The sequence below is a fragment of the Rossellomorea sp. NPDC077527 genome (assembly GCF_044542955.1).
Taxonomy (GTDB): domain Bacteria; phylum Bacillota; class Bacilli; order Bacillales; family Bacillaceae_B; genus Rossellomorea; species Rossellomorea aquimaris_E.
In genome coordinates this window covers 459,938-575,280 of record NZ_JBITVL010000002.1, presented here as the reverse complement: position 1 = coordinate 575,280, position 115,343 = coordinate 459,938, and the positions used below count along the sequence as shown (strand labels likewise).

At 42.2% G+C, this 115,343-nt stretch carries 121 protein-coding genes, 1 pseudogene and 3 other annotated features (2 of these 125 running past the window's edge); of the genes and pseudogenes, 103 read left to right on the top strand and 19 right to left on the bottom strand.

The window, feature by feature from the left end; genetic code table 11:
• From ACIGG7_RS08120 to ACIGG7_RS08090, 7 genes and pseudogenes are all read left to right on the top strand, one after another.
• On the top strand, positions 1-287 hold the 3' portion of the coding sequence (locus ACIGG7_RS08120) for an alpha/beta fold hydrolase (protein ID WP_397549381.1). Its footprint begins 616 nt before the window's first position; only the last 287 of its 903 coding nucleotides appear in the window; its start codon lies off the left edge, out of view; the stop codon is at positions 285-287.
• A gap of 94 nt (positions 288-381) precedes the next feature.
• Positions 382-612, top strand: a complete 231-nt coding sequence (locus ACIGG7_RS08115) for a cyclase (RefSeq protein WP_397549380.1) — start codon at positions 382-384, stop codon at positions 610-612.
• 354 nt (positions 613-966) lie between these two features.
• The gene (locus ACIGG7_RS08110; RefSeq protein ID WP_397549379.1) at positions 967-5,043 is read left to right on the top strand and encodes a S8 family serine peptidase; all 4,077 of its coding nucleotides are present in this window, start codon (positions 967-969) and stop codon (positions 5,041-5,043) included.
• A 284-nt stretch (positions 5,044-5,327) separates the two neighbouring features.
• On the top strand, positions 5,328-5,855 hold the full coding sequence (locus tag ACIGG7_RS08105; protein WP_397549378.1) for a DinB family protein: 528 nt from the start codon (positions 5,328-5,330) through the stop codon (positions 5,853-5,855).
• A 45-nt stretch (positions 5,856-5,900) separates the two neighbouring features.
• Entirely contained in the window at positions 5,901-6,227 is a 327-nt protein-coding gene (locus tag ACIGG7_RS08100) for an antibiotic biosynthesis monooxygenase family protein (protein ID WP_397549377.1), read from the top strand.
• A 41-nt stretch (positions 6,228-6,268) separates the two neighbouring features.
• Positions 6,269-6,801: pseudogene (locus ACIGG7_RS08095) on the top strand (GrpB family protein).
• A 50-nt stretch (positions 6,802-6,851) separates the two neighbouring features.
• Entirely contained in the window at positions 6,852-7,280 is a 429-nt protein-coding gene (locus ACIGG7_RS08090) for a hypothetical protein (RefSeq protein ID WP_397549376.1), read from the top strand.
• Positions 7,281-7,362: 82 nt separating this feature from the next.
• Here ACIGG7_RS08090 and mraY read toward each other — a convergent pair whose 3' ends face one another.
• The gene (gene mraY, locus ACIGG7_RS08085; RefSeq protein ID WP_397549375.1) at positions 7,363-8,319 is read right to left on the bottom strand and encodes a phospho-N-acetylmuramoyl-pentapeptide-transferase; all 957 of its coding nucleotides are present in this window, start codon (positions 8,317-8,319) and stop codon (positions 7,363-7,365) included.
• A 267-nt stretch (positions 8,320-8,586) separates the two neighbouring features.
• Here mraY and ACIGG7_RS08080 point away from each other — a divergent pair, with 267 nt between their 5' ends.
• A complete protein-coding gene (locus ACIGG7_RS08080) occupies positions 8,587-9,015 on the top strand; it encodes a hypothetical protein (RefSeq protein ID WP_397549374.1) in 429 nt (142 codons plus the stop codon).
• Between the two features lie 185 nt (positions 9,016-9,200).
• On the opposite strand, the gene ACIGG7_RS08075 is transcribed toward ACIGG7_RS08080, so the two are convergent.
• Complete coding sequence (locus ACIGG7_RS08075) at positions 9,201-12,233, bottom strand: efflux RND transporter permease subunit (protein WP_397549373.1); 3,033 nt, start codon at positions 12,231-12,233, stop codon at positions 9,201-9,203.
• 435 nt (positions 12,234-12,668) lie between these two features.
• On the opposite strand from ACIGG7_RS08075, the gene ACIGG7_RS08070 reads away from it, so the two are divergent.
• The 12 genes from ACIGG7_RS08070 to ACIGG7_RS08015 all read left to right on the top strand — a co-directional run bounded on the left by ACIGG7_RS08070 (position 12,669) and on the right by ACIGG7_RS08015 (position 22,379).
• Positions 12,669-12,992, top strand: a complete 324-nt coding sequence (locus ACIGG7_RS08070; protein ID WP_397549372.1) for a hypothetical protein — start codon at positions 12,669-12,671, stop codon at positions 12,990-12,992.
• A 312-nt stretch (positions 12,993-13,304) separates the two neighbouring features.
• Entirely contained in the window at positions 13,305-13,967 is a 663-nt protein-coding gene (locus ACIGG7_RS08065; protein ID WP_397549371.1) for an AraC family transcriptional regulator, read from the top strand.
• 54 nt (positions 13,968-14,021) lie between these two features.
• Positions 14,022-14,192, top strand: a complete 171-nt coding sequence (locus tag ACIGG7_RS08060) for a hypothetical protein (RefSeq protein ID WP_397549370.1) — start codon at positions 14,022-14,024, stop codon at positions 14,190-14,192.
• Between the two features lie 27 nt (positions 14,193-14,219).
• Positions 14,220-14,993 carry a class I SAM-dependent methyltransferase gene (locus ACIGG7_RS08055; RefSeq protein WP_397549369.1) on the top strand — a complete coding sequence of 258 codons (774 nt, stop codon included), beginning with the start codon at positions 14,220-14,222 and terminating at the stop codon, positions 14,991-14,993.
• A gap of 21 nt (positions 14,994-15,014) precedes the next feature.
• On the top strand, positions 15,015-15,224 hold the full coding sequence (locus ACIGG7_RS08050; protein ID WP_397549368.1) for a hypothetical protein: 210 nt from the start codon (positions 15,015-15,017) through the stop codon (positions 15,222-15,224).
• Positions 15,225-15,240: 16 nt separating this feature from the next.
• Positions 15,241-15,783 (top strand): ribonuclease FAU-1 family protein, encoded by a 543-nt coding sequence (locus ACIGG7_RS08045; RefSeq protein ID WP_397549367.1) that lies wholly within the window; start codon positions 15,241-15,243, stop codon positions 15,781-15,783.
• 283 nt (positions 15,784-16,066) lie between these two features.
• Positions 16,067-16,489 carry an SRPBCC family protein gene (locus tag ACIGG7_RS08040; protein ID WP_397549366.1) on the top strand — a complete coding sequence of 141 codons (423 nt, stop codon included), beginning with the start codon at positions 16,067-16,069 and terminating at the stop codon, positions 16,487-16,489.
• A gap of 128 nt (positions 16,490-16,617) precedes the next feature.
• Positions 16,618-16,959, top strand: a complete 342-nt coding sequence (locus ACIGG7_RS08035) for a PadR family transcriptional regulator (protein WP_397549365.1) — start codon at positions 16,618-16,620, stop codon at positions 16,957-16,959.
• Positions 16,956-17,789, top strand: coding sequence for a permease prefix domain 1-containing protein (locus tag ACIGG7_RS08030; RefSeq protein WP_397549364.1), 834 nt, complete (start codon positions 16,956-16,958; stop codon positions 17,787-17,789). Before ACIGG7_RS08035 ends, ACIGG7_RS08030 begins: the two co-directional genes overlap by 4 nt.
• 158 nt (positions 17,790-17,947) lie before the next feature.
• Positions 17,948-20,539, top strand: coding sequence for a phosphoenolpyruvate synthase (ppsA, locus tag ACIGG7_RS08025; protein WP_397549363.1), 2,592 nt, complete (start codon positions 17,948-17,950; stop codon positions 20,537-20,539).
• A 123-nt stretch (positions 20,540-20,662) separates the two neighbouring features.
• The gene (locus ACIGG7_RS08020; RefSeq protein WP_397549362.1) at positions 20,663-21,631 is read left to right on the top strand and encodes a glycerophosphodiester phosphodiesterase family protein; all 969 of its coding nucleotides are present in this window, start codon (positions 20,663-20,665) and stop codon (positions 21,629-21,631) included.
• A 145-nt stretch (positions 21,632-21,776) separates the two neighbouring features.
• The gene (locus tag ACIGG7_RS08015) at positions 21,777-22,379 is read left to right on the top strand and encodes a hypothetical protein (RefSeq protein ID WP_397549361.1); all 603 of its coding nucleotides are present in this window, start codon (positions 21,777-21,779) and stop codon (positions 22,377-22,379) included.
• 75 nt (positions 22,380-22,454) lie between these two features.
• Here ACIGG7_RS08015 and ACIGG7_RS08010 read toward each other — a convergent pair whose 3' ends face one another.
• On the bottom strand, positions 22,455-24,155 hold the full coding sequence (locus ACIGG7_RS08010) for a pyruvate oxidase (RefSeq protein ID WP_397549360.1): 1,701 nt from the start codon (positions 24,153-24,155) through the stop codon (positions 22,455-22,457).
• A gap of 119 nt (positions 24,156-24,274) precedes the next feature.
• Here ACIGG7_RS08010 and gpmA point away from each other — a divergent pair, with 119 nt between their 5' ends.
• Positions 24,275-25,042 (top strand): 2,3-diphosphoglycerate-dependent phosphoglycerate mutase, encoded by a 768-nt coding sequence (gene gpmA, locus ACIGG7_RS08005; protein ID WP_397549359.1) that lies wholly within the window; start codon positions 24,275-24,277, stop codon positions 25,040-25,042.
• Between the two features lie 166 nt (positions 25,043-25,208).
• Here gpmA and ACIGG7_RS08000 read toward each other — a convergent pair whose 3' ends face one another.
• The 3 genes from ACIGG7_RS08000 to ACIGG7_RS07990 all read right to left on the bottom strand — a co-directional run bounded on the left by ACIGG7_RS08000 (position 25,209) and on the right by ACIGG7_RS07990 (position 27,196).
• Complete coding sequence (locus tag ACIGG7_RS08000; protein ID WP_397549358.1) at positions 25,209-25,682, bottom strand: Imm26 family immunity protein; 474 nt, start codon at positions 25,680-25,682, stop codon at positions 25,209-25,211.
• 184 nt (positions 25,683-25,866) lie between these two features.
• The gene (locus ACIGG7_RS07995; protein WP_397549357.1) at positions 25,867-26,304 is read right to left on the bottom strand and encodes an Imm26 family immunity protein; all 438 of its coding nucleotides are present in this window, start codon (positions 26,302-26,304) and stop codon (positions 25,867-25,869) included.
• Between the two features lie 94 nt (positions 26,305-26,398).
• Positions 26,399-27,196 carry an alpha/beta fold hydrolase gene (locus tag ACIGG7_RS07990; RefSeq protein ID WP_397549356.1) on the bottom strand — a complete coding sequence of 266 codons (798 nt, stop codon included), beginning with the start codon at positions 27,194-27,196 and terminating at the stop codon, positions 26,399-26,401.
• 172 nt (positions 27,197-27,368) lie between these two features.
• Here ACIGG7_RS07990 and ACIGG7_RS07985 point away from each other — a divergent pair, with 172 nt between their 5' ends.
• Together ACIGG7_RS07985 and ACIGG7_RS07980 are read left to right on the top strand one after the other, a co-directional pair.
• Positions 27,369-27,917 (top strand): sigma-70 family RNA polymerase sigma factor, encoded by a 549-nt coding sequence (locus ACIGG7_RS07985; RefSeq protein ID WP_397549355.1) that lies wholly within the window; start codon positions 27,369-27,371, stop codon positions 27,915-27,917.
• Positions 27,907-28,914: a hypothetical protein gene (locus ACIGG7_RS07980; protein ID WP_397549354.1), complete on the top strand. Its 1,008-nt coding sequence runs from the start codon at positions 27,907-27,909 to the stop codon at positions 28,912-28,914. Before ACIGG7_RS07985 ends, ACIGG7_RS07980 begins: the two co-directional genes overlap by 11 nt.
• Positions 28,915-29,205: 291 nt before the next feature.
• On the opposite strand, the gene ACIGG7_RS07975 is transcribed toward ACIGG7_RS07980, so the two are convergent.
• Entirely contained in the window at positions 29,206-30,435 is a 1,230-nt protein-coding gene (locus ACIGG7_RS07975) for a TolB family protein (RefSeq protein ID WP_397549353.1), read from the bottom strand.
• Positions 30,436-30,635: 200 nt separating this feature from the next.
• Here ACIGG7_RS07975 and ACIGG7_RS07970 point away from each other — a divergent pair, with 200 nt between their 5' ends.
• The 18 genes from ACIGG7_RS07970 (at position 30,636) to ACIGG7_RS07885 (ending at position 45,519) form a co-directional block, all read left to right on the top strand.
• Positions 30,636-31,163, top strand: coding sequence for a sigma-70 family RNA polymerase sigma factor (locus tag ACIGG7_RS07970; RefSeq protein WP_397549673.1), 528 nt, complete (start codon positions 30,636-30,638; stop codon positions 31,161-31,163).
• Complete coding sequence (locus ACIGG7_RS07965) at positions 31,156-32,715, top strand: hypothetical protein (protein WP_397549352.1); 1,560 nt, start codon at positions 31,156-31,158, stop codon at positions 32,713-32,715. The genes ACIGG7_RS07970 and ACIGG7_RS07965 overlap by 8 nt, the downstream gene beginning before the upstream one ends.
• Before the next feature lie 138 nt (positions 32,716-32,853).
• Positions 32,854-33,303, top strand: coding sequence for an ArsR/SmtB family transcription factor (locus ACIGG7_RS07960; RefSeq protein WP_397549351.1), 450 nt, complete (start codon positions 32,854-32,856; stop codon positions 33,301-33,303).
• Positions 33,300-34,544 (top strand): MFS transporter, encoded by a 1,245-nt coding sequence (locus ACIGG7_RS07955; RefSeq protein WP_397549350.1) that lies wholly within the window; start codon positions 33,300-33,302, stop codon positions 34,542-34,544. The genes ACIGG7_RS07960 and ACIGG7_RS07955 overlap by 4 nt, the downstream gene beginning before the upstream one ends.
• A 94-nt stretch (positions 34,545-34,638) precedes the next feature.
• Positions 34,639-35,109: a DinB family protein gene (locus ACIGG7_RS07950; protein WP_397549349.1), complete on the top strand. Its 471-nt coding sequence runs from the start codon at positions 34,639-34,641 to the stop codon at positions 35,107-35,109.
• A 191-nt stretch (positions 35,110-35,300) separates the two neighbouring features.
• Positions 35,301-35,993, top strand: a complete 693-nt coding sequence (locus tag ACIGG7_RS07945; RefSeq protein ID WP_397549348.1) for an ABC transporter ATP-binding protein — start codon at positions 35,301-35,303, stop codon at positions 35,991-35,993.
• Entirely contained in the window at positions 35,990-39,202 is a 3,213-nt protein-coding gene (locus ACIGG7_RS07940; protein ID WP_397549347.1) for an FtsX-like permease family protein, read from the top strand. The genes ACIGG7_RS07945 and ACIGG7_RS07940 overlap by 4 nt, the downstream gene beginning before the upstream one ends.
• Before the next feature lie 141 nt (positions 39,203-39,343).
• The gene (locus tag ACIGG7_RS07935) at positions 39,344-39,892 is read left to right on the top strand and encodes a GNAT family N-acetyltransferase (RefSeq protein WP_397549346.1); all 549 of its coding nucleotides are present in this window, start codon (positions 39,344-39,346) and stop codon (positions 39,890-39,892) included.
• 17 nt (positions 39,893-39,909) lie between these two features.
• Positions 39,910-40,347: a GNAT family N-acetyltransferase gene (locus tag ACIGG7_RS07930; protein ID WP_397549345.1), complete on the top strand. Its 438-nt coding sequence runs from the start codon at positions 39,910-39,912 to the stop codon at positions 40,345-40,347.
• 48 nt (positions 40,348-40,395) lie between these two features.
• A complete protein-coding gene (locus ACIGG7_RS07925) occupies positions 40,396-41,118 on the top strand; it encodes an HAD family hydrolase (protein ID WP_397549344.1) in 723 nt (240 codons plus the stop codon).
• Positions 41,119-41,195: 77 nt separating this feature from the next.
• Positions 41,196-41,564, top strand: a complete 369-nt coding sequence (locus ACIGG7_RS07920) for a nuclear transport factor 2 family protein (RefSeq protein WP_397549343.1) — start codon at positions 41,196-41,198, stop codon at positions 41,562-41,564.
• Between the two features lie 159 nt (positions 41,565-41,723).
• Positions 41,724-42,065, top strand: a complete 342-nt coding sequence (locus ACIGG7_RS07915; protein WP_224939855.1) for a hypothetical protein — start codon at positions 41,724-41,726, stop codon at positions 42,063-42,065.
• Between the two features lie 20 nt (positions 42,066-42,085).
• Entirely contained in the window at positions 42,086-42,715 is a 630-nt protein-coding gene (locus ACIGG7_RS07910) for a histidine phosphatase family protein (protein ID WP_397549342.1), read from the top strand.
• A 230-nt stretch (positions 42,716-42,945) separates the two neighbouring features.
• A complete protein-coding gene (locus ACIGG7_RS07905; RefSeq protein WP_397549341.1) occupies positions 42,946-43,416 on the top strand; it encodes an NUDIX hydrolase in 471 nt (156 codons plus the stop codon).
• Complete coding sequence (locus tag ACIGG7_RS07900) at positions 43,413-44,174, top strand: hypothetical protein (protein ID WP_397549340.1); 762 nt, start codon at positions 43,413-43,415, stop codon at positions 44,172-44,174. The genes ACIGG7_RS07905 and ACIGG7_RS07900 overlap by 4 nt, the downstream gene beginning before the upstream one ends.
• A gap of 14 nt (positions 44,175-44,188) precedes the next feature.
• A complete protein-coding gene (locus ACIGG7_RS07895) occupies positions 44,189-44,755 on the top strand; it encodes a GNAT family N-acetyltransferase (RefSeq protein WP_397549339.1) in 567 nt (188 codons plus the stop codon).
• A complete protein-coding gene (locus ACIGG7_RS07890) occupies positions 44,733-45,236 on the top strand; it encodes a phosphoribosylanthranilate isomerase (RefSeq protein ID WP_397549672.1) in 504 nt (167 codons plus the stop codon). The genes ACIGG7_RS07895 and ACIGG7_RS07890 overlap by 23 nt, the downstream gene beginning before the upstream one ends.
• A 73-nt stretch (positions 45,237-45,309) precedes the next feature.
• On the top strand, positions 45,310-45,519 hold the full coding sequence (locus ACIGG7_RS07885; protein ID WP_397549338.1) for a hypothetical protein: 210 nt from the start codon (positions 45,310-45,312) through the stop codon (positions 45,517-45,519).
• A gap of 54 nt (positions 45,520-45,573) precedes the next feature.
• Here the strand turns inward: ACIGG7_RS07885 and ACIGG7_RS07880 are convergent, their stop codons facing one another.
• Complete coding sequence (locus tag ACIGG7_RS07880; RefSeq protein ID WP_397549337.1) at positions 45,574-46,065, bottom strand: hypothetical protein; 492 nt, start codon at positions 46,063-46,065, stop codon at positions 45,574-45,576.
• 122 nt (positions 46,066-46,187) lie between these two features.
• Here ACIGG7_RS07880 and ACIGG7_RS07875 point away from each other — a divergent pair, with 122 nt between their 5' ends.
• The 10 genes from ACIGG7_RS07875 to ACIGG7_RS07830 all read left to right on the top strand — a co-directional run bounded on the left by ACIGG7_RS07875 (position 46,188) and on the right by ACIGG7_RS07830 (position 52,202).
• Entirely contained in the window at positions 46,188-46,982 is a 795-nt protein-coding gene (locus ACIGG7_RS07875) for a class I SAM-dependent methyltransferase (RefSeq protein WP_224939864.1), read from the top strand.
• 13 nt (positions 46,983-46,995) lie between these two features.
• Positions 46,996-47,439: a pyridoxamine 5'-phosphate oxidase family protein gene (locus tag ACIGG7_RS07870; protein ID WP_397549336.1), complete on the top strand. Its 444-nt coding sequence runs from the start codon at positions 46,996-46,998 to the stop codon at positions 47,437-47,439.
• A gap of 239 nt (positions 47,440-47,678) precedes the next feature.
• The gene (locus tag ACIGG7_RS07865; RefSeq protein WP_397549335.1) at positions 47,679-48,206 is read left to right on the top strand and encodes a chloramphenicol phosphotransferase CPT family protein; all 528 of its coding nucleotides are present in this window, start codon (positions 47,679-47,681) and stop codon (positions 48,204-48,206) included.
• Positions 48,207-48,239: 33 nt separating this feature from the next.
• Positions 48,240-48,578: a hypothetical protein gene (locus tag ACIGG7_RS07860; RefSeq protein ID WP_397549334.1), complete on the top strand. Its 339-nt coding sequence runs from the start codon at positions 48,240-48,242 to the stop codon at positions 48,576-48,578.
• Positions 48,579-48,656: 78 nt separating this feature from the next.
• A complete protein-coding gene (locus ACIGG7_RS07855) occupies positions 48,657-48,851 on the top strand; it encodes a hypothetical protein (RefSeq protein WP_397549333.1) in 195 nt (64 codons plus the stop codon).
• 133 nt (positions 48,852-48,984) lie between these two features.
• On the top strand, positions 48,985-49,497 hold the full coding sequence (locus ACIGG7_RS07850) for a hypothetical protein (protein WP_397549332.1): 513 nt from the start codon (positions 48,985-48,987) through the stop codon (positions 49,495-49,497).
• Between the two features lie 9 nt (positions 49,498-49,506).
• Positions 49,507-50,049, top strand: a complete 543-nt coding sequence (locus ACIGG7_RS07845; protein ID WP_397549331.1) for an RNA polymerase sigma factor — start codon at positions 49,507-49,509, stop codon at positions 50,047-50,049.
• Positions 50,036-50,728 (top strand): hypothetical protein, encoded by a 693-nt coding sequence (locus ACIGG7_RS07840; protein WP_397549330.1) that lies wholly within the window; start codon positions 50,036-50,038, stop codon positions 50,726-50,728. Before ACIGG7_RS07845 ends, ACIGG7_RS07840 begins: the two co-directional genes overlap by 14 nt.
• Positions 50,729-51,128: 400 nt before the next feature.
• Complete coding sequence (locus ACIGG7_RS07835) at positions 51,129-51,683, top strand: nitroreductase family protein (RefSeq protein ID WP_397549329.1); 555 nt, start codon at positions 51,129-51,131, stop codon at positions 51,681-51,683.
• A 66-nt stretch (positions 51,684-51,749) separates the two neighbouring features.
• The gene (locus ACIGG7_RS07830) at positions 51,750-52,202 is read left to right on the top strand and encodes a GNAT family N-acetyltransferase (protein ID WP_224939875.1); all 453 of its coding nucleotides are present in this window, start codon (positions 51,750-51,752) and stop codon (positions 52,200-52,202) included.
• Between the two features lie 53 nt (positions 52,203-52,255).
• Here the strand turns inward: ACIGG7_RS07830 and ACIGG7_RS07825 are convergent, their stop codons facing one another.
• Complete coding sequence (locus ACIGG7_RS07825; protein WP_224941263.1) at positions 52,256-53,221, bottom strand: quinone oxidoreductase family protein; 966 nt, start codon at positions 53,219-53,221, stop codon at positions 52,256-52,258.
• Positions 53,222-53,590: 369 nt separating this feature from the next.
• Here ACIGG7_RS07825 and ACIGG7_RS07820 point away from each other — a divergent pair, with 369 nt between their 5' ends.
• Entirely contained in the window at positions 53,591-54,796 is a 1,206-nt protein-coding gene (locus tag ACIGG7_RS07820) for an MFS transporter (protein ID WP_397549328.1), read from the top strand.
• Positions 54,797-55,211: 415 nt separating this feature from the next.
• A complete protein-coding gene (locus ACIGG7_RS07815; RefSeq protein WP_397549327.1) occupies positions 55,212-56,030 on the top strand; it encodes a lipid II flippase Amj family protein in 819 nt (272 codons plus the stop codon).
• Between the two features lie 186 nt (positions 56,031-56,216).
• Here the strand turns inward: ACIGG7_RS07815 and ACIGG7_RS07810 are convergent, their stop codons facing one another.
• Complete coding sequence (locus ACIGG7_RS07810) at positions 56,217-57,611, bottom strand: DUF2252 family protein (protein ID WP_397549326.1); 1,395 nt, start codon at positions 57,609-57,611, stop codon at positions 56,217-56,219.
• A gap of 267 nt (positions 57,612-57,878) precedes the next feature.
• On the opposite strand from ACIGG7_RS07810, the gene ACIGG7_RS07805 reads away from it, so the two are divergent.
• From ACIGG7_RS07805 to ACIGG7_RS07790, 4 genes are read left to right on the top strand one after another with little or no spacing between them, the layout of a single operon-like run.
• Positions 57,879-58,727 (top strand): alpha/beta fold hydrolase, encoded by an 849-nt coding sequence (locus ACIGG7_RS07805; protein WP_397549325.1) that lies wholly within the window; start codon positions 57,879-57,881, stop codon positions 58,725-58,727.
• A 13-nt stretch (positions 58,728-58,740) separates the two neighbouring features.
• On the top strand, positions 58,741-59,607 hold the full coding sequence (locus ACIGG7_RS07800) for a phosphotransferase family protein (RefSeq protein ID WP_397549324.1): 867 nt from the start codon (positions 58,741-58,743) through the stop codon (positions 59,605-59,607).
• A gap of 29 nt (positions 59,608-59,636) precedes the next feature.
• Positions 59,637-60,050, top strand: a complete 414-nt coding sequence (locus ACIGG7_RS07795; protein ID WP_397549323.1) for a GNAT family N-acetyltransferase — start codon at positions 59,637-59,639, stop codon at positions 60,048-60,050.
• 2 nt (positions 60,051-60,052) lie between these two features.
• Entirely contained in the window at positions 60,053-60,925 is an 873-nt protein-coding gene (locus ACIGG7_RS07790; RefSeq protein ID WP_224939883.1) for an alpha/beta fold hydrolase, read from the top strand.
• Between the two features lie 5 nt (positions 60,926-60,930).
• Here ACIGG7_RS07790 and ACIGG7_RS07785 read toward each other — a convergent pair whose 3' ends face one another.
• The 4 genes from ACIGG7_RS07785 to ytrH form a co-directional block, all read right to left on the bottom strand.
• Entirely contained in the window at positions 60,931-61,950 is a 1,020-nt protein-coding gene (locus tag ACIGG7_RS07785; protein ID WP_397549322.1) for a DUF4179 domain-containing protein, read from the bottom strand.
• A complete protein-coding gene (locus tag ACIGG7_RS07780; protein WP_224939885.1) occupies positions 61,947-62,510 on the bottom strand; it encodes a sigma-70 family RNA polymerase sigma factor in 564 nt (187 codons plus the stop codon). The genes ACIGG7_RS07785 and ACIGG7_RS07780 overlap by 4 nt, the downstream gene beginning before the upstream one ends.
• A 426-nt stretch (positions 62,511-62,936) precedes the next feature.
• The gene (gene ytrI, locus ACIGG7_RS07775; RefSeq protein ID WP_224939886.1) at positions 62,937-63,443 is read right to left on the bottom strand and encodes a sporulation membrane protein YtrI; all 507 of its coding nucleotides are present in this window, start codon (positions 63,441-63,443) and stop codon (positions 62,937-62,939) included.
• On the bottom strand, positions 63,440-63,775 hold the full coding sequence (ytrH, locus tag ACIGG7_RS07770; protein WP_034756917.1) for a sporulation membrane protein YtrH: 336 nt from the start codon (positions 63,773-63,775) through the stop codon (positions 63,440-63,442). Before ytrH ends, ytrI begins: the two co-directional genes overlap by 4 nt.
• 137 nt (positions 63,776-63,912) lie before the next feature.
• Here ytrH and dnaE point away from each other — a divergent pair, with 137 nt between their 5' ends.
• The 8 genes from dnaE (at position 63,913) to ACIGG7_RS07730 (ending at position 75,238) form a co-directional block, all read left to right on the top strand.
• The gene (gene dnaE, locus ACIGG7_RS07765) at positions 63,913-67,263 is read left to right on the top strand and encodes a DNA polymerase III subunit alpha (RefSeq protein WP_397549321.1); all 3,351 of its coding nucleotides are present in this window, start codon (positions 63,913-63,915) and stop codon (positions 67,261-67,263) included.
• Positions 67,264-67,424: 161 nt separating this feature from the next.
• Complete coding sequence (gene ystJ, locus ACIGG7_RS07760; RefSeq protein ID WP_224939888.1) at positions 67,425-68,663, top strand: NADP-dependent malic enzyme; 1,239 nt, start codon at positions 67,425-67,427, stop codon at positions 68,661-68,663.
• Positions 68,660-69,319, top strand: a complete 660-nt coding sequence (locus ACIGG7_RS07755; RefSeq protein ID WP_397549320.1) for a FadR/GntR family transcriptional regulator — start codon at positions 68,660-68,662, stop codon at positions 69,317-69,319. The genes ystJ and ACIGG7_RS07755 overlap by 4 nt, the downstream gene beginning before the upstream one ends.
• A 134-nt stretch (positions 69,320-69,453) precedes the next feature.
• Positions 69,454-70,323: an acetyl-CoA carboxylase, carboxyltransferase subunit beta gene (gene accD, locus ACIGG7_RS07750; protein ID WP_224939889.1), complete on the top strand. Its 870-nt coding sequence runs from the start codon at positions 69,454-69,456 to the stop codon at positions 70,321-70,323.
• Positions 70,317-71,297 (top strand): acetyl-CoA carboxylase carboxyl transferase subunit alpha, encoded by a 981-nt coding sequence (gene accA, locus ACIGG7_RS07745; RefSeq protein WP_397549319.1) that lies wholly within the window; start codon positions 70,317-70,319, stop codon positions 71,295-71,297. The genes accD and accA overlap by 7 nt, the downstream gene beginning before the upstream one ends.
• Positions 71,298-71,618: 321 nt before the next feature.
• Complete coding sequence (pfkA, locus tag ACIGG7_RS07740; RefSeq protein WP_397549318.1) at positions 71,619-72,578, top strand: 6-phosphofructokinase; 960 nt, start codon at positions 71,619-71,621, stop codon at positions 72,576-72,578.
• A 30-nt stretch (positions 72,579-72,608) separates the two neighbouring features.
• Complete coding sequence (gene pyk / locus ACIGG7_RS07735) at positions 72,609-74,369, top strand: pyruvate kinase (RefSeq protein WP_397549317.1); 1,761 nt, start codon at positions 72,609-72,611, stop codon at positions 74,367-74,369.
• Positions 74,370-74,851: 482 nt separating this feature from the next.
• Entirely contained in the window at positions 74,852-75,238 is a 387-nt protein-coding gene (locus ACIGG7_RS07730) for an FxsA family protein (protein WP_224939893.1), read from the top strand.
• A 35-nt stretch (positions 75,239-75,273) separates the two neighbouring features.
• On the opposite strand, the gene ytvI is transcribed toward ACIGG7_RS07730, so the two are convergent.
• Positions 75,274-76,380, bottom strand: a complete 1,107-nt coding sequence (gene ytvI, locus ACIGG7_RS07725; protein WP_397549316.1) for a sporulation integral membrane protein YtvI — start codon at positions 76,378-76,380, stop codon at positions 75,274-75,276.
• A gap of 158 nt (positions 76,381-76,538) precedes the next feature.
• On the opposite strand from ytvI, the gene ACIGG7_RS07720 reads away from it, so the two are divergent.
• The 23 genes from ACIGG7_RS07720 to dnaI all read left to right on the top strand — a co-directional run bounded on the left by ACIGG7_RS07720 (position 76,539) and on the right by dnaI (position 98,998).
• Positions 76,539-76,997, top strand: a complete 459-nt coding sequence (locus ACIGG7_RS07720) for a DUF441 domain-containing protein (RefSeq protein WP_224941264.1) — start codon at positions 76,539-76,541, stop codon at positions 76,995-76,997.
• A 318-nt stretch (positions 76,998-77,315) separates the two neighbouring features.
• Positions 77,316-78,434 (top strand): citrate synthase, encoded by a 1,119-nt coding sequence (gene citZ / locus ACIGG7_RS07715; protein WP_224939895.1) that lies wholly within the window; start codon positions 77,316-77,318, stop codon positions 78,432-78,434.
• 116 nt (positions 78,435-78,550) lie between these two features.
• Positions 78,551-79,822, top strand: coding sequence for an NADP-dependent isocitrate dehydrogenase (icd, locus tag ACIGG7_RS07710; protein ID WP_224939896.1), 1,272 nt, complete (start codon positions 78,551-78,553; stop codon positions 79,820-79,822).
• 77 nt (positions 79,823-79,899) lie between these two features.
• Positions 79,900-80,838, top strand: a complete 939-nt coding sequence (gene mdh / locus ACIGG7_RS07705; RefSeq protein ID WP_224941265.1) for a malate dehydrogenase — start codon at positions 79,900-79,902, stop codon at positions 80,836-80,838.
• A gap of 244 nt (positions 80,839-81,082) precedes the next feature.
• Positions 81,083-81,454 (top strand): DUF2089 domain-containing protein, encoded by a 372-nt coding sequence (locus tag ACIGG7_RS07700; RefSeq protein ID WP_224939897.1) that lies wholly within the window; start codon positions 81,083-81,085, stop codon positions 81,452-81,454.
• Positions 81,454-81,840, top strand: coding sequence for an SHOCT-like domain-containing protein (locus ACIGG7_RS07695; RefSeq protein WP_224939898.1), 387 nt, complete (start codon positions 81,454-81,456; stop codon positions 81,838-81,840). Before ACIGG7_RS07700 ends, ACIGG7_RS07695 begins: the two co-directional genes overlap by 1 nt.
• 3 nt (positions 81,841-81,843) lie before the next feature.
• A complete protein-coding gene (locus tag ACIGG7_RS07690) occupies positions 81,844-82,113 on the top strand; it encodes a hypothetical protein (RefSeq protein WP_224939899.1) in 270 nt (89 codons plus the stop codon).
• A gap of 303 nt (positions 82,114-82,416) precedes the next feature.
• Positions 82,417-82,893, top strand: coding sequence for a MaoC family dehydratase (locus ACIGG7_RS07685; protein ID WP_397549315.1), 477 nt, complete (start codon positions 82,417-82,419; stop codon positions 82,891-82,893).
• Positions 82,894-83,112: 219 nt separating this feature from the next.
• Positions 83,113-83,832 carry a response regulator transcription factor gene (locus ACIGG7_RS07680; RefSeq protein ID WP_397549314.1) on the top strand — a complete coding sequence of 240 codons (720 nt, stop codon included), beginning with the start codon at positions 83,113-83,115 and terminating at the stop codon, positions 83,830-83,832.
• A complete protein-coding gene (gene pnpS / locus ACIGG7_RS07675; RefSeq protein WP_397549313.1) occupies positions 83,829-85,598 on the top strand; it encodes a two-component system histidine kinase PnpS in 1,770 nt (589 codons plus the stop codon). The genes ACIGG7_RS07680 and pnpS overlap by 4 nt, the downstream gene beginning before the upstream one ends.
• Positions 85,599-85,898: 300 nt before the next feature.
• Positions 85,899-86,861: an FtsH protease activity modulator HflK gene (gene hflK / locus ACIGG7_RS07670; protein ID WP_224939903.1), complete on the top strand. Its 963-nt coding sequence runs from the start codon at positions 85,899-85,901 to the stop codon at positions 86,859-86,861.
• The gene (gene hflC / locus ACIGG7_RS07665) at positions 86,854-87,789 is read left to right on the top strand and encodes a protease modulator HflC (RefSeq protein WP_397549312.1); all 936 of its coding nucleotides are present in this window, start codon (positions 86,854-86,856) and stop codon (positions 87,787-87,789) included. Before hflK ends, hflC begins: the two co-directional genes overlap by 8 nt.
• Positions 87,790-87,873: 84 nt before the next feature.
• Positions 87,874-88,029, top strand: coding sequence for a hypothetical protein (locus ACIGG7_RS07660; RefSeq protein WP_397549311.1), 156 nt, complete (start codon positions 87,874-87,876; stop codon positions 88,027-88,029).
• A 217-nt stretch (positions 88,030-88,246) separates the two neighbouring features.
• Positions 88,247-90,877, top strand: coding sequence for a DNA polymerase I (polA, locus tag ACIGG7_RS07655; RefSeq protein WP_397549310.1), 2,631 nt, complete (start codon positions 88,247-88,249; stop codon positions 90,875-90,877).
• 24 nt (positions 90,878-90,901) lie between these two features.
• Entirely contained in the window at positions 90,902-91,726 is an 825-nt protein-coding gene (mutM, locus tag ACIGG7_RS07650; protein WP_397549309.1) for a DNA-formamidopyrimidine glycosylase, read from the top strand.
• 65 nt (positions 91,727-91,791) lie between these two features.
• Positions 91,792-92,424, top strand: coding sequence for a sporulation membrane protein YtaF (gene ytaF, locus ACIGG7_RS07645; RefSeq protein ID WP_397549308.1), 633 nt, complete (start codon positions 91,792-91,794; stop codon positions 92,422-92,424).
• Positions 92,425-92,454: 30 nt separating this feature from the next.
• The gene (coaE, locus tag ACIGG7_RS07640; RefSeq protein WP_397549307.1) at positions 92,455-93,060 is read left to right on the top strand and encodes a dephospho-CoA kinase; all 606 of its coding nucleotides are present in this window, start codon (positions 92,455-92,457) and stop codon (positions 93,058-93,060) included.
• Positions 93,061-93,504: 444 nt separating this feature from the next.
• A complete protein-coding gene (locus ACIGG7_RS07635) occupies positions 93,505-94,533 on the top strand; it encodes a glyceraldehyde-3-phosphate dehydrogenase (protein ID WP_224939909.1) in 1,029 nt (342 codons plus the stop codon).
• A 631-nt stretch (positions 94,534-95,164) separates the two neighbouring features.
• Positions 95,165-95,545, top strand: coding sequence for an adenosylmethionine decarboxylase (gene speD / locus ACIGG7_RS07630; RefSeq protein ID WP_034756998.1), 381 nt, complete (start codon positions 95,165-95,167; stop codon positions 95,543-95,545).
• 133 nt (positions 95,546-95,678) lie between these two features.
• A complete protein-coding gene (locus ACIGG7_RS07625) occupies positions 95,679-96,059 on the top strand; it encodes a cytosolic protein (protein WP_224939910.1) in 381 nt (126 codons plus the stop codon).
• 82 nt (positions 96,060-96,141) lie between these two features.
• Positions 96,142-96,597, top strand: coding sequence for a transcriptional regulator NrdR (nrdR, locus tag ACIGG7_RS07620; protein WP_206851214.1), 456 nt, complete (start codon positions 96,142-96,144; stop codon positions 96,595-96,597).
• A 70-nt stretch (positions 96,598-96,667) separates the two neighbouring features.
• Complete coding sequence (locus tag ACIGG7_RS07615; RefSeq protein WP_397549671.1) at positions 96,668-98,053, top strand: replication initiation and membrane attachment family protein; 1,386 nt, start codon at positions 96,668-96,670, stop codon at positions 98,051-98,053.
• 12 nt (positions 98,054-98,065) lie between these two features.
• The gene (gene dnaI / locus ACIGG7_RS07610; RefSeq protein WP_224939911.1) at positions 98,066-98,998 is read left to right on the top strand and encodes a primosomal protein DnaI; all 933 of its coding nucleotides are present in this window, start codon (positions 98,066-98,068) and stop codon (positions 98,996-98,998) included.
• A 77-nt stretch (positions 98,999-99,075) separates the two neighbouring features.
• On the opposite strand, the gene ACIGG7_RS07605 is transcribed toward dnaI, so the two are convergent.
• Positions 99,076-99,219 (bottom strand): hypothetical protein, encoded by a 144-nt coding sequence (locus ACIGG7_RS07605; RefSeq protein WP_224939912.1) that lies wholly within the window; start codon positions 99,217-99,219, stop codon positions 99,076-99,078.
• A gap of 73 nt (positions 99,220-99,292) precedes the next feature.
• Here ACIGG7_RS07605 and ACIGG7_RS07600 point away from each other — a divergent pair, with 73 nt between their 5' ends.
• The 7 genes from ACIGG7_RS07600 to ACIGG7_RS07570 all read left to right on the top strand — a co-directional run bounded on the left by ACIGG7_RS07600 (position 99,293) and on the right by ACIGG7_RS07570 (position 105,036).
• Positions 99,293-100,159: a putative sporulation protein YtxC gene (locus tag ACIGG7_RS07600; protein WP_397549306.1), complete on the top strand. Its 867-nt coding sequence runs from the start codon at positions 99,293-99,295 to the stop codon at positions 100,157-100,159.
• Between the two features lie 52 nt (positions 100,160-100,211).
• Positions 100,212-100,467 (top strand) — a binding site (T-box leader).
• Positions 100,468-100,525: 58 nt separating this feature from the next.
• Positions 100,526-102,457 (top strand): threonine--tRNA ligase, encoded by a 1,932-nt coding sequence (gene thrS, locus ACIGG7_RS07595; protein ID WP_397549305.1) that lies wholly within the window; start codon positions 100,526-100,528, stop codon positions 102,455-102,457.
• Between the two features lie 204 nt (positions 102,458-102,661).
• Positions 102,662-102,801: a sequence feature (ribosomal protein L20 leader region), on the top strand.
• An 88-nt stretch (positions 102,802-102,889) separates the two neighbouring features.
• The gene (gene infC / locus ACIGG7_RS07590) at positions 102,890-103,393 is read left to right on the top strand and encodes a translation initiation factor IF-3 (protein WP_034757009.1); all 504 of its coding nucleotides are present in this window, start codon (positions 102,890-102,892) and stop codon (positions 103,391-103,393) included.
• Positions 103,394-103,416: 23 nt separating this feature from the next.
• Positions 103,417-103,617, top strand: coding sequence for a 50S ribosomal protein L35 (gene rpmI / locus ACIGG7_RS07585; protein ID WP_032087387.1), 201 nt, complete (start codon positions 103,417-103,419; stop codon positions 103,615-103,617).
• Positions 103,618-103,645: 28 nt separating this feature from the next.
• The gene (gene rplT, locus ACIGG7_RS07580; RefSeq protein WP_034757014.1) at positions 103,646-104,005 is read left to right on the top strand and encodes a 50S ribosomal protein L20; all 360 of its coding nucleotides are present in this window, start codon (positions 103,646-103,648) and stop codon (positions 104,003-104,005) included.
• An 87-nt stretch (positions 104,006-104,092) separates the two neighbouring features.
• Positions 104,093-104,371: a DUF1294 domain-containing protein gene (locus tag ACIGG7_RS07575; protein WP_224939915.1), complete on the top strand. Its 279-nt coding sequence runs from the start codon at positions 104,093-104,095 to the stop codon at positions 104,369-104,371.
• 95 nt (positions 104,372-104,466) lie between these two features.
• Positions 104,467-105,036: a TVP38/TMEM64 family protein gene (locus ACIGG7_RS07570; RefSeq protein WP_224939916.1), complete on the top strand. Its 570-nt coding sequence runs from the start codon at positions 104,467-104,469 to the stop codon at positions 105,034-105,036.
• Between the two features lie 22 nt (positions 105,037-105,058).
• On the opposite strand, the gene ACIGG7_RS07565 is transcribed toward ACIGG7_RS07570, so the two are convergent.
• Positions 105,059-105,457, bottom strand: a complete 399-nt coding sequence (locus ACIGG7_RS07565; RefSeq protein WP_224939917.1) for a sigma-w pathway protein ysdB — start codon at positions 105,455-105,457, stop codon at positions 105,059-105,061.
• Positions 105,458-105,602: 145 nt separating this feature from the next.
• On the opposite strand from ACIGG7_RS07565, the gene ACIGG7_RS07560 reads away from it, so the two are divergent.
• Positions 105,603-106,091, top strand: coding sequence for a dUTP diphosphatase (locus ACIGG7_RS07560; protein ID WP_397549304.1), 489 nt, complete (start codon positions 105,603-105,605; stop codon positions 106,089-106,091).
• A gap of 100 nt (positions 106,092-106,191) precedes the next feature.
• Positions 106,192-107,277, top strand: a complete 1,086-nt coding sequence (locus ACIGG7_RS07555; RefSeq protein ID WP_224939922.1) for a M42 family metallopeptidase — start codon at positions 106,192-106,194, stop codon at positions 107,275-107,277.
• Positions 107,278-107,476: 199 nt separating this feature from the next.
• Here ACIGG7_RS07555 and sspI read toward each other — a convergent pair whose 3' ends face one another.
• Positions 107,477-107,692 carry a small acid-soluble spore protein SspI gene (gene sspI, locus ACIGG7_RS07550; protein WP_206851204.1) on the bottom strand — a complete coding sequence of 72 codons (216 nt, stop codon included), beginning with the start codon at positions 107,690-107,692 and terminating at the stop codon, positions 107,477-107,479.
• Between the two features lie 124 nt (positions 107,693-107,816).
• Here sspI and ACIGG7_RS07545 point away from each other — a divergent pair, with 124 nt between their 5' ends.
• From ACIGG7_RS07545 to pheT, 3 genes are all read left to right on the top strand, one after another.
• Positions 107,817-108,578: a TrmH family RNA methyltransferase gene (locus tag ACIGG7_RS07545; protein ID WP_397549303.1), complete on the top strand. Its 762-nt coding sequence runs from the start codon at positions 107,817-107,819 to the stop codon at positions 108,576-108,578.
• A 58-nt stretch (positions 108,579-108,636) separates the two neighbouring features.
• Positions 108,637-108,873: a binding site (T-box leader), on the top strand.
• Between the two features lie 76 nt (positions 108,874-108,949).
• A complete protein-coding gene (gene pheS, locus ACIGG7_RS07540; protein ID WP_224939924.1) occupies positions 108,950-109,987 on the top strand; it encodes a phenylalanine--tRNA ligase subunit alpha in 1,038 nt (345 codons plus the stop codon).
• 27 nt (positions 109,988-110,014) lie between these two features.
• Entirely contained in the window at positions 110,015-112,429 is a 2,415-nt protein-coding gene (pheT, locus tag ACIGG7_RS07535; protein ID WP_397549302.1) for a phenylalanine--tRNA ligase subunit beta, read from the top strand.
• Positions 112,430-112,749: 320 nt separating this feature from the next.
• Here the strand turns inward: pheT and rnhC are convergent, their stop codons facing one another.
• Positions 112,750-113,673, bottom strand: a complete 924-nt coding sequence (gene rnhC, locus ACIGG7_RS07530) for a ribonuclease HIII (protein WP_397549301.1) — start codon at positions 113,671-113,673, stop codon at positions 112,750-112,752.
• A gap of 122 nt (positions 113,674-113,795) precedes the next feature.
• Here rnhC and zapA point away from each other — a divergent pair, with 122 nt between their 5' ends.
• The 3 genes from zapA to polX all read left to right on the top strand — a co-directional run.
• A complete protein-coding gene (gene zapA / locus ACIGG7_RS07525; protein ID WP_201716634.1) occupies positions 113,796-114,056 on the top strand; it encodes a cell division protein ZapA in 261 nt (86 codons plus the stop codon).
• A gap of 7 nt (positions 114,057-114,063) precedes the next feature.
• Positions 114,064-114,603 (top strand): CvpA family protein, encoded by a 540-nt coding sequence (locus tag ACIGG7_RS07520; protein ID WP_224939927.1) that lies wholly within the window; start codon positions 114,064-114,066, stop codon positions 114,601-114,603.
• Between the two features lie 182 nt (positions 114,604-114,785).
• Positions 114,786-115,343 carry the beginning of a DNA polymerase/3'-5' exonuclease PolX gene (gene polX / locus ACIGG7_RS07515; protein WP_397549300.1) on the top strand. Its footprint extends 1,152 nt past the window's final position, so only the first 558 of its 1,710 coding nucleotides appear in the window; the start codon lies at positions 114,786-114,788; the stop codon falls past the right edge of the window.

The following is a 115,343-nucleotide window of genomic DNA, read 5'->3' as shown; positions in this document are numbered from 1 at the left end:
TCTCAAAGCCAAGCAGTGGCAGAGTGGTCCAGAAACGGTTAGATTATTATTCTAATACCGAACTCCCAACGTATGATATTAGAGAAAGCATTTCGGACATCACCACTCCGACCATTATTTTCTGTGGAAGATACGACTCTCAATGCCCATTTGTGTATTCAGAAGAAATCTTTGATCTTCTTCCCAATTCATCCTTTTACATTTTCGAAAATAGCAACCATTCACCACACTTAGAAGAAAGAGAAAAATTCAGTGAGATGGTGAAGGATTTTAATCAATTGGTCTAAGCGTTTTGCTATCGTCATCTCATCAGCTGAGCGCGATTAAAAGGTTTACTTATTATTCGTTGAATTCTGATGTGCCCAAACTAAGGAGGTTCAGATGGATAAACGGGTTCAGTTCGACTTTGAAATCGACTTTACAAACGGAGGCGGCATACAGGGACAGGAATTCCGTCTTGATATTGATGGGGATGACATCTCTGATCAAGATCTCGCTGCATATATCGTCGAGGACATGAGGTTGTTGATGGTTGGGGAAGTGAGGATTTTGAATAAAAAAATCATTACTGAAAAGCATAAACGAAAGCCGGGTGAAAAGGAAACCAATTAGTGACACTGAGTTATTTCGTCAGAGATTGCTTATACAAAAAGGTGCATTTCTATTAAAGAAATGCACCTTTTTTAATGGGGTTTGTTTTTGAAAATACTTATAAAAATATCCTTGTCCCCATCTTTTTGTCTAGTTGTTGAATTTTCCCAATAGCTTTCTGTGTTTTGTAGGTCATATTTCATTGATGTGCATTGTCGAGTAAAGGAATTATGTTGTTTTAATAGGTACAATTCAGTAATTGTCGTTTACCAACTTTGTCGACTTCTATTAAACTTTCCCCATACTTTCTATCTGCCTCCCTATGGTACCGTTAAGTTGTTAAAAAATTCAGAAATAAGGAGTTGCTATCACTTAATGAACACCAAAAAGAATCTATTAATCTACGCCTTAGGGGCAGGAATGATGTTGAGTTCTGTCAATATACCTGGCGTGAACGTTCTGGCAGAAAAGCCATCCACCATCGAAGATGCTCTCTCAAACTTAACCCCCCAGCAGCTTGAAAACTACAAACAGCTCCAAAGTGTTGAAAAAGAAGGACTCTTTTTGTCTCAAAACGTCAATCTGGACAGTAATGACTCAATCAAGGTCATTGTTCAACTGGATCATCATCCTGAAAAAGTCGCTATGCTTAAAGCAAAGCTTGAAGGTAAACCACTTACCCAAAAAGAAGCGAAGGACAATGTCGCTAATGATCAAAAGAAACTGAAGCAAGATCTGGATCGTATGATTAAAGATAAGAGTCAATCTGGATTTAAGATCGGAAAAACATATGAAAACGCCATGAACGGTGTTTCATTAGAGGTTCCAGCTAATAGAGTGCAAGAATTACTAAGTCTGGACGTTGTAAGAGCCATATGGAGTGATGTTGAAGTACAGGTGGAGCCCCCTGTAACGAATACAACTGAAGAACAGAAAGACGAGTATATCGTTGAAAGTATGCCTCATTTAAAGATTGACCAATTACATAGTGAAGGCTTCACTGGTAAAGGGATAAAAGTGGGTGTTATCGATACAGGAATTGATTATAATCATCCCGACTTAGATGGCGTTTATAAGGGCGGCTATGATTTCGTTGATAACGATAATGACCCGATGGAAACGACCTATGCGGATTGGCAAGCATCGGGGAATCCTGAGGTTTATAGAGGCAACAGCTACTACACCGAGCATGGAACCCACGTATCTGGTACGATCGCTGGTCAAGGGGATAACGATCAATCTGAATATAGTGTAAAAGGTGTGGCACCGGAAGCGGACTTATATGGGTATCGCGTATTAGGCCCGTACGGAAGCGGATCAAGTGAAAATGTCATTGCAGGAATCGATAAGGCCGTTGAACAAGGAATGGATGTAATCAACCTTTCATTGGGTGCGACGGTGAATGATCCTCTCTATCCTACGAGTATCGCCATCAACAACGCGGTCCTTAGTGGAGTGACAGCGGTGGTATCAGCCGGTAATAGCGGAAGTGCCGCATTTACTCTTGGTTCACCGGGAACGTCCGCCCTTGCCCTAACGGTTGGTGCAAGTGATGTTCCTATTGGCATTCCTACATTTAACGGTCAATATGGTTCAAATGCAGTGCATCTGCAATTAATGGCTAAAAACTACAGTGATAAGATTTCAGACTTCGAGGGAGCGAGTTATGAACTGGTGAATGCAGGTCTTGGCGGAAATTCCAATTACTCATCCATCAAGGATAAGGTAAAAGGGAATATCGCTCTGGTTAGCCGAGGGTCTTACTCTTTTGTCGACAAGATTAAGTATGCTAAAGAAAATGGTGCCAAAGCCATCATCATTTATAATAACGAGGATGGCCAGATCCCTTATTATCTTGGTGAGGGTGTCGATAATATCCCAACCTTCTCTTTATCTAAAGAGGAAGGAGAAAATCTAAAGAATAGTTTGGAAGAAGGGAAAACCATAACCTTCAATGATTTAGGAGAGATGAAAACAGAAGGAGACCGACTAGCTGATTTCAGTTCCAGAGGACCTTCCAAAATGAACTACGATATCAAACCTGAAATTGTAGCTCCAGGCGTATCTGTGTTATCGACGGTTCCTTCTTATATCAATGATAAAGTAAATGGAACGTATGATTATGCTTATACCCGATTGTCCGGGACATCCATGGCGTCTCCTCATGTGGCAGGGATTGCTGCGCTTCTATTACAGTCGAATAAAAGCTATACGCCTGCTGATGTGAAATCCAAATTGATGAATACCGCTGACCCACTGAATGGTGATTACAGCGTGTATGAAGTCGGGGCAGGAAGGGTGGACCCGTATGAAGCCATTCATTCCCGTGTCAACTTCCAGGTAGTGGACGAAACGCCAACCCTCTATAACGGGGAAGAAGTGACGATTGACGAACGAACTGGTGGTATGAGCTTCGGTTTACAATATGTAGAGGGAAAACCATTGCATGACCAACGAACAATCGAAATCACGAATTCAGGAGACAAGGACAAGACGTTCCAAGCCAGCGTAGAGTTTACAAGTAATTCCATGGACGCCGCTGGAAACAAGGTTTCCCTTTCTTATGCTGACAAATTGACGATCAATGCCGGGAAATCAAAGAAAACGAAGGTGTTCCTGGATGTTCCTGCAACAGCTGAAAAGGGTTACTACGAAGGATACGTTAAATATGTAAACAGTGAGGATCCATCTGAAGAATACCAAATTCCATTTGGCATAAGGGTATCCGAAGAAGGGATAGAAGCACTTGAGGCGTTTAACTTCTCAACTAAACAGAACAATCAATTCGGAACATTGTTTAACTTCACACCTGGATCCTTTGTGCTTAGATCCCCTATGGAACAAATGAGTCTCGTATTGGTGGATCCAAAAACAAACAAAGATTTAGGGCTGATTGCATCATTCAATCCAACTGGAATAAAAGAAGGACAAAGAATTGTATTTAATTCCATATTCTCCGGTTACTATTACCCTTACACCAGGAACAAGAAAAATCCATTCTCTGTAAATCCTACCCTTGCACCAGAAGGACATTACAAATTGAAACTTGTTGGGGTAAATGCAAAAGGAAAAACGTTCACCAAGGAAACAGATACGTTCATCGATAATACGGCACCAAAATTCTCGAGCAGTCTACCGAATGGTGTTTACGAATATGCACCAGGGAAAGAAACGGTACCCGTTTCTTTAAAGCTTTACGATAACGAAATCGATCAAATGAAAGCGGCAGGCTTGGATGTAGACCAATCAAATAATTACATCACCTATTATTGGGCGTCACCGTTCCCTAGTCCTGTTCCATTAATCACCGATGCTTCCGGAAACCTGAACGAAGAAATTCTCATGCATCCTCGTTTAGATCGTTATCCTCTCGCATTCTTCCCTTATGATTCAGTTGGGAATCTGGCAGAGAATGGACCAGTTCTTAATGCTTTTGTGGTTGAAGGAACCCCTTATATGACCACTGTGAGTAATAAGAGCGAATTGACAGCAGGAGATGAGTTTAAACTGACGTTAACAGCTAATAACGTAAAGAAATTTAAAGAAGGAAACTTTACCGTAACGTACGATAAAAACGAAATGGAAGTAAAGGATGTGGTCCTTAATCCAGAATTCAAGTCGTATAGTGAATCCACTATCGAGCATGAAATCAAGGATAAATCGAGCTACCAGAATAATCTGGATATCGCCGTTTCCCTTGAAGAAGATTCAACGATTGACGTAACGGGTGATACTCCAGTCGTTGATATTATATTAGAAGCAAAAGAAGCCAGCTATAGTAAGAGAAACCAATTGAAATTACCAACACTAACAGCTTCTTACATCAATACGGATGGCCAAGAAACAAAAAATATTAGAGGTTATTTCGCGGGAGATATTCCGGAATTGTTGCGCAGCTATTCTGAAGCTCGTGGAAGTATTATTCCACAAGGGTTTTATGGCATGGACGGAAAGTTTGACTATGATAAGGACTTCTCCAATGCGCCGATCTCTATCATCGTGACAGATCCTGATGGAGGGAAACATGAAGGGACTTTAAATAAAACCACTTTCTCAGTGTCAGACTTACCTATAACGGACAAACCTTTTAATTTTGAAGTTAAGATCCCGGGACACTTCCCAGTGAACACTTCGGTTAAAATCTATGAGCAGCGTGGAGATAGAGTCATTGGAACTTGGCGTGAATTCCCTATTCGCAAACAAGATGCCGGAGATATTAATCAGGATAGCGTCATTGATATTTTTGATGCTGTTGCATTGAAAGAATCTTGGGGTACAGATAAGCAAGAAGCGGATTTGAATTTCGATGGAGTCATCAATGAAGAAGACTTTGAGCTTGTCGAATATAATTACCTTGAAACAGATCCTGGAGTGGACAAAGCCCCTACTCCAAAACAAATGTATCAAGGCCAAACCTTGGAAAGCATAAAGAAAGAGTTGGGCATCAACTAAAAACGTAAGAAGTGGATTCGATCGAATCCACTTCTTTTTTTCTAAATAAAGCTGAGGTAATCTCATTAACCTAAAGGAAAATTCAAATTTTAGTAGAATGTATCACTTGAAGAGGAGAGTGTTTTAGGTTGGAAATACAATCCTTATAGTATAGGTCAGGTCTATAATTGCCTGGGGAATTGCGTGGCGATTAAGCTTATCAATTGAGTAAAGTGATTGTCAGGACCTTTCATTTTTGAAATAATTGGAATGTGAATAACGTACATACAAAAGGAGTAGAAACGATGCTAAATAAACCAGAAATGAATGAGTATCCTCCATATTATGAGGGATATGTGAACCACGTACCAGATGGAGATCTGCTCCAGATTCTTGATGCTCAACTAAAGGAAACCATCAATCTATTAAAAGATGTAAGCGAAGAAAAGTCCGAGTTCCGATATGCCCCTGAAAAGTGGACAATCAAGGAAGTACTAGGTCACATAACCGACACCGAACGGATTATGAGCTACCGTCTTCTTTCTATAGGAAGAGGAGAAAAGGAAATGCTGCCGGGATATCATGATGATGAGTATGTGAAAAGGGGCAAATTTAATCGTTTTTCCTTACAGGAGCTTTTACATCATCAATCTCTTGTCCGCCAACATACTATTCTACTTCTAGGCAGTTTGGATGAGGAAGCCCTGGTACAGAGAGGAAGAGCAAATGGTGGAGAAGTTACGGCGAGGGCTATTGGATACATTATTGCCGGGCATGAGATTCATCATCGTAGGTTGATTGAGGAACGGTATTTGAAATCGGATAACTTTTAAGGTGAACGTGGAAAAGACTATTACATAATATTGGGGGAACTAAAATTGAGTGGATTGGCAAAAACTCCTCAACCACCTTACTATGCGGTAATATTTGCTTCAGAACGAACCGAGAATGACAAAGGGTATGAGAAGATGTCTGAAAAAATGGTAGAGTTAGCATCGCAACAGAAAGGTTTCTTAGGGATAGAAAGCGCCCGTGATGAAGGTCTGGGAATCACGATTTCTTACTGGGAATCTGTAGAAGCCATCAAGCAGTGGAAAGAACATTCAGCCCATCAAGTGGCACAGGATAGAGGAAAAAAAGAATGGTACAAAAACTTTGCTGTAAGAGTATGTAAGGTAGAAAGGGATCGCTTTTTTGAGATGTGATGGAGGTTGTAAGGTTCACCTTGTAATTAAGGGGGAGCAAAGTGACGGAACTCGGTATAGAAATTGTTGAATATGATGATCGATGGACAGAAGAATTTCATTCCATAAAACGGGTTTTGAGTATTGCTTTAAAGGATGTCATAATCGGGATTGAACACGTGGGTAGCACCTCCATACCAGGACTCAGTGCAAAGCTGATTTTGGATATTGATATTGTGATAGAGAGTTATGATGTTTTTCATAGTGTCATTCTGCAACTTGAACAGATAGGGTATTTTCATCAGGAAGAATGGAGTTTTGAAGGTAGAGAAGCATTTGGGAGAAAGAATCTTTTGACTCCATGGGACGGAGAAGGCACACAATGGATGGAACACCATCTTTATGTATGTAACAAAGATAGTAAAGAGCTGGCAAGGCATTTAGCCTTCAGAGATTATATGCGGATAACCCACAAGCTGTTATCGAGTATGAACAGATTAAAAGGATAATAGCTGATACAGTAAATAGCCGAGACTCTTATACAGAAGGAAAAACAGAATTTATCAATCGCATATTGAGAAAAGGAATGCTTTGATGAAAAGGGAGAGCAGGAAAGAGAAGTCTAATAGGATTGGAGATAAGAATATGACCAAAAAACTATTATTCTCTGTACTATTCATCCTTTTACTGAGTGCTTGCAGCCAAAATGAAGTAGAAGACTCTTCCCCTAATACGAAAGATATTACTCTAAAAGAAGTTTTAAATGTAATCAGAGAACAAGGGTTGGAATTAGAAGACACGTCAGATTTACCAAAAGAGAACGTCTTTATTCAAAAATTAAACGGTGTTACACCTGAAGTGTACGGTTTGGAGGGAAACACTTTATCTATTTATATTTTTCCCACTTCAAATGAACGGGGAAAAGCAGTGCAGGCGTTTGAAGAGAAAACAGCAACGTATGATTTAATAGAACATCAGGAATATGGAATACATAATCTATTGGTGTTTTATGTAAGCGAAGATGAAAAGATACAGGACGAATTGTTTGACGCGTTGCAATCTATAGATTCGTAAAAACATTCTACATGACGAAGACGGAGATTTTAATCGAGAATGAAGAAAGGAACTTCAACATACGAAGTTCCTTTTATATCCCTTATGGATAGAGAATAAACTTCCAATAAGCGAAACAAATAAACGTACAAATCCACGAAACAAACCCAAAGGCGGTGACAATGGTCGTTTCACCCCAACCATATTTTAAGCCGTAGTGATAATGAATGGGAGTCATCCTGAAAATTCGTTTCCCTGTCGATTTAAATGATGCCACTTGTAAGATAACCGAAAGTTGTTCAGCGAAATAAATAAAGAATAATAGGGGAATGAGGATCTCCACTTTCTCGATAACGGCAAGAAAGGAAAGGGATCCCCCTATCGCCAATGACCCTGTATCCCCCATAAAAGCTCGGGCTGGAAAGATGTTATAGATGAGAAAGCCAAGTAAGCAGCCAATCATGATTAAACAGAAAAGCTGTACCTCTGATTTGTCTGAAATCATAAAGAAGAAAAAGTATGTAGGAATGGCCACCACTCCTAAAAGCCCGTCCAAGCCATCTGTAAAATTAATGGCATTGGCAGAGGCCACAACAAATAAGGTGATCACTATGAAATATACGACCATTGGAAGATCAATTGAGAGATGTTGATAAATACGAATCGTCGTGTCTAACCCAAGCTCGTTTATCACGTAGAAAAGCAGGACACCGGTAAAAAGAAATTGGAAAATCAGCTTGATTCTACTCGATACACCTCCAGGATCTTGACGGGACGCTTTCCAAAAATCATCCAAGAATCCTATAAAACTGAATAGAATATACGTAATAGCCAAGAAGAACATTAGTGGCGTAGGGGAGAAAAATAAGGATACAACCACTCCTATAAAAAGAATGATTCCAAACATTAACGGAGTACCCTTTTTGATTTGATGATTGGAGGGAAGTTCCTTTCTTATCGGTTGCAGGAGCTTTAATTTTCTTAAGAGTTCAATGAATAGTGGAGATAGTACAGCAACTAATATAAAAGCAATGACTGCCGGTATGATTTGATCAATCACTTCTTATCTACTCCTCTTTTATAAACTATCTATACATAAGTTCTATGAAGAGTATGGATATCCTTTAATGTGTTTTTAAATTAATGGAGATTGTGAGTAAATGGAGGTGGGTTCAGCTGCTGATTTTATAACGATATTCAGCAGTTGAACGTTCCAACTATGTCAGCAGCTGATTATAAGTGGATATTCAACAGCTGAATTCATCATGAACCTAGATGGTTATTAATGATAGGATAACTGATATAAAACCTTTTGGAGTTGATACATATGCCAAATGACGTAGAATTTCAATATGCATTAACGGATACAGGGTGGGCTTCAGGTTTCATAAGGATTGATCAAACTAGATTTGAATTTGTGTGTTCCTACTTATTCCATAATCCATTGGAAGAGTTTTTAAAGGCTGTCTATCAATTATTACCTGGTTTGGCTGCATTCCCAAGAAAGGAAATCCATTTTACAATGCTGGATGAACCGGTTGAGTACACATGGGAATTCAATAGATTAGATCAACCACATGTCGCCATTCGGGTTTTTGAAAAAGGGTATGATGTAAAAACAGTATTTGAAGAAAAATGTGATCTGAATGATTTAGTGGGGGCGATCATTCAGTGTATGATGAGAAATCCTGAACTAAGAAAGAATGAAGTCATTGAAAGAATGTATCAGGAATTGAAAGAATATGTGAATCATTAATGAGGTAAGGAGATAGGTGTTGGATTCAGCTGCTGATTCTTTCACTATTTTTAGCAGCTGAATATAAGCCTAAGTTCAACAGCTGAATCATTCAAACACCCATTCCATATTTTTAAAACCAAAAGGTGCCTATCCAAAATCGGATAAGCACCTTTTTCTATCATACACTCAGCGCATCATAAACCTTACTGAGCTACTTTCTCTTCACTTTCCAACTGCTGAGCACGTTGACGCTTCGATTTCCTGAAATACAGCAATTCGTAGAACACAGGAACTACCACAAGCGTCAGCACAGTAGCACCGGCAAGACCACCGATGACGACAACAGCCAGCGATTTCGATACCAGACTTCCATCTTCAGTGTGACCGAATAGAAGTGGAAGCATAGCACAAATCGTGGCAATCGCGGTCATGACAACTGGACGGAGACGAGTGCCGCATGCTTCTAAAATCGCGTCACGAATGATCATCGTTTCTTCATTCTGCTTCACGCGGTCAATTAAGACGATGGCGTTTGTAACAACGATACCAATCAGCATCAATGCTCCAATGAGGGCCGTTGCGTCCGCAGGTACCCTGGCAATGAGCAGTCCGAGGACGGCACCAATGGAAGCGAGTGGTAACGTAATCAATATCGCAAGTGGAGCTTTCAATGTCTTAAAGGTAAGGACCATGATCAGGTAAACAATCATGATGGATGCAAGCATCGTCATTCCAAGATCCTTAAAGTCGTCGGCCTGTTGGGCAGCGGCGCCTCCGGTATCAAGAGACACACCTTTTGGCAGTTCAACATCCTTGACTTTCGTATCGATATTTTTCGAGATGACTGAAAGCTCTTCAGGGTCTACCTCGGCTGTGATTCGGACATATAAGTCACCGTCTTTATGCAGGACGGTACTCGGTTTCTCTTCTTCCGTGATGGATGCCACATCGGATAGTGGCTGGATGCCCGAGTTCGTTGCAATCGTTAATCCTTTTAAATCGGCCTGTTTCGTGAGGTCGACACCGGCGTCCAGGAACACAGGAGTCGTTTGGTCATCCAGGTTGACTACCCCGATCGGCTGTGGATTCAGTATTGAGCGGATTTGCATGGCCGTTTGCTGGGCATTTGCTTTCTCCGTGTTGACGTTCACCGTAAAGACAGGTGACGTTTTCTCCAGATTGCTGGAGACTTTCTTTACGCCATCGATATCTTTGATCTTATCCATGATCGATTTGGAAGTTTTCAGAAGTTCATTGGTGTCATTTCCGACGATATCATACGTAATACTTGAATTGGATGATCCTCCAAAGATGGATGCAGGTGATGCCGTGATGATGACGTCCTTTTCATCCTTTTTCGCTTCATTCACCTTTTCTATGAAGGCTTCAGCATCAGCATCTTCCTTCATGATCACGCTGTAAGAAACGGTATCTGGATCACTTACTTCTCCGTATTGAGCTGCTTCTTCACTAGATCCATACTGGGTGATCAAAAAATCGAATCCTTCAAACTCCGATAGTTTATCTTCAAAGCTTGTCATACGCTCTTTAATGGTGTCTTTAGGCGTATTGCTCGGGAAATTCATTGATACAGCTACAAATGATGCATCGTTCGCACTTGTCGCTGCTTTCGGTAACGTGATATAAAGAGCGATCGAGCCTCCAAAGACAAGAATGGCCAAAAGGATCGGAACGAACTTATGATTTAAGGACCATCTCAACACATTTACGTAGCGGTGAGGCGTGTTGTGTTTAGGCAAGGTTGTATTTTTTAACATGCCTCGGCTTAACAACGGCACGACCGTCACGGCTACAAGCAGGGAAGCGAGCAATGAGTACGTAACCGTCAATCCAAATGGAAGCAGGAACGCCTTCAATGATCCATTGACAAGTCCCATCGGCAAGAACACGGCCACGGTAATGAGTGTGGACGACGTAATCGCACGGGTAACTTCCTTGGTAGCAAGTAGAACATTTTGTTTAGACAGCTTCTCATTCTGGCTGCGCCTGAAAATATTTTCGACGACGACAATACTGTCATCGACCAGTCGGCCGACAGCCACCGCGACTCCTCCCAGAGTTAGGATGTTCAAGGTGACTCCGGATAACCAGAGAAGGAATAGAGTGATACAAAGTGATAATGGAATGGAAACGACGGTAATTAGGGTCGGCTTGAATTTTCTTAAGAATAAAAGAATCACAAGCGTTGCGAACAGAGCGCCTAAGGCGACTTCGCGAACCATGCTGTTCACCGAGTTCTTGACCATATCCCCTGTTGTGAACAATGTCTTTGCTTCGACACCGTCATAGTCTTTATTGATTTTATCTACTGTGTCTTTTACTTCTTCTCCTGCTGTTACCGCACTGGCATCACTTTCTTTGAACAGGATGATGGCCAGGGCTTCTTTCCCGTTTACTCGTGTGATTGTGTTTTCTGCTTTTACTTTTTCAACGGTTGCGATGTCTTTCAATTTAACGACAGGAGCGTTCTGGACTTGCAGCGGAATAGGCAAGTTTTTCAATGCGTCTACGGAAGTCAAATTGTCCGTTACGTTGATGGTACTCTTCTGCCCATCAATCGTTGTGCTTCCGGCAGAAGCAGATACATGTTGTCCTTGCAGCACTCCCATCACCGCGTTAACCGGGATATGTAACTTTTCCAGTTTATCTTGGTCAAGGTTGATTTGGACACGTGCACTGTTTTCACCGGCGACACTGGCTTGAGACAGACCGGATTGATTCTCAAACAGTGGTTTGAATTCGTCGTTGACGAGATCCAGGTTCTTTTTCGTTAATCCGTCATCAAATGTCACGGAAACCTGACCGATTGGAATCATTGACGTATTCAGCTGAGAGATCTGCGGTTGGCCGACTCCCTCAGGAAGCTGAATCCCTTTAATGGCATCCTCCACTTTCAACTTGGCTTCCTTCATATCTGTTTTGGAATCAAAGTTGATGGAAATCTGGGAATACCCTTCCCCTGTAGTGGATAGGATCGATGTTTTTCCAGAAATGGATGCGACCGCCTGTTCCACGGGCTCTGTGATATTCGTTGTCATGGATCCGGCGTCATACCCCTGTCCCAGGGTCACGACTGTGACTTGTGGATTATCCGCTTCTGGCAAGAATTCCATAGGCAAACGGAAATAACTAATGATGCCGATAAGCAATGTGATGACGATAAAGAGTCCCATGGCCGCCTTATTGCGGAATACCCAATTGGTTAAAGCTTGCATGTGTTTCCCCCCTAATACTGATTTGGTTTTGAAACCTTCTTTTTAAAGATACTTGATTCCTGACCTGATCACAGCCTCCTCCAGACTAATATTCGCCTAGGTCTTGAGGCGTAGTTTACCTGACTTTCCCAACAGGTGGCCACAAAGTTCATTTTACTGAGGAAAAGAGCCTCTTATTCTTAAAAAAATGTAAATTATTTTTAAGATTGGCCTCTGCTGTGATCGTTTTTTATATGTAAAAAGATACATGTCACAATATAGAATTATAGTATGAATAGAAAAGTATGGGAATATATTCTTGGTATTTTTTACAAAAATATGAAAAAGTTAGAGAGGTGAATGGGATATAGTCACATGAGGGATTGTTTAATAATGAAGAATTTGGAATAATTGGAATTGAGCTGGTGTACAACTCATTAGAAAAGAGGGGAACATGTGGCGAAGAGAAAAAAGGTTTTAGCGTTTATTTTACTGATAGCAGTGGTGTTCGTTGCATTGCCACCACTATTGGCTCCAAAAATTCACGATCATGATTCACCGAGGTCAGCTTTAAGAGAAGCCATTTACAAGGATGGGCATCCTTATCAAAGCTTTTTTGCCTTCATTAAAAAAGAGGATTATCAGGATCAAGAATATGGTCAGCAGTACCATGTTTATTGGTATGACTACAATAGTCCTACTGGTGAAACAGCCAGCATATGTTATGCGAAGGCGAATGAGAATGAAGAGTATGATGTGGCTTGTGGGACAGGGCCGTAATAAGGGGAGGACATGCAAGATATGAATATCTCAAATAAATTAGTTGATTACACCATCGTATATGATGACCGAAGAGAAGTGAACTCAGGGAAATATGATCATTGAAGAGATTATAGAGAAATTTAAGACGGATGTTGAGGATAGAAATGGTCAGGAGGTCATCGTGGTCTACGATTGGCGTAAGACACATAGTGGCATGGAGATTATTATGTATGCTTATGAGAAATAATTTCTACGCAAGTTCTTCTAAGGCAGGAGGAGAGTAGAAGTCCGTTGAAATGCATTCTTATTTTGTAAAGTGGAGGTGTCCATATGATTCAAACAAAAACGGTACATATTCTAAATGGAACAGAGATGTATAAGAACTTTGAAAAGTCACAGCTTCTTGAACCAGAAACGATGACTCCCTTTAACGAAGCCATGTGTTACGGGGAAACCTGTGAAGACATTTTTTCCGAGGCGTTTATTGAGATGCGCGCAATGGTTCATCATGTAACACCGGCTCAATATGCTGAGATCACTTTAAAACCGTTGCAGCCCCTTTTTAAAGGAAGCGTTGAACGAATAGCCTTGTGGTTTGATGAAGATATGTTCTGTCAAATGAACCTTCTGACGATACTCGCCTGGTTGGACAAAAGAAATTATAAGGGTGAGATTGATCTCCATCTTGTCGATCATCAGTATCAGCCTGTAGGTGACTACAGCTTAGAGGCAAAAGGATATGCCGCACTTTACAAACAAGTGATGATCAATAAAACGTTGCCTGAGGATGTTGGTCTGACTCCTTTATCTAAAGGGATTGAACGATATTTGAATTATCTGGAGAAGGATAGCGATCTTATGCTGTATATTCAGAGGCATCATGACGTCCCGGCAGAGGAGCTCGTGTCTCTTTTGATCGAGAATTTTAAAGAGTATGGGTTAGGGGATACGCAGTATTTTGAAATGATTAAGGAGTGTCGTCAGAATCGATGACAATCTTTTAAATCAGTCATTCAGCAAAGGAAATGAGTGTGAAGGAGAATATCATTGAATCATTTCGTGTTGCTGTGTATTTTGTTTGTAATAGCCGTTACGGTTGAATTGATCGGGTTGACGATTATTAAACGATATAAAAAAGGAGAAACATTATTATTCTCGAGTGTGGTGTGGGGGAGTCTTATGGTGGTTTTCAGTGTGGTTTGGTTCCTGGGAAATTGATACTTGCTAAAGAGGAGTGAAGAGTGAATGCCTATATACAATCAAATAGGAAAGACCTATAACACAACCAGAAAAGCTGATCCACGCATCACTGAAAAGATACTTCAACAACTTATGCTACATCCACATGCGACCGTTTTAGATATTGGTGCGGGTACTGGAAATTACAGCTATGAACTTGCACATAAAGGCTATAAGGTTATCGCTCTTGAACCATCTGAAATCATGAGAAATCAAGGCAAGCAACACATAAATATGACTTGGAAAGAAGGGTTTGCAGAGAGGATCCCTTTAGAAGAGAAGTCTGTAGACGGGATTATTTGCACGCTTGCTTCTCATCATTTTCAAGAATTATCCCTTTGTTTCCGTGAGATGAAGAGAGTGTTAAAGGAAGATGGTAAGATCGTCATTTTTACACTAGATCCTAGATTATGCGAAGAGGAATGCTGGCTGTTTGATTATTTTGGTCCAATTCTAAAAAATGCGTATAAGATTCATCCTCCAATGAAGGATTTATCTAAATTACTCCAGGAGCAGGTGGAACGTCCGGTTGATATCGTTCCTTATCCACTGCCTTATGATTTGATGGATCAGTTTTTCTTTACTGGCTGGAGAAAACCTGAACTATACTTAGACAAGGATTTTCAACGCGGCACTTCTCCTCTTGCGAAAGAAGAGGAAGTTAAGAGGTGCCTGGATCAATTGCATACGGATCTGGAGAATGGAAAATGGCATGAAAACTACAAATACATCTTGAAATTAAATGAGTATGACTGTGGCCATTTCTTTTTAGTCGTTTAAAAAATTGAACGGGGTGATCTAGTGGGAGTTTATTATTTTGCTATTCTATTTTTAGGTTTTTTTCTTATTTTAGGGGCAGGTTTGCAGGCGTTTAAGCAGGGCTCCATTTTTAAGCCTAGGGTATTTCTTTATGGTGTAATGGGTGCTGCATTGATTGGGTTATCTATTTTTATGTTTACACCTGGGAGCGCTGAAATTGTTGCTGACCTATTGGGATTGGCTGAAAATTAATTGAAGGGGTTCTTACATGCTTAAAAGAAAGTACGGAAACCGTGCCGATTGGAAGAGAGTAAACCAAAGGAAATACGCTCAAACCACTCTTAACACGAAGGAATTCCATGGATACATTACTCTGTTGAATACAATGAAAGTGAACGAACCATTAATCGCCCGATACGGAGATAAAGAAATATGCATCGTTGATAATGGGTATATGTGGCTTCAGCAGTTCCCTGTTGGGAAACATCATTCCGTTACTACCATGTTTGATGCAAATGGAGAGGTTGTGCAATGGTACATCGATATTTGCCTGGAAAATGGAGTGGAGGATGATGTTCCATGGATGGATGATCTCTATTTGGATGTTGTAGTGCTGCCATCAGGTGAGGTCTATCTATTGGACGAGGATGAGCTGGAGCAGGCGTATACAAAAGGCATGATTTCTGATAACTTGTATGATTTGGCTATGAATGAAAGCAGAGAGATTATGAAGCAAATTCAAAATGATGAATTTATGCTACTAAAACTGGCTCCCGAGCATAGGAGAATGCTCGAGAACGAACTTAAGTAAACAGAGTAATGGTGTCTGAACCTCAGCATAAAGAGCCAGGCACCCTTTTTATATTAAAAATCCTTTCCGAAATACTTCGATTTATTCTTCATTGCCTTAGTTAACTTTCCTCTCAAACCTACTAACCATTCAGGTGATTCCACTGATCTTCTGTTGATCTCAAATTTAATGAATATACCTTCTTTAGAATTTGTAAATCAATGGATTTCGAATGGAAGAGCCTAAGGTATAATGAGTGATAAATAATATTGTGAGTATAAAAATGAAAGCGAGTGGATGACGAATGAATACTATCTCTCAAATGAAAATTCAAAAGCCGGCACATGAAATTTTCGAGGCTTTTGTTAATCCTGAAAAGATAGGGGGGTTCTGGTTTTCTTCAAGCTCTGAAAGGTGGCAGGAAGGAAAGACGGTTACTTTGAGATATGATGAGTATGACGCACAAGGTGATATTCATATATTAGAAGTCCAAGAACAAAAGAAGATCGTTTTCGAATGGGCAGGAAACCATAAAGTGACCATAACCTTTATTCAAGAAGAAAATGGCAGCACGATCGTTGGAGTGAAAGAAGAAGGATTCGACGAGATCAATGAAAATTTAATCAGCCAGTTAGTAGACAATAAAGAAGGCTGGGTGTATATGCTAACATGCTTGAAGGGATACATGGAGTATGGTGTGAATCTTAGAGCATCGCTTGTTAAGTGAGGTGTAGAGTTAGTCTAAATGAGTGCCTTTATAAAAATCATCCTCTCACTGAAGGATGATTTTTATATAAATGAATACCTTGCATTATAAGGTAATATATATTATAAATATGTAAGGGGGTGCAAAATTTGGAAATTAATAAAGAGGTCTTAAAAGGACATATTGATACATTGATTCTCTCGCTCTTGAATAGCCGTGATATGTATGGATATGAATTAGCAAAAACGGTTCGCGAAAAAAGCGAAGATCAATTCGAGCTAAAAGAAGGTACGCTTTATTTATCCTTGAAAAGGTTAGAAAAAAACCAGTGGATCTCTTCTTACTGGGGTGATGAACAGGGACCTGGGGGAAGAAGAAAATATTACACTCTCACTCCAATCGGCAAAGAAGGTTTTGAAGATAAGCGCAGGGAGTGGCAATTCGTAAAGAAAATGATTGATACCTTTATCGAAGGGGGAGAGATATCTTGAGACAGATTGATGCATATGTAGATTCTGTTTATGAGAATATCGGGGGTAATCGAAAAGAAATTCAGGAATTAAAAGCTGAGATGAAAAGTCACTTAATAGAGGCCGTTCATGAACTTAAAGCGGAAGGTATGCTTGAGCAAGAAGCTGTTGACATGGCTATTGACCGTTTCGGTGGAGAGCAGGAGATGCGGTCGATTGTAGGGCAGCTCTTTAAGGCTCAAAAAACGTTTGCTAAATGGGTCCTTTATCTTGCACTGGCAGTACTTCTTTTTACCATTTCGGCATTCGGATATGTATGGTCGATCCAAGAAGAAAATGCTTTGGAAAATGCTGAAATCGCTACCCAGGTCGCTTATGTTTTAGAAAATAAGACAAGTCTCACGGATGAGATGAAAATGAAAATAAATAGTTTAATTGAAATGACGGATCAAATCGCAAGTGTTGAGATTTATGATGTTAGTAGTGTGAAGAATAATAATATAATTTTTGATTATGTGAGAGACGCAAAGCCCGATTACCGTTTTGAACAGAAAGTGTGGAATCCTGAATGGTTACAAGCAGATTTCTTTCCATACGGAAACGGGGATGGAAAGCAGTGGTATATCCAAATGGAAACAAGACATATAGGAGACTGGTTGTCGATCATTTTGTTCTCGGGAATGGCGATTTATATCACGTTGTTCACGATTTGGGCAACCATTAATGCTTATCATCATAGGCGATTAAACATTGGATGGATAGTGGTGTTTGCTTTGTTTAATGTTTTGGGATATTTGGTTTATTACGTTGTGGGGAGAAAAAAGCGTTATATGAGTGTTAAGGAAGCATAAATTTTTAGATATGTATCCATTTTATACGTTGTTATCTACAAACCAAACTTCTCTTCCTACTTTCATTATACCACGCTGAAAAAATGTATTACAGACTGTTTCTTTCACTACCCTCCTGCTAAAATCAAATAACATTCATGGATAGGGGGAGTGGCAGTATGAGTTCATTGGTTCTCAGCTTTCAGGAAATGGAACAATCCCAGCTTTCGCTTGTAGGTGGAAAAGGGGTGAACCTCGGTGCATTATCGGAGATTGAAGGGGTACTGGTGCCGGACGGATTCAGTGTGACGACAGTTGGATTTCAAAGATCGGTTGAACAAAATGAAACGTATCACACTTTGCTTGCTCGGTTATCCAAGCTTACACCGGAAGACAGGAATCAAGTTGGGGAAGTCAGTAAGGAGATTCGGGAAATCATTCTGGGTGTAACGATTCCTCCCGAAGTGGTCGAAGCTGTGACTTACTATCTCTTCCAGTTTGGAGAGGAGCATGCATATGCCATTCGTTCCAGTGCCACGGCTGAGGACTTGCCACATGCCTCTTTTGCCGGGCAGCAGGATACGTACCTCAATATCATCGGCAAAGAAGCCATCCTGGAGCATATACGCAAATGTTGGGCCTCCCTTTTTACAGATCGTGCAGTGATTTACCGTATGCAAAATGGGTTTAGTCATAGTCAAGTTCATATTGCCGTTATCGTTCAGAGGATGGTATCCCCTCAGGTTTCAGGAATACTTTTTACGGCTGACCCAGTGAATTCTAATCGGAAGGTCGTATCCATCGACGCAGGCTACGGACTTGGTGAATCCTTGGTCTCTGGCTTGGTTTCAGCAGATTCCTATAAAGTACAGGACGGAATGATTATAGATAAAAAGATTGCAATGAAGAAATGGGCTATCTATGGACGAAGTGGTGGAGGGACGGTGACGCAGTCCATTCATTCTGATCAACAGAAAGCCACAGTCCTTACGGATGAACAGATTATAGAACTGTCACGCCTTGGAAGAAAGATCGAAGCACAATTTGGCTCTCCGCAAGATATTGAATGGTGTCTAGAGGATGATACTTTTTATATTGTCCAAAGCCGGCCAATTACGACCTTATTCCCGATTCCGGGAGCGGCGGATGAAGAGAATCGTGTGTATCTTTCTGTCGGGCATCAGCAAATGATGACGGATGCCATGAAGCCGTTGGGGTTGTCCTTTTTCCTGTTAACGACCCCTGCACCGATGAAAGTCGCGGGTGGACGGTTGTTTGTGGATTGCACACCTCGATTGGCATCCCCGGCAATCAGACAATCGTTCATTGATCTAATGGGCAAATCCGAACCGCTTATAAAAGATGCTCTCACAAAAATTGTAGAGCGAGAAGGTTTCATCCAAACAGTCGAGGATGAAGGAATCCCATCTCAGGGGAAAGGTGGCGTGGATCCAGTCGACCCCGATCCTGCAATCGTTGCTGAATTAATGAAGAAAAGTGAGTCCTCGATCGAACAGTTGAAACAAACCATCCATACGAAAACAGGATCCGAGTTAATCGATTTCATCTTAGAGGATATGAAGGAATTAAAGAGGATTCTATTTGATCCGCAAAGTTCTCGGGTGATCATGGCTGCGATGGATGCTTTATTCTGGATCAATGAACATATGAACGAGTGGTTGGGAGAAAAAAATGTGGCAGATACACTGTCTCAATCGGTCCCGAATAACATCACTTCCGAAATGGGCTTGGCATTGATGGACGTCGCCGACGTCATACGTCCACACCAGGCAGTAATCGAATACTTGCGACAAGTAAAAGAGGATACTTTCCTGGATGAATTAGTGAATATCGAGGGTGGACAGGAAGCCCGGGAAGCCATCGAAGACTTTCTCACGAAATACGGGATAAGATGCAGTGGAGAAATCGATATTTCGAGAGTACGCTGGAGTGAAAAGCCAACAACCATTGTTTCGATGATCCTCAGGAACATCGAACAGTTTGAGCCTCAGGAAAGCAAGCGTAAATTTGAGCAAGGGCGGCAGGAAGCGTTCGAAAAAGAACAAGAATTACTGGAGCGATTAAGCTTATCACCAGATGGCGAACAAAAGGTAAAAGAGACGAAACGCAGGATCGATATCATCCGACATTTCAGCGGGTACAGGGAATATCCGAAATACGGCATGATTCACCGCTACTTCGTTTATAAGCAGGCATTATTAAAAGAAGCTGAACAGCTTATCGAACAGAATATTCTTCAAGAAAAAGAAGACATTTTCTATTTTACATTTGAGGAATTGCAGCACTTAGTGAGAACGCTTGAACCGGAAGATGCTCTCATTTGTAAGCGAAAAGAAGAGTACCACTTTTATGAAAAGCTCACTTCACCTCGGGTGATCACGTCTGACGGAGAAATCATCACCGGTGAATATAAGCGGAAGGATTTACCGGCAGATGCCATCGCCGGCCTGGCTGTTTCATCAGGTGTAATAGAGGGGCGGGCACGTGTGATTGTCAACATGGAAGACGCCAATCTGGAAGAGGGAGATATACTCGTTACCAGGTTTACCGACCCAAGCTGGACACCCTTATTTGTATCCATCAAAGGATTAGTCACAGAGGTTGGCGGACTGATGACTCATGGAGCAGTGATTGCACGGGAATATGGACTGCCGGCTGTTGTAGGTGTTGAACGTGCTACAGAGAGGATCCAGGACGGCCAAAGGATCCGGGTGCATGGAACAGATGGGTATATTGAGATATTGGATTAATTCATGAAGGTATAAAAGGCGTAGTTCCTTAAATGGATTACGCCTTACTTTATGGGAAATGGTAAACTGATTTAGAGTAGTATTTTCATCGTTTTACTAGATGTGGTGATAGGTGGGGAACAAATGAAAAAAGGTTTGAAACGTACGATTCTGTTTTTCCTAGCGTTGTCCATTTTTGTTTTTCTTAACAATAGTTCTTTGTTTTCGAAGGAAAGAGAAGGGGATCCGTTGCTTCTGGCTCATAGGGGATTGGCTCAAACGTTTCCAATGGAAGGCATAACAGGGGAGATGTGTACTGCTGAAATCATCCATGAACCTGAACATCCATACTTGGAAAACACGATTCCTTCGATGGAAGCAGCCTTCAAAGAGGGGGCAGATCTAGTCGAGATTGATATTCAACCTACGAAAGATGGGGAATTTGCTATTTTCCACGACTGGACCCTGGATTGCAGAACCGATGGCACTGGGAAAACGAGAGATTATACGATGGATGAGCTTAGAAAGTTAGATGTCGGATATGGCTATACGGCTGACAATGGAAAGACGTATCCTTTTCGAGGGAAAGGGGTAGGAAAGATGCCTACCTTAAACGAAGTCTTAACACACTTCCCGAATAAAGAATTCCTCATCCACATTAAGAGTAATGACCCTGTGGAAGGAACACAATTGACTGAGTACCTTTCCCGTTACTCAAAGACAAGGATGGACGATTTATCTGTGTACGGCGGGGATGAACCAATCAAAACTCTAAAAGAGAAGATGCCCGGCTTGCGTGCAATGTCCAAAGAAACGCTCAAAAGCTGTGTTCTATCTTACGAAGCAATAAGCTGGACCGGCTACATACCTGACGCTTGTAAAAACACGCAAATTCATATACCGGAAAAGTACGCTCCTTACCTCTGGGGATTTCCAACTAAGTTCGTAAATCGAATGGAAGAGGTCAATACGAGGGTGATCCTTGTAGCTGGAGACGGGAATTGGTCCGAAGGGTTTGATGAAGAGTCGGATCTTGAGCGTATTCCAGAGGGGTATAAAGGTTGGATTTGGACAAATAGAATTGATCGGATTGCTTCGGTTGTGAAGGAATGATTTTTGAGGTACTTAGATTGAGATCTAAGTACCTTTTTTTATAGTGAAAAGATATTTTATAAGGTTTATAACATTTATTTACAGTTTATTGTGTAGATTATAAACTAATTAGTAGAGTTAACATATTAGAGTGGGAGGTGAAGTGATGCGGGGGTGGAGGTATAAACAGATCATTATTATTTTATGTCTAATCCCTCTTTTGAACGGATGTCGTGTGATTGTTTTTGATGAAAAGAAAGGGGAGCGAAAAGTTGAGAAGGTTGTAAATAATCCAAATAATGAAGTGAAGGTGAATGCAACGGTGCAGCTTTTCAAGAAAAAGCTCCTAGTACGTGGAGAGACTACCTTACCAAAAGGGACGATCATAGACGTTCAATTAAAGCCTTATCCTGAAAGTGCCACATCCCTTCAAATTGTGAGAAACACTGTCGGTCCGCTAGATTCCGTCGCAGCCTCTGGCATAATCAAAGTGAAGAAGGATGGTACGCTTGAGTCCATCACAGTTACAAGGCCCGGTGAAGACAAACGATATCGGCTGGAGATAGTTCTTGATCCCAGAAAGCAAAATAAAGATGTTCAAACAGTCCTTGGCCCACTAGGTGAAAACATTGGCAATAGTGACGGCCACGTTTCCGTCACTCAAGAAACAGAAGAAATCACCCTCATAAAAAAATTCGCCAACATCATGAAAAGAGAAGAACCTGATGGGTTTATGTCAAAAATCGGTTTAACGGCTTTAAAAGAATAATTTTTGAGGGACGGACCTTGTTTCTCAAAAATTTAGAGGGACGGACCTTGCATTTCAAGGTCCGTCCCTCTTCTTTTACAAAGGTGGAAGGTCAAATTTTCCTTCTTCGAATAGTTGTTTTAGCATGTGTTTGGTGTAGCCGGCGGCTTGGGAGAACTGGATTTTGGCCGGCATTGGTGCTTCGTCGGCATCGACGACGACGTCGATGATGCATGGTTTCTTTTGTTGGATGGCTTTTTGCAGTGATGGCAGGATGTCTTCTGGGCGTTCAACTCGATATCCGACTCCACCGCAGGCTTCTGCATATTTGGCGAAGTCAGGGTTCTGAAGGTTTGTACCGAATTCAATATTCCCCATCACTTCCTGTTCGAATTTGATCATGGCGATTTTATGGTTGTTTAGGACCACGACGATGATGGGTAAGTCATATTTGACTGCCGTTACGAAGTCTGCCATCGTCATGGCGAATCCGCCGTCTCCGCAAATCGCAAACACCTGTCGATCGGGATAGGCGATTTGACCGGCAAGAGCTCCCGGCAGACCACAGCCAAGGGTTGCGAGCCAGCTCGAAATGATAAAGGACTGATTGGTGATTGGGAAATGACGTGCCATCCACACCGTTACATTACCAACATCCACAGACAGGATGGCGTCATCTGACGCTATTTCCTTTAGGGCATGGATCAGTCGCTGAGGCTTGAGTGGAACTGATCCATTCTCTTCTTGCGCCTCCAGCGTGTCCCACCATTTACTCGTTCTTTCCTGATTCTTCTCCAGGAAATCGCGATTTTCATTTCTTGAGATATGCTCAGTCAACCATTTAAGGGAGGTGGCGGCATCTCCTGCGAGACCAACATCAACCGGGTAACGTTTCCCGATTTGGGTAGGATCGATGTCAATCTGAATGGTCTTCGCTTTGTCCGGCAGAAAACCTGTGAACGGGAATGAGGTTCCGATCATCATGAGCATATCTGCTTCCTGCATGGCTTCATACGAAGGCTTTGTTCCGATCAGACCTAGACCTCCCAAACAATAGGGATGCTTATCAGGAATGACGCCTTTACCTGGCAAGGTCAATACAATGGGAGCCCCGACCTTTTCAGCAAATGCTAATAATGTCTCACGATGTCCGTGGACGCCTTTTCCAGCAAGGATGATTGGTCGTTCCGCCCCTTCAATGATTTCCTTTGCTCTTTGTAAATCTTCAGGGAGTGGAGAGATATCTTGTTTTACAGCAAAATTGGCCGTTACGCGAGCTTCTTTGCCTACTTCAAAGCGGGGGATATCATCCGGGATGGTCAGCACGGATACCCCTTTTTTGGCATAGGCAGTCCGGATCGCCTGATTGACAACGGCAGGTAACTGTTCAGCAGACATGATGCGCTGATTATAAACCGTAACATCGTCAAACATCCTATCGAGGTTCACTTCTTGAAAGGAATCGGTCCCGAGAAGGTCCGTTTCCACTTGACCAGTAATCGCTAAAACCGGAGCTCTATCCAGCTTGGCATCATACAATCCATTCAGAAGATGAATTGCCCCCGGGCCGGCAATCGCCGTGCACACGCCCAGTTTCCCTGTTAATTTCGCATACGCCGCCGCAGCCAGAGCCCCTGCTTCCTCATGCCTGACTTGAATGAACTTAATTTTATCCTGTCTTTTTCGTAGTGGCTCGATAATCGAATTGATGGAGTCACCTGGCATGCCGTATATATGGTCGACGCCCCATTCGATTAAGAGATCAATTAATTTTTCACCAGCGTTCTGTTTAAACATCACGTATTCTCCTCTCGAAAATTGGTTATTTCTATTTTGGTACAATACTTCCTAAATTACTCAATATTTCTAACTCAACATGCACATACTGAAAAAATAAATATCCTGGGGTGATAAAGATGAAGAAGCTTGTGTTGATTCGTCATGGCGAGAGCCAATATAATCTTGAAAATCGATTTACTGGCTGGACGGATGTGGATTTGACGGATGATGGTTATAACGAGGCAAGGAAAGCGGGAGCCGTCCTGAAGAAACACGGGTTTGGATTCGATGTTGCCTATACATCGGTTTTAAAACGAGCTGTCCGAACATTGTGGATCACGCTACACGAAATGGACCTGGTCTGGATTCCAGTCCATAAATCATGGAGACTAAACGAGCGGCATTATGGCGGGCTGCAGGGATTGGATAAAGATGAAGTGACAGAGAAGTTTGGTGAAGAGCAGGTCCATGAATGGAGAAGGTCTGCCGATATCCGGCCACCGGAAATTTCAGAAGAAGGGCATCGAGGGAACCTCTCCGATCCGAAATACGCTTCTGTAGGTGAGGCGAATATGCCATTTGCGGAAAGCCTTCTCGATACTGAAAAAAGGGCTCTCGTCTATTGGCATGAAGAAATTGTCCCGACGATCCGGGACAATCAGCGTGTCATCATCTCAGCACATGGGAATACGCTACGGGCACTCGTTAAGTACCTTGACGATATTCCGGATGATGGGATCGTCAGCCTCAATATTCCAAACAGCATCCCGCTTGTGTATGAATTGGATGATGACTTGAAGCCTATCAGGCATTATTATTTGGACGATGAGGGAGAGGTGCCGCATGATAGAATTCCGCGGCATATGGATTTGGATGATAGGGAGAATTGGGATTGGATGGGATGAATGGATTTAAAGGGAATCATTAGCTTAAAATAAACTTCTATTTTTATGGGTTAATTCGTAGTAGAAAAAATGTGTTTCATAAAAGATATGTTCAGGGGTGTTACCCCTGAACATATCATTTTTATGATAACTTCTTCCATTAAAGCCTCCGTTAATGGAAGAAAGACTATGGTTCGTATATGAGGTCGTCGTAATAACTGTCCCATTCTAGTTCAATAAATTTAGCTCTTAATGCATTTTCAATTGAGATTGGAGACCAAGAATTTAATTCTTTTAATGCGTCTAGTTCAGTTTTTCTTGGGTGCTCATCTATTACGCTCCCTAAATAATCTATTAGCTGGTATCCTTCATCTGTTTCTTCTTTATATTTAGGAAAATAAATCTCAGGAATCGATTGGTTTCCTAACACTTCCCAAAGACCATCCTCTATCCTTGTTAAAACAGTTGAAACAAGGAAAATAACAGGTTTGTTAGGAAGTGTTTTGACTGGTGGATGCTCATTACTAATCAAATCAAAAATAATTATAAAATCACAAAATTCTCCTTTGGAGTGAACTTGCCCGTAACAAAATCTATTCTCGTCTATTTTAATTGAAAAAATATCTCCCACTTTAACTTTTACTTTCCTTCTTCTTATCATAATTTCAACACCAGCTCACTTTATAATAGTTGAGTATTTTACTTTGTAGTTTAGTTCTACTAAACAGCCCCTTTCACTTATTACCGATTATTTCAAATAGGAGCAACCTACTCAAGAAAAACTCAAGCAAAAATAGAAGCTTATCCTATACTGGATAAGCCCCTGTTTGTGGAACATAAAAAAATTAAGATTTATCATCTCTGTGCCACTTATCATCACCCATAATCCTATCTATGATGTGATTATCTGCCCAAACTGCCGTCACTTCTAATCCTTCACACTCCGATTTCGTTGCACTTCTAATTTCGCCTTTATGGTAAATGGAATATTCGCCTGTAGTACTATCAATGATAGAAGAAGGAGGCGGATAAGCTTCATCATCCCTTTTGAAAGGTCGATTTTCAACAATTGTCCAATCTCCTGATTTTAGAACATATTCATATACACCAACAATAAATTGGTACTCCTCACCCTTCGGAATATCATCCATACTATCCCCAATATATTTATAGATCCCAATGCCACCATCTTTAAATATTCTACCGAAGGCATATTTCCCATCTGGTAAAGGTATAGCATATACATCTCCAATTTTGATTCGTTTACGTTGCTCTCTTGTCATTAAAACACCACATTCCTAAATCATCTCCCGTTCTTCCATCAAACTGACCGTTAATGAAAATCCCCTCAACACATTGCATTTTTCTATTTTACGACTATCTCAAAATCTCAAATTCAAGCTTGTCCAACCAATTATGCACCAAAGCATTGAAGACTTCCTCCTGCTCGATCTGCACATTATGACCACCCATATCAAGCACGGCAAAGGTAGCCCTTGGGTAGTTCTCGATTAATTGCCACGCATCCTGATATCCGACTACATGGTCTTGCCGACCTGTAACAATCAGTGTCGGGTAGTCAAGTTGATGTGAGAGGTCGAAGGTGAAACCATATCCATTCTCTCTGATCCTGTTCACGAATTCTTCATTGGTTTGAGTGGAAGGAATCAGTATGTCATCCCGGAACCTTTCCCATTCTTTCTTACCCTGAACGACACCCATGGAGGCAAAAGCTTCGGCTTCCAGTGAAGAGAGGTTTGATAGTAAATGAGGGTCTTTTTTTAATACAACCTGCTGCGGCAGTTCTCTTTTGTCAGAATCGGGTATGACCATGGGGGCGAGCAGCATTAAACCACGGGCATAATCTTGTCTCGCCTGAACGGTCCCCCTCGCCATATATCCCCCATATGAATATCCGCAAACGATGAAGGGTTGATCTGGGATCAATTCATCCATCAGTTCAAGAACAGCTTCCAACATATCGTCTGAATTCTGGATGGATTGTTGTGGTTCAGAAAGCCCCATTCCAGGGAGGTCTATGTATATTCTCTTCCAACCAGTACGTTTTTCAAAATTCGGTTCCATCGCGTTCATCATCGCCTGATGATCCAGTGTCCATCCATGGACCATTACGATGGGAAAGCCTTCTCCGATTATTTTATGGTGAATAGTCATGTACCTTCTCCTCCTTAGTAATCTATAAAAAGTATATGTTATTTTTTGGATTAATCAAAGGATACTCTTCTACGCGTGTTGAATGCACATACAGGTAGTTTTTTCTAAAAAAATGAAACCAACTACTAATTGATTCGTCTTAGCATTAAACGGGGAATGAGGTGAGGAACGTGTGAGAAAGGTAAAGAATGAAGACCATTCAGATGGCAGGGATGCCTGGCTAGAGATCATCATGGATGAATATGGGGAACGGCTAACGAAATTGGCTTACAACTATGTGAAAGATTGGAATCTGGCGGAAGACATCGTGCAGGATGTTTTTGTTACTTGCTACAGGCATTATGAAAAAATAGATGAGATTCTTTCATTTAAAGCGTGGATATACCGACTGGTCATTAATCGAGCAAAGGATGTTCTGAAGAGTTCAGCGTTTAAGAGAGTGGTGATGAATTCAAGTCTGTTTTCTCGTTTTACATCAAATGAACCGTTACCTGAAATGAGTGTGTTGAAGCGAAGTGAGGAAGAGATTCTTTCAAGGAGTGTTCTAGACTTGCCCGTGAAATATCGGGAAGTTATTATTCTATATTATTATGAAGAATGCAACATTGATGAGATAAGAGAGCTGTTAGGGTTGAACCGGAATACGATCAAAACCAGGCTAAGCAGAGGCAGAAGTAAGCTGAAAAATATGATGGAAAGGTGGGACGGAGATGGAGGATAAGCTTAACGAATTGAAGAGAGCAATGAATTCTACAACTCACGAAGGCCGCCACTTTACGGAGTTACAAAAAAATAAGATTCGGCATACCGTTCATAATCCGGTAGAGACAAAACGTCCAAGTCCATTCATCATATTCAGCATGACGACTGTTGCCATCTGCTTAATAGGCTTCTTTGTTTCAACAGAATTGTTGCTAAAGCAGAATGGTTCGATTAACGGGAGTCCGAACACATGGAGAGTCCATCACGATTATAAGGAGAATAATAAAGTCCTATTTAGTATCATACCTGATCCAGAACTGCATGCCGGTAAGCCATATGGCTACATTTTTAGTTTCAAAGAATCTTTTGACACATTCAAAGGAAAAGACCTATCCGTTATAGCGGTGCATAAGAAAACAGGTCAGCGCATTGAAGTACTGCCCCCTCAAAGAATAACGAAACCTTCGCCGGGGTATTCAAGCCTGCAGCGTTTCACGGCAAATTTTCAGGTTCCCTACAGCGGAATATGGAGGTATGAAGTCTACCTTGACGATAAGGCTTACGGTAATGTCGTCGTAAGTGTGGCTGAAAAAGAAGAAGGGGGCCCTGTCACGTTACCAGAAGATATCCCTGACTACGTTCGAGAAAGTGATTTTAACCAGATCAACTGGGATCGAAAGGCGACCACATTTGGATCTAACATGATTGGGAATGAAAACAAGTCAGGTATCATTGGTGCCGACATGCCAAGCCTGTCCGGACAAAAGTGGATGTGGCATCTGTGGGACACGGAAGCCTCAGATCTCACAGTGGTTGGTTATCACAGAGAGTCGGGGACCGTGCATCCAATATTAAATAACGGTGAGAGTTGGACGATTCCTCTCGGCGGGGAGAATAATGGCGCGGATGTTCATGCTCCATCTTCTGTTATGATCCCTGAGCGGGGGGAGTGGGCGTTTGTGCTTTATACGAATGGGGAGTTGTTCGATGTGGTTGTGTTGGAGATTGATGAGTGACTTTATTGAGTGGAGATTGTTTTTAAAAAAATTAATTAGATATCCGGGCTTGTGCCCGGATTTTATTGGTTTTCTATTCTGTTTAAATAAATATTAGTGTGAATCTTGAAGAAATACTGTTGCATGGTCCAATGTGGAACTAATAATCTATTTCGACCTAAGTAAAGTGCTGATATTTGAGCCGGTTTGGACTAATTATGCTCCGCTTTCAGGATTTATGATCTGGAATTCAAACTTATGATCCACCTTTGACCCAATATGATCTATTTGTCAAAAAATATTGAAGGTCCATTAAATACCTTCGTAAAATACAATCTCCTCTATATCCCGAAGCCATTCCTCCGCTTCAGTTCCATCCGTATTCCCGATCCAAAGATCCCTTTTCCTATCAGTAAGAGATGTTCCCCTCAGCCAAACGAGCTTGTCAATGGAAGGAATGAACTGAGGGGCATAGTCTCCCCATCCTTTGGGAGGACTCGTTACCTTCATTTGTTTGTGGGAATCGATGTTCAAGGTGTAGAGGACAGGTAGCGGGTGCTTACTAAAGTCATTGGTCCACTCCTGTTCTTTGACTCTCGAGACGACCAGAGACTTGTCCGTTATCCAATCGAAATCAAGGTCAGCAAAATCGGGAGGAGTAAAGGTTCCTGAAACCGGCATTTCCTTCACCTTAAGATCCTTGTTTTTGAAACCGAACACGATTCTCCCGCCGCCTGCGATGTAGGCAAGTGTATCCGTTGATGGTGACCACTGCGGTTTACCTACCTGCAAAACCATCTCGTCTAAAACCTCGAAGTTCTTTCCGTCCTTATCAATGACACACACCATATTGCTGTCCATGGACCAGGAAGCGGTAGGAGACACAACGAAAGAAATCCACTTGCCGCTTGGTGAATAGGTCAGCTGCTCGGCATCGACAGCGATTAGTTTGTTTTGATCATTGGTCCCTATCTCCCGTGGGAGTGTAAAGAAAGGCTCAACCCCTCCATATAGGACGATATCCTCATAGTTATTCCCGACTTTTTTTATGAATAAAGAAGCGCTGGACCATCCATCCGGGTTAAGGGTTCCCGATGAAGAAAGAAGGAACCCACTGCCGTCCGGAAGCCATGTGAAATCACTGACCCCGGTTGCGATGTTGTAGAATCGCTTGAGGTCTGAAATATCCAGGATTCCATTATTTACATAGGCAAGATGGTTTTTATGTGGAGCCCATTTCGGTACATGGCCGTTATATGAGATTTTCTTCTTTTCACGGGTGTTGAGATTGTATGTCCACAGCTCAGACTGCCCTTGGGTTGTTGACTCCATTTGATAGGCAATCATGGTTCCATCGGTTGACCATTTGGGCACGGAGTGGATGTTTCCCGTGTTCGTGACTTGCGTTTCCTTACCATCTGCTAAGGTCCACACGTTTCCTCCCCTGATAAAAGCAGCCTTCACTGAATTATTAATCGAAGCGCTGGGCGTCGATGGGAAAATAAGCATAAATATAATGGTGAGCAGGATGGCTGGTTTCATGCGGAAGTCTCCTTTTTTGGTGGTGTACTTACTATTTTCTTGAATCGGTTTAATTATGTAGGGGGCCAAACATTGACTCCAATGCTAATATGAAAATATACGTATAAATGGATTTTTTTACAACTTTTGCAACCATTCAATTTGGGCGTCGTCTAAAGGTTGAAAGGGAGTACATGATGATAGGAGATAAGAAGTTGTATATGGAGCAAAATGAAATGAGCAGAGAAGAGACGGTTGAATGGTTAATGGATGAGTACGGAAAGAAGGTTGTGCGACTTGCTTATACCTATTTGAAACAAGAGCAACTCGCCGAGGATGTGGCACAGGAAGTGTTTATCAGGTGTTATCAAAAGTTTGATGCGTTCCGTCATGAATCATCCTATCAAACATGGATTTACTCCATAACGGTAAATCTGTGTAAGGATCGGTTGAAAAGCTGGAGTTTTAGGAATCTTGTGTTTAGTGATTTCTTTTCTTCAAGAAGCATTACACATCACACCCCAGAGAGCAAAGTCCTCCACCTAGAAGCAAAAACAGAGTTATCCCAGAGTGTATTGGGTCTTCCCATCAAATATCGTGAAATCATGATTCTGTTTTACTATGAAGAATTTACGTATAAGGAGATTGAAGATTTGTTGGGGGTCAGCAGCCAAACTATCAAATCCAGATTACATAGGGGAAGAAACATGTTAAGGAAGAAGCTTAAAGGGGGGGAGGGAAATGAGTGATATGTTGGATCAATTGAAAGAAGTATTAGATGAACAGGTACTGAAAGATTTAGATTTCAGGGAGAGAAACAAAGCGGTTGTAAGGAACCACTTTAAGAGTAATCGTGAGCCGAGTAGAGAAAAGAAGCGATTTGGTTTAGGAGTGCTATTAAGTTTTGGTTTCACTGTACTTTTTATTGGGTTCTCAAGCTATTTTGTTCTAAATCATTTAGGTTTAACTCAAGAAGAGAACCTTTCCAATGAGAAAAAAGAGTTGAAAGAACATCAGGAACCAAAATCCATTACGCATCCACATACGAAAGAGAATTATGAGGATATGACGAAAGAAGATGTTCTCCATAAACTATTTAATTCTGTTGATTACTTTGAGACGGCATCTGGTCAATTCGAAAGATATGATCTGTACTATGACGGATCTATAAGCAAGTCTACAGTTGAGTATAAGATGAGTAATAAGGGTGTTATAGGTGGATATGAGAAGGTTACCAGTCATCCCGACCCGAATAATCCTCAAACAAAAGAGACAATAGATAAAACGTATTATAACAAGGAAAATGTATGGCGTCTTAACTTAGAGTTTAATGATTATTCGAAAGATGAGAATATACGTGAAAAGAAAAGGAAGATCGTAAAAGCAGAGGATATCTTTAATATGGACCCCAAAGATATTTATGAATACGAGTATAGGGAAATGTACAGGGAAACTCCACCTAACATGGCAGCATTCGCATCCCTCTACAATTACCAATTCTTAGCGAAATACTTAAGAAATGAAAATGAATGGTCAATAGAAAAACAAAATGAGCAACTACTGGAACATAATACGCTGGTCATAGCAGGAACTCTTGATGACAGCCTGGTCAATATCATGCAGCCAGATGAAAAGGATTTTAGGATATGGGTGGATAAAGACACTGGAATAATCGTGAAAGAAGAGGTATATAGTGAATCTGGTGAGCTGGTCAGTTATATACATCCAACAAGCTTGGAAATTAATAAAACATTCCATGAAAATGAGTTCGAGCCTGATCTTGACGGATTTCAAAAAAGAAGAATGCTTGACCTTCCTCCAATGGATGAGAGGGAAAAAGAACTAGAAGTCATTGAACATGCTGATACAAAACTGAGTGAAGTAGAAGAAGTGTTGGCCATTCAAAGGGACACCATGCCGTTGTTCTATGAGTTGGACGATCCAAAGATCACTCCTTTTTCTGCCAGTATTGAACAGTATCATGAAGATCTTCAAGCATTTGTTGTCTACAGTTATGACAAGCCTGAAAATGAAATCGGATCTGGTTCCCGTCTGCTTTACACAAGAATCTATCCTAAGGACACCTACCTCAGAAAAACAGGAGACTTCGATAGACCATTAGGCGAAGAAATTGAATCGACAACTATGAATGGGGTTCAATGGAGCCTTTTTAATGTGGAAGGCACGGAGGACGTTCATGTTAAGGGAGAAACGGGTGACTATGTGATTGAAATCGTCACTCATGAAGTATCCGCAAGTGAAATGAAAAGATTGTTGGGCACATATAAAAAAGCAGAATAGGTTTACTGGCGCATATCACGAGTTAGGATATGCGCCTTTTCATTTGTTTCTATCTTCTTGAAAAAAGTTTTCTTAAAAAGAAGGAGATGTTCTAAAAAAATAGAATAATCTATAATATTAGAATAAGGGGGATTAATCATGAAAAATGAATCGTCGATATCCATTTCAATGGAGCAGCAGAAGTTGATTTCAAATGCCACTCGAATCAAAATCATTCATCTGTTAAAGGAAGAGGAATTAACCGCGATGGAAGTTGCGAATAGATTGGAGAAATCTGTAGGGAGTGTCCATTATCATATTCAACTTCTCTATAAAGGGGGGATATTGGAGCTTGTGAGGGAGCAGAAGAAAGGAGGCATACTTGAGAAGTATTACAGGTCTAAAGCGACCAGATTCGTCTTAGAAGAAAAAGACTCTGAGGCAGCTTCATCTCTTTCTACAAACTTAAAATTAAACCCGGAAGAAAAGCAACAATTCCTGCTGGAGCTGGAGCAGCTTTTTGTCAGGTGGGAAAGCCATCTGTCAAAGGATGAACATAAACCAGAATTCAAAGTATCCTGCTCATTTGAAGAGGTCAAGGATCGATGAGGGGATCATTAAGAGAATGGAAAGCACCCGGCCTGCTATTGAGTGCCGTTGGGATTTCCTATATTGGTGACTTCATTTATCTCGTTGCATTAAATTTATTTATATTTGCCAAAACGGATTCCGTAGCCGCTGTTGCCGGACTTTGGATCATTGGACCGATAGCTGGCATCATCACGGGGTTTTGGTCTGGCAGTATGATAGACCGTCTATACAAAAAACATATCATGATCGTAATGGATGTATTAAGGGGCTGCTTTGTAGCGGTGATCCCCTTGCTGTCCGAGTTATGGTCCATCTATGCTGTCTTATTCATTATAAGCCTGTGCAGCTCCTTTTTCAGGCCGGCTTCCACAGCTTATACGGTTCAACTCGTTCCTAAGGGAAATTTGTTGCGCTATAACTCAATCAGTTCGATTCTCACAACAGGCTCCCTGGTACTGGGCCCAGCTATAGCAGGTGCGTTAATTCAATTTAGCTCTTACCATGTTGCCATTTGGTGTAACGCCGTTTCCTTCCTGCTGTCAGGGGTTCTGATTTTCTTTTTACCCAATCTGCACATAAGATCTGATTCTACTGAAGAATCATCCAAGTACATAAAGATCATAGTAGATGATTTACGAATGGTGCTGCATTTCTTAAAGAAGCACAGGTATTTCCTGACTGTCTATCTTCTATTTCAATTGATCATGACCTTAGCGATCGCACTGGATTCCCAGGAAGTTGTTTTCACACAGAAAGTGATTGGCTTAACGGAAAGTCAGTTCAGTTTATTAATGAGTATCACAGGTGTCGGCTATTTATCAGGATCCTTACTCATGTCCATGGTTGCGAAAAGAATGACGATTCCCTATTTGATCGGATTTGGTACAAGTCTGTTCAGTGCCGGCTATGTGATCTACTCATTTTCAACAACCTTTTTAGCAGCAAGTATAGGATTTATCATACTCGGTTTCTTCTCCTCGTTCGCCAACACAGGATTTCAAACCTTTTTCCAAACGAGCATCCCATCCCATCAAATGGGCCGTATTGGTACGACATTGAGTTTATTCCAGAGTTCCATGCTAATCGTAACCATTTTACTTGCCGGGTTATTGAGTGAGGTATATGGGGTGAAATATCTAGTCATTGGAACTACGCTGATCATTGCACTAATCGCCGCTTTGCTCTGTGCGTTGACAACGATTTCGCATTTAAAGCAAAAAGGAAGTATACCTTCAGTTGGTACTGTCAAAGAGATGTGAAAAGGGTTATCCGTTTTGTAGACAGAACAAGGAATTCTCCATTTTATGATGAAATATTAAGTAGAACGATAAAGTAGTAGGAGGAAAATAAAAAATGAACCGAACGGATCTACTCTTAAGAATGCTCGACACTACATTCGACAAGGAAAGTTGGTACGCCCCATTCAAATCTGCAATAGAGGGACTAACGGCAGAACAAGCATGTTGGAAACCGGACGGGGAAGCGACCAAAACCATTTGGGAAAATGTGAATCACCTGATTTACTATAAAGAAAGACTGACGGCGAAGTTGGAAGGCCGTGAAAGGACGAATTCTCTTGACGGAAATGAAACCTTCTACCTCACTAAACAATTAAATGAAGATAAGGAATGGAGAGCAGTCGTTGAACGCGTTGAGACGGCTCATCGAGGTTTAAGAGAAGCGCTCAGTAAGACAACAGGTGAAATACTTCAAGAAGATTCTCTTGAAGGAAAACTGCTGGACATCATGCTTCATGATGCTTATCATACGGGACAAATTATTCAAATTAGAAAGATGCAGGGGTCTTGGCCGTCGGAACGATGAATAGGAAAAAAAGATAGAAGCTGGAGATGCCAGTATGATCTCCAGTTTTTTTGTATTTTCCTAAACTTTTTGCTGTCGGTAGAGCCAGAATATAAGATTTACTAACTTATTTATTCTGTTAATAACATATATTGGATAATTTGCTATAATTTAAATAGACAGAAAAAACAGAAAAATAAAAGGGTGGTCTCATGAGTTTCTCAATTACTTGCCAATCTCTATCAAAAGAGTTTATCGGGGACGGGATTAGAACACGTGCTTTGGACAATGTGAATGTGAAGTTCCAAAAAGGAGAGTTTGTTTCCATTGTAGGAACATCTGGTTCTGGTAAATCAACATTGTTAAGTTTACTTGGGACTTTGGATGCTCCTTCTGCGGGGAGTATTTTATTTGAGGGAGAGGATGTTAAGTCTTTAAAACCAAATCAATTGGCAGATTTTCGATTCGAAAACATTGGTTTTATCTTTCAGCAATTTCATTTACTCCCTACATTAACGTCATTAGAAAATGTGATGGCTCCTCTTTTTTCCCGTAGAGTTTCTTACAATAAGAAACAAAAAGCCGAAGAAGTTTTAGAGAAAGTAGGTTTAAAAGACAAGTGGAATTCACTGCCCTCTCAATTGTCTGGGGGACAACAACAACGCGTGGCTATTGCAAGGGCGATTATTCACGAGCCCCATTGGTTACTTGCAGATGAACCCACTGGAAATTTGGATAGTGAAACAGGAGAAATGGTATTTGATCTCCTTTTATCGTTAAACAAAGAAAAAGGGTGTGGGGTTATTTTCGTTACCCACGATCCAGTCTTGGCCAATAAAGCGGGGCGAATCATTGAGATGAAAGATGGATGTATTCTTTCAGATAAGGTTGGTTCTTTCATATGATTCGATTTATATGGAATAACTGGTGGAGGAATAAAGGGAGGTTTATTTTACTTCTAGTTGGAGCTCTTATAGTAAGCACAGGTTTGAGTTATCTTGTCGGAGTGACACAGTCTAATAATGGAACCATTGTGGATGAACTTCAGAATAGATGGAAATCTTCTTATCATATTGTGGTACGACCTCCTGGTACAAGAAGTGTCACGGAAGAACTTAATCTCTTGGAACCTAACTATCAAAGTGGGCTATCAGGTGGCATTTCACTTGATCAATACAACCAAATAAAGAAAATGAGTGATATTGATATTGCGGCTCCGATTGCCATGGTAGGATTTGTGAATAACGATATGGTAATAGATAAGGTTGCGGTCCGTGAACCTGGTGTGTACAGGCTAAATATCAAAGACGATACAGATACAGGGGCCGGGATAGAAACCGACGATGGATCATTGTACTTTACCGTTGGAGGCTGGCAGCCGGTCGGACTGGGGAAAGAATATGGTACTATGCGATATGACGGGGAGCTTCCTCTATCTTATGGATCTGAAGTCATGCTGGCAGGTATCGATCCGGATGCGGAGAGTGATCTGGTCGGTCTGAAGGAAGCGATGATTACTGACACAAACAGTGAGTACTTTCATAAAGATGATAATTCGGAGAAGCTAGTAATTGATACAGACATTACTGAAACAGCCATACCGGTTATTATAAGCAACAAAGAATTTGTGGAGAGTAAACGAACTTTTACGATTTCAAAACTTGACCTGCCGTTTTCCTCAGAAGAACAAGCAGCAACGATGGAGAAAGTGAAGGAAAATGGTGGAGAGGTATATCTGGATAAGCAGGAAGGGACGAAAGTAGAGTCTTTCACGTATACGACTCAAGATGTTCATAAGAACTTAGTCAATGAGATATTGTCACCGAGTGAAGATCAGATGGACATTGATCTTCAGAAAATAATAGGGTTTAAAGCATCACCAGTTGAATATAAACCCGTAACCAGCCCATTCTCTGATCGATGGCCATTTGCATACGAAGTAAAACCTTATACTATTCCGGAAGATGTTTCCATTGCTGAAACGGAAGCGTATCGTCCAGTAACAATGTTTGGAGCTGAATTTAAAGATTTTCCTAGAGTAAAGTTAAATATTAAGGGTGTTTTTGATCCAAGGAAATTGAATATATCAAAGGATCCACTGACAGAATTACCGATGGAAACGTATTTTCCATCTAAATCGAATTGGGTATTGGATCAAAATGAAAATCCAGTGAATCCACCAATGGAAATGAAACCACTCAATAATCCGTATGGGTTTCTAACGAAGCCTCCTCTCATGTTAACCACACTGGATGCAGCTGCTGAAATTATGGGAGAAAAACCGATTTCCTCTATACGAATTAAAGTAAGGGGAGTTGATCAACTGAATGATGAAAGTGAAGCTCTATTAAATAAAGTAGCAAATTCGATAGAAAAGGAAACAGGTCTTATTACAGACGTGACTCTTGGATCTTCTCCTCAACCAGCTTTAACCCATATACCAGGTTTAAAGGGAAAAGATTCATTAGGGTGGGTTGAACAGCCGTGGATTAAACTAGGGTCCTCCATGTCCATCTTCAAAGAGGCAAAAGTTGGCCTGAGTGGTGTCATCGCAAGTGTCATTCTCGTAGCGATCGTGTATGTTTTCTCTTCTAATCTCATCATGATGTTTACACGTCAAAAGGAATTTGCGGTATTGCTTTCAATTGGCTGGAGGCCGAGTCAATTATCGAAGCTTTTGTTTCTTGAAGCAACCCTAATTGGTGTATTTGTTTCAGTCATAAGCTGGATTATATTGGGCTACTTTTATTTCACAAGTGACATTACTACGTCTCTCACAAGGTTTTCTCTAATCGGTTTATTTGGTTTGTTAATTTATCTGTTGGGTACAATCATTCCTGCCCATTTAGTAAAGAAAATAAAACCTTATGAAACGATGAAATCTGGTGAGATTACCCATACGGGAAGAAGATGGATCCCAACGAGAACAATCTGGTCCATGAGTTTAAACTCTTTCATTAGTAAATGGAAAAGAAGCATCTTATCTGTTATCTCAATCGCATTGCCGACAAGTTTATTTGTTATTTTCCTGTTTATCACCTTTAGACTTAAAGGCGTTATGTATGCAACATGGTTAGGGGAATATGTTGCGATGGAGGTTAGCTCACTCCATTATATTGCTATGGGAGTAGCGCTCCTGATTGCCATATTAACAACCACCGAGATCATATGGCAAAATGTCTCTGAAAGGAAACCGGAAATTGCTCTCTTGAAATCGATCGGATGGCACGATCGCCATATTAGACTACTTGTCTTACTAGAGGGTGCGTTTAGCGGTCTATTTGCAGGTATCATTGGTGTTCTTCTTGCTTTAGTATTTGTTTGGAATACATATGATCAGTTTCCAACAGACCAACTTCCTTTCTTTCTATTATCAATCGTCATTCCAGTACTTACGGGAATGGTTGGTGCGCTGTTCCCTGCCCGTAAAGCCGTGAAGATCTTACCTTACCAAGCTCTTGGTGGTTCAGCTGAACACTCAAAGCAAACAGAAAAGCGATTAAAAGTCGCTTTGGGAACTCTTGGAGTTGTCTTGTTCATAGGGCTGCTTTCAGTGTTGGGACAGGCCGTTCCAGAGGTGAAGAATGTTGCAACTGATAAAGAAAAAACAGAAGATGTAGTTGGTACCGCTGGTGAAACGACAGAAGTATTTAAATTCAACAATCAAAATGAGCAAGAATCTGAAAATACTCAAGCACAAAATTCATTTGATAAGAAAATGGAGTCTGCTTGGAAAGTGATTCAACTTGATGAAGAGTTTGAGGACCTTGTCACTCTTAAGTATTCATTGGGGGAAAGTAAAGAGGGATCGAACGAATCAACCGAATTAATCAAAGTGGATTCCAGGATGCTATATCCTAAAGGGGATAGGAATGATGGAAGTGTTCTAGCTAAGGTGAATAGTTATACCTTATTGGATGAAGAAGGTAATGTTTATCAACCTACGGATACAATAGTAACGGAGAAAAAGAATTGGAATGGCATCTACCTAAAGCCTGGTGGAGAGATAGATTTCACTCTGGTATTCGAAATTCCAAAGAATAAACAAAAACTAATGCTTCAAGGAATGCATTCATTTTTTCCAGGTGAGCTATTAGTGGAAATCCGAAATTAGTACAATCCATATTTGAACTATGTAATGACGCCTCTGTGAATTTGCGAAGGCGTCTTTTGGTCTGAGAACTGGGAGATATGTGTTGTTATAAATTAGTAATTAATGGATAATTAGTATCATTAAGGCGGAGAGGGTATAAAAATGATCATTAATCCAAAAGAATACAATATTCGTAACCTACTATATACCATAAGGTCAGCAACAGAAGCTGATGCGATAAATCTATCAGATGTACGCTTGCAAGCCGACGGAGAGACAGAAAACATGGATCGGGAACGAGGAGAGGCGTACATAGATGAGGAAGGTTTCAAACAAATCATCCAAGAAGACTCGGACAGTGCCCAGAATCTCTTTTTAGTGTGTGAAGTGAGTGATAGGGTCGTAGGTTTCTCCAGATGTGAAGGGAAACTATTAAAGCGGGTCTCTCATAAAGTTGAGTTTGGAGTATGTGTATTAAAAGAATTCTGGGGATATGGCATCGGGAAAAATCTATTAAAGGAAACTATTCGATGGGCAGATGCCAGTGATATTAAGAAAATCACCCTAAATGTCCTTGAAACCAATGAAAAGGCCATAGCCCTATACAAAGACAATGGCTTTGAAGTAGAAGGAATGTTGAAGAAAGATAAATTATTATCGGATGGACATTATTACGATACCGTGGTGATGGGACGAATAAATGGAATTTGAAAAAAGGGGTGGTTACTATGAAACTCTCTTTAAAGGAGATCAACGCTGATAATTGGGAGAAGTGTATAGCACTATCGGTTTCAGATCATCAAAAGGGGTTTGTGGCAGATAACGCTTATTCATTGCTGCAGTCCAAATTTTTTGAAGACCAATATCCATTGGCCATTTATCATGGGGAGGACATGGTTGGGTTCATCATGTACGGTATTGACGCTGAAACTAGCAGGATGGAAATGTGCCGGTTAATGATTGATCAGAAATATCAGGGAAGAGGTTTTGGAAAAGAAGCAACGCAATTACTTTTAGAACAGCTGACACATATATACGGGAATATTGAATTATTCACAAGTGCTGAACCGGAGAACGTGAGTGCAATAGGGTTATATGAACGTCTGGGGTTTGAGAAGACTGGTGAAGTGATGTGGGGGGAAGTTGTGTTGAAGAAGGAGCTTTAGTATACAGTGTAATCCCACTTCTAATCTAATAAAAGGGTTGATAAATGAATGAATATATATAGCTTGCTTTTATTTGACCTGGATGACACTCTACTAGAAAATTCGTCTTGGTTTGATGATGGACTGGTACACTCTCTTAAAGAACATCCCGTGACAAGGGGCATGGATGGACAGCTGTTTTTGAAGAAAATAAAACAACCTCCAAAATCTTTAATAGCTAAACTTATTAGCGGGGAAATAAATACATACGAATTTAAGATAGAGAGGTGGAAAAGCGCGTTTGATTACTTTGACGTGAAGGTGAACAATGAAGCAATCGAACAACTCGAATCTCTCTTTCATAACATAAGTATGAAATTCATAACTATTAATGAAAATGTACTAAATCTCATGAATGAACTGACTAAGCATTATGAGGTAGGTATTGTTACCAATGGACTTTATGATCCTCATCAAAAGGTAATCAACATGGGATTAGGAGATATATTCAGCCAAGATAAAATCTTTCATGCAGAACCATTAGGTTTTAGAAAACCTGATTCCAGGATCTATCATATTGCTTTAGAAGCATTTAATAAAAAACCTGAAGAGACCTTATTCATAGGTGATTCGTGGACACATGATGTAATTGGGCCCATGGAGGTAGGAATGGATGCCATATGGGTCAATTTTAGAGGAATAGAGAAACCGACGGAGCACACTCTATTTGCGATGGTGTCTTCTATTGGTGAAATTAGAGATGTTTTACTTAGGAACAGAAGTGAAAAATAGTTTTTGTAATATAGGTAGTAGACGATGAAAATTCAAAAAGTAATTAAATAAGTACGAGATTCATTTGAAAGAAGGAAATGAAACTGGTGAATAAAGCATTAAAAGAACACCTGCAACACCTTGAAGAAAATTTATTAAAACCAGAAATTCGGGCATCCAAAACAGAGCTTACTCAAATTCTTGCAGATGAATTTTTTGAAATAGGCAGTTCAGGGAGAATTCTTTATAAAAATGAAGAGATAAGTGATAAAGGGATAGGTTTGGTTAAGATGAAACTGGATCACTTTGAAATACATCCATTATCTGAAGAAATCGTATTGACGACATATAAGATTATCAATGAGGAAACCCAACAACACTCTCTAAGAAGTTCGATTTGGAAATGGGTAGATGGAAGATGGCAAATGTATTTTCATCAAGGTACAAGGATTAGTGAGGATTTTTAATTTTATTAGTAGTGAAATTCATAAAGTATAAGGAAAGAAGCTTATCCCCAACGAAGGAAAAGCTTCTTTTTTTATAAACAAATCATTGAGTTACTGTAAGTAAACTGGAATAATTGGAATTGTCAGTAATATACCTTACGGACAAAGGGGGAACTTCATATGAAAAAGATAAATATTATCATGGTTAGCATCTTAGTTGTCCTTTCCCTGTTCGGCTGCGGGAAGAATGATGGCATCGGCAGCAAGGAAGCAGAGAACATTGCGATGGAACAATTCAAAAAAGATGTTAAAGAACATAATGAGACATCCGTCGAAAAGATAAAGATGGAGGAAGTTGTACTCCTTTCTAAAGAAACCAATTTCAGCAGTTCGTCTAAGGCTTGGGAGATTACATTCAATTACAAGGACGGACTCTCGAAAGAAGATGAAGTTTCGAATTCGATTGCACAATATAGTGTGGATCCTGAAGGGGAGATTGTTCGTAAGTCGAGTTCGTTTTAAGAATCCGAGGAGTGAATAAATTGCTAACCTTATATATAACAAGACACGGAGAAACGGAATGGAATACCGAAAAAAGAATGCAAGGCTGGAGTGATTCAAACCTCACAAAGAAAGGGAAGGAACATGCAGTACTGTTAGGGAACAGACTAAAAGAGGTTCAATTCGAAGCTATTTATTCAAGCCCAAGTAAAAGATCCGAAATGACTGCGACCTTAATAAAAGGTGACAAAGATATTCCCATGATCTTTGATGAGAGATTAAGAGAGATCAACATGGGGATTTGGGAGGGGAAAACTTTTTCATACATTAAGGATAACCATCCTGATGAGTTTCACTCATTTTGGAATACTCCACATCTTTATGAATCATTGGGTGGAGAGAACTTCAATGAACTATTAAACAGAATTTTAACATGTATGGGGTCAATTCAAGAGAAACATGAATCAGGAAATATCCTAATCGTTACTCACTCTGTTGTCATAAAGGCATTATTAGCTCATTTCAAAAAACGTCCCTTAGAGAAATTATGGGATCCTCCATTTATTCATGATACGAGTCTTACTGTAATTGAGCTATCGGAAAAGGAAAATAAGATTGTGATGGAAGGGGATTTATCACATAGGAGAATAGGCATTGGTTCCTACAAATAATATTCGACAAGAACGTTGATTTATTTTCAGTTAGGATTAATTAATGGTATTAAGGATTAATTAATCTGAAATAAGATTAATAATTTTAAATCGGGTTAAATAAACGTTCAAAATGGATTAATTGATGTTCAGTGCTTTTATCTACCTACTTATTCTAAAGTTAATTCCCGTCATTAATAAGGTATGGTAGCAGGATCAAGTAAAACGAAACAAGTAAAGGAGGGAAAACGATGAACTACGTTAAAGATCTACGAAAGCTGGTCGGAACCAGACCCTTAATCCTGCCCGGATCTGTCGTCCTCATTCTAAACGAAAACAATGAATTACTACTTCAGCACCGGACGGATGGGGGGTGGGGACTTCCAGGAGGATTGATGGAGCTTGGCGAAAGTTTGGAGGAGACGGCACGGAGAGAAGTGAAGGAAGAAACGGGACTGGATATAGGGGAGCTGACCCTGGTAGACGTCTTCTCTGGTTCGGATTATTTTTTCAAAGTATCGAATGGGGATGAATTGTATTCCGTCACGGCCGTTTATGCCACAAAGGACGTGAGTGGAAAACTGGAAGTAGATGCAACAGAATCGGTTGAAATCCAATTTTTTAAACTGAATGAACTGCCGGACGGGTTAACGGATGAATATAAAAGCTACATCACGCCATACATAAATCAATTAAAGAAAGAATTCGAGGTGCAGAAATGATCGCTTCAGACAGCATCTTAAAGACTTGGGAGAAATTTAAAGATTTTCCGATGGAGACATTAACAAAGGTCTGGTTTTATAACGGGGGAACTGCGAAGAAGCAGCGTGATGTTTCTCTTATGCGGGAGCATCGGGAACAATTCGGCATGTCGGGAAATTGTTTCGATCTTGCACTGTGGTTACTGGATGAGTTTAAAAGGGATGGCGTCGAGGCCTATCCTGTCGGTCATAATTTGAATTCGAAAGATGCTCATGCGGCCGTTATCGCATTAAATGAAAAAGGGGAACGGTTTCTTTGTGACCTGGGTGATCAATGGTTGAATCCCATTCTTATAGATACAAAGAGTCCTGATTATTCGAACGAAACATTAAGTGGTTTCTTTCCTGCTGCAAAGGTGCAGGTTCAGGCTCAGCCGTCAGATACGGAAATCCGATATCATCGACCGAATGGAAAAGTATCGAAGCAAATTTTCCAAACTGATCCGGTTGATAGGGATGTGTTCTTATCGGCTGCGGAACATTCTCAACATTTGATCAAGCCCCATCCATTACTGGAGTGCAGAATCCCGTACAAAACTGAAATCGCTCATTGGGAGTTTTACAATTGGGAGAGCTTTCTAAGTACTACAGAAGGATTGATGAAGGATTCCAAGCTGGGAACAGTGGAAGAATGGGCTGAACGAATCCATGGGAAAACGAGCTACGACAAAGCGGTTCTAATCGAAATATTAGAACATTACAGACGCATTCAAGTATGAAAGGAACAACGACAATGAAAACAACTCAATGGCCGAACGTAACATTAAGAGAATTGACACTGGATGATGCAGAAGACCGTTACCAGTGGTGCAAGGATAAAGAAGTAACCCAGCACTTGAACATGCCCGATAAATATCCTCCATTCAGCCGGGAAGAAACCCAGAACTGGATTGACATGTGCATCAACAAGACCAATGGATATGAGCAAAAAGCGATTATCACGGAAGATGGCAAACACATCGGGTGGATCGATTTGAAAAATATCGACCGTATGAACAAACATGCAGAACTTGGAGTCGCGATCGGGGATAAGACCTATTGGGGCAAAGGGTACGGATTAGCTGCCATGCGAGAGATGCTTCAATGGGGATTCGAGGAACTGGGACTAAACAAGATCTGGCTCAGGGTTGAAGTCGATAATGAGCAAGCGATCAAGTCTTATAAACGGATCGGATATGTGGAAGAAGGTATATTACGACAGGACCGATTGAGGAACGGTGAATTTGTAGACCGACTGAGAATGAGCATCCTAAGAGAGGAGTTTTTCAATGAAGAAAGTGGACCATCAAAAGTTTCATGAATTTATCAAAATAGCAAGCAAACTGAATGCTATAGGAATCACACCATTGCTAATGGGCTCGGTGGGTTTAGAAGTGGTCACGGGCAGAAGCTGGGACGCACAGGATCTGGACATTCATGTGCCAGGAGATAAACGAGGATGGGAAGTGCCGGCTGAAACATCCATACATAACTGGAATGAGATTGAGAACATCATGGCTACGATGAGCTATAACCTGATCGATCTCCATGAACATGAATTTACGAAAGCTGATCTTTCCGTTGAGTTCGGCATTATCGACACGCTGCCCGATTTCGCAGGAGTGCGATTAGAAGATCTAACGATTCATAGAGATGGAGAAGTGAGTTACTATCTACTGAATCCCGAGCAATATTTACGTGTTTACGAGGCTTCTTCTAAAGACAGCTATCGGGCAGATAAGAATAATCATAAGGATTTGGGCAAAATCGAGTATTTGAGAAATGCGACACATCGTGGATGAAACGGCAACTCATGAAACCAGCAGGATATGTTACAGTTAAAATATAGGAAATGTAGTAAGAAGGAGGGAAACGATGTACTTCTTAATTTTTCTGGGGATTGTCGTTGTGTATTTTGCGATACGGATTTTCATTGGTTCGAGGAAAATGGAGTATTATGGAGATAGCATCAAAAAGAATTTCCCGGATCCAAGAGAAGAAGCATATCAAAAATCCGCTCAACATTCTCAACAAGCCATGAATGCTAACAATCAATCTGGCGGGGGGGGAGGACCTTCTTCTTAAGGTCCAGTAGAATGGGAACTCCCACATAGTGAGGTTCCCTTTATCTTCTTTTCATCATTTCAAACTGTTCAACAATCCACCATCAGCCTGATTCCGAACCGTCACAATTTTCCCTTCGTCATTGAGATTCATTCTTCCAGTGACAGTAGCGGTTTTAGTCTTGCCATCCTTACTATATTCCACTTTGACTTTATAATCATAAGCAAGATCTTGATCTTTTTTCAATTCAATATTGGCCGGTTTCAACTGATACCCATTTTCATAAGCCATCCGTTGATACAACAACAAATGATTAGCATTCAGCATGTCTTCCCAACTCATAACCAGAGGCTTATAGTTCTCTTCTACATATTCTTTCAACTCAGGTGGAAAGGCTCCGTCTTCTTCAAACGCAACCGTGAGTTCATCAGTGGGTCCGGTAAATTCCTTTTTCAAAAAAGTTTCAATGGTTTCTACATGTTCATTTTGAGAATTACAGCCAACAACAAGAACCAAGAGTGTCGATGTAACTATCAGCTTTAAAAGTGGACTAATCCGTTTTTTCATAAACCATATCGCCCCCTTGGGTAATATTTACGAACAAGGATGGTTAAAGTTTCAATTTTTTATAATCTTTGGTGAGTTCACCCAGTTGAAGGTACTAAAATACAGAGAGTGGAGGAAAAAACATGAATTCATTAGAATCACAATATCGTAATCCGACGAAACTGAATACCCGGATCAATATTCATGAGACATACAGTGAAAATAAAAAGGATTGGCATCTATGGCTATTTGAACAGATGAACATCTCCCCAAATAGTAAGATTCTTGAGGTGGGATGTGGAGACGGCACTTTTTGGATGAAGAATAGAAAGCGGATTGATCCTAGTTGGAACTTGATTCTCTCTGATTTTTCAGAAGGGATGGTTGAATCGGCTCATAAGAATGTAGGGGTGAACCCTAACATTCAGTACAGTTCATTCAACATTGAGGATATTCCTTTTGCAGAAAACCATTTTGATATCGTGATAGCCAGCCACATGCTGTATCATGTCCCAAATCGGAAAAAAGCGTTAGAAGAAGTAAGAAGGGTGTTAAAACCAGATGGTACATTTTACTGTTCAACCATTGGACAGAATCATTTGAAAGAATTTGGTGAGTTGTTAAAACGTTTTGATCCACATTTAGACTTCCCATCTGCCAGAGAACACGCCTTGAACTTCGGAGTGGAAAACGGGGCTGCCCAGCTTCAAGAGTATTTCAATGAAATCGGGTATAAAGACTTTGCAGGAGGACTGAAAATCACAGATGAAAAAGCAATCGTGGATTATCTGCTTTCCTCTAATACAGACCTGAATAAAATATTGGTCAATGACACATTATCAGATTTTCTTTCATTCCTTAAATCGGAAAAAGAAGAGAATAATGGAGCGATTTACATAACGAAGTCGACTGGATTGTTTGAATCCAAACGATCATGAGGAGATGAAAAACTTGAAAATCATATATGGTAATAAAAGCTTTAAACTAGATGAATTTCTTGTAAAACCTTTATTTGCCCATCTATCCACACTATCCAAAGAAGGACCAAGGGAGTCCCCAGTATGGTTTTACTGGGAAAATGAGCACATCTATATCATCGGAACCCCATCCTCAGACACCTTCCCACGAAGAATCGAAGAAAACCCAGCGTGTGCCATAGGTATCGTCGATCTGGATCACACTACCGGAAAAGTCCTTCATGCAGGGTTCAGAGGGGAAGCCACAGTGGAGCCATTTGATAAGAAGATTGCAACGAAATTACTGGAGCGGTATCTGGGTCCCGATGAAGAGAAATGGGATCCCAGGTTTCAAGGGTTGGGCGATAGCAATGTACTTATTAAATTTGTACCTGAGACGGTGGTTGTGAGGGATCAGTCTTTTGTGCCGAGTATGTAAGGTATGACTATCGATCATATATCAGGATTCAAGCTCAAAAACCTCATGCTGGATCATATTGTTTGAAAATCGGTTCATAAAACCTGTAGTCTTCCTCTGTAATACGTGCATTAAGATAGTCTTAAGGGCATGGAATCACTTCTTATCATCTTAATAAACTATCAACAGAAAAAAGACTAAGTATACAAACACAGATAAATAAGCATCCCAATCACCTTAATAGAAAAGAGGCCATACCCATGACAAACATCATCATCCTAAACGGAGGATCAAGCTCAGGAAAAACAACACTTGCAAAATGTCTCCAAAATTCATTGACCGAGTCATGGCTAAGATTCAGCATCGATGATCTGATCGAATCGATGCCAGATGCTATGCTTAAGAAAGATAGTGGAATCAAACTAAATGAAGACGGATCCGTCAGTCCCGGTTCAGAATTTCGAGAGCTTGAATCGGCATGGATGCATGGCATTGGAGAGATGGCACGAAGAGGTGCCCGGATCATCATTGATGATGTATTCCTGAGCGGAATGGAAGCCCGACAAAGATGGGAGACATTCTTGAAAGGATTGCAGGTGATATGGGTTGGTGTCTTCTGTGATCCGGCCGTCGCGGGTGCCCGTGAGAAAGAAAGAGGGGACCGTATTGAAGGAATGGCTATATCCCAGGCTGTTGCGGTGCATGAAGGCATGAACTATGATGTAACCGTCGATACATCTAAGACATCGTTGAAAGAATGTATTAGGTTGATTGAGCAACAGATGTAAGCTTTAAAGAGATTTCAATAAAGGTGGATTTTTGTGTTTTCAAAAAAAAGAATGCTAGCTTCAGGGTTCATCTTATTCATCATATTATTCGCCATATTGGATTATACGTCCCCAACCAGTGATGAATTTGAACAATGGATGTTGAAGGAGAATGACATCGAGTGTACGGAAAATGGCGGAGTTAAAAAATGCATGAAGAACAACCGTGTGATATGGGGACGTTCAGGGCATTATCGAAACGTCGGTTTTTTTTCTTCCTACGAAAGGGATTACGAGTATGATACGGGAGAACAAATTACTTTTAGGACCTTTGGTATTCTGGGAAAGATCATTCCCATGGAAGATGGCCGGATTTGGGGTATTGTGAATTAACTCAAATAGAAAGTGGTGCCCAGTTATGGATATTTATGTTAAAATAAACGTATTGACTATTTTCTGGAGGAAGAAATCATGAACGATGTATCAAAAGGTCTCCTTTTCGTATTAGGAGGAATTGTATTCTTGTTAGTATCCTTGATCCTTTCGCTGCCTACTCCTTTATGGGCTGTTATTCTTAGTGCAAGTATTGTTTTAAATTGTACAGGGACTGTGTTTCTTATTAGGTATATTAAGAAACCTGATCAGGGAGTAGGGAAGTCGAAATAACATGTTGAGAGCTTCACTCTTTTTGGAGAGTGGAGCTCTTTTATTTATTTGAAAAAAATGGATGTGCCATCGAACCCTTTCAATCGTTTACTAGTAATAGTAGTAAATGAAAACAACAGAGGGGGAGAAAAGTTTGGAAAATCATAAACTACTAATCATGATTGTACTTCTAGTTCTGCTGTTCAGTGGTTGTGCAGCCTCCAAAAAAGAGGTGAAAATTGCAGGCAATGTGAAGACTGTCGGGAATAAAGTTTCAGTTAACGGTACCAGTACACTGGAAAAAAATTCAGAGATCAAGGTTGAACTTAAAGATATTGAAAGTGATGCCGTCCTGGAGGAAGCCATTGTAAAAGTGAACGCAGACCGGACTTACAGTGCAAATTTTTCAAGAGAAAACAGAGATGAGGAACAAAAGTTAGTCGTCACCTTTAAGCCGGAAGAACAACCTGCCGATATACAGAAGATATACGGTCCCAAAGGTGAAAATATTGGAGATGGATCTCCGGGCTTGGTAAAAGAGGGAGAATTTGCACGCATTCAAATGTTCGATTTTATTTATAAAGTTGAGAAAGGGAGTGTAGGGCAAAGAACATTTCTGCTCGATACCTTTAATAACCTCAGCGAGAACAGTAGTGGAGGGGAGTGAATTAGTCCTTTGTTTATTGAAGAGTCAAAAGCAGAAAAAATTTTCAGAGAATATAGGGATTATGTATATAGAACAGCTTTACTATTAACCAAATCACGTAGTTTAGCAGATGATATCACACAAGAGACATTCATTCGCCTCTTGAGTAAATATGACAGGTATGACGACACAAGGCCGATCAAACCCTGGATTTATACCATCACCATGAATGTCGCCAAGACCGTCTCGAAGAAACAAAGGATAGTAAAATGCTTCTCGTTCTTTTCTGATGATATTGCCAATGATCAGATAGATTCGGTTGAAAAGAGTTTCTTGAAATCAGATGAAATGCGGGAACTGTGGATGGCCGTCAATTCCCTTTCGTGGAAAAGCAAAGAGATCGTTGTTTTGCATTTTTACTCCGAGTTCACGTTGAAGGAATGTTCCGAGATTCTCGGGATTCCTATAGGGACGGCAAAATCCAGGTTGAATACAGCACTTAAGCAATTGAGGCGTCTCGAATTACAGGTGGAATTGAATCTAACCAAGGCGGGATTATATGAAGAAAGATGAGTGGAAGAAGTTATTTGAACATTTGGATGAAACCGAAACATCTTCAATTGAATTTCAAAACGTTTGGAGAAAAGCGAATCGGAAGAATTGGAAGAGGCGTCTTTTTCAATCAGCCGTCCCTAATGTAGCCTTCCTGTTGGCCATTCTGATCCTCACTCCTCTTGCAGGATACTATCTCATTAGTCCAGAACAGGTTTTGCATTCAGCTCAATCAACGGCTAACGATACAAAGAGTCATTATGATCTGTCAGGAAAAGTGTACAACTTCCCTAACCAAATCGTCATTAAGGGAGAGACTGAATTACCAGAAGGAGCAATACTCACGATTGAGCATTTAGAAAGCGATGAAAAAACGCTTATTAGCAAAGGAAAAGTGACAACCACTTCAGATGGTTATTTTCAATACACGACTAACCGTCTTGAAAGAGATAAAGAATATATCGTCAAGGTAATGCTCTATCCCCATTTACAAAATGATACTATTAAAAAATTGCTTGGTAGTAAGGGAAAGAATTTGAAGAAGGTAGAGAATGAGGAGAGTGTATTTCACTATCATTATAAAGAAGTTGAGTATTCTGGTTTGAAGTTGGTGGGGCTTGTGAATAAGGTCGAGGACACGACGCAACAAGTTACATCGGAATTTCTGGTGAGTGAACAAGAATATGAGACTGTTCATTGAGACAGGTCATTCATGTGGCTTCATAGTGCATGTACTATGAAGCCACATTCCAAAAAAAAGAGCTTACCAATAAACTCGGTAAGCTGCTACAAATAAGGAATTTTTCGATTTACATCAGGGGTCTTGCCTTGAACCACTATCTTCAAGATGAAGAAGATATGTTTAGTATACTATCGAATTCTCGTGAGTAAAGGGGATATGCCTAGATGAATATTTTGAAATTTTTCCAGCAACACTCCTTTTCGTGAAAAGGAGTATTCAGAAATATCACTTTACAAGTGAGAATGATAATTGTTATCATTTAAAGGAGGTAGAGTTAGGAATAAAATCTAAAGTATAGACATCTTCATTTGAAACAGAAAAACCTACTCTAAGCATCTTTATATGAGGAGATCATACAATGGAAAATAAGAAATCGAATTTAGCCAAAATCATTCGTGAACGCCGCTCGATCAAAAGCGGATATACAGATAAAGACGTGACAGAGGAAACGGTACTTGAGTTATTGAATGATGCCATCTGGGCACCGAACCACGGGTTAAGGGAACCATGGAGATTCATTTTTGTCTCAACTGAGGAGAAGGAAGGGTTTGTTGAAGGTTTAGTGAAAACTTTCTCTCCAGACATGCAGGAGAACCGGAGAAACTATTTTAGCCAACCCACCGCATTCCTTATTGTGGTCATGGAAGAAGATCCAAGACAAAAACAGTGGGAAGAGAATTTTGGTGCGGTCAGCTCGCTTATTCAAAACTTCCAATTGCTTGCCTGGGAACAAAAACTTGGAGTCGTATGGAAAACAAATCCCTATATTTATGACCCTAAAGTGCGTGATCTACTGAATGTAAAACCAGGAGAGAAAATTGTTGGTTTCTTGCATATGGGCTATTTTGAAACAGCACCGCAAGTGAGACCTCGCACATCTGCAGAAGAGAAGCTGACGGTTTATAAGAACTGACTTTAAAGGTTTTCATTTTTCAGTAGTATAATAGTTAGAAATGTTATTTTCTTAGGAGAGGTACATATGAATATCCGAAAACGAAGGTTAGATGAAGATCTTCCTATGGAATTACTTCTATTAGCTGACCCTTCAGAAGAAATCGTCAAAGAATATGTCGCCAGGGGAGAATGCTTTGTAGCGGAGCTTGAGAATACTATCGTCGGAGTGTACGTCTTGCTCCCAACTAGACCCGAAACCGTTGAGCTAGTGAACGTGGCTGTTGCTGAAGAATTGCACGGAAAAGGTATAGGAAAGCAGCTGGTAATGGATGCCGTCAAGGTGGCCAGGGAGAGAGGGTACACGACCATCGAAGTGGGTACCGGAAACTCTGGCGTCGGTCAGCTTGCTCTTTATCAAAAGTGTGGATTCCGGATCGTTGGGGTAGATTTAGACTTTTTCACCCGGCATTATGCTGAAGACATTTTCGAAAATGGAATCCAAGTCAGGGATATGATCCGGTTGACTCAGGAATTATAGAAGGCAGTTAGTGAAAAGAGACCCAGTCTCGGAATTGGACTGGGTCTCTTTTTTTAAGGTTTTAATAAAATCTTTCCTGTACTCTTTCTGCTTTCCAAATACTCATGAGCTTTCGCGCCCTCACTTAAAGGAAAGACCGTTGGTTCAGAAACATTTAACTTTCCTTCTTGAATCCATCCAAACAACTCATGTGAGCGGATCACCCGTTCTTCGTGAGACGTCAAGACATTCCAAAGGTCTCCACCGGTCAACGTTTTCGAGGTGTCCATCAGCATCCGCGGATCAACTGAAACAGGATCGCCTCCCGCCATACCGAAGAAAACGACCGTCCCTCCGATGCGAGTTGCTTCAAAGCTTTTCATCAACGTCGAGCCCACAGATTCATAGACAACGTCAGCGCCTTTACCATTGGTCACTTTCTGGACTTGCTGTTCCCAGTCTTCACTGTATAAAAACATATGGTCTGCACCAACAGCAAGCGCCGCCTGCCTCTTTTCCTCTGAAGACGTTAACCCGATGACTGTGCCGCCTAATATCTTAATGATTTGAACAAGAAGCTGTCCGACTCCTCCTGCTGCCGCATGAACTAAAACGGTATCCCCATTTTTAACGCGATAGCTGTCTTTCGTTAAGTAATGAGCAGTAAGGCCTTGTAATAAAAGGGATGCAGCGGTTTCAAATGAAATTTCGTCAGGAAGCGGAATCGCTTTTTCCACTGGAACTGACACAAGTTCAGCGTTGGCATACGGTACATCGGCAAAAGCGATTCGCTCCCCGACTTTTATTTCAGTCACGTTCGTTCCAACGCTTTTAACGATCCCCGCTCCTTCATACCCACAAATGTACGGAGGATTTCCTGCTAAGTGATAATTTCCTTTTCTTCTATATACATCCGCGAAATTCAGGCCGATTGCCTTCATTTCAACTAAAACGTCATCCGGTCCGATTTCGGGCGCATCGATCTCCTGGTAATGCAGGACATCCGGTCCACCGAATTTTTCAAATACAAGTGCTTTCATCATCGACTCTCCTCTATTAAATCATTCCTTTTTTAGTGTACCCACTTCCCTGCCGTTTGACTAGGAAAGAGCTTACTGTTCATAGGTACTTCCAGGTGCCTATGCCACTTCAAAGTGCGTTCTTCCCAAAAAGTTAGCTATCCCTCATAATTCAGTTTAGCTTTTCAAACAGTACCTATCGGATTTTGCCAAAGGGGTTTGAAAGGTATATAGGCACTTAATGGTCCTTAGGTTACAAATAAGTACCTACATGACTTTAAAGTGCGTACTTCTCATAAATATTTGTACCCATTATCATAATGTGTACAGAGAAACGGAAGGCGCCTTCGTTTCTCATTTCATTCAATCATTTAAGGAGGAAGTTACGTTATGAGTTCAACTTCAGCTACTATAGATCAGTCAAAAACGAAAGGCGGCACACCGGCGTTACTTGCCCTTGCCATCAGTGCCTTTGGAATAGGAACGACAGAATTTGTCCCTGTTGGATTATTATCATCGATCGCCGATGATTTATCGATATCGATCACACTCGCAGGATTATTGATTTCAGGCTATGCCATTGGAGTCGCCATCGGAGCACCGGTTTTGACGGCATTGACCAGTAAGATGAGCCGGAAATCGCTGCTTATGTCATTAATGCTCTTATTCTTTGTAGGAAACTCGGTTGCGGCCATGTCCACAAGCTTTGGACTATTATTAGTTGCCCGTTTTATCACAGCCTTTTCACACGGCATTTTCTTCTCGATCGGGTCGACGATCGCTGCCGATTTAGTCCCTGCCCATAAGCGGGCCAGCGCGATTGCCTTTATGTTCACTGGATTGACGGTCGCAACGGTAACAGGAGTACCACTTGGAACCTTTATCGGGCAGGCATTCGGATGGAGAGCCACGTTCTGGGGAGTTGCCCTTCTCGGTATCGTAGGCATCATTGCAAGTTCCATCCTTGTGCCGAAAAACTTAAAGGAAGCACCACCTGCCAAGTTCAGTGAACAATTGAAAATTTTAACGAATGGTCGATTATTACTAGCCTTTGCCATTACAGCCCTTGGATATGGCGGAACGTTCGTTGCATTCACGTATTTAACACCATTATTAGAGGACGTAACAGGATTCAGTGCCAAATGGGTAAGCATTATCCTGCTTGTATACGGAATTGCCGTAGCAATCGGAAATGTTGTCGGAGGGAAAGCTTCTGATAAAAATCCGTTAAAAGCGTTATTCTGGATGTTTGTTCTCCAAGCCATCATTCTATTAGCTCTTACATTTGCAGCACCATTCAAAGTGGCAGGGCTGATCGCCATCTTCCTTATGGGATTATTCGCATTCATGAACGTGCCGGGACTTCAGATTCTTGTTGTGAACCTGGCTGAAAAATACGTTCCATCAGCAGTCAATGTAGCATCTGCTCTTAATATTGCCGCGTTTAACGTCGGGATTGCCATCGGTTCCTTTGTAGGGGGGATCATTGTAGATGGAATCGGTTTGATTCACACACCTTGGATTGGTGCCATTATGGTGGCAGGAGCGGTTCTGTTAACAGCCTGGCTTCGTGGAATTGAACGGAAATCAGCATAAGAATTGGTTGGAGGATAGAAAGAACTAACGGGTTAAAGGAAGACATGTTTTGTGATTGAAGAAGGATTGTCATAAAATCCTCATTACGGATTCGTTAGACTATTGAAAAGCACTTAGGCATTTGAATATGCCTGAGTGCTTTTCTTTTTTGGTGAAATGAAGGGAGTGTATGGATGAAGGTTTTTCGTTAAACGGATTAATAATCGTGATTCAGGATTATTAATGAAAGATCAAGGAGGGTATTTACCATCCAGAAGGTGATCTTCAATTTAAGACGTTAAAAGAAGTTCAGCCTTTTCACTGGTATGAAGCGTATAGAAAATAATGCAAAGGAATTAAAGCGACATTTAAAAAATACGAAATGTTCCTTTTTTTAATGCTATAATATGTTTGGATAAAAAAGGGAGTTGTCACTGTGGATTTAATATCGTTACCGGTTATCTCGATTGCACTATTTATTTTAATCATACATAGCATTGAAACACTCGCTTATGCGGTCAGGTTATCAGGTGCAAGGGTAAAACTTATTGCTTCTGGTCTTTCGTTGTTCAATATGATGGTCATTGTTTCAAGGATGTCGAATATGATGCAACAGCCTTTTACAGGTGGTCTCATTGATGCTGCGCCTGAAGGTCATGAATTAGAAGTGATAGAAGGCCAATTCAGGGTGCTGATTGGTGCCTCGACTATAGGGACATTGGTAGGAATCTTTTTATTGCCAACGTTCGTTGCTCTATTTTCCAGAGGAATTATCCACCTTTCAGAGCAGGGCGGTTCCGTTCCTCGGTTGATCAAGCTCGGATTTAAGAATGACCTATATAAAAGAGGCATCAATCATTTTTCTAAGCCGGGTCGGAGATATTTGAAGGGAATCAACTTGAGAAGCATTCCAAAGAGGTTATTTTTCATTAATATGATGATTACAGCGGTTTATACAATTGGTGTTCTATCTGCGCTGTATGCGGCAATTATCGTGCCTGATCGAGGATTTGCTGCCACCATGGCCTCTGGATTAATCAATGGTATCGCAACCATTCTATTAACCTTGTTCATTGATCCGAAGATTTCCGTGATGGCTGATGATGTGGCAAATCGGAAGGGGAATTATTCTGAGTTAAAGGGGCTATCCATCATGATGGTTCTGTCAAGGCTTTTCGGTACAGTGGTCGCGCAACTCATCTTCATCCCGGGCTCATATTATATTGCTTGGATGTCTCAGTTTTTTGTTAATTAAAACGTATGAAATGGGTAAGGGGAAAGTAAGTCGACTCAAGTTAACCTGAAAAGCTTAATTTGTTATAGAAAGCATAAAACACTATAGACTAATCTACATCAAGAGGGAATTAACGTAGGGAAATTGTCTTGAAAGTATATAGAGTAATAGAAGAACCCCCCCTTTTAGAAGGGGGTCTTCTTCTGTTTACGGCAACCGATTCTCCTGCATCAATTGAAGAAAAGATTGATAATCCGCATTTACCTGATCCGCATAATCTCCTGCTAAATCCACCACTGTTGTCTTAAATTGTGGCCATACATCTATGGCTTGCAGTGCACCATCCTCAAAATTATAGGAAATGAATTGATCCTGATAATCCCGATCAGCACGTGCATGAGCATAGGCAAGGGCTTGTGCCGAGTATTTTACAAAGCTGTCGAGATCTGATTTGCTGTTAAAATCAACTGGATCTAAACCATGTTTCCAAGGGGAAATCCTGCGGACAAGATACGATTTACTCCCTCCTGCTAAGACGCCCATATGATCATCCACCTGGTCTTGAAGTCCTTTATAAGCGACCCGAGCAGTATCTGCTGTACCATTTAGTTGATTATTGTAGGTAGAAGCATCCGTAAGTGGATTGACGAACATATTCGGTTTCAACTGTTCCTTGACTTCCAGAAGTTGATCATCGTTTGTTGCGCGTGTTGGTCCTTCAATTAACACATAATATTTCTCTACTCCTAAGCTCCCCAAGCCTGAATGAAGGCGGCGGGCACGATCCTTTACATCAAAATAATGGGTATCCCAGCTGCTAACCTTATCTGAAATATCCTGAAGGTAGGAAGACCAATGTCCTTCCAAATCTGCTAAATCACTGCTGTCAACGACAGATAAATCTGGATTGGACCAATCGAATTGACGATTCCCACTGCTATTGATGACCGTCCATTTGTCTAGAGCGTGTGATGCATCCCGGCTGATGACATCATCCATTTCGTCATCGATGAATCCTGTCACTGTCGCTTTATCCATCTTCACACTCGTTTCCCCTGCATTACCGTTCACGCTTGTTAGCGTATCCTGATACTCCGTCAGAAACGACATAGCCAGGTCATCGGCTTCTGCTTGAGACAGACTCCAATCTAATTGGTCCTTCAATAGATAAATACTGGTCGTATAACGCAGTAAATCCCAATAAAAAGGCCCTATGTATGAATCATCGAAATCATTCAGGTCAAATACGATATCCCCTTCGTCATTATCAAAGAACCCTACATTTTGAGTATGGAAATCCCCAGAAAGCCACGTATCCACATTGTTGGTTGTGGTCCATTCATTAGGAATCTGAATCGTCCCATTATCGAGGTCTTGGTAATAAAGGAAGTTCGTTGCGCGGTAAAAAGCAAAAGGTGAATCTTCCATCGCCTGGTATTTCTCCGTGTTCACTGTGTTATCTGATATGTACGCATTGGCGTTCGAGATTTCCTGTTGGAGATGATCCGTGCGGGTAGAACTGTTTGTCATTGCTAGTCCATTAAGGGGTCCTGTCATAAGTATGCCGGCCATACTTATGCATGCTAAAGCACTACGTTTCATGAAATGTTAAGCTCCTTTTTATTTAATTTCGATTCTCTTCAAAGAAACCCTATCATAGAAAGGTGTGTTCATTTTCTTATTTACATAAACTTTACGGTAATGATAGTCAGTCTTAACACTATAGCTTCTTTTAATTGTGTTTGATCTCGTTGAAGATTCGAAATATTTATGAAATACTTTCCATTAGCGTTAAAATAAAAAGAGAACAATTACCTTAGCTTCAAGGTCAGTACTATTTTAAGTTGCATATCAGTAAGGGGTGATAGGATGAAACGTTGGGAAAGAAAGCTACTCCAAACAACACGCGGAGTATTTGAAGTATTCATGAAGGGTCAGGGAGATCCGCTATGTGTCACCCACCATTATTCCGAGTTCAATCATACAGGAGACTACTTCGCAGAGACCTTCACTCGTACGAACCAAGTCTTCTTGATTAACTTACGGGAAGCAGGGGGTTCTGACAAAGCATATGAACCGTATCAGCTCAGTATGTTGGAAACGATATTTGATCTGGAAGCGGTCAGGGATACATTAGGTTTTCAACGCTGGGGATTTGCCGGCCATTCCACTGGCGGGATGTTGGGAGTTCTTTACGGAATACATTTCTCGAAAAGTCTGGATTTTACAGTGATCGTCGGAGCTGCAGCGAGAGAATATATGACCTTTTCGAGAGACTGTATTTACAACCGGGCACATCCTGATTACGAAAGGATGCAGGAACTGATTGAAACGCTGAAGCAATCGGATTTATCACTTGAAAAAAGAAAAGAATTGTCAATTGAAAGGACGAAATTATCCTTACATAAACCTGAGAAATATCGTGAGCTTTTTTCCAAGGATATTCATAAAGGAATGGCTGCTGCACGGATGAACTTTTTTATCCGTGAAATACACGTCTATGATGTCACGAGAAAACTGGAATTGATTCACGTCCCGACGTTGATCATGTGCGGCCGATATGATGTGCAATGTCCGTTGAACTATTCGATTGAAATGGCTGAGGGTATACCAGATTCAAGATTGGTCATCTTTGAGAGGAGTAACCATTACCCGTTCCTTGAAGAAGCAGAGCGATTTGCGGAGGAGTATGAGGCGTTTTTAGAGGAAAGGAAATAGAGGAGGTACACACGTGGAGTCACAATATGAAAATCGAATAAGAGAAATGTACCCTGAGTTCACGATCAATCACAGCGAAATGAACATAATCGGACAGAACAATGATGTTCTCATCGTCAACGGTTCACTTGTGTTCAGGTTTCCGAAGTATCTGGAAGGAATCAGGAAATTAAAGAAAGAAACGAAGGTGTTGGAAGCGGTAAAGGGTACCATTTCATTACCGGTTCCATACCCTCTTTATCAATCCATGGAACCTGAGGAAGTGGGGAAGGTGTTCACGGGATACAAGATGATTGATGGTGAACCATTCTGGCCAGGAGTTTATAAGGATCATGAAGAACATAGTCAAAAAATCGCCTCACAATTGACGGGGTTTTTGACTGAATTGCACTCCCAGTCTATCGATGATTTAGAAATCGAGAAGAAAAGCATTGATGATATACGAAGTTCAATCGTCGATTTATACAATCGGATCAAGGAGAAGCTTTTTCCACATATGAATGAAAACGCAAAATGCGAAGTAAGCCACCATTTCGATTCATTTTTATCCAAAAATGAACTACTGGATTTCCAACCGGTCCTCATTCATGGAGACTTTGGGGCTTCGAATATTCTATGGGATTCGAAGAGCCAGGAGATCTCCGGAATCATCGATTTTGGTGAAACTGAAGTGGGAGATCCTGCATACGACTTTGCAGGGCTATTATCCAGTTACGGTGAACACTTCGTCCGCACCTGCCTGGACATGTATCCGAAAGGGGAGCACATTTTGGACAGGATGGCTTTCTATAGAGGGACATTCGCGTTGCAGGAAGCGCTCCATGGGATTGAAAATCATGATCGGGAAGCGTTTGAGAATGGGATGAAGGGATATAGATGATTACGTTCGCAAATGGAAGGGAGTCTTCTATGGAAGAAATGAAATCAACACCCATCGATCCTGATGTCAGAACATTACTATCTTTTGCGACTTCACATGAGAAAGTCAAAGTGGAATATGATTTGTACATTCATTCCTCCCAGAGAAAGCTATTTGGGTTTGTGAAGAACAACGCTCTGCTTGGGTGTATCGGGATTGAGTTACTGGATCATGATTGTTGCGAAATAAAGCATATTGCCGTAATGCCACAACAACGTGGTGAGGGGATTGGGAAACAGATGATTGATTTTATCAGGAGACATGGTTCTTTCTCGGGTATTACTGCTGAGACGGATGAAGAAGCAGTGATGTTTTATAAGAAAGTAGGGTTTGAGGTTAGGAGTTTGGGTGAGAAGTATCCGGGGGTGGAGCGGTTTAAATGTCGATTAAGTATGGAGGAATGAACATGAAACAACGGACCATAATGGTGGACAACCATCCCTTTATTGTCTATGAAATCGGAGACCGACAGCTTCCACCTCTCTTATGCCTGCACGGGATGACAGCCGATTCCAACAGCTTCATTGAACTTGCCGGGCATCTCCGTAACGATTTTCATATCATCCTATTAGACCTTCCCGGACACGGAGAAACCGCCCCTCTTGACGGTGAAGAAGACTACCTTTTTTCCTCATTAGCGAATCGGATCATGGGAGTCATCAACAAGATGACGTCTGAACCAGCATATGTGTTGGGGCACTCCTGGGGAGCTGACCTGTCATTACATCTCGCGGCGAAATTCCCTGATAAAATAAAGGGGCTAATATTAATTGATGGAGGGTATGTTTTCCCTGAAATGGTTGTGGGATATACAAGGGAGAAGGCTCATTCCGATTGGGCAGAGTATATTGATTCGAGCCGATATCGGTCTTGGGAAGATATAGTAAACACATACAAGGAGTACACGACACGGCCTTGGGATCAGCAGCTCGAGGGAATCATTTCTTCAAACTTTGTAAAAGAGGATGGCCATTATCAATTGAGAGCTGACAGGGACAGTCTTTTGGCAACGATTAAAGCCTTTTATCTTGAACCATGTTCGACAACGTATCCATTCATTGAGTGCCCTGTTTTATTCTTTCATGCTACTATTTCGGACTCAGACCGTTCACGTCAGCATGGAATCGAAAAACTGAAGAGTGCGTTGAAAGAAGTGAAAGTAGTCGGGTTCGAGAATTCGAAACATAATGTGCATTGGGATTGCCCTGAGTTAGTGGGGAAGGAAATCCGAGATTGGAATAAAAAATACCCCCCTATTGAAGGCATATATAGGGGGTGACGAATTTAGTTATTTAGGTTAATGATAATGGGTTCAAGCTTGATTTCGGTATGGCCTTTTCCAAACATGAGACTGGCAATTTCAACGGGCTCAATGATGAGTTGACTGGCACCATCCTGAATGGTTCCGAATGAAGTGGTACCTTCAAGTGTTTTGCCGTTGTCCTCAGAAAAGCCGCCTCCACCTGTTCCATCGATGTAGACATGACCAAGATCGTCTTTCACGGTGAATGTAGGCGTTACCTCTGGCCATTCCTCGAGAAGTGAGTCCGTCACCACCTGCTCATATGCAATCACCGTTGATACATCTGTAAGCTCAACGGATTTTAACGTGAAGTGAATATCGTTCGTCTTAACGGTTTCGTTTACAAGCCTGACGTCTCCATCCAGCCGTTTCAATGAAAAGGCGAAGGACCAATCTCCATCCACCTCTACATCATTGGAAGTACTGTAAAGCGTCTGTGGTTCCCAAGTAATCTCTACCTTATCCGGAGTGTCGCCGCCTTTAAAGCTTGGGGTGATGGTGGATAACCCGACATAGCGGTTATCGCTGATCTTCGTGATTTTACTGCTCCCACCGTTACCGATGGCCCCTTTTATGTCAAACCAATTGGCCCCTCTAGTCGGGCCTTCCCCAAAGTCTTTATCCGTTTCCATGGCATATGAGACCGTAATATTCGTGCCGTCGTACACGGCATTATCAATCAGGACGGTCACTCCGTTGCTACTCTCTGAAAGTCCGATATCCGTTGAATACTCGTCAAACTCTTTGTATGTGTCGTCATCACTGAAATAGTCTATAACATCATCCATGAACGGAATCTGAGTAGCGAAAGAGGGATAGGCAAAGCCTGCTGCGGTAGAGACACCGATCAGCATGACAGATGCAACCGCTATATTCCTCCATACATGTGTCTTTTTACGTTTTTTTAGGACGTGTTGTTTAACTCGCTTTTTTTCCAAGTCCGTCACTTCTTCCAATTCAAGTGTATCGATATCTATATCTATCCATTCCTTCATGCTCATACCAGTCGCTCCTTTAATGTCACATTCGAGGCTAATTTTTTCTTCCCACGGTATAATCGGTTATCCACAGCTGCTTTAGAAAGGTTTAATTGCTCCGCGATTTCGATATTGGTCAAATCCAAATAATATTTCATCATGAAAATATCCCGGTCCATTTCATCGAGCTGACTGATCGCTGCTAATAATTCGTTTTTCTCTTCCCGTCGCAGTACGGAAGTGTCGGTTTGGAGAGGACTTGATTTTTGCTGAAGGGATTCGTCGGACTGTTCACGGGCGTTCCGTTTTTCAGCCTGACGGTACCGGTCGATGGCCTTATATTTGGTGATCATCCCGATCCACTTTTTGAAATCCTCTGCGTCGCCTTGAAATTGATGATCATTTTGCCAGACAGTGAGGAACACATCATTGATACATTCATCGATATCAAGACGATTTCCATTGTGTAAAACCTTTGTGGCGATGGTTTTTACAAGTGGCATATAGACATCGATAATATACTCCAATGCATCTTCTTTTTTCTTTTTTAACCTGGTGATGAAGTTGGTCGGTGAACTTTTCATTGAATTCGCTCCTTATATGGTTGAAAGGCCTTTTCATAAAGTACAACGAATGGACTTAGAAGTTATTCTCATGAAAGTCGGTTAAAACTAGTATATATGTATTTTTTATACAATTGAGGTTGTTCCGGGCATTATCGAGTTATTCGTATATGGTTAATTTTGGTATTTGGCGCAATTACAGATCCTTTTGACGCAATTACGGTCCACTTTGACGCAAATATCAAAATAATGACGCAAAAAATTCAATTTTGACGCAAATGTGCTCGAAAATGACGCAAATACCACCAAAGGGCAAAAGAAGTAACCCCTCATGCCCGTCCAAGTAAGGATTCGGAAGAGGGTCTCACTCAACATTCAAATTTCAACATAATACTGCTCTCAAAGAACGAAAAAAGAACCTGCCACCGACAGGTTCACCAAACCCAACTAATCATCATCGTACTTCAACTCCAACGTAATCTGAGTCGTCGTATAAAAGTACATCTCCCTGACTTTCAACCGAAAGTTTTTATCATTCAGCTTAACGGTTTTATTCTCAATAATTTTCTTGATAAGCTCTTTATTCCCATATACTGTTTCTAAATCTTTGGTCAAAAGGCTCCGCAAATCTTCGCTCAGCCGATCTTCGGTTTCATGAATACTGAGCAGTTCCACTTTTGTTTTGGTCGTATTGATGATCTTCACTTTAACTTCCTGAATGGTCAGTTCGTTTTCATTTTCCTTGTTTAATTGTTTGTATTCTTCCTGCAGATAGGACAGGGTGTTTTTCAGTTTGCTGATTTCATTTTTTTGTTCTTCTATTTTTAGGGCCTGTTTTTCATGCATGGTGCCGAACATGAAGAGGAAGATCATCCAGCTGATGATGCCTCCCACGACCATTCCGGCGAAGAACCGCTGCCAGGAGGGAAGGCGGTAGAATGGGGGGATCCTCATGACGGCATATGTTCCTGGGTGAGCCAGGTGATGATCATGGCGGCTGTGTTGGCTCCTCCGAGGGCAGACAGGATCCACAGGAATTGTTTGAAGAGTTCTTTTGTCTCCCCGTTCAGAAAGCCTTTTTCAAAGCTGTACACCGTATCGAATGTGCCGCCGATTGCTGCGATGATGGCCCAGATGCGCAGGAAATCGGATAGTCGTCTCATTTCAATGAATAAGGGCTGCCCCATGGCGAAAGAGGCCAATCCGCCGAGCAGTGATCCACCTAGAAGTACCCCCATAGCAATAAAGAAGCTTTTGAATAATTCCGGAAAGAAAGCTTCTGCCATTTCATCATCTCCATCTATTACGTGTCTTTACGATAACTATATGGGATTTGGGGACAAGATATGAGGGAGAACATATTTTCTTTTTTGAGGTTTCTTTCCTATAATAAAAGTATATTGAGAAAAAGGTTGTGCATAACATGTCATTTGTTCATTTACAAATAGCGAGTGCCTATAGTCTCTTGTCTAGCACGATTTCGATAAATGGACTTGTACATAGAGCGAAAGAATACGGGTTTAAGGCGCTTGCCTTGACCGATAAAAATATGATGTATGCCGCCATCCCTTTTTATAAGGCGTGTGTCAAAGAAGGCATCAAGCCGATCATCGGATTGACCGCGGATATTGCCTCTGAGGAACGTTCCCATCCACTTGTTCTCCTTGTGAAAAATCAAACGGGCTATCAGAATCTATTGAAAATCTCGAGTGCCATCGGGGCAAAGTCGAAGGATGGCCTTCCCTTAAAGTGGCTTTCTTCTTATAGTGAAGGGTTGATTGCGATCACCCCGGGAATCAATGGTGAGATTGAGAGTCTGTTGTTAAATGGTGAAACAGAAACAGCAAAAGAATGCATCCGTACTTATCAGCAGATGTTCGGCCGGGACTCTTTTTATTTGAGTATCCAGAACCATGGCTTGTCTTCTGAGGATTCTCTTATTCCATTACTCCAGCAGTTATCGGATGAGACGGGAGCAGAACTCGTCGCTACCAATGACGTGCAGTACCTCGACCAGGAGGATCATTTTGCCCATGAGTGCATGGCGGCGATTCGCGATGGTGTGAAGCTGTCGGAAGATGACCGGGACGTACTGGAATCACAGAAGTTTTACTTTAAAAGTAAAGAGCAGATGGTGGAGTTATTCTCTGACCATGTTTCGGCTCTTGAGAATACGATGAAGATTGCGGACCGCTGCCACCTGACCATTCCGTTCCATCAGCAGCTCCTTCCTAAATATCCTCTGCCTGAGGGAGTGTCTGCCCTCCAGGAACTGACACATCTTTGTGAAAAAGGATTAAGTGAGCGTGTCCAACCGGTATCCGATGAGTACATCGAGCGACTGGATTATGAGCTTGAGGTCATCGGACGGATGGGGTTCAGTGATTACTTCCTGATTGTCTGGGATTTTATGAAGTACGCAAAGGAAAGAAAGATCATGACAGGGCCGGGACGTGGGTCGGCAGCAGGTTCCCTCGTATCCTACGCATTGAATATAACGGATGTGGACCCAATCGAGCATCATTTGCTGTTTGAGCGGTTCCTGAATCCAGAACGGGTATCCATGCCCGATATCGATATCGATTTCCCTGATCACCGGCGCGACGAAGTGATTGAATATGTGGAAGGAAAGTACGGCAGTCTCCATGTTGCCCAGATCATTACGTTCGGGACCTTTGCAGCCAAAGCGGCACTTCGTGATACGGGTCGGGTGTTCGGCCTGAATATGAAGGAGCAGGAGCAGGTTTCGAAGCTTGTGCCGAATCAGCTGGGAATCACCTTGAAGGAAGCCTATGAAAAGTCAAAGGGATTCCGCGACTTTGTGACGAGTTCTGATCATTATCAAAAGTTGTTTCAGACGGCTCTTAAACTTGAAGGACTTCCAAGACATACGTCCACCCATGCTGCAGGAGTAGTAATGAGTGAAGCGCCTCTCGTGCAGTGGGTACCGATCCAGGGCAGTGCATCAGGTATTCATTTGACCCAATACTCTATGGATATATTAGAGGAAATCGGTCTATTAAAAATGGATTTCCTCGGACTTCGAAATTTAAGTATATTAGAACGAATTGTGAAGAACGTGCAGATGGGGACGGGTAAATCGTTCTCCATCGATTCCATCCCCATGGATGATGCCAAAACCTTCGAACTTTTGAGTAAGGGACAGACAAACGGGATTTTTCAGCTTGAATCAGATGGGATGCGGAATGTGTTAAAAAGGCTGAAGCCGAATTCCTTTGAAGACATCGTGGCGGTAAATGCCTTGTACCGTCCGGGTCCGATGGAGAATATCCCGACGTATATTAAGCGGAAGCATGGGGCAGAACAGGTGCAGTACCCCCATCCTGATTTGAAACCTATTCTTGAAATGACGTATGGCGTCATTGTGTATCAGGAGCAGATCATGCAGATCGCTTCGAAAATGGCGGGATTCTCCCTCGGGGAAGCAGATCTGCTTCGTAGAGCCGTTTCTAAGAAGAAAAAGGATGTCCTTGATCAGGAGCGGGCGCATTTTGTATCAGGCTCGATCCGTAAAGGATACCGTGAGGACGTTGCCCATACGATTTATGATTTGATTGTCCGGTTTGCCGATTATGGTTTCAACCGCTCCCATGCCGTTGCCTATAGTATGATCGCTTATCAGCTCGCCTATCTGAAAGCCCATTATCCGGCGTTCTTCCTGTCGTCGCTACTGACCTCTGTCGTCGGGAACGAAACGAAGGTGGCTCAGTACATTCGGGAAGCTACACAATATGGGATCGAGATCCTTCCTCCGTCCATCAATAGCAGTCAGTTTGTGTTCACCGTTGAAGGGAAGAATCGGATCCGGTACAGCATAGGAGCGATTAAAGGAATCGGGGCGGCTGCTTTGAAAGAGATCATCCGTGCGAGAAAAGAAAAGCCGTTTCATGATCTGTTTGATTTTTGCATGAGAGTGTCATCGAAAACGATCAATCGGAAGATTCTTGAGAATTTGGTGCTCTCAGGGGCATTTGATGAATTTGGGATCGACCGGGCAACCTTGCTAGCGAGTCTGGACGTTGCAGCTCAACACGCGGAGCTTGTGAATCCCGAAGACGATCCCGACTTGTTCGATGAAGAAGAGGCGTTTATGCTGAAGCCTAAATATGTGGAAGTGGAAGAGATGACGATTGATACGAAGCTTCAGTTTGAGAAGCAGGTCCTTGGCCTGTATTTGTCGGATCACCCCGTTTCTTCTTATCGCGCTCTTTTTGAAGAGCTTGGATTGCAGCAGATAGCCGATCTTCAGAAAGCATCGAAAATCAGACTTGGCGGCTATATTACCGGGGTAAAGTCGATCCGTACGAAAAAAGGGGAAGTGATGGCTTTCCTTGAGATCGGAGATGAAAGTGGAGAAATGGAAGCAGTGGTGTTTCCGAATGTGTATCGAAATCATATGCCTCAACTGAAAGAAGGGAATATCCTCCTGTTCGGCGGTAATGTTGAAGAGCGGAACGACAAGCTCCAGTTCATTGTGAATCAGCTGGAAACGTTGGAGGATGTGCAGGCAAGGGTAAAGGAGAGCAGTCAAAAGCTCTACTTGAAAATTTCCGTTGATCAGGATCAAGAGTCGTGTATGGAAGGGATTCAACAAGTAATAAGAGATTTCAGAGGGAAGAATCCAGTCATCGTTTACTATGAGCAGGACAAAAAGAGTGTAAGGCTACCAGACCATCAGTGCATCCGTCCGTCAGAAGAGGCGCTTGAGGAATTATCCCGTATTCTTGGCAGAACAAATGTCATATTAAAATAACATACTTTACTAAAACCATAATTTATATTATTGTTTAATAGAAAAAGGTGGTCTGACCACCTCTGAACTTATTATTTTACTTATACATTTTACATTTAGAAGATTCGCGTGAGTGCGATTCGATCCATAGCATGTAAAAGAATCAAAAGGAGTGAGTCAATTTGTCATTACGTGAAGAAGCTCTGCATATGCATCGAGTGAATAAAGGGAAATTAGAGTCTAAATCCAAGGTGGAAGTCCGGAACGCGGATGACTTGAGTCTAGCTTACTCCCCTGGTGTGGCGGAACCTTGTAAGGTGATTTATGACAAGCCTGAAACCGTCTATGATTACACAATGAAAGGGAATATGGTCGCGGTCGTGTCCGATGGTACGGCTGTACTGGGCCTTGGAAATATTGGACCGGAAGCGGCTCTTCCCGTTATGGAAGGAAAAGCGGTTCTATTCAAAAGCTTTGCAGGGGTCGATGCATTCCCTATTTGCTTGAATACAACGGAAGTGGACAAGATCGTTGAAACGGTCAAGCTTCTTGAACCGACATTTGGTGGCGTGAACCTGGAAGATATCGCTGCACCGAACTGTTTTGAAATTGAAGAACGTTTAAAGAAAGAAACCAATATCCCAATATTCCATGATGATCAGCATGGTACGGCGATCGTTACCGTGGCGGGACTTGTGAATGCTCTCAAGATCGTAGGGAAGAAGATGTCCGAGATCAAAGTCGTGGCAAACGGCGCAGGTGCTGCCGGTATGGCCATCATTAAGCTTCTTTACCGTTACGGTGTAAGGGACATCATCATGTGTGATTCCAAAGGTGCGATTTACGAAGGTCGTCCTGAGGGAATGAACTCTACGAAAGACGAGGTCGCGAAGTTTACGAACCGTGACCATATCAAAGGCGGCCTTTCAGAAGTATTGAAGGATGCCGACGTATTCATCGGTGTATCCGTTGCAGGTGCGTTGACGGAAGAAATGGTTTCCTCGATGAAACAGGATCCAATCATCTTTGCCATGGCGAACCCGGTTCCTGAAATCATGCCGGAGCTTGCGAAAGCAGCTGGTGCCAAGGTTGTGGGAACAGGTCGTTCCGATTTCCCTAACCAGGTAAATAATGTCCTTGCCTTCCCGGGAATTTTCAGGGGTGCACTCGATGTCCGTGCCACTCACATCAATGAAAAAATGAAGCAGGCTGCCGTTGAAGCGATCGCCGCGCTGATCACAGAAGACGAATTGAACGCAGATTATGTCATTCCTGCACCTTTCGATAAGCGTGTAGCACCAGCTGTAGCGGCTGCCGTAGCGAAGACGGCTATGGAAACAGGGGTTGCCCGCTTAAAGGTGGACCCGGAAGAAATCCGTAAGAAAACAGAAGATTTAGCGGTTATCGGGAAGAGTGAATGATGACAGAAGTGAACTCTCTCCATACTCACGCTAAGGTATATATTGGAATTGTTCACCAGCTGAGAGAAATGATATCGAAGGACTGCCTTAAGCCCGGAGATAAGATTCCATCCGAGAGGGAACTGTCCGAACGATTGAATGTCGGCCGCTCTTCTGTCAGGGAAGCACTCCGGGCACTAGAATTACTGGGTCTGATCGAGACACGCAGGGGAGAAGGTACCTTTCTGAGGGATTTCAGGGATCATCACTTGATCGACCTTCTCGGTATGTTCATCCTGCAGGACGACATGGCCCAGGAAGACATCCTTCAAACAAAGATGATGATTGAAAAAGAAGCATTAAAAGCCATGTTTTTAGAAGAAAAAAAGACTGATTCCTTACGGGAGAAAGTTTCTGAATGTGAGAACCTGGACGACGCGTTCAGGGAGATCGTGATGAAGAGTTCAAACTACTTATCCCAACGGATCTGGAATATACTGAATGATTTCGAAACGTTGATCTGTGGTGAGAAAAAGCTCACAGCAGCAATGAAGGAAGAGTTGATCACTATGCTTTACGGCATTGATCGTGGAGAGAAAGAGACTGTGCAGGAGACGTATAAAAGGGTTAGGAAAATTGTCGATGAAGACGCGACAATTTCCAACATCTTTTTTTAAACACTTCCATTAAACTGATAGTCAAGCAGTTTTATATCATGCATTTACTATAGAGAAGCGAATGGACAGCTGACATGGAAGGGAATATCTTCCCGCTGAAGTAGCAACCTGTCATTCGGTAAGGAGGTTTCACCTTGCTAAAGGAACTTTTTAACAAATCGAAAAAGAAAAAATATGCAACGATTCCTTCTGAAGCGGCCAAACATGACGTTCCGGAAGGCATCATGACAAAATGTCCTGATTGCAAAAAAATCATGTATACGAAAGAACTTCAAAAGAACTTAAAGGTGTGCATTCATTGCGGATACCATCATGGCATGAGTTCACCTGAGAGAGTAGATAGTTTTATAGATGAAGGCACGTTCAAGGAGCTTGATCATGACCTGACTTCGGGTAACCCGCTGAACTTCCCTGATTATGAGAGCAAAGTGGAAAAGGACCGTAAGAAGACGGGTATGAATGAAGCCGTGCTGACCGGTTCAGGAAAGGTCAACGGCATTGAAGTGGTGACAGCCATTATGGATTCCCGTTTCCGTATGGGAAGCATGGGATCTGTGGTCGGAGAGAAAATCACAAGGGCCATTGAAGAAGCCGATAAACGGAAGGTTCCGTTCATTATCTTCACTGCTTCAGGCGGGGCAAGAATGCAGGAAGGTGTCCTTAGCTTGATGCAGATGGCCAAGACCAGTGTCGCACTGAATCGTTTGAGCGAAAACGGTGGGCTCTTCATTTCGATCATGACTCACCCGACAACGGGAGGTGTTTCCGCAAGTTTCGCATCCGTAGGGGATTATAACTTCGCGGAACCGGGAGCATTGATCGGCTTCGCAGGGAGACGGATCATCGAGCAGACGATCCGGGAAGATCTGCCGGAGGACTTCCAGACATCCGAATTTTTATTGAAACATGGACAACTTGACGGAGTCATCTCGAGACTCGAGTTAAAAGAGAAAATCGGGACAGTACTTGATATACATCAGTGGGACGGTGATCTGCCATGGTAAATGAGATGGAATTTGAAAAGCCTGTATTTGAGCTCAAGAAGAAAATTGCCGAGCTGAAGGAGTTCACTCAGAATTCAGATGTCGATTTATCAAAGGAAATCGAGAAGCTTGAAAACCGGCTCGCCAAGCTTGAAAATGATATCTACGAAAACATGAAGCCGTGGGAAAGGGTTCAGGTGGCACGCCATCCGAATCGTCCGACTACGCTGGATTATATTAAATACCTCTTTACGGATTTCATTGAAATGCATGGAGACCGACTATATGGGGATGATGAAGCCATCGTGTCGGGAGTCGGGAAGTTTCACGATGTCCCTGTCACGATCATCGGTCACCAACGAGGGAAAGATACGAAGGAGAACATTCGCCGTAACTTCGGGATGCCTCATCCTGAAGGCTACCGTAAAGCCTTGCGCTTGATGAAACAGGCGGACAAGTTCAACCGTCCGATCATTTGCTTCATCGATACGAAAGGTGCCTACCCAGGTAAGGCAGCTGAAGAGCGCGGACAGAGTGAAGCCATTGCGCGTAATCTTGTTGAAATGGCTGCCCTGACGGTTCCCGTCATCTGCATCGTGATCGGTGAAGGCGGTAGTGGCGGTGCTCTGGCACTTGGAGTCGGTAACCATATTCATATGCTGGAAAACTCCACATACTCCGTTATTTCACCTGAAGGGGCAGCAGCCATCCTTTGGAAGGATTCCACCCAGGCGAAACGGGCGGCTGAATCCATGAGGATTACAGCCCCGGACTTAAAGGAACTTGGTATCATCGATGACATCATCACGGAAGTGAAAGGCGGAGCGCATAAAGATGTTGAGGAACAGGCTCACTATATCAATGGCGTTCTGAAGAAGTCATTGAAAGAATTGGTTCCAATGAAGAAAGACGAATTGATTCAACATCGTTATGAAAAATTCAAAGCGATGGGCGAGTATTCCGTTTTAAATGATTTAATCGGGGTAAAATCATAACAAACCAAGGACTGACAAATAGGAATGACCTTTTGTCAGTCTTTTTCATTCAATTTCGAAGGATTGTGTCGGTTTTTTGAAGGTTTTAACAATTAAAACGCTTCCATTTAATAGATTATTTCGTCTTTTGCGTTTCCATCTAGTAACTTGTTGAGAACCTTGAACCTTCGTGTTATTTTAGAAATAATCCAAAGTCTATTGGTCCATAATAATGTAATGAATGTAGAACGAAAATTTCCTTTTCTTTGATTTATGTGAAACGATTAACAAGATGTACCATTCATTTACATATAAAGGCATATTTCTTTATGAGGTGATACTATGAAAAAGATTGGTGTATTAACGAGTGGTGGAGATTCACCCGGTATGAATGCAGCCGTCCGTGCAGTTGTGCGTAAAGCAATCTTCATGGACATGGAAGTGTACGGTATTTATCAAGGGTATAATGGATTAATCAACGGGAACATCCGGAAGCTTGAGCTTGGTTCTGTCGGTGATATCATTCACCGTGGGGGAACGATGCTTTATACAGCCCGCTGTGAAGAGTTCAAAACAAAAGAAGGTCAGAAAAAAGGGATTCAACAGTTAGAGAAACACGGCATCGAAGGACTTGTTGTCATTGGTGGAGACGGATCTTACCAAGGGGCAAAAGCCTTGACGGAATGGGGTTACCCATGTGTCGGTGTACCTGGTACAATCGATAACGACATCCCTGGTACTGAATATACAATCGGCTTTGATACAGCCCTTAACACGGTTATCGATGCAATCGATAAAATCCGTGATACGGCGACTTCACATGAGAGAACATTCATCATTGAAGTAATGGGACGAAATGCAGGGGACATCGCTCTATGGTCCGGTCTTGCCGGTGGAGCTGAAACGATCCTGATCCCTGAAGAGAAGTTCGATCTTGATGACGTCGTGAACCGTTTGAAGAAAGGACAGGAACGCGGCAAGAAGCATAGTGTCATCATTGTTGCAGAAGGCGTCATGTCCGGGAATGAATTCGCGAACCGCTTTACCGAAGCAACGGGAATGGATACACGTGTCTCCGTCCTTGGTCACATTCAGCGCGGTGGAACGCCGACAGCTGCCGACCGCGTTCTTGCAAGCCGCTTAGGTGCTCATGCCGTTGAACTGCTTTCTCAAGGTAAAGGCGGAAGAGCAGTAGGAATTGAGAAAAATCAACTAGTTGATTACGATATTATTGAAGCACTTGCCAAGCCACATCAAATTGACTTTAACATGTACAGACTTTCCAAAGAGCTTTCAATCTAAATTGTTGTAAGATTTCAGGAGGTAAAGAAAATGAGAAAAACGAAAATAGTATGCACGATTGGTCCTGCCAGTGAGAGCGTAGAGAAGTTATCACAACTGATCGAAGCAGGAATGAATGTTTCCCGCTTGAACTTTTCACACGGTGACCATGAAGAACACGGACAACGTATCGTCAATATCCGCGAAGCAGCTGAAAAAGCAGGCAAAACAGTCGGTATCCTGCTTGATACAAAAGGTCCGGAAATCCGTACAAACAACATGGAAGGCGGAGCTATTGAATTAACTCAAGGTTCAAACGTCATCGTTTCCATGAAAGAAGTACTGGGTACAACTGAAAAATTCTCCGTTACATACGAAGGATTGATCGATGATGTCCATGTTGGTTCTAAAATCCTTCTGGATGACGGCTTAATCGGTTTAGAAGTTACGGAAATCGACAAAGCGAACGGTGAAATCCACACATATATTGCCAACAGTGGAACACTTAAAAACAAAAAAGGTGTAAACGTACCTGGCGTATCTGTGAACCTTCCGGGAATCACGGATAAAGATGCAAGTGATATCGTATTCGGTATCGGACAAGGCGTTGACTTCATCGCGGCATCATTCGTCCGTCGTGCATCTGATGTATTGGAAATCCGTCAATTATTGGAAGAGCACAACGCGTCTCATATCCAAATCATCCCTAAGATCGAAAACCAAGAGGGTGTCGACAATATCGATGAAATCCTTGAAGTTTCTGATGGCTTGATGGTTGCACGTGGAGATCTTGGTGTAGAAATCCCTGCGGAAGAAGTACCATTGGTGCAAAAGCAATTGATCAAGAAATGTAACTCTTTAGGTAAGCCTGTCATCACAGCGACTCAAATGCTGGATAGTATGCAGCGCAACCCTAGACCGACAAGAGCGGAAGCAAGTGACGTTGCCAACGCCATCTTTGATGGTACAGACGCAATCATGCTTTCTGGTGAAACAGCTGCAGGTTCATACCCTGTAGAAGCAGTTCAAACGATGCATAACATCGCATCCAGAGCGGAAACGGCGCTGGATTATGATACAATCCTAGCTGCCCGCAGCAAAGACAGCGAGCACAATATGACAAATGCCATCGGGCAATCCGTCGCATACACGGCTCTTAATCTTGATGTAAATGCAATTGTGGCTCCAACTGAGAGTGGTCACACAGCACGCATGATCTCGAAATACCGTCCGAAAGCACCAATCGTAGCGGTGACAGGTACGGATTCTGTATCACGCCGCCTGGCTCTTGTCTGGGGCGTACACCCTACATTGGGACGTAAAGTGACAACAACAGATGAAATGCTTGATATGGCTGTTGAAGAGAGTGTCAACTCAGGAATGACGAAGCACGGAGATCGCATCGTCATCACAGCAGGTGTTCCGATTGGTGAAACAGGAACAACTAACCTGATGAAAATCCACGTTGTGGGCGACGTCGTGGCTAAAGGTCAAGGAATTGGCCGCAAGTCAGCTTACGGTAAAGCAGTAGTGGCAACCACAGCCGAAGAAGCTGTGCAGAACACGACTGAAGGTTCAGTACTTGTAACCATCGGCACAGATAAAGAAATGATGCCTGCATTAGAAAAATGTTCTGCCCTGATCGTTGAAGAAGGCGGTCTGACAAGTCATGCAGCCGTTGTTGGAATCAACTTGGGAATTCCTGTTGTGGTCGGTGTTGACCATGCCACTTCACTATTCAAGAATGGCCAGGAAATCACAGTGGATGCTACACATGGCGTGATTTATAATGGGTATGCTAGTGTATTGTAAGTAGATATATGTGGGAAACCAGAGTCTTTATGGGCTCTGGTTTTTTTGTTTGTGTTTGGAGTGTGGTATGTGGCGTGGTGTTCACAATTTGGCACAATTATTGGTGGAAGTGGCCCGATTAATAGTGGTTTTGGCCCAATTAGAGAGGGAAGTGGCACAATTAACAGTGAAAGTGGCCCAATTCCGTTGGAAAGCCGCTGCATAGATTGGGGAGAGCGCCGCAACAAACGTTCAAACTGCCGCAACGAACGTACAAACCGCCGCAACAAACGCCGAAAGTGCCGCAACGAACCTTCAAACTGCCGCAACAAACGCCAAAACGCCCACAACCAAAACCAAATCTCCTACAACCAACAAAACCATAACCAATAACAACACCCAAATACCATTAAAACACCCCAAAATCCCTCTCATAATACACAAACAATCTAATATGCTATAATAAAAGGAAGCAAGTACTAAACCAAATGGAGGAATCCATCATGAGATATATGCTTTTACTATTGATTATCATACCCGCACTAGAAATCGGCTTATTGGTTCTTTCCGGACAAGCCATTGGTCTAATTCCGACGGTATTACTGATCATTTCAACAGGGATCCTGGGAGCCTACCTGGCAAAGAAGCAGGGAATCGAGACGATCAGAAAAGCGCAGCGTGATATGCAGTACGGTCAATTGCCGGGTGATGCCATCATGGATGGTTTATGTATCCTTGTCGGTGGGGTTGTCCTATTGACACCGGGGTTCATTACAGATGCCATTGGTTTCCTGCTGTTGCTGCCGGCCACGAGAAAAATGTTCAAACCATTCATCTACCGATTATTCAAACGCTGGATCAACAATGGAAATGTGATCATCTACCGATAAAGAAAAAAAGCACTGCTCGCGAGCAGTGCTTTTTTCTATTTTACCCCTATGATGAATTTCCACGTATCTTCGAACACACCAGCCCGCTTCAAAGTAGATAGAATTACGAGTACTACAGGACCGACGATCAGTCCTAAAAATCCGATGAGTTTGAAGCCGACAAATAGGGCTATCAATGTCGCAAGGGGATCGAGCCCGATGCTTGAAGAGAGTACCTTTGGCTCCATGATCTGCCGTTGGACGACGACGACCATGTAGAGGACTGACAGCCCGATTCCGAGGCCTACATTGCCCGTGATGAACTCATAGGCAATCCAGGGAACGAATACAGCGCCCGTCCCAAGATAAGGCAGGATATCAACGAGGCCAGTCACGAGTGCAATGGTGATGGCGTAATCTACTCTGAGGATGATTAATCCAATCAGCACGATAATGGCGGTGATCGAGATGAGAGTAAATTGAGCCCGGATGAATCCGAACAGGGCGCGCTTTAAGTCAATGAACACTTTTCTTCCGCTGCTCATCGCTTTCCCTGGAATGATTTTCTCTGCTTTAGCGGATAATGTATACCAGTCCTTGCTGATGAAAAACGTAGCCAGCGCGGCGAATATCAGGACGGATGCGGCATTCGGGATCCACGAGATCAGCTGTGGCAGTTTCGTGAAAAAGTTCTGCAGAAAATCTCCTGCTGATGTGGCAATTTTTGTTCCGGCTGTTTGGATATTCTCGAGTATCGTATCCTGTTGTCCGGCTTCAAGATTTTTGAACATACCGGCAAGCTGATTGTAGAGCGGGATGACCTGTCCAACAATGATATCTTCTGCGTATGTAACGAGTGTTTGCACGTGCTTAGGCAGTTCTTCTGCTAAATAATTGGCTCCGGAGACGATTTCGGCGATCAATAACGTGATGAGACCTGCAAAAATGGCAACAATCATAATGAGAGATAGGGTGACGGCCCAAATCCGCGGCAGCCATTTTTCAAGTCCATTCACCATCGGATTGATGAGTAATGCGATGGCGACGGCAATGATAAATGGATAAGCAAGTTTCCATATGTAATAGAGTGAAATCAATGAAAGAATGATGATCGCTACAACGACCAGAAAGCGGATCGTTCGATAAACATAATCTAAATTCAAGAGCTTCCCTCCTACCGAGTCTAGTAATTCTATTTTATAAGAGACAGGAAATGAAAGGAAGATTTATTTGCGAAGGTTCAATGATTTTATCAATGATTAAAATAGTTGATATGGTAGGATAATGATTGGACTACATATGAGGGAGACGGGTGAAGGATATGACACAGCCATTTCTATTTTTACTGCTTTTACTGGGAATCGGTCTGATGGCAAAGAATCAATCGATTATTATAGCCGTAGCATGTTTGATCGTACTAAAATTGCTGGGCCTTGACGAGAAAGTATTTGCGTCTATTCAGTCGAAAGGGATCAATTGGGGTGTTACTATCATTACAATTGCGGTACTGGCACCGATTGCAACGGGAGAAATCGGATTTAAGGATCTCTTTGATTCGTTGAAGTCCCCCTATGCATGGATTGCCCTTGCCTCTGGGATGGCTGTTGCTTTGATTGCGAAAAACGGATTGATTTTATTGGAAGATGATCCCCACCTTACGACGGCATTGGTCCTTGGAACCGTCTTAGCCGTGGCGGTCTTTAAAGGCGTTGCTGTAGGTCCGCTTATCGGGGCAGGCATTGCTTATCTTGCGATGAAATGCTATGAGTTTTTTCTTTGAAGAGTTGCTCGGGATCATCCCGGGGGAGTTCTTTTTTCGGCTGGTTTATTTTTCTAGAAAAATAATTTTTATAGAAATTGGTGCGTTTTCATTCACAAAAGTCAGATAATTGTTTATAATAGGAAATGTAAGCGCATCCCAAGCTCTCGTGTTATCATAGAAGAGCCGGGAATCATTTTTTGTATAGGAATTGAGCAATCGCTCAACGTGTTTCTTTACGTTCTATTTAAACAAGCCTACTAGATTTAATAGATCGTTTTGTAGGGTTTTATGCTCATATGAAAATGGGTAAAAGATTAACAAAAGGAGAGGTTTATTATGACAGCAACTCGCGGATTAGAAGGAGTTGTAGCAACGACATCGTCCATCAGCTCCATCATTGACGATACTCTTACATATGTTGGCTACAACATTGACGATTTAGCAAACAATGCAAGCTTCGAAGAGGTTATCTACTTATTGTGGCACCTGAAGCTTCCTACTGCCTCCGAACTTCAAGAATTTACAGAACTATTGGCTGCAAACGCTGAACTTCCAAAAGAAGTCATCGAACATTTCAAAATGTATGACATCAAAAAGGTTCACCCGATGGCCGCTTTACGTTCTGCTGTATCTTTACTGGGATTATATGATGACAAAGCAGATGTGATGGAAGATAAGGAAAACTATTTGAAAGCTGTCCGCCTGCAAGCGAAGATCCCTACGATCGTTACAAGCTTTGCACGTATCCGCAACGGTCAGGAACCGATTGCACCGCGTAAGGATCTTGGCTTTGCCGCTAACTTCTTGTACATGCTGACTGGAAAAGATCCTGAGCCTGTTGAAGTTGAAGCGTTCAATAAAGCACTTGTTCTTCATGCGGATCACGAGTTAAACGCTTCCACATTCACAGCTCGTGTTTGTGTAGCGACTCTTTCCGATGTGTATTCAGGTGTTACTGCAGCAATCGGAGCTTTAAAAGGGCCTCTTCACGGTGGTGCGAATGAGCAGGTTATGAAGATGCTTACTGAAATCGGTTCTGTGGATAAAGCAGAAGAATATATCCTGGACAAGTTAAACAAGAAAGAAAAAATCATGGGCTTCGGTCACCGCGTTTACCGCCAAGGGGATCCACGTGCGAAGCACCTGAAAGAAATGTCCAAAAAATTAACTGAATTAACAGGACAAAGCAAATACTACGAAATGTCCGTCAAAGTAGAAGACGTATTTACGTCTAACAAAGGCTTGCCGCCAAATGTTGATTTCTATTCAGCATCTGTATACCACAGCTTAGGCATCGATCATGACCTATTCACTCCGATCTTTGCTGTAAGTCGTGTATCCGGCTGGTTGGCTCACATCCTGGAACAATATTCAAACAATCGCCTGATCCGTCCTCGTGCTGATTATGTAGGGCCTGGCAAGCAGGAATATGTTCCGGTTGATCAAAGAGGTTGATCATCGATATTTACAAATAGTAAAAATATTGGTGTAATAATAAGAGAAGGGGAATGACTCAACATGGGTAAGGTATGGGTCATCCCCTTTGATAATGAAAAAATGGAGGTTACATAATGACACAAGGTGAAAAAATTACAAACCAGAACGGCCAACTTAATGTGCCAAACAATCCAATCGTTCCATTCATTGAAGGTGACGGTACGGGTCCAGATATTTGGGCAGCAGCTCAACGCGTCCTAGATGCTTCTGTAGAGAAAGCATATAAAGGTGAACGCAAGATTTCATGGAAAGAAGTATATGCAGGGGAAAAGGCATTCAACAAAACAGGCGAATGGCTGCCAAACGATACGCTTGATGCGATCCGTGAATACTTCATCGCCATCAAAGGTCCACTTACGACTCCTGTCGGCGGCGGAATCCGTTCATTGAACGTTGCGCTTCGCCAGGAATTGGATCTATTCACTTGCCTGCGTCCAGTACGTTACTTCGAAGGTGTTCCTTCACCGGTTAAGCGTCCTGAAGATACAGACATGGTTATCTTCCGTGAAAACACTGAAGATATCTATGCTGGTATCGAGTATGCTAAAGGTTCTGATGAAGTGAAGAAGTTAATTAGCTTCCTTCAAGATGAAATGGGTGTAAACAAGATCCGTTTCCCTGAAACATCAGGTATCGGAATCAAGCCTGTTTCTGAAGAAGGGACAAGCCGCCTTGTACGTGCAGCGATCAACTACGCGATCACTGAAGGTCGTAAATCAGTAACGCTTGTTCACAAAGGGAACATCATGAAGTTCACTGAAGGAGCTTTCAAAAACTGGGGTTACGAGATTGCTGAGAAAGAATTCGGCGATAAAGTATTCACATGGGCTCAATATGACAAGATCAAAGAAGCGGACGGAATGGATGCTGCGAACAAAGCTCAATCAGAAGCTGAAGCTGCTGGTAAGATCATCGTAAAAGATTCTATCGCTGACATCTTCTTACAACAAATCCTTACTCGTCCGGCTGAGTTTGATGTAGTGGCTACAATGAACCTTAACGGAGATTACATCTCTGATGCACTTGCAGCTCAAGTTGGCGGAATCGGTATTGCTCCTGGAGCAAACATCAACTACGAATCAGGACATGCAATCTTTGAAGCAACTCACGGAACAGCTCCTAAATATGCTGGTATGGATAAAGTGAATCCTTCATCTGTCATCCTTTCCGGTGTGCTTATGCTTGAGCACCTTGGTTGGACAGAAGCTGCTAACCTGATCACAAAATCAATGGAAAAAACAATCGCTTCTAAAGTCGTAACGTATGACTTTGCCCGTCTGATGGATGGAGCAACAGAAGTAAAATGCTCTGAATTCGGTACTGCATTAATCGAAAACATGGAGTAATATATAAACAAAGGATGGGGTGCTTCGTAACGGGGCACTCCTTCCTTTACATAAAGAGAAGAATAGGAGGAATCATGATGGCCATTAAACGTAGAAAAGTATCTGTTATCGGTGGAGGTTTCACAGGGGCGACAACGGCACTGATGCTCGCCCAGAAAGAGCTTGGAGATGTGGTATTGGTCGATATTCCGCAAAACGAGGATCCGACGAAAGGGAAAGCGCTTGATATGCTTGAGGCGAGTCCTGTTCAGGGATTTGATGCAAACATTATCGGGACGTCCAATTACGAGGATACGAAGGATTCGGATATCGTTGTCATTACGGCGGGGATTGCCCGTAAACCGGGGATGAGCCGAGATGATCTGGTTCAAACCAATCAAAAGGTCATGAAATCTGTGACGCAGCAAATCGTCAAGCATTCACCCGATTGCTATATCATCGTATTGACGAACCCTGTGGATGCCATGACCTATACGGTTTTCAAAGAATCTGGTTTCCCTAAGGAGCGCGTAATCGGACAATCCGGCGTATTGGATACGGCCCGATTCCGTACGTTTGTCGCCCAGGAACTTAATCTGTCTGTAAAGGATATTACTGGATTCGTTCTTGGTGGTCACGGCGATGACATGGTTCCTCTTATTCGTTATTCATACGCAGGAGGGATCCCGCTCGAGACACTAATCCCGAAAGACCGTTTAGATGCCATCGTTGAGCGCACCCGTAAAGGTGGGGGTGAGATAGTCGGCCTTCTGGGTAACGGAAGTGCTTATTACGCACCGGCGGCTTCACTCGTACAAATGGTGGAAGCCATCCTGAAGGATCAGCGCCGTGTCATACCGGCTATCGCCTACCTGGAAGGGGAATACGGTTTCGATGGTATATACCTTGGTGTTCCGACGATCCTTGGTGGCAACGGCTTGGAGCAAATCATCGAACTTGAATTAACGGATGATGAAAAAGCTGCACTTTCCAATTCAGCAGATGCAGTCAAAAACGTGATGTCTTCATTGGCTTGATTTATTTCATAGGAAACCGGCTTCCGTAATGGAGGCCGGTTTTTTCAATTCTTCAATACGGCAAAATTCAACAGGCTCTTTTGTGAGTCTGTTTCTTATTGGATAAAAGTTATATTGATTTTTTTAATAAAAATATTAAACTATTTAATAAAATTAAATGAATTTATAAATTATTTTTAAATTTATATTCAAAATCAGAATTTATTAGTGTATGATATGAATAAAATATTGAAAGGAGTTTAGTATGGCATATCCATTACTTACGAATTGTCCTGTTTGCAGCAACGCACTTAAAATTACCAAGCTGCACTGTAACCACTGCCAGACTACGGTCGAAAATGAATTTGAAGTATCAAGACTCGCGGCCCTTCGCCAGGAGCAGCTGCATTTTATTGAGGTTTTTCTTAAATGCCGTGGAAATATTAAAGAGGTTGAGAAGGAGCTTGGGATTTCTTATCCGACTGTCAGAGGTAAATTAGATGAAATTATCTCTGCAATGGGGTATTCCAGTCAAAAGAAACCGGATGTGGATAAGAAGAAAATTGTATCGTTATTAGAGAAAGGCGAAATTACGGCAGAGGAAGCCATTCAGTTACTAAAAGAGGGGGAAGTATAATGAAGGATGAAATTTCAAGGGTTTTGACGCTTGTAGAAGAAGGAAAGATTGATAAGGAAAAAGCAAGTGAACTGATCACTGTTCTACAAGGTAAAGATCAGCAGGAACTCGTGACAAAAAAAGAAGTTCCATATGGAAGTAAAATGTTGAAAATCCGCGTGAACTCCGAAGAAGGAGATAATGTGAATGTAAATGTGCCGATTAATTTGGTAAAGGCCGTTTTAAAAGTAGGTACAAATATTGCTGAAAAAATACCTGAGGCGGAAAAATACGTGAAAGATATTAACGTTGATCTCCTTATCGAAGCGATCGAAAATGAATTGGATGGTCAGATTGTCGACATTACTTCGGCCAATGGTGATAAAGTGTTCGTGGTAATTGAGTAATTTATGTTAAAAATTAAGCTGAAACTTAAGGATAAACGATTCTCGATTCCAGTGCCCTATGCGCTTTTACATTTGGCTAGTTTCATCATTACCTCAAAAAAAATCACTCGCCTACTAAATAAAGCCATTGAAAAGGATGGCAGCAAATTCATCTTTCCGGAAATAGATAGAGAAGACTTGAAGCCATTATTAGAAGGACTTTCTATGCACCGTGGATTAACCCTCGTTGAAACGAAATTGAAGGATGGAACAGAGGTAGTAGTGAAACTTTAGAACCTCCTTTAAACTTTATCCATAGATAGAGAGTGTGAAGGACACATTCTTCGCTGACCCAAGAGCTGAAGGTAAGGTGGATGACCTCCAGCTTTTTTTGTTCTTTTCACTTCTGGTATCGATCAAATCCCTTCTACTCCTGATTATGACTCTTTCCTATTTTATCACCAAAAAATAAACACCACACGGGTAAAAACTCTTTGTATGGAAACCATATAAATGTTAAAATAATAATAGACAGACAATAAAAACAATTTTTATTATTTAAAATTGTAATCGTTTACATACGTGGGGGTGCTTCTTATGTTATTAGGTAAAAAGAGAAAATTGGGAAGAAAAATTGAAGAAATGACAGTCGGCGAAAAGCTGACATTAACAGAGAAAATCGAAGACAATGAATTGCTTCTATATCTTGGACTCACCAACGATGCCAATCCATTATACATTCAACACGATTACGCCTCACAAACACCGTTTAAAAAGCCGATTGTTCCATCGATCATGTTGACAGGGATCATCACATCCGCTGTTTCTAAGTATCTTCCGGGACCTGGCTCTCATATCGTAGAGCAAAACATTGAGTTCCCGAAGCCTGTTTACCATTACGCAACGGTGCAATTCCTGTTTGAAGTAACAGAGGTGAATCCGGACAGCCACCTGGTAACCATATTCGTAACGGCAACGAATGAAGATGATGAGAAGGTGATAAACGGTACGATCAAGGTTTGTCCACCTCACCGTCTGGAGAAAATGAATAGTCATGCGTTAGAGAACTTCTAATGCCGGAAAGGAGCTATGTGACCATAGCTCTTTTTTTATGCATGAAAAATGATAAAAAATGATGGCGAAGCGCATCCTATTAGAATGGTAGAAGAAAACTAAAAAGTGTTAAATCTCTTTAAATGATGGTAAGCCTCAAGATTTATATTATAATGAAAGTACAATTACATAAATGTTTGGATGTTGGGGTTAATTTTCTTTTGTATGGAGGCACAACAAATGAGCAAAAAAATCTTGGTAGTCGATGATGAACAATCAATCGCAACACTCTTAAAGTACAATCTGGAGCAATCCGGGTATTCGGTTACAACGGCACATGACGGTGAAGAAGGAATGGATCTGGCGATTGAACAAACTCCGGACCTGATCATTCTTGATCTTATGCTGCCTTCCATGGATGGTATTGAAGTGTGTAAGGAATTGAGACAACGAAAGATTAATATCCCGATTTTGATGTTAACGGCGAAAGACGATGAGTTTGATAAGGTTCTTGGATTAGAGCTTGGAGCAGACGACTATATGACAAAGCCATTCAGTCCTCGTGAAGTGGTCGCGAGGGTGAAGGCAATCCTTCGACGCAGCCAGGCGATTCAAGAGGCTGTAGAACCCGCTTCCCCGGAACCGACAGATTACAAGGAAGTCGGTGAACTAAAGGTGTATCCGGAGCAATATGAGGCATATTTCCAAGGAGAATTACTTGAACTGACACCGAAGGAATTCGAGCTTCTCCTATATTTAACCGACAATAAAGGCAGGGTGTTGACGAGAGATCAACTGCTGAGTGCGGTATGGAACTATGATTTCGCCGGTGACACCAGAATTGTGGATGTCCATATCAGCCACTTACGTGAAAAAATCGAATCCAATACAAAAAAACCTACCTATATTAAAACGATTCGTGGGTTGGGATATAAATTGGAGGAGCCTAAAAATCGATGACCAAATTTAGGACAAAGCTACTTTTTGCTCTAATTACGTTGATCATCGCTGTTTTAATTGGACTTGGTCTCCTTTTAGGCCAGATTTTCAAGAATTTTTATTTAGATACGTTTAATTCGAGGATCCAGAAAGAAGCAAGACTACTCGCAAGCTCCATTGTAGAGAACGGGGCACCAAAAGACATCAACCCGGACATGATCCAGGAATTAAGTGACATTTTGGATGTGCGGATTACGATATTGGATAAGGCCGGCAAGGTGGTTCATGATACAGAAGCGATTGACTCACTTGTCGGTCCCCAGCAAAAGAGGATTGTAAAGGAAATCCAAAAGAATTGGGACGTCAAGCAGAAGCATAAAAAACTCGTTGCTTCTGGAAATGAATATCGCTATTATTGGTATCCTTTGAAAAATACAAACGATGATATGATGGGGCTTCTCATTATGAGTACCGAGGTGGAAGCCCTTGAAAAAGGTACGCAGCAAATCTGGTTCGTATTGTCCATATCACTCGGTCTTGCCTTGGTTCTCATCATCATTTTAGGATCGAGGATTACAGTCAGGTATACAAAGCCCATTGAATCCGCGACAAATGTGGCCATTGAGCTTGCCAAGGGAAATTACCGGGCGAGGACCTATGAAGACCGGCTCGATGAAACGAGTATGTTAAGCACCTCGATCAATATTCTGGCGAGAAACCTACAAGAGATGGTGAATGCCCAGGAAATGCAGCAGGACCGCTTAACGACCCTTATTGAAAATATGGGAAGTGCTCTTCTTCTGATTGACCATCGAGGATTCGTGGTGTTGACGAACCGGACATTCAGGGATTTCTTCAATCTCCAGGAAAGCCAGCTGAAAAAAGTACGGTATCATGAGGTGATTCACTATCAGGAAGTGAATAAACTCGTGGAAGAGATCTTCATGACAGAAGAGAGGTTAAGAAAACAAATCCTCCTTCCCCACAAACTTGACCGAAAACATTATGAAGTGTACGGTGCGCCGATCATTGGGAACAATGATGAATGGAAAGGGATTGTCGTCGTTTTCCACGATATCACGGAGCTTAAAAAGCTTGAACAGATGCGTAAAGATTTCGTGGCGAACGTATCACATGAGCTGAAAACGCCGATCACCTCCATCAAAGGGTTCTCCGAAACCTTGTTGGACGGGGCAATGAATGATCCTGATACGTTAAAATCATTTTTAGACATCATCCTGATGGAGAGTGACCGGCTTCAATCCCTTATCCAAGATCTACTCGAATTATCGAAGATCGAGAAGCAAGGGTTTGAGCTGTCCGTTCAGAAAGTAGAAGTGGCTGGTCTGATAGAAGATGTCATGCCGATATTAAATGAGAAAGCCAAATCAAAGGATATTTCCCTTCAGACGTCCTTTGACTCAAGAGGGATGGCAGAAGTGGATTCATACCGACTGAAGCAGGTCTTCATCAATTTGATCTCAAACGCCATTGTATATACGCCAAAAGACGGAAATGTTGTGATCACCGTTCAAGATGATCCTGACAAAGTATATGTAAGGGTGAAAGATAACGGAATTGGTATCAGTCCTGAAGAGCTACCGAGAATCTTTGAACGATTCTATCGTGTGGATAAAGCGAGAAGCCGTAATTCAGGCGGGACCGGACTCGGACTTGCGATTGTCAAACATATCATTGAAGCTCACGAGGGTGATATAGAAGTGGAGAGTGAATTGAACAAAGGTACGACATTCACTGTCTCTTTGAATAAACATTTTTCATCCTGACCCAAGATAAAGAAAGCTTAGTTAGTTTTCACTTATTTTACATTGTCTTTACAATAGATTTAAATACAATTAACAATCAGGTGATACGATACTAAGTGAAACCCCTTCATCCAAGGTGTTATGAAAAGGCGAGAACCAACCCCGTTCTCGTCTTTTCGCATTTATATTTTTTGGAAACGCTCTCTTTTTGGGTAGACTCTCTGTCACCTTCTCTTAATCTTTTTGAAACCTTTTTGTCTTATGTCCGTATATCTTAGTAGGAAGAAAATAAGATATAGAGATAGAAAAGGGAGGGTGCATATGAGTTTGAAGCGTGTTTATATGGTAGCAGGAATGGTATTGGCGGCCATCATTTTAATCGTTGTATTACTAACTTCCTGGTATACCGTTGACGAATCAGAACAGGCACTGGTGTTGACGTTCGGGGAAGCTGGGGAACCGGTTGTAGAGCCGGGACTGCATTTCAAGATGCCGTGGCCGATGCAATCAGTGGAAGTACTGTCGAAAGAAACCTTCAGTCTTCAATTCGGATATGAAGAAAAGGATGGGAAAATCAAAGACTTTCCGAAAGAAACCAAAATGATCACCGGGGATGAATATATCGTTCTTGCCGACCTTGTGGTGCAATGGAAGATCACGGATCCGGAAAGCTATTTATTCAACTCGGATAATCCAAAGGAAATTCTTTATGACGCCACATCATCTTCACTAAGAAGTATTATCGGTAGTTCATTGATCGATGATGCCTTAACTTCTGGGAAAGCCGAGATCGAGGCGGATGTAAGAGATTTATTAACGGACTTGATCGATGATTATGATATCGGAATATCCATCCTTGCAGTGAAATTACAGGATGTTGAGCTGCCGAATGCGGAAGTTCGCTCAGCCTTTACAGCCGTGACGGATGCAAGGGAAACAATGAATACGAAAATCAATGAAGCCAAAAAATATCGGAATCAGCGTACAAATGAAGCCCAAGGGGAGAAGGATGCCGTCATCTCCAGAGCAAAAGGGGATAAGATTGCGCGTGTGGAGCAGGCACGTGGTGATGTAGCTGTATTTGATAAGCTCTATAATGAGTATAAATCGAATCCTGAGATTACAAGAAAGCGTCTGGTATTGGAAACACTTGAAAATGTCCTGCCGGATGCAGAAGTTTATATTATGAAGGATAGTGGAGAAACGTTGAAATACTTCCCTATCCGACAGCTGGAAAATGGGAATGCACCAGTGAAACAGGAAGGAAGTGATGAGAATGAGTGATCAGAACGTCTTTGATATCCAGGCAAAGAAAAAGGATCCTGTGGAGTGGAAACGTTACACAAAATTAGGGATCTTCCTTGTTATTCTCATTGCGGTCATTCTCATCTTGTTTACGAGCCTTTTCATTGTGAAAGAGGGAGAGTACAAAGTCGTCCGTCAATTTGGAGAAGTGGTAAGGATTGACAAGGAACCGGGCTTGAAATATAAGATCCCGTTCATCCAGTCCGTGACTACTCTACCAAAACACCAAATGACGTATGATGTCACGGAAGCTGAAATCAATACGAAGGATAAGAAACGGATGCTTATCGACAACTATGCCGTTTGGCGCATTGAAGATCCTCTTAAAATGATCAAGAATGCAAGAACGGTGGTCAATGCTGAAACAAAGATGGAAGAGTTTATTTACTCGGTCGTTCGCTCAGAACTGGGACGTTTAGAGTATGATGAGATTATCAATGATGAAAAATCATCACGTGGAAGTCTCAATGATAAAGTGACAGACAAAGTAAACGAGCTATTGAGTCGAGATGGATATGGGATCGTCGTGGAGGACGTTCGTATGAAGCGTACTGATTTGCCTGAAGCGAATGAGAACTCCGTCTATACGCGGATGATTTCAGAGCGTGAATCCAAGGCACAGGAGTACTTATCCAAAGGAGATGCCGAAAAGCAAAGGATTACGGCTGAAACAGACCGAGAAGTGAAGGAGCTCCTTGCTAAGGCCGGAGCAGATGCCAATGTGATCCGGGCAGAAGGAGAAGCTGAAGCTGCGCAGGTTTACAACAAGTCGTTCTCGAAAGATCCTGCCTTCTATGATTTATATAAGACGCTTGAAACGTATAAGAAAACAGTGGATGATAAAACGGTTATCATTCTACCGTCGGATTCCCCATATGCAAGACTGTTGATGGGGTATACGGAATAAATGAAGAAACTCTTGGGGAGTGGCGTTGTCCATTCTTCAAGGGTTTTTTTGTGTTCCGGTTTTATGAGTGCGTGAAGGATACGTTTGTTAGTCTTTAGTTTACTTTTGGCACAAGTTTCGTTGAAAGTGGCACAAGTATATGCGAAAGTGGCACGAGTTTCGTTGAAAGTGGAACAAGTATATGGGAAAGTGGCACGAGTTTCGCAAAAAGTGGCACAAGTTATCAAAGCGCTGCACTAGTTAATCCAGTATTTAGTCAAATTACTAACGGCATTTCGGTAATTAACTTTATACAGTATTGAAGTTTTTCCAGATTGCAGGCGAAATCTTTCTTTCTCTGCCGGAATTATGTACCCTGCCATTCTTAATCCCTTCATAAGTGCCCCGTTTTTCCTTTCATTCCCCGACATGATAGAATAAAGATATAGAATCAGAAGCCTTTACAGGAGGTACTTATATGTCCAAAAAACTAGTCTTGATTGACGGTAACAGTATTGCTTACCGTGCATTCTTTGCCCTGCCTTTATTAAATAACGACAAGGGTGTACATACAAACGCGGTGTATGGCTTCACAACCATGCTCCAGAAGATACTTGAAGATGAGAAGCCATCTCATATCCTCGTGGCCTTTGATGCCGGGAAAACGACATTCCGCCATAAGACATTCACGGAATACAAGGGCGGCAGGCAGAAAACCCCGCCGGAACTGTCAGAACAGTTCCCTTATATCAGGGAATTATTGGACGCTTACGGGATCAAAAGATATGAGAAAGAGAATTATGAAGCGGATGATATCATCGGAACCCTTTCCCTTCAAGCAGAATCCGACGGTTTTGAAGTGAAGGTATATTCCGGGGATAAGGATTTAACCCAGCTTAGCTCCAAAGATACGACGGTGTGCATCACGAGAAAAGGGATTACGGATATCGAAGTGTATACCCCAGAGCACATTAAAGAAAAATGGGAAATCACGCCTGACCGCATCATCGATATGAAAGGCTTGATGGGGGATAGTTCCGATAATATACCTGGCGTCCCAGGCGTTGGTGAAAAGACGGCGATCAAGCTCCTGAAGGAATTCGATTCCCTGGAAAAGCTCCTCGAGTCCATTGACCAAGTGAGTGGAAAGAAACTGAAAGAAAAGCTTGAAGATAATAAAGAGCAGGCCATTATGAGTAAAGAGCTGGCCACGATCTTAAGGGAAGCTCCCATCGAGATCACGGTTGAAGAACTGAATTATGATGGTATGAATGAAGGGAAACTGAAGGAAGTTTACAGGGATCTTGGATTCAATTCCTTACTGGAGAAAATGGGGGAGTCTGCTCAGGAAGAACCAAAAGAGCTTGATGATATCTCCTTTGAAGTGTTGGAAACCATTAATGAAGGACAGCTTGCAAACGAGAGCTCCTTATACATCGAAATGCTTGAGGAGAATTACCACCTTGGGAACATCATTGGAATGAGCCTTCATAATGAACATGGGACGTTTTTCTTTAGTCTTGAAACGGCGTTGAATTCTGATGCTTTCAAAAAGTGGGCAGAAGACGAATCTTCGTTGAAGTATGTGTACAACTCGAAGGAAACGGTCGTTGCCTTAAAGCGACAAGGAATTGATATCAAAGGGATCGAGTTTGATTTATTGCTGGCTTCTTATATCATCAATCCGTCTGAATCGAGTGAAGACTTTGCGTCCATTGCGAAAGGTCACGGTCAGCCTTCCGTCGAATCGGATGAAGCCGTTTATGGAAAAGGGGCCAAGCAGAAGGTTCCTTCCACAGAGATTCTATCAGAGCATCTCGCTCGAAAAGCGTTCATCCTGAACGAACTGAAAGATACCTGCATGAATGAATTAAAAGAAAATGATCTTTATGATTTATACATGGAATTGGAATTACCGCTTGCGTTGATCCTTGCCGAAATGGAATTCACCGGTGTGAAAGTCGACCAGGAGCGCTTGCAAACAATGAAAGAGGAATTGGCCCTCCGCCTGGAAGAATTGGAAAAGAACATTTATGAGCTGGCTGGGGAAAGTTTCAATATCAATTCTCCGAAACAGCTTGGCGTCATCCTTTTTGAAAAATTGGGTCTTCCGGTTGTGAAGAAAACGAAAACGGGATATTCCACTTCTGCAGACGTATTGGAAAAACTCCAATCAAAACATGAAATCATTGATCATATCCTTCATTACCGTCAGTTAGGAAAGCTTCAATCCACCTATCTGGAAGGTTTATTGAAGGTTGTTCATCAAGATTCAAGTAAGATTCATACTCGCTTCAATCAGGCCCTCACCCAAACGGGCCGCCTAAGTTCTACGGATCCAAACCTTCAAAACATCCCGATCCGTTTGGAAGAAGGACGGAAGATCCGTCAGGCATTCATTCCTTCTGAAAAGGGATGGGTGATGTTCGCTGCCGACTATTCTCAGATCGAACTACGTGTACTCGCTCATATAGCTGGAGATGAGAAATTGATTGAAGCTTTCAGAAACGACATGGACATCCATACGAAAACCGCCATGGACGTCTTCGGGGTAGAGAAGGATGAGGTCACGTCCAATATGAGAAGGCATGCGAAAGCCGTAAACTTCGGGATCGTCTATGGAATCAGTGACTACGGCCTTTCACAAAGCCTTGATATCACGCGTAAAGAAGCAGGGGAATTCATTAAGAAGTACCTGGAAAGCTTCCCGGGTGTGAAAGAATATATGGATGACATCGTCCAGGATGCGAAACAAAAGGGATATGTGACGACCCTGATGAATCGCCGCCGCTACCTTCCGGAAATCACGAGCCGTAACTTCAATTTGCGAAGCTTTGCTGAACGGACCGCGATGAATACACCGATCCAGGGCAGTGCAGCTGACATCATCAAGAAGGCGATGATCGACATGGCTGCCAGATTGAAGGAAGAGAATCTTCAGTCGAGGCTATTATTACAGGTACATGATGAATTGATCTTTGAAGCGCCTGAGGAAGAAATTGAAACCTTGAAGAAAATCGTCCCTGAAGTGATGGAGAACGCCATGGAGCTTGAAGTTCCTCTGAAGGTCGATTACTCATACGGACAAACATGGTACGACGCGAAGTAGTTTTATGTAAAAGGAGGTGGCACAATGCCTGAGCTGCCCGAAGTAGAGACGGTCAGAAGAACATTGGAGCTCCTTGTATTAGGAAAGAAAATAAAAGATGTCAGTGTGTTTTGGCCGAAGATGGTTAAAAACCCAGATGATACGGAAGCATTCATCGATAGCCTGAGAGGTCAGGAAATCCTTGAAATGAGAAGAAGAGGGAAATTCTTAATCTTTTACTTTAACGATGTGGCGCTAGTTTCCCATTTGAGAATGGAAGGAAAGTATAATCTTGCTTCTCATCAGGATCCCGTTGAAAAACATACTCACGTCATCTTCCATTTTACGGACGGGACGGAGCTCAGATACCGTGATGTACGTAAATTCGGAACGATGCACCTGTTCAAGAAAGGGGAGGAACTGCTTCACCTCCCCCTCCTGCAATTGGGACCAGAACCGTTTCTATCAGAGTTCACGGTGGACTATCTGGCTGAAAAGCTTGGCAGGACGGACAGAATCGTGAAAGCGACACTGTTGGATCAGACGGTACTGGTGGGTCTTGGGAACATTTATGTAGATGAAGCATTATTCCGTGCCGGCATTCATCCTGACAGAAAGTCGAAGTCCTTGTCACGTGAAGAAATCGACGTGCTGCACAAGGAAATCATTCATACATTGACCGAAGCCGTAGAGATGGGTGGCAGTACAATCCGATCTTACGTGAATTCCCAGGGTCAGATGGGGATGTTCCAGCAGAACCTGTATGTTTACAACAGAAAAGAAGAGCCGTGCCGGAATTGCGGCACGCTCATTGAGAAGAAAGTATCAGCCGGGAGAGGGACCCATTATTGTCCCCAATGTCAGCATTAGAAACGTTTAACATCTGATAAGCCCTTACCATATAGTATTGTAATGATTTTTGGGAGGGCTATTAGATGAGTGAAACAATCTCCTTATTACTGCTGGCGTTTGCTGTGAGTCTCGATAGTTTTAGCACCGGTTTGACTTATGGATTGCGAAAAGTGAAAATCCCTACAAAATCAATCAGTATTATCTCGATCTGTTCAGCGAGCTCCTTATTGCTGGCCATGTTACTTGGTCAAACCATCGGGTCCATCATCACCCCGGTGTGGGCTGGAAGGATTGGCGGTATAATCTTAGTTGTGATCGGTGCGGCAGTTCTTTACCAGTTCTTCAGACCGGAAAAGGAATCAGTCATTCCGCAAGAAAAAACACTGATCAATTTTGAAATTAAATCCATAGGTTTGGTGATTCAAATATTAAGAAGGCCGTTGACGGCGGACTTTGATAAATCAGGCACCATCACGGGTATCGAGGCATTCATGCTTGGGATCGCACTGTCTCTGGATGCCTTCGGTGCCGGAATCGGTGCAGCACTACTACACTTCTCGCCGTTACTACTTAGCCTGGCAATCTTTGTGATGAGCTTTACCTTCTTATTCTCCGGATTGAAGATGGGGGAATTCTTCTCTCATCTGCGCTGGATTCACCGCGTCTCGTTTCTTCCGGGTGTACTGCTCATCCTCATCGGGATCCTGCGGTTTTAGTAACCGGCGAGTATTGGAAAGGATACGATCATGGCAAATATAATTGGATTAACAGGTGGAATTGCCAGTGGAAAGAGCACAGTATCCACCATGTTAAACGAAAAAGGATATACCATCATTGATGCAGACCTGGCTGCCCGAATGGTCGTAGAAGTCGGTCAGCCCGCCTATCTTGCAATCGTTGAGGAATTTGGTGACGGTATCCTTCACGAAAACGATACAACCATCAACCGAGAAAAGCTCGGTCAGATCATCTTTAACTCGGAAGAAAAAAGGAAAAAACTGAATAGTATCGTGCATCCAGCTGTAAGAAGCATGATGCTTCAGTATAAAGACGAAGCTATTGCATCAGGAAAAAACACCATATTCATGGATATCCCCTTATTATTTGAGAGCGACCTGACGTGGATGGTGGATCGCACCCTCGTGGTATACGTGAACGAAGAAACCCAGCTCTCACGCTTAATGGAACGGAATCACTTCAATCGCGAAGATGCATCATGCCGAATCGCTTCCCAATTCCCCCTGAAGGATAAAGTCAACCTTGCCGACGCAGTCATCGACAACAACGGATCACTGCATGAAACAAAAGAACAGCTTGAATCCCTCATAGTGAAATGGGACCTGAAACCATAGCAAGACAAATGACCGACAAGAGAACTTGTCGGTTTTTTATTTTGCCTTCATGGAATATTTTAAGTGGAATTATATGCATTTTAATTGATAGCATCATGATATCTATGTTGAGTGTAGCGGAAGGTTGCTCGACTCCTGCGGGAAAAGTGGGACAGGTGAGACCCCGCAGGCGAAGCCGAGGAGGCTCACCGCCCACCCCGCGGAAAGCGAGCAACGTGTAGCGGAACTCAACCAGCACATGCTTCGTGCAAAAATGTAAGCGATGCCATTGAAAACATGTATGTTTCCATACCGTAAAAATATACATACAATAAGCCTATTTGTCAGAATAATAAAACATTAAAAATCCGCAAAATACTTATTAACTAATTCTCCAAATATGTTATACTATTTTTAGCAAATAAACATATAAGTATAACATTAATATAGAGGGGAGCCGGATTTATGAAGGCGAAAATTGCAATCAATGGTTTTGGACGTATTGGAAGAATGGTTTTCAGAAAAGCAATCTTAGAGGATAACTTAGAGGTTGTAGCCATCAACGCAAGCTACCCTGCTGAAACGTTAGCCCATTTAATAAAGTATGACACAAATCATGGCACATTCCAGGCAGATGTAGTGGCAGAAGATGATGCACTCATCATCAACGGTAAACGTGTCCTGCTATTAAGCAATCGTGATCCTAAAGCATTACCTTGGAATGAATTGAATATTGATATCGTGATTGAAGCGACTGGGAAATTCAATTCAAAGGACAAAGCGAGCCTTCATTTAGAAGCGGGAGCGAAAAAAGTCATCCTTACAGCCCCTGGGAAAAATGAGGACGTTACCATTGTGATGGGAGTAAATGAAAGCGCATTAAATATTGAGGAACACAGTGTGATTTCCAACGCTTCCTGCACGACGAACTGCCTGGCTCCTGTTGCAAAAGTACTGGATGAGCAGTTCGGAATTGAAAACGGTCTCATGACGACCGTGCATGCGTACACGAATGATCAAAAGAATATTGATAATCCGCATAAAGATTTGAGAAGAGCAAGAGCTTGCGGACAATCAATCATTCCGACGACTACCGGTGCAGCAAAAGCATTATCATTGGTTCTTCCACAGCTTAACGGGAAGCTTCATGGAATGGCTTTACGCGTGCCGACTCCTAACGTTTCACTAGTAGATCTGGTTGTAGATGTGAAAAGAGACGTGACGGTTGAAGAAATCAATGAAGCCTTCATTACAGCATCCCTTGGTTCCCTGCATGGAGTGCTTCAATACACGACTGAACCATTGGTTTCAATCGACTTCAATACAAATCCTCACTCCGCGATCATCGACGGCTTATCCACGATGGTCATGGGGAGCCGAAAAGTGAAGGTATTGGCTTGGTATGATAATGAATGGGGTTACTCATGCCGTGTCGTAGACCTGGCTAAATTCGTCGCGAGCAAAATGAATGCCAAACAAGAAGTCAACGTTTGAAAGAACCAACATAAACAATAAAGCGAATCATAGGAACGCACCTGTTTCGGGTGCGTTCTTTTCTTTTTTTACACGCTTTAGGAAGGACAAAGGGAAGTATATTCTTATAAGTAGTGGAGACATCTAGTTGCTACTGGTTAAAGTTTGTTTGGAAACTTTATGCTTTAAAAAAAGCTGATTAGTACTATCAATAAATAGTGTAACTAAATTAGAATCACAGAGTGGATTGTAGCGGAAGGCACTTGACTCCTGCGGGAATAGCGGGAAAGTTGAGACCCCACAGGGCAAAGCCCGAGGAGGCTCAACTCACGCCCCGCCGGAAAGCAAGTGCCTGGAGCGGAAAGGAACGGTCTTCAAAGAAAACGAGATCTCTCTACTATGCTCTTTATTGAAAAAGAGAAAAGGATTTTACTTTTATATGGTTAAAAAACTTTATAAAAATTTATTGCAAAAGAGATTTAAACAAAGTATACTATTTTTCGTGAACTTCTTATTAGCAAATGAATACTGATTTAACTACTTAAAGGGTTAGGACCTCTTCGGACTAACTTTCCCCCGTGGTAGTTAAGATTTTGCCAAAGGATCCGTTCATTTTGACGAAAAAAATCATGTCAAAGGGGGAAATACGAAAATGGAAACAATGGGACGTCATGTAATCTCTGAATTATGGGGTTGCGATTTTGAAAAATTAAACGATGTAGTAGGAATTGAGAAAACATTCGTAGATGCTGCACTTAAATCAGGTGCAGAAGTTCGTGAGGTGGCTTTCCACAAATTTGCTCCTCAAGGTGTAAGTGGAGTGGTAATCATCTCAGAATCACATTTAACGATCCACAGTTTTCCTGAACATGGTTATGCCAGTATTGATGTATATACTTGCGGTGATTTAGATCCTAATATCGCTGCTGAATATATTGCTGATGCTCTTGGTGCTGACACACGCGAAACAATCGAATTGCCGCGTGGTATGGGTCCAGTACAAGTGAAAAAGTCTCAGGCTCAAGCCCTTTAATCGATAATAACTCAGAAGAGATGCGTGTTTCATGCATCTCTTTTTTTGTGCGCTCCTTCACTGTGCATTATTATGGGTTTTTCAATTTTGCCTTTTCGTGTAAAATAAGGGTAACTAAAGGGAGGAACTTGAAATGAGTGGATTACGCACCCTATTAAAACGATTTCAATCGGAATGTGAAACATCCGATCAGCATGAAGATAAAGAACTGCAATCACGCTATTATAAATCCATGCATCAAGGTGCATTTAATGCAGTACTAGGTTTGTTCTCATCGGCCGAGTACGATGTGATCTCACAGTCCAAAGATAGAGGGGAAATCACGGTCCGGAAAAACGGAACGCCCCAATTGTTCATCGTCGCCACGGTCATCACGGTGAGACCGCTTGAAACGGCAGTCGATTTCAAAATTAGTGCAGATAAAGGAAAGATCTTTGGTACATATACCGTTTTAAAAGCACAGATCAGTCATTATTATCACCAGCTTGATAGTGAGTTGACCAAAGCGAAATAACGGTAAATCCTTCAGAAGCTTGTGTAAGTCGCGGCTTTTTTATATGATGAAGGTAATAGTTTGTAATAACGGAGCTGATATTATGAAGTGCCCGTCTTGCCAGCATAATGGTACACGAGTAGTGGACTCCCGTCCTGCTGATGAAGGACGTTCAATCAGAAGAAGAAGAGAATGCGAAGTATGCAATTTTCGCTTTACGACCTTTGAGAAGGTTGAAGAGCTTCCTTTGATTGTCGTGAAAAAAGAAGGGGTAAGAGAAGAGTTTAGTCGAGAAAAGATTTTGAGAGGGCTGATCAAGGCCTGCGAGAAGCGCCCTGTTCCTCTTGAGAGGTTAGAAAAGATCTCAACGGATATTGAAAAGGATCTTCGGAATCAAGGTGCTTCCGAAGTAGAATCTGTGAAGATCGGTGAGATGGTCATGGATCATCTTGCTAAAGTAGATGAAGTGGCATATGTCCGTTTTGCATCCGTATATCGACAGTTTAAAGATATTAATGTATTTATAGACGAATTAAAAGAATTGATAAAAAAAGAGTAGAAGAATGAGCTGAAGATGATATTCTTTAGCTCTTTTCTCTTTATTTATTGAAAGGTAGAATCCAACTATGATGAAGAAGCATTGGAATGAAATACAACCGATCGATCACTACACGGTGGGGACTAATGGGATGCTTCAGGAATATGACCGGAAAATCATCACATTTCTATACCAGCCTTTAATCGGTTCCGTATGCTACAGCCTCTATATGAGCCTGTGGGGGGAAGTGGAAGAAAACCGTCTCTGGTCGACGGATTCCACTCACTATCATCTGATGAATGTTCTGTCTGTCAACCTTCAGGACGTTTATGAAGCAAGGATGAAGCTTGAAGGAATTGGGTTGTTGAAGGTTTATGTGAAAAAGGATCAAGAAGACCGCCGTTTCCTTTATGAATTGCAGCCGCCACTGTCTCCCCAGGAATTCTTTCATGATGGAATGCTGAATGTATATTTATACCGTAAGATCGGCCGGACCCATTACTTGCGTTTGAAGAAGTTTTTCTCTGATGTAACGGTTGATCACGATCATTACACCGATATCACACGTTCCTTTCAGGATGTGTTTACATCGGAGCCGATCAATTTCCTTCACCATGATGCAAATATGGATTCCGAGACTGCCTCTGGTGAACAATATATGAAATATGGAAAGAATGATGGACTGGCCCTGGACGAAGTCGATTTCGACTTTCAATTATTGCTTGGCGGGTTATCTGAATCCATGGTTCCCCGGAAAGCTTTTACGGAAAAAGTGAAGGAAACCGTATTGAAGCTGAGCTACCTTTATGGAATCAATCCCCTTCAAATGAAAAATATCGTCTTAAGCTCCCTGGATGCCGATGATTCAATCGATATTGAATTGCTGCGTAAAACGGCACGGGACTGGTATGGCATGCAAACCGGAGACCAACTGCCCGATTTGACAACAAGACTTGAGCCAAAGAAACCCGAGGTGCGCGATCAACCGCTTTCTCAGGAAGAAGAGCTCATTGAATATCTGGAAACCACGTCACCGAAGGATGTGTTATCGGACATATCCAATGGCGGGTCACCTTCAAAGGCGGATCTTCAGGCGGTTGAAGAAGTACTCATGGCCCAAAAACTGCCGATCGGCGTCATGAATGTGCTGATTCAATATGTTCTGTTGAAAACGGATATGAAGTTGACAAAGGGATACATGGAGAAAATTGCGTCTCATTGGTCCAGGAAGAAAGTGAAGACGGCTAGTGAAGCGATGGATCTCGCCAAAAAAGAACATAAGCAGTACATGGAGTGGGCGGAAGGTAAGAAGGAAACGAAATCGAACAGGCGGAGAAAGCCGATTCGTACAGAGAAGCTTCCGGACTGGTTTAAGGAAGAGGAAACCACTGAAGAATCCGACACGTCTTCTGACGGATACGACTTTGAAGCGGAAAAGAAAAAACTCGAAGAAGAATTAAAAAATTTTCGGAAGTAGGTGAACATAACGGTGGAGAAAATAAATAACACCCTAAAACGGTTGGCGACTTCTGGTTCGTTTCAACAACGATATGAACAAATGAAAAAAGAGATCCTGGAAAATAGTGATGTGAAGGATTTTATCCGCAGGAATGAAGGTGTTGTAACAGCTGAAATGGTCAATGGTAGCCTGATGAAGCTGTATGAATACATCTCGCAAAGCAAGGAATGCCGGTACTGCCCATCCTTACAGGAATGTAAGAATATGATGGAAGGTTATGACCCTCATTTAGTGATCAGAGGCAACACCATCGACATCGATTATCATCGCTGTCCCCGCAAGGTCATCCATGATGAAAGAACGAGTGCTCAGCGCTTGATCAAAAGCTTATATGTACCGAAAGATATTTTACAAGCGTCTTTCCAGACACTCGAGCTTGATTCGAAAAGCCGCCTGGAAGCTGTGCGTTTGGCAAAGAATTTCGTAGAGACATATCAAGAAGGAACCAAGATGAAAGGTCTTTATTTTTACGGAAAATTCGGGGTAGGCAAATCCTATCTGTTGGGAGCCATGGCTAACGAACTTGCTGAGAAAAAAATAGCTTCCTTAATCGTATACGTTCCCGAGTTCTTCCGGGAAATCAAACAATCACTTGGTGATAATTCGGTCAATGAAAAACTCGAGATGGTGAAAACAGCACCGATCCTCATGCTTGATGATATCGGAGCAGAAACGATGTCGAGTTGGGGAAGGGATGAAATCCTTGGAACCATCCTCCAGTATCGGATGCTTGAAAACCTGCCGACATTCTTCACCTCCAACTTCAACTTCAGCGAGCTGACCCATCACCTGACGTACAGTCAGCGCGGGGAAGAAGAAAAGTTGAAGGCTGCACGGATCATGGAGCGAATCAAGTATTTGTCGAAGCCAGTGTTGATTGATGGTAAGAATAGAAGAGAATAGGTTGATGGAGAGGGAATCGGATGCGGTTTCCTTTCTTTTTTTATGAGATAATGATGCTGGGTTATTTGCATTATTTGTTAAATGGCTGGATTTTTTGAGATTTCGGTCGGTTTTTCAAAGGAAACGGCCGGATTATCGGCGAAAACGGCTGGAATGTCACATCGAACAGTCAACCATGGCTGAATCAGCCCCAAATAGCCCTTCCCCAAAAAGAAATTCACTCATCAACTTCTAATTTATACAAGCCTCCCATATATATAAATCAGGGAATTGGGTTTAAGGAGGCGAGAAAGTTTGATTGAATTTATTTTCAAGCAAAAAAATGATGCAATAAAGCTTCAAGAATACCTTAATAAAGAGTTCATCCAATCATGGTTCCATGAAACACTCTTTCAACATAAAACTCACTATAATCTGACGATTGAGGTTTCCCCCTTCTTCAAGGAGAGAGAAAAGCTGTTCAACGGGGTTTCTAAATTCGTCATGAATGATAAATGTATGGATTGGTCCGAATCAGTCCTGCGGGAAAATTACCTTTATGAAGATATTGATGAAATCAATCAAATTTTAGAAATTGTGTCAGAGATGAGGATGGGGGAACGACCGGAATTGATGGAACTGGTCGGGGAATGGGACGAAGCAGGTTGCGTCCGTGACAGTTTGGAACATTTGATGGAAGGGAAGGCACCCATATCATTCGACTCCTTTAGCAAATTCAGGTTGAAGAAGCTTCAGGAGAGGATTATCCTGATGGTTGACCTGGCCATAGAAGAATATAAGATGGAGCAGGAATACCAGATGTTTGTTCATATGCTCAGGGAGTATCTTGCGTCCAGGGAACAGAAGATGTGTACAATCCATTTATATTCGACGGGTTATGGTTTCCGATTTTTTGATGAAGATATGAAAGAAGTGACCCGGCAGGAATTGACGAAGGCGATTGATAAGCGCTTGCTGACGAATCATCCATTATACGTTGATTCGTACACCATCGCGCCGTTATTATCCCTTGCCCCGGAGAAAATCCTCGTTTATGGCAATGGTGACCACCAATTGATCAGGACCCTTCAAAATATTTTTGAAGAGCGGATCGACCTTTTGCCGTTGAGTTATTTTCCTGATACTCTCTTATATCCTTCATGGGATATCGCGAATGAATAGGCTTGCTTTTCCAAGCATAACCGATTATAATACCTACATAATAAGTCAATAAATAAAGGTTATGATGAGGACAAGAATATTTCTATTCTATTCACAGAGAGGGAAGTCACAAGGCTGCAAGCTTCCTAATTCGTTAGGGATATTTACCACCTCGGAACTGCAATCATGAACTGGGTCATACAGGATTCACAGTAATGATTGACGGCTAAATGTCGTTATTCGTTTTCAATGAAGTCATTGTCTGTTTATTCGCATTCAATGAGAAGTTGGGTGGAACCACGAGATTACTTACTAACCTCGTCCCTTCAAATGTGAAGGGGCGGGGTTTTTTATGTTTTTTAACGATACTTTAAGGAGTGAAATCACATGTCAGAAGTAGTGAAAATTCAGTTCCCAGATGGAAATGTCAAGGAGTTTCCTAAAGGGACAACGACAGAAGAGATTGCTGCGTCCATCAGTCCCGGACTGAAGAAGAAGGCGCTCGCTGGTAAAATAAATGATGCATTGATTGACTTGCGCACAGGGATTCAGGAAGATGGAGCGATTGAGATTGTTACGGCTCCTTCCGAAGATGCGCTTGAAATCCTTCGTCACAGTACAGCCCACTTAATGGCACAGGCAATTAAGCGTTTATATCCTGAAACAAAGCTTGGAATCGGGCCGGTCATCGAAGGCGGATTCTATTATGATATCGATTCAGAGCATACATTCACTCCGGAAGATCTTCCAATGATCGAGAAGGAAATGAAGAAGATCACAGGAGAAAACTTAGAGGTTGTCCGTAAAGAAGTAAGCCGCGGGAAAGCTCAGAAAATGTACGAAGAAATCGGTGATGAGTACAAGCTTGAACTGCTTGAAGCCATTCCTGAAGGGGAGCAGGTTTCCATTTATGAGCAGGGTGAATTCTTCGACCTATGCCGTGGAGTGCACATCCCGTCTACAAATAAAATCAAGGAATTCAAGCTGCTAAGCATTGCCGGTGCCTACTGGCGTGGTAACAGTGATAATAAAATGCTTCAACGTATTTACGGTACAGCTTTCTTCAAGAAAGAAGACCTTGAAGAGCATCTTCGTCTCTTAGAAGAAGCGAAAGAGCGTGATCACCGTAAAATCGGTAAAGAATTGAACCTTTTCATGAACTCACAAAAAGTGGGACAAGGTCTTCCAATGTGGCTCCCTAAAGGTGCGACGATCCGCCGTATCATCGAGCGTTATATTGTTGATAAAGAAGAACGTCTCGGTTATGATCACGTCTACACGCCGATCATGGGTAGCGTAGAGCTGTACAAAACAAGCGGTCATTGGGATCACTATCAGGAGAATATGTTCCCGGTCATGGAGATGGACAATGAAGATTTAGTCCTTCGCCCGATGAACTGCCCTCATCATATGATGATTTACAAAAACGGCATCCACAGCTATCGTGAACTGCCGATCCGTATCGCCGAGCTTGGTACGATGCACCGTTATGAACTATCTGGTGCTCTGTCCGGACTTCAGCGTGTACGCGGGATGACTCTAAATGATGCCCATATCTTTGTACGTCCTGATCAAATTAAGGAAGAATTCAAGCGTGTCGTGCGTCTTGTTCAGGAAGTCTACAAAGACTTTGATCTGAATGACTATTCGTTCCGTCTTTCTTACCGTGATCCTGAAGATACGGAGAAGTACTTCGATGATGATGAAATGTGGAACCGTGCACAAGGAATGATCAAGGAAGCAATGGATGAACTGGATGTTGAGTACTTTGAAGCAGAAGGGGAAGCGGCATTCTACGGTCCTAAACTGGACGTTCAGGTGAAAACGGCCCTTGGTAAGGAAGAAACACTATCCACTGTTCAATTGGACTTCTTACTTCCAGAGCGCTTCGACCTAACGTATGTAGGGGAAGACGGGAAGCAGCATCGCCCGGTTGTTATCCACCGTGGGGTTGTATCCACAATGGAACGCTTTGTGGCATTCCTGATCGAAGAATACAAAGGAGCTTTCCCGACTTGGCTTGCTCCAACGCAGGTTCAAGTGATCCCGGTTTCTCCGGATGTTCACTTCGACTACGCGAAAGAAGTGAAAGAAAAGCTTCAAGCTGAAGGGCTTCGTGTGGAAATCGATGACCGTAATGAAAAAATCGGTTATAAGATCCGTGAATCACAAATGAGTAAAGTCCCTTATATGCTTGTCGTGGGAGACAATGAAATCAAGGAAACAGCTGTCAACGTCCGTAAATACGGGGAACAGAAATCAGAAACGATTTCTCTTGATGCATTCATCGCTCACATCACAAAAGAAGCGAATCGCTAAAAAAGAAGAGGGACGGACCTCCAAATGGTCATTGTGGTTTACCATAATGTTTCCGTTGGAGGTCCGTCCCTACCAATGAATTTCAAAAAAACTGTTGCACTCTCCTGAGATGTCTGATATTATGAAATACGTTGTGATAATAAATGATTATTTGACAGCGGTATTGTCATGTGATATAGTATCTAAGGTGAATTGAATACAGTTTGGTACAAGAAGGAGCTACCCGCTTCTCACCTGAATAACGCGTTCGTGCTGTTTACAGGTATGTGATTGACTATTAAAGCCATTTATATATGCTTAATAATCAGGTGCGGGTGTTTCGACACTCGCATCTTTTTTTGTGTGCAAACGCGAAAAGGGATTGCGAGTGCGTCGGCCAAAGCCGTGTATTCTTTTAATAAACCTTGGAGGTGGCTAATTATTAGCAAAGACATGATCTTAAACGAAACGATTCGTGCCCGTGAAGTACGTCTTATCGATCAAAACGGGGAGCAGCTTGGAATCAAATCCAAGAATGAAGCTCTTGAAATTGCTGAACGTGTAAATCTTGATCTTGTTCTTGTTGCTCCAAATGCAAAACCACCCGTTGCTCGTATCATGGACTACGGTAAGTTTAAGTTTGAACAACAGAAGAAAGAAAAAGAAGCACGTAAGAATCAGAAGATCATCAATCTTAAAGAGGTGCGTTTAAGCCCGACGATTGATGAGCATGATTTCAATACTAAGCTTCGTAATGCTCGTAAGTTCCTTGAAAAAGGAGACAAAGTGAAAGCGTCAATCCGATTTAAAGGTCGTGCGATTACGCACAAGGAAATTGGTCAACGCGTTCTAGATCGCTTCTCTGATGAGTGCAAAGATGTAGCAACCGTTGAATCAAAACCGAAAATGGATGGTCGCAGTATGTTCTTGGTGCTTGCACCAGTTAACGAAAAATAAGAGGACCCGAGGAGGAAAAGCACATGCCAAAAATGAAAACTCACCGCGGCTCAGCTAAGCGTTTCAAGAAAACAGGTTCTGGTAAACTTAAACGTTCACACGCTTACACAAGCCACTTATTCGCAAACAAATCTACTAAAGCAAAGCGTAAGCTACGTAAAGCGGCTGTTGTCTCTAAAGGAGATTTCAAACGCATTCGTCATATGCTTGACAACCTAAAATAAGAAGTAATAGAAACAGGAGGGAATTATTATGCCACGCGTAAAAGGCGGAACAGTAACACGCAGACGTCGTAAAAAAGTTCTTAAATTAGCCAAAGGTTATTTCGGTTCAAAACATACTTTATATAAAGTAGCAAATCAACAGGTTATGAAATCATACATGTATGCTTATCGTGACCGTCGCCAAAAGAAACGTGATTTCCGTAAACTATGGATCACACGTATCAATGCGGCTGCACGTATGAACGGTCTTTCTTACAGCCGTTTAATGCACGGATTGAAACTTGCTGGTATCGAAGTAAACCGCAAAATGCTTGCTGAGCTTGCGATTTCTGACGAAAAAGCATTCAACCAATTAGCTGATGCTGCTAAAGCTCAACTAAACAAATAATAATCGCTAATCCGTTAGCGAAAAAAAGGACTGGCCCCGGCCGGTCCTTTCTTCATATCATCAACCATATAGAAAGCAGGTAGAATCATGGGAGCATTGACTGAAATCTTATACTTATACGCCGTCGTCATCAATATCATCGGCTTTATCATTATGGGCAGGGATAAAAGAAAAGCAGAGCGCCATGAGTACCGGATCAGCGAGCGGGTCCTGTGGCAGGTTGCGATTGTAGGGGGAAGCGTTGGAGCCTACATAGGAATGAAAGTATACAGGCATAAAACCAAGCATAAACAGTTCGCCATCGGCTTTCCGCTACTCGTCATGCTTCATTGCATACTGTTTATCTGGCTGAATGCAAACCTTTGAAACCAAAGTTTTCATTCTTTAACCCGTCTCGTTTACATACTATATAAAGAGTGTGTAGAAACAGCTTAGAAAAGCAGAAGGAGGTCGCGTTAGCCATGGACGAACGGTTGGTTGCTGCATTCGCCCTGATGGAATCAAGCGGATATATGGCTCCTGTTCTGTTTATCTTATTTCACGTCCTGAGGCAATTTCTGTTCATCCCCGTCGCCCTTGTCTGTATGGCCGGAGGAGTCTTGTTCGGAAGTCTCTTCGGCACTCTGTACTCCTTGATCGGATTAACGCTCTTATCTGTCACTTTTTATTTTGTCATTAAAGGCTTCAAATCGTTTTATGAAAAGCTGCTTAGATTGAAAGAGAAGTGGTTCGGCCGGAATGCGACCCTCACCACGGGCCAGATCGCGGTTCTCCGGTTGATACCATTTGTTCACTATCAATTGCTTAATCTATGCCTGCTCGAGCGGAAGAAGGAGCTCAAACCCTTCGTTCGTGCATCTGTCCTTTCAAACATTCCCCTGGCGTTTTTTTACACCGTCTTCGGCCAATACATCAAACAATTTTCCCCGCCTATTCTTGTCATGATCTTCATTGCACTCATTGTCCTATTTTACTTATTGAGAGAAAGGGTACGTGTCATTGAGTGGAGAGAGTTTTTTCCGGGTAAATAACATCAAAAAACGACCAGCTGAGCTAGTCGTTTTTTTGTTGCGTTTTTTGAAGGAATTCATGGATTGGGCTTTTCCAGTCGAGTTTGGCATTTGGGTATCGTTCTTTGATTTCATTCTGTAAGTATTCGAAGTCCTCCTGGGTGAGTCCTTTCAGCGAGGAGACATTTTTCGTCCATACAAAAATGGATACCACTTCGAAAGACCGCTCTGTAGCCCCGAGGTATTTTTCACCCTCGAATAGCACGCCTTTATACGTTATGTGAAAGTTCTTTCGGACATTTTCCTGATCATCGAGAAAATAAAACCGTTTTTGTTCCTGGGCAAGCTCCAGTTTTCGCTTTGGGTTTATGATATATTTCACACTGCTGTATAAAAGATAAATGATAAGTAAAAAAATCGCTAATCGAATAATCCAAAGCATCACGATTACCTCCATAGGCATATTTCTTCCACTATTATTTACGGTTAGAAAAGAAAAAGGTTTCATTTTATTATAAATTTGTTTAAAAATTTGTCATACTAAGAGAGAGAACCATAGATAAAGACATCATAAGGGGAGAGTTACAATGAATATTGAAACGTTATTGGACATGCAGAAGAAACTTGATCAGCATATCGAAGAGGAACATGGTCTGGAGCAGGAAGACCTTATCGACAAGAAAATCCTTGCTCTGCTCGTCGAAGTGGGAGAACTCGCAAATGAAACGAGAAGCTTCAAGTTCTGGAGTACAAAACCATCTTCTTCAAAGGAGGTCATCCTGGAGGAATTCGTGGATGGAGTACACTTCATCCTGTCACTGGGAATTGAAATCGGCATACAGCAATTCGATTTAGGGGAGACGAATTATACAAACGAAGATGTGACAAAGCAGTTCATGGACGTGTTTAAATATGCGAATCATTTTGCTGCAGAACGGTCGGTTGAACATTTTCAGGAATTATTCAGACACTATGTATATCTCGGGGAACTCCTCGGATTTACCCATGAAGAAGTGTTTGATGCCTATGTAAAGAAAAATGAAGTGAATTATAATCGTCAAAAAGAAGGATATTAAGCAGGAGGTTATTCTTCTGTAAAGAAGATTCAGGGAATTTTGATGAATCACACATGTTCTAGTATAATGAAAGAGTATGAATATTTAGGGGGTCGAAACAATGGCGAAATTAGATGAAACATTGACTATGCTCAAGGATTTAACCGATGCCAAAGGCGTGCCTGGTAATGAAAGAGAAGTACGTGAAGTCATGAAGAAATACATAGAGCCGTTTGCAGATGAAGTAACGACAGATAATTTGGGGAGCCTGATCGCCAAAAAAGTAGGCGATGAAAATGGTCCTAAAATCATGGTGGCGGGGCACCTGGATGAAGTCGGATTCATGGTCACCCAAATCGACAGTAAAGGGTTCCTGCGCTTTCAAACGGTAGGTGGCTGGTGGTCACAGGTCATGCTTGCCCAGCGGGTGACGATCGTGACAAGCAAAGGGGAAGTAACAGGTGTGATCGGAAGCAAGCCGCCGCATATCCTGCCTCCTGACGCCCGGAAAAAACCGGTTGAAATCAAGGACATGTTCATTGATATCGGTGCATCAAGCCGTGAAGAAGTACAGGAATGGGGAGTAAAGCCTGGAGACATGGTGGTCCCTCATTTCGAATTCACTGTGATGAACAACGAAAAGATGCTTTTAGCGAAAGCATGGGATAACCGCATCGGATGTGCGATTGCCATCGATGTTCTGAAAAACCTGAAAGATGAGAAGCACCCGAACATCGTATATGGAGTCGGTACGGTACAGGAAGAAGTGGGTCTGCGTGGAGCAAGAACGGCTGCAGCCAAGATTCAGCCTGATATCGGCTTTGGTGTGGATGTCGGAATCGCAGGCGACACACCGGGAGTGTCTGATAAAGAAGCCTCAAGTAAGATGGGGGAAGGCCCTCAGATCATACTATATGATGCGTCCATGGTTTCCCACAAAGGTCTTCGCGATTTTGTGACCGACACCGCAGACGAGCATAACATCCCGTACCAATTCGATGCCATCGCAGGTGGAGGAACAGATTCAGGAGCGATCCATTTAACGGCAAATGGAGTTCCTGCCCTATCGATCACCATTGCCACTCGCTATATCCATTCACATGCAGCGATGTTACATCGTGATGATTACGAAAATGCAGTGAAATTGATTACAGAAGTGATCAAGAAGCTGGATAAGGATACAGTGGCAAAGATTACGTTTGATTGATCATTTTTTAAAAAGATGTCTTTGGTTTTTATTGAACCAGGGCATCTTTTTTTGACTACAGTATTCATTTCAAAACAGCTTGATAATCGTATTAGGACACCAAATTCGTATCCTAACCATTAAAAAAGTTCCTGACCGTGGTCTCTTTTTCTAAATTAATACAAAACAAAGGCAACCCCATTCAGGATTGCCCTTGTTTCTAATGCATTTGCTGCAATGATTCCTCTAATGTTTCAAGAACCATTTTTTGTTCCTGCGGATCTGCGTTTTGCCAGAAGACTTCAAGAAGTACACCGAGGCCAGGAAGAGTTTTTTCTTCTCCCCCTTGGATGGCGTCAACGATTGTGTCTCTCAGCTCGTCCTGGTTGTTTCCAGATACGTTGTGTATGATCGCTTTTCGTAAGTTAAGATTCATCACACATTTCTCCTTTTTGCTAGGATGAGGAATTCATTGTTATCTTGTCTCAAATTGAATTTATTATGTATGAAAGTTAAGGTATAATGAGACCTTGAATAGTAACCTAAAGGAGCGGATACGATTGAAGTATATTCAATCATCGAAAAACCCTGTTGTAAAGCAGTGGAAGAAATTATTGACCAAAAAGGAACGGGATCTCACCCGCGCATATATAATCGAAGGCTTTCACCTCGTGGAGGAAGCATTGAAACAGGAGGATACGGTTCTTGAAATGATCGTGGTAGAAGGGATCGATCTTCCACAGAAATGGACGGTGGAGTCGGTTTCCATGACGATGGTATCCGATGAAGTCGGGAAAGCATTGTCTGATACAGAGACTTCACAAGGAGTCTTTGCCATTTGTAAACAAAAAGAAGATGAGCATGATATTAAAAGAGCAAAAACCTTCATGATTCTCGATGGTCTGCAAGATCCCGGAAATATCGGTACGATCATCCGTACGGCCGATGCGGCGGGAATGGATATGGTGGTGCTCGGAAAGGGGACGGTTGACCCTTATAACCCTAAAGTACTCCGTTCAGCACAAGGAAGCCACTTTCACATTCCCATCGTCAGAAGGGATCTTTCAGAAACCATTCCAGCCCTGAAAGAACGTGGGATACCGGTTTATGGGACCGCGCTTGAAAATGGAGTCGAATATTCAACAGTCGAGCCTGGTCCTTCTTATGCCCTCATCGTAGGAAACGAAGGAAATGGTATGTCCAAGGACGTTTTAACTGAAACCGATCAAAACCTCTACATCCCGATTTACGGGAAGAGTGAGTCATTGAACGTAGCGATTGCGGCAGGCATTTTATTGTACTATTTCAAAAATGGGCAGTGAAATTCGTGAAAAGGTTTGAAATATGCCGGGAAATTCACTATAATAAGGCACATATAATTTAAAAACGTTGAAAGAGGAAAGTAGCACATGACCTTCTTCAAGGGAGAGAATGCCCTGGACTGTAAGCATTCTTAAGAAAACATGATGTGAACATTTCACCTCTCGAGTTGGCATCGGGACCATGAGAATGTAAAGATGCTCCGGCATAAGCCGTTATCCGAATGAAGTGAGTATGTCTATCTATCTTTAGATATGCTTATAAGGGTGGTACCGCGATATAAACCTCGTCCCTTTTTGGGATGGGGTTTTTTTATTTGGTTGGAAATCCGGAAAGCGCCATTCGGACGATATACATTAAAGGAGGAAGTATAATGGAGGACAAATTACGTTCCCTTCAACAAGAAGCCATTGAAAAAGTGAACGAAGCACAAGACTTGAAAGAATTGAACAACATCCGCGTTGCTTACCTAGGGAAAAAAGGACCTGTAACCGAAGCGTTAAAAGGAATGGGGAAACTTTCTGCTGAAGAACGTCCTAAAATGGGTGCGCTTGCGAATGAAGTACGTGGAGCGATCACCGAAACGATTGAAGCGAAGCAGGCCGTTCTTGAAAAAGAAGCGGTTGAAAAGAAGCTTCAATCTGAAACGATTGATGTTACATTACCAGGTCGCCCTGTGAAGAAGGGAAATCATCATCCTCTTACTATGATCGTAGAAGAAATCGAAGATCTGTTTATCGGTATGGGTTACACTGTTGCTGAAGGACCTGAAGTCGAAAAGGATTATTACAACTTCGAAGCCTTAAATCTACCGAAGGGACATCCGGCCCGTGACATGCAGGATTCTTTCTACATCACGGAAGAAACCTTGCTTCGTACCCACACGTCACCGGTTCAGGCAAGAACGATGGAGCTCGCCAAAGGCAAGGGACCGATCAAAATCATCTGTCCGGGTAAAGTGTACCGACGCGATACAGATGATGCGACCCACTCTCATCAATTCACACAGATCGAGGGCCTTGTCATTGATGAAAACATTCGCATGAGTGACCTGAAAGGAACGCTGAATGTGTTTGCCAAGAAAATGTTCGGTGAAGACCGCGAAATCCGCTTACGTCCGAGTTTCTTCCCATTCACAGAGCCATCCGTCGAGATGGATATCTCTTGTAAGATCTGTGGAGGAAAAGGCTGTCGTGTATGTAAAGGAACTGGCTGGATCGAAATTCTTGGAGCGGGGATGGTTCATCCGAATGTCCTTGAAATGGCAGGATTCGATTCAAAGAAATACACAGGATTTGCATTCGGTATGGGACCTGAGCGTATTGCGATGCTGAAATACGGTATCGATGATATTCGTCATTTCTACACAAACGATACGCGTTTTGTCACACAGTTCGGAACGGAAGAGTAATCGAAAATCGGGTAGGAGGTACAACACATGTTTGTTTCATATAAATGGTTGGAAAATTACGTAGACTTATCAGGTGTCACACCTGAAGAGTTGGCAGAGAAAATTACAAGAAGCGGGATCGAAGTGGAAGGCGTTGAACGGATCGGCGAAGGTATCAAAAATGTGGTCGTCGGCCATGTCCTTCAATGTGAGCCACACCCTGATGCGGATAAATTAAATAAATGCCTGGTGGATGTCGGGGAAGAAGAACCTGTCCAAATCATCTGCGGGGCACCGAATGTAGCAAAAGGTCAGAAAGTGGCAGTTGCAAAGGTGGGAGCGGTCCTTCCTGGCAACTTCAAAATCAAAAAAGCCAAACTCCGTGGCGAAGCGTCACACGGGATGATCTGTTCCCTTCAAGAGCTTGGAGTCGAAGGGAAACTCGTACCGAAAGAGCATGCAGAAGGGATCTATGTATTCAGTGATGATGCAGAGGTCGGTCAGAATGCGGTTGAGTTATTGAACCTGGATGATGCCATTCTGGAACTTGGCTTAACGCCTAACCGTTCAGATTGCTTAAGTATGCTGGGTGTCGCATATGAAGTGGCAGCGATACTGGATCGTGATGTGAAGCTTCCTGAAACGAACCTTTCAGAAGGTAACGAAAAAGCATCTGATTATGTGTCGGTAAACGTAGAGGCGATAGAGGATAACCCTCTATACGGCGCCAAAATCATTAAGAATGTCAAAATCGGCCCATCTCCACTATGGATGCAAAATGCGCTGATTTCAGCTGGAATCCGTCCTCATAACAATGTAGTAGACATCACAAACTACGTGCTATTGGAATATGGTCAACCGCTGCATGCCTTTGACTATGACCGCCTGGGTTCAAAGGAAATCCTGGTCCGTCGTGCCAAGGATGGAGAATCCTTCGTTACTCTGGATGACGCGGAAAGAACGTTAGCAAGCAGCCAGCTGGTCATCACCAACGGTACCGAGCCTGTTGCCCTTGCCGGAGTGATGGGGGGAGCGAATTCAGAAGTTCAAAACGATACGACGACCGTTCTTCTTGAAGCGGCTTACTTCACTGGTGCGATCGTAAGGGGAGCTTCGAAAGATCATGGACTGCGAAGCGAAGCAAGCACCCGTTATGAAAAAGGAGTGGACCCGAATCGTGTCCTAAGGGCTGGAGAAAGAGCGGCCGGGCTGATGGCTGAATATGCCGGAGGGGAAATTCTTGAAGGAACTGTATTAGTGAACGAAATGGATGTAGAACCAGTTAAAGTTGACATTACGTTAGATAAAATCAATTCTTCTCTGGGTACAGCCATTACAGTTGAGACAGTGGAAAATATTTTCCGCAGGCTTCAATTTGATGTAGAGGTGAATGGCGAAACATTCGTCGTAACAGCTCCTACAAGAAGAGGGGACATTACCATCCCAGAAGATTTACTTGAAGAAGTGGCACGCCTTTTCGGATATGACAATCTTCCATTGACCCTTCCAGAAGGAGAAGGGACGCCTGGCGGACTAACCAATCACCAGTTGAAACGTCGTACGGTACGCCGATATCTGGAGGGAGCGGGACTTCTGCAGGCCATCACGTATTCGTTGACAAATGATAAGAAAGCAACCCAATACGCACTGGACGTCAGAGAGCCTGTTCGTTTATTGATGCCAATGAGTGAAGAGCGCAGCAACCTTCGCCTAAGCATCATCCCTCAGCTTCTAGAAGTGGTTTCATATAACAAAGCACGTCAAAACGATTCTCTTGCCTTTTATGAAGTCGGATCCGTTTTCTTATCTGAAACTGGTGAAGAGCTACCACAGGAAGAGGAACATATTGCAGGAGCTCTAACTGGGCTTTGGCATCAACACGCTTGGCAGGGTGAGAAAAAGCCGGTTGACTTCTACGTTGCAAAAGGAATCCTTGAAGGGATGTTTGAAGAAATCGGTGTTTCTGAAGCCATCACGTACCGTCAGGCAACGGTAGACGGCATGCATCCAGGTCGCACCGCTGAAATTCTATTGGATAACGAAGTGATCGGTTTCGTTGGAGCCATCCATCCGGAAGCGGAAAAGGAATTGGATTTGAACGAAACCTATGTGTTCGAACTGAAAGCTTCACCTGTTTTCCATTATGAGAAACCGGCATTAAGTTATACGCCGATCCCTCGTCACCCATCCATCACTAGAGATATCGCCCTTGTTGTGGATGTGAAGGTGAAAGCAGGAGAATTAGAATCCATCATTAAAGAAGCGGGAGGAAAGCTTCTGAAAGAAGTATCCGTCTTCGACCTTTACGAAGGAGAGCATATGGAAGCGGGCAAAAAATCCCTTGCATTCTCCCTTAAATACTTCGATCCGGCCAAAACATTGACGGATGAAGAAGTAGTGAAAGTCCATGATGGAGTCCTTGCTGCAGTAAGGGAAAAAGCAGGTGCGGAGTTAAGAGGATAATATTGAAGAGAGGTGTCAGACATTTGGTCTGGCATCTTTTTTTGTATGTTTGCCTGTTGAAAAATAGCGGTAGTTTGACAGGAGAAATAGGCCTGGAATTCAGCAGGTGAAATACGTCTGATATTTAACAGGTGAAAAAATCGTTACATTTACCGGTTAAAATCTCTCCTGAATTCACCTGCTGAATAAACAGGAATATTCATCTGCTGAATCTCATGAAAAATCAGCAGTTGAACTTCATCCATACTACAAAGCTAAACCAAATCCATCGCCACATCACAAACAAAAAATCCCCACCGCTAAAACCGGTGGGGCCAACCTTATTTCCTCGCTAACTTCATCGCCTTCTCGCTATTCGCAAAATGCCATTTGGTCATTGATTTTAATTCCTCGATCCCTTTTCGCTTGATGATCTTGGCCGCGGCGACATCCACGTGTTTTCCAGCGCCCTTTGGTATTTCGAAGCCTGCTTTTGCACTCAGCTTGTCCATTTCTAACAAGAAAGCGTAGCGGGCTATGATCGAGGCCGCTGCAACAGCAAGATGGATGCTTTCGCCTTTTGTGCTGAAGTAGACTTTGTCCTTTTGGACTTTTTGTTGAGCAGACACGTGTTTGAAGTATGTATTTTTTTCTACGAACTGATCGATTAAGATGCCCTCGGGCTGTTCGGGAGACATCTTTTCTAATAGGTTCAGGATGGCTTTGTTGTGCAGGAGTGCTTTCATCTTCCCCTGTGTCATTCCCTTTGCCTGCATTTCATTGTATTTCGGGTTGTGAAGGATCAGCAAAGAATATGGGATGGTCGAGATGAGATCCTTGGCTATGCTGATGATTTGAGGGTCGGATAAGTTTTTTGAATCCTTAACCCCGAGTTCTTTCATGAGGGGAATATGCTCTTTCTTTACGTAAGCACTGACCACAGTGATCGGACCGAAGAAGTCTCCTGTACCCACTTCATCTGAACCGATGACAGACCATTCAGCGAAATGATCTGGTAGAGACGTCGTTCCTTTGGAAGGGGATTTCACCTTTGTGGGCTCGCTGCTTCCCCATTGACTTGCCTCTCCTTCTCCATTTGCACCTTGAAATAATACTTTCCCGGATTTATAGGCGGTGATCGTGCAGCCTGATGGCTTCGCAACAAATATGGCACCAGGCGGCAACTTGTCCGTTAAGACCCTTTTGTAATGGTCTTTCATTTTGTCTATCGTTTGCTTATTGGTTTGTATGACGGTATTGGCCACGTTTCTCTCTCCTTATGACAATAAAATAAAAATTGTGAGCTAATATGACAAATTCCTTCCAAAATCAAAAAGTTTCATGGTATGATTATGTGTAGGATTCTTATGAATGGGGGGCTTTCAGGTTGTCTGAAGAACAAAAAAATCGTACCACTGTAGACATATATGGGCAACAATATACGATTGTCGGCACTGAATCAACTAGTCAAATCCGATTCGTTTGTTCGAAAGTGGATGACAAAATGAGAGAAATCAACTCCATGAATCCGTCTCTCGACACAAGCAGACTTGCGGTTTTGACTGCGGTGAATGCCGTGAATGATTATCTCAAGCTTCAAGAAAAATTTGAAGAGCTTGAACGGGAAATTAAACGATTAAAGGATTGAAAAAAAGATGCTGGACTTAGCTTTGTTGGTCATCCTGGTGATAGGGTTTTTTATAGGTTTAAAGCGTGGATTCATTTTGCAGGTCATCCACATATTCGGATTTATCGTTTCTTTCATTGTAGCATACATATATTATGATCAGCTTGCTCCTAAGTTGACTTTGTGGATTCCTTATCCGGTATTGGACGAGCAATCCACGCTGAATATGATTTTTGAATCGACCCACTTGGATCAGGCATATTACCGGGTAATCGCGTTTGCGATGATTTTCTTTGCAACCCGTATTATACTGCAAATTATTGGATCGATGCTCGACTTTGTCGCCCATCTACCCCTTTTAAAGCAGCTGAATGTACTTGGTGGTGGGATATTAGGCTTTATTGAAGCATACTTGATGATTTTCATTCTATTATATATTGCTGTATTATTGCCGATCGAGTCGGTTCAATCACTCATCAATCACTCGTTTATAGCGCAGGCGATGGTGAAACATACTCCTGTTTTCTCCGATATGGTTAAATCATGGTGGATTGAATATGTAGCCTAAAAAAGGGCTGACTATAAGTATGCAACGCAAATTCGTAAGGGGTACCTTAACGGATGTTCATCTTATAAGTCAGTCTTTTTTCTTTTTATATCAATTTTGCTACTATTATAGGTGGAGTCGTTTTTAAATATTCAACGAACGAATGGTCCTATTCATTAATTCTAAGATAGTGGGTGAATCTTTTGAATAAAAAAGATATTATAAAATTATTAGAGCAAATCGCCATATATATGGAATTGAAAGGTGAAAATTCATTTAAAACGTCGGCCTACCGGAAAGCGGCAGCGGCCCTTGAGAATGATGACCGTAGCTTACAGGAAATCAGTGACTTCACAAAGCTCCCGGGAATCGGCAAGGGGACGGCCGGTGTAATAGAAGAGTACATAAACGAAGGAACATCTTCGGTTCTTGAAGCATTGAAAGAAGAGGTTCCGAAAGGCCTGATCCCTCTGTTGCAACTACCGGGGCTTGGCGGGAAGAAAATCGCGAAGCTTTACAGTGAGCTTGGAGTCGAAAACATAGAAGATTTAGAAGAAGCGTGTAAAGAGAGCAAAGTGCAGTCACTTGCAGGTTTCGGGAAAAAAACAGAAGAAAAGATTTTAGCAGCCATCGAGCAGGTTGGGAAAAGACCTGACCGTCTTCCGATAGGCTTTATGATGGGGATTGCGGAAGAGATTGAAGGTTATCTTGCTGAAATCGACAGTATCCATACCTATTCGAGGGCCGGAAGCTTAAGAAGG

Excerpts from the sequence above, each read along its gene's own strand:
- ACIGG7_RS08115 (WP_397549380.1), top strand. The coding sequence starts at position 382 with ATGGATAAACGGGTTCAGTTCGACTTTGAAATCGACTTTACAAACGGA.
- ACIGG7_RS08110 (WP_397549379.1), top strand. The coding sequence starts at position 967 with ATGAACACCAAAAAGAATCTATTAATCTACGCCTTAGGGGCAGGAATG.
- ACIGG7_RS08105 (WP_397549378.1), top strand. The coding sequence starts at position 5,328 with ATGCTAAATAAACCAGAAATGAATGAGTATCCTCCATATTATGAGGGA.
- ACIGG7_RS08090 (WP_397549376.1), top strand. The coding sequence starts at position 6,852 with ATGACCAAAAAACTATTATTCTCTGTACTATTCATCCTTTTACTGAGT.
- ACIGG7_RS08080 (WP_397549374.1), top strand. The coding sequence starts at position 8,587 with ATGCCAAATGACGTAGAATTTCAATATGCATTAACGGATACAGGGTGG.
- ACIGG7_RS08075 (WP_397549373.1), bottom strand. The coding sequence starts at position 12,233 with ATGCAAGCTTTAACCAATTGGGTATTCCGCAATAAGGCGGCCATGGGA.
- ACIGG7_RS08065 (WP_397549371.1), top strand. The coding sequence starts at position 13,305 with ATGATTCAAACAAAAACGGTACATATTCTAAATGGAACAGAGATGTAT.
- ACIGG7_RS08055 (WP_397549369.1), top strand. The coding sequence starts at position 14,220 with ATGCCTATATACAATCAAATAGGAAAGACCTATAACACAACCAGAAAA.
- ACIGG7_RS08045 (WP_397549367.1), top strand. The coding sequence starts at position 15,241 with ATGCTTAAAAGAAAGTACGGAAACCGTGCCGATTGGAAGAGAGTAAAC.
- ACIGG7_RS08040 (WP_397549366.1), top strand. The coding sequence starts at position 16,067 with ATGAATACTATCTCTCAAATGAAAATTCAAAAGCCGGCACATGAAATT.
- ppsA (WP_397549363.1), top strand. The coding sequence starts at position 17,948 with ATGAGTTCATTGGTTCTCAGCTTTCAGGAAATGGAACAATCCCAGCTT.
- ACIGG7_RS08020 (WP_397549362.1), top strand. The coding sequence starts at position 20,663 with ATGAAAAAAGGTTTGAAACGTACGATTCTGTTTTTCCTAGCGTTGTCC.
- ACIGG7_RS08015 (WP_397549361.1), top strand. The coding sequence starts at position 21,777 with ATGCGGGGGTGGAGGTATAAACAGATCATTATTATTTTATGTCTAATC.
- ACIGG7_RS08010 (WP_397549360.1), bottom strand. The coding sequence starts at position 24,155 with ATGTTTAAACAGAACGCTGGTGAAAAATTAATTGATCTCTTAATCGAA.
- gpmA (WP_397549359.1), top strand. The coding sequence starts at position 24,275 with ATGAAGAAGCTTGTGTTGATTCGTCATGGCGAGAGCCAATATAATCTT.
- ACIGG7_RS08000 (WP_397549358.1), bottom strand. The coding sequence starts at position 25,682 with ATGATAAGAAGAAGGAAAGTAAAAGTTAAAGTGGGAGATATTTTTTCA.
- ACIGG7_RS07995 (WP_397549357.1), bottom strand. The coding sequence starts at position 26,304 with ATGACAAGAGAGCAACGTAAACGAATCAAAATTGGAGATGTATATGCT.
- ACIGG7_RS07990 (WP_397549356.1), bottom strand. The coding sequence starts at position 27,196 with ATGACTATTCACCATAAAATAATCGGAGAAGGCTTTCCCATCGTAATG.
- ACIGG7_RS07980 (WP_397549354.1), top strand. The coding sequence starts at position 27,907 with ATGGAGGATAAGCTTAACGAATTGAAGAGAGCAATGAATTCTACAACT.
- ACIGG7_RS07975 (WP_397549353.1), bottom strand. The coding sequence starts at position 30,435 with ATGAAACCAGCCATCCTGCTCACCATTATATTTATGCTTATTTTCCCA.
- ACIGG7_RS07970 (WP_397549673.1), top strand. The coding sequence starts at position 30,636 with ATGGAGCAAAATGAAATGAGCAGAGAAGAGACGGTTGAATGGTTAATG.
- ACIGG7_RS07965 (WP_397549352.1), top strand. The coding sequence starts at position 31,156 with ATGAGTGATATGTTGGATCAATTGAAAGAAGTATTAGATGAACAGGTA.
- ACIGG7_RS07960 (WP_397549351.1), top strand. The coding sequence starts at position 32,854 with ATGAAAAATGAATCGTCGATATCCATTTCAATGGAGCAGCAGAAGTTG.
- ACIGG7_RS07955 (WP_397549350.1), top strand. The coding sequence starts at position 33,300 with ATGAGGGGATCATTAAGAGAATGGAAAGCACCCGGCCTGCTATTGAGT.
- ACIGG7_RS07950 (WP_397549349.1), top strand. The coding sequence starts at position 34,639 with ATGAACCGAACGGATCTACTCTTAAGAATGCTCGACACTACATTCGAC.
- ACIGG7_RS07945 (WP_397549348.1), top strand. The coding sequence starts at position 35,301 with ATGAGTTTCTCAATTACTTGCCAATCTCTATCAAAAGAGTTTATCGGG.
- ACIGG7_RS07940 (WP_397549347.1), top strand. The coding sequence starts at position 35,990 with ATGATTCGATTTATATGGAATAACTGGTGGAGGAATAAAGGGAGGTTT.
- ACIGG7_RS07935 (WP_397549346.1), top strand. The coding sequence starts at position 39,344 with ATGATCATTAATCCAAAAGAATACAATATTCGTAACCTACTATATACC.
- ACIGG7_RS07930 (WP_397549345.1), top strand. The coding sequence starts at position 39,910 with ATGAAACTCTCTTTAAAGGAGATCAACGCTGATAATTGGGAGAAGTGT.
- ACIGG7_RS07925 (WP_397549344.1), top strand. The coding sequence starts at position 40,396 with ATGAATATATATAGCTTGCTTTTATTTGACCTGGATGACACTCTACTA.
- ACIGG7_RS07920 (WP_397549343.1), top strand. The coding sequence starts at position 41,196 with ATGAAACTGGTGAATAAAGCATTAAAAGAACACCTGCAACACCTTGAA.
- ACIGG7_RS07915 (WP_224939855.1), top strand. The coding sequence starts at position 41,724 with ATGAAAAAGATAAATATTATCATGGTTAGCATCTTAGTTGTCCTTTCC.
- ACIGG7_RS07905 (WP_397549341.1), top strand. The coding sequence starts at position 42,946 with ATGAACTACGTTAAAGATCTACGAAAGCTGGTCGGAACCAGACCCTTA.
- ACIGG7_RS07900 (WP_397549340.1), top strand. The coding sequence starts at position 43,413 with ATGATCGCTTCAGACAGCATCTTAAAGACTTGGGAGAAATTTAAAGAT.
- ACIGG7_RS07895 (WP_397549339.1), top strand. The coding sequence starts at position 44,189 with ATGAAAACAACTCAATGGCCGAACGTAACATTAAGAGAATTGACACTG.
- ACIGG7_RS07885 (WP_397549338.1), top strand. The coding sequence starts at position 45,310 with ATGTACTTCTTAATTTTTCTGGGGATTGTCGTTGTGTATTTTGCGATA.
- ACIGG7_RS07880 (WP_397549337.1), bottom strand. The coding sequence starts at position 46,065 with ATGAAAAAACGGATTAGTCCACTTTTAAAGCTGATAGTTACATCGACA.
- ACIGG7_RS07875 (WP_224939864.1), top strand. The coding sequence starts at position 46,188 with ATGAATTCATTAGAATCACAATATCGTAATCCGACGAAACTGAATACC.
- ACIGG7_RS07865 (WP_397549335.1), top strand. The coding sequence starts at position 47,679 with ATGACAAACATCATCATCCTAAACGGAGGATCAAGCTCAGGAAAAACA.
- ACIGG7_RS07855 (WP_397549333.1), top strand. The coding sequence starts at position 48,657 with ATGAACGATGTATCAAAAGGTCTCCTTTTCGTATTAGGAGGAATTGTA.
- ACIGG7_RS07840 (WP_397549330.1), top strand. The coding sequence starts at position 50,036 with ATGAAGAAAGATGAGTGGAAGAAGTTATTTGAACATTTGGATGAAACC.
- ACIGG7_RS07835 (WP_397549329.1), top strand. The coding sequence starts at position 51,129 with ATGGAAAATAAGAAATCGAATTTAGCCAAAATCATTCGTGAACGCCGC.
- ACIGG7_RS07830 (WP_224939875.1), top strand. The coding sequence starts at position 51,750 with ATGAATATCCGAAAACGAAGGTTAGATGAAGATCTTCCTATGGAATTA.
- ACIGG7_RS07825 (WP_224941263.1), bottom strand. The coding sequence starts at position 53,221 with ATGAAAGCACTTGTATTTGAAAAATTCGGTGGACCGGATGTCCTGCAT.
- ACIGG7_RS07820 (WP_397549328.1), top strand. The coding sequence starts at position 53,591 with ATGAGTTCAACTTCAGCTACTATAGATCAGTCAAAAACGAAAGGCGGC.
- ACIGG7_RS07810 (WP_397549326.1), bottom strand. The coding sequence starts at position 57,611 with ATGAAACGTAGTGCTTTAGCATGCATAAGTATGGCCGGCATACTTATG.
- ACIGG7_RS07805 (WP_397549325.1), top strand. The coding sequence starts at position 57,879 with ATGAAACGTTGGGAAAGAAAGCTACTCCAAACAACACGCGGAGTATTT.
- ACIGG7_RS07795 (WP_397549323.1), top strand. The coding sequence starts at position 59,637 with ATGGAAGAAATGAAATCAACACCCATCGATCCTGATGTCAGAACATTA.
- ACIGG7_RS07790 (WP_224939883.1), top strand. The coding sequence starts at position 60,053 with ATGAAACAACGGACCATAATGGTGGACAACCATCCCTTTATTGTCTAT.
- ACIGG7_RS07785 (WP_397549322.1), bottom strand. The coding sequence starts at position 61,950 with ATGAGCATGAAGGAATGGATAGATATAGATATCGATACACTTGAATTG.
- ACIGG7_RS07780 (WP_224939885.1), bottom strand. The coding sequence starts at position 62,510 with ATGAAAAGTTCACCGACCAACTTCATCACCAGGTTAAAAAAGAAAAAA.
- ytrI (WP_224939886.1), bottom strand. The coding sequence starts at position 63,443 with ATGAGGATCCCCCCATTCTACCGCCTTCCCTCCTGGCAGCGGTTCTTC.
- ytrH (WP_034756917.1), bottom strand. The coding sequence starts at position 63,775 with ATGGCAGAAGCTTTCTTTCCGGAATTATTCAAAAGCTTCTTTATTGCT.
- dnaE (WP_397549321.1), top strand. The coding sequence starts at position 63,913 with ATGTCATTTGTTCATTTACAAATAGCGAGTGCCTATAGTCTCTTGTCT.
- ACIGG7_RS07755 (WP_397549320.1), top strand. The coding sequence starts at position 68,660 with ATGATGACAGAAGTGAACTCTCTCCATACTCACGCTAAGGTATATATT.
- accA (WP_397549319.1), top strand. The coding sequence starts at position 70,317 with ATGGTAAATGAGATGGAATTTGAAAAGCCTGTATTTGAGCTCAAGAAG.
- pfkA (WP_397549318.1), top strand. The coding sequence starts at position 71,619 with ATGAAAAAGATTGGTGTATTAACGAGTGGTGGAGATTCACCCGGTATG.
- pyk (WP_397549317.1), top strand. The coding sequence starts at position 72,609 with ATGAGAAAAACGAAAATAGTATGCACGATTGGTCCTGCCAGTGAGAGC.
- ACIGG7_RS07730 (WP_224939893.1), top strand. The coding sequence starts at position 74,852 with ATGAGATATATGCTTTTACTATTGATTATCATACCCGCACTAGAAATC.
- ACIGG7_RS07720 (WP_224941264.1), top strand. The coding sequence starts at position 76,539 with ATGACACAGCCATTTCTATTTTTACTGCTTTTACTGGGAATCGGTCTG.
- citZ (WP_224939895.1), top strand. The coding sequence starts at position 77,316 with ATGACAGCAACTCGCGGATTAGAAGGAGTTGTAGCAACGACATCGTCC.
- icd (WP_224939896.1), top strand. The coding sequence starts at position 78,551 with ATGACACAAGGTGAAAAAATTACAAACCAGAACGGCCAACTTAATGTG.
- mdh (WP_224941265.1), top strand. The coding sequence starts at position 79,900 with ATGGCCATTAAACGTAGAAAAGTATCTGTTATCGGTGGAGGTTTCACA.
- ACIGG7_RS07700 (WP_224939897.1), top strand. The coding sequence starts at position 81,083 with ATGGCATATCCATTACTTACGAATTGTCCTGTTTGCAGCAACGCACTT.
- ACIGG7_RS07695 (WP_224939898.1), top strand. The coding sequence starts at position 81,454 with ATGAAGGATGAAATTTCAAGGGTTTTGACGCTTGTAGAAGAAGGAAAG.
- ACIGG7_RS07690 (WP_224939899.1), top strand. The coding sequence starts at position 81,844 with ATGTTAAAAATTAAGCTGAAACTTAAGGATAAACGATTCTCGATTCCA.
- ACIGG7_RS07685 (WP_397549315.1), top strand. The coding sequence starts at position 82,417 with ATGTTATTAGGTAAAAAGAGAAAATTGGGAAGAAAAATTGAAGAAATG.
- ACIGG7_RS07680 (WP_397549314.1), top strand. The coding sequence starts at position 83,113 with ATGAGCAAAAAAATCTTGGTAGTCGATGATGAACAATCAATCGCAACA.
- pnpS (WP_397549313.1), top strand. The coding sequence starts at position 83,829 with ATGACCAAATTTAGGACAAAGCTACTTTTTGCTCTAATTACGTTGATC.
- hflK (WP_224939903.1), top strand. The coding sequence starts at position 85,899 with ATGAGTTTGAAGCGTGTTTATATGGTAGCAGGAATGGTATTGGCGGCC.
- hflC (WP_397549312.1), top strand. The coding sequence starts at position 86,854 with ATGAGTGATCAGAACGTCTTTGATATCCAGGCAAAGAAAAAGGATCCT.
- polA (WP_397549310.1), top strand. The coding sequence starts at position 88,247 with ATGTCCAAAAAACTAGTCTTGATTGACGGTAACAGTATTGCTTACCGT.
- mutM (WP_397549309.1), top strand. The coding sequence starts at position 90,902 with ATGCCTGAGCTGCCCGAAGTAGAGACGGTCAGAAGAACATTGGAGCTC.
- ytaF (WP_397549308.1), top strand. The coding sequence starts at position 91,792 with ATGAGTGAAACAATCTCCTTATTACTGCTGGCGTTTGCTGTGAGTCTC.
- coaE (WP_397549307.1), top strand. The coding sequence starts at position 92,455 with ATGGCAAATATAATTGGATTAACAGGTGGAATTGCCAGTGGAAAGAGC.
- ACIGG7_RS07635 (WP_224939909.1), top strand. The coding sequence starts at position 93,505 with ATGAAGGCGAAAATTGCAATCAATGGTTTTGGACGTATTGGAAGAATG.
- speD (WP_034756998.1), top strand. The coding sequence starts at position 95,165 with ATGGAAACAATGGGACGTCATGTAATCTCTGAATTATGGGGTTGCGAT.
- ACIGG7_RS07625 (WP_224939910.1), top strand. The coding sequence starts at position 95,679 with ATGAGTGGATTACGCACCCTATTAAAACGATTTCAATCGGAATGTGAA.
- nrdR (WP_206851214.1), top strand. The coding sequence starts at position 96,142 with ATGAAGTGCCCGTCTTGCCAGCATAATGGTACACGAGTAGTGGACTCC.
- ACIGG7_RS07615 (WP_397549671.1), top strand. The coding sequence starts at position 96,668 with ATGAAGAAGCATTGGAATGAAATACAACCGATCGATCACTACACGGTG.
- thrS (WP_397549305.1), top strand. The coding sequence starts at position 100,526 with ATGTCAGAAGTAGTGAAAATTCAGTTCCCAGATGGAAATGTCAAGGAG.
- infC (WP_034757009.1), top strand. The coding sequence starts at position 102,890 with ATGATCTTAAACGAAACGATTCGTGCCCGTGAAGTACGTCTTATCGAT.
- rpmI (WP_032087387.1), top strand. The coding sequence starts at position 103,417 with ATGCCAAAAATGAAAACTCACCGCGGCTCAGCTAAGCGTTTCAAGAAA.
- rplT (WP_034757014.1), top strand. The coding sequence starts at position 103,646 with ATGCCACGCGTAAAAGGCGGAACAGTAACACGCAGACGTCGTAAAAAA.
- ACIGG7_RS07575 (WP_224939915.1), top strand. The coding sequence starts at position 104,093 with ATGGGAGCATTGACTGAAATCTTATACTTATACGCCGTCGTCATCAAT.
- ACIGG7_RS07570 (WP_224939916.1), top strand. The coding sequence starts at position 104,467 with ATGGACGAACGGTTGGTTGCTGCATTCGCCCTGATGGAATCAAGCGGA.
- ACIGG7_RS07565 (WP_224939917.1), bottom strand. The coding sequence starts at position 105,457 with ATGCTTTGGATTATTCGATTAGCGATTTTTTTACTTATCATTTATCTT.
- ACIGG7_RS07560 (WP_397549304.1), top strand. The coding sequence starts at position 105,603 with ATGAATATTGAAACGTTATTGGACATGCAGAAGAAACTTGATCAGCAT.
- ACIGG7_RS07555 (WP_224939922.1), top strand. The coding sequence starts at position 106,192 with ATGGCGAAATTAGATGAAACATTGACTATGCTCAAGGATTTAACCGAT.
- sspI (WP_206851204.1), bottom strand. The coding sequence starts at position 107,692 with ATGAATCTTAACTTACGAAAAGCGATCATACACAACGTATCTGGAAAC.
- pheS (WP_224939924.1), top strand. The coding sequence starts at position 108,950 with ATGGAGGACAAATTACGTTCCCTTCAACAAGAAGCCATTGAAAAAGTG.
- pheT (WP_397549302.1), top strand. The coding sequence starts at position 110,015 with ATGTTTGTTTCATATAAATGGTTGGAAAATTACGTAGACTTATCAGGT.
- ACIGG7_RS07520 (WP_224939927.1), top strand. The coding sequence starts at position 114,064 with ATGCTGGACTTAGCTTTGTTGGTCATCCTGGTGATAGGGTTTTTTATA.